Origin of the sequence: Streptomyces resistomycificus (assembly GCF_001514265.1) — a bacterium.
In the GTDB taxonomy this organism is placed as follows: domain Bacteria; phylum Actinomycetota; class Actinomycetes; order Streptomycetales; family Streptomycetaceae; genus Streptomyces; species Streptomyces resistomycificus.
Genome location: NZ_KQ948999.1, coordinates 170,810 through 282,306, shown reverse-complemented (window position 1 = coordinate 282,306; position 111,497 = coordinate 170,810). Strand labels below are relative to the sequence as shown.

Annotated in this window: 114 protein-coding genes and 4 tRNA genes (2 of these 118 running past the window's edge); 95 read left to right on the top strand and 23 right to left on the bottom strand. The window is 69.6% G+C overall.

All coding sequences use genetic code 11. From position 1 onward, the window contains the following. From AQJ84_RS43790 to AQJ84_RS31595, 10 genes are all read left to right on the top strand, one after another. Positions 1-472, top strand: partial view of an NADH-quinone oxidoreductase subunit C gene (locus AQJ84_RS43790; protein ID WP_063785391.1) — the 3' end only. It extends 1,271 nt beyond the left edge of the window; the window shows 472 of its 1,743 coding nt (coding positions 1,272-1,743); its start codon lies off the left edge, out of view; it ends in the stop codon at positions 470-472. Continuing rightward, positions 469-1,437 (top strand): complex I subunit 1/NuoH family protein, encoded by a 969-nt coding sequence (locus AQJ84_RS31635; RefSeq protein ID WP_030043125.1) that lies wholly within the window; start codon positions 469-471, stop codon positions 1,435-1,437. The genes AQJ84_RS43790 and AQJ84_RS31635 overlap by 4 nt, the downstream gene beginning before the upstream one ends. A 2-nt stretch (positions 1,438-1,439) precedes the next feature. Further along, entirely contained in the window at positions 1,440-2,117 is a 678-nt protein-coding gene (locus tag AQJ84_RS31630; RefSeq protein WP_030043126.1) for a NuoI/complex I 23 kDa subunit family protein, read from the top strand. Next, positions 2,114-2,797 carry an NADH-quinone oxidoreductase subunit J family protein gene (locus tag AQJ84_RS31625; protein WP_037803856.1) on the top strand — a complete coding sequence of 228 codons (684 nt, stop codon included), beginning with the start codon at positions 2,114-2,116 and terminating at the stop codon, positions 2,795-2,797. Before AQJ84_RS31630 ends, AQJ84_RS31625 begins: the two co-directional genes overlap by 4 nt. Continuing rightward, a complete protein-coding gene (gene nuoK / locus AQJ84_RS31620) occupies positions 2,797-3,231 on the top strand; it encodes an NADH-quinone oxidoreductase subunit NuoK (RefSeq protein ID WP_030043128.1) in 435 nt (144 codons plus the stop codon). The genes AQJ84_RS31625 and nuoK overlap by 1 nt, the downstream gene beginning before the upstream one ends. Further along, on the top strand, positions 3,228-5,222 hold the full coding sequence (locus AQJ84_RS31615) for an NADH-quinone oxidoreductase subunit 5 family protein (protein ID WP_053193567.1): 1,995 nt from the start codon (positions 3,228-3,230) through the stop codon (positions 5,220-5,222). Before nuoK ends, AQJ84_RS31615 begins: the two co-directional genes overlap by 4 nt. Before the next feature lie 6 nt (positions 5,223-5,228). Beyond that, positions 5,229-6,803, top strand: coding sequence for an NADH-quinone oxidoreductase subunit M (locus tag AQJ84_RS31610; protein WP_030043131.1), 1,575 nt, complete (start codon positions 5,229-5,231; stop codon positions 6,801-6,803). Beyond that, on the top strand, positions 6,800-8,323 hold the full coding sequence (locus AQJ84_RS31605; protein ID WP_030043132.1) for an NADH-quinone oxidoreductase subunit N: 1,524 nt from the start codon (positions 6,800-6,802) through the stop codon (positions 8,321-8,323). Before AQJ84_RS31610 ends, AQJ84_RS31605 begins: the two co-directional genes overlap by 4 nt. A gap of 207 nt (positions 8,324-8,530) precedes the next feature. Continuing rightward, entirely contained in the window at positions 8,531-9,394 is an 864-nt protein-coding gene (htpX, locus tag AQJ84_RS31600; RefSeq protein ID WP_030043133.1) for a zinc metalloprotease HtpX, read from the top strand. After that, complete coding sequence (locus AQJ84_RS31595; protein WP_030043134.1) at positions 9,391-9,783, top strand: YccF domain-containing protein; 393 nt, start codon at positions 9,391-9,393, stop codon at positions 9,781-9,783. The genes htpX and AQJ84_RS31595 overlap by 4 nt, the downstream gene beginning before the upstream one ends. Before the next feature lie 294 nt (positions 9,784-10,077). On the opposite strand, the gene AQJ84_RS31590 is transcribed toward AQJ84_RS31595, so the two are convergent. Continuing rightward, positions 10,078-11,328 carry an APC family permease gene (locus AQJ84_RS31590; protein ID WP_030043135.1) on the bottom strand — a complete coding sequence of 417 codons (1,251 nt, stop codon included), beginning with the start codon at positions 11,326-11,328 and terminating at the stop codon, positions 10,078-10,080. A gap of 199 nt (positions 11,329-11,527) precedes the next feature. Between AQJ84_RS31590 and AQJ84_RS31585 the strand changes: the two genes are divergently transcribed. Further along, positions 11,528-11,794, top strand: a complete 267-nt coding sequence (locus AQJ84_RS31585) for a GlsB/YeaQ/YmgE family stress response membrane protein (protein WP_030043136.1) — start codon at positions 11,528-11,530, stop codon at positions 11,792-11,794. Positions 11,795-11,907: 113 nt separating this feature from the next. Here the strand turns inward: AQJ84_RS31585 and AQJ84_RS31580 are convergent, their stop codons facing one another. Continuing rightward, the gene (locus AQJ84_RS31580; protein WP_030043137.1) at positions 11,908-12,396 is read right to left on the bottom strand and encodes a YajQ family cyclic di-GMP-binding protein; all 489 of its coding nucleotides are present in this window, start codon (positions 12,394-12,396) and stop codon (positions 11,908-11,910) included. A 234-nt stretch (positions 12,397-12,630) separates the two neighbouring features. Between AQJ84_RS31580 and AQJ84_RS31575 the strand changes: the two genes are divergently transcribed. The 3 genes from AQJ84_RS31575 (at position 12,631) to AQJ84_RS31565 (ending at position 15,847) form a co-directional block, all read left to right on the top strand. After that, positions 12,631-12,712 (top strand) — tRNA-Tyr (locus tag AQJ84_RS31575). A gap of 368 nt (positions 12,713-13,080) precedes the next feature. Then, entirely contained in the window at positions 13,081-15,507 is a 2,427-nt protein-coding gene (fxsT, locus tag AQJ84_RS31570) for an FxSxx-COOH system tetratricopeptide repeat protein (protein WP_053193564.1), read from the top strand. Positions 15,508-15,634: 127 nt separating this feature from the next. Beyond that, positions 15,635-15,847 carry a hypothetical protein gene (locus AQJ84_RS31565; RefSeq protein WP_030043139.1) on the top strand — a complete coding sequence of 71 codons (213 nt, stop codon included), beginning with the start codon at positions 15,635-15,637 and terminating at the stop codon, positions 15,845-15,847. A gap of 11 nt (positions 15,848-15,858) precedes the next feature. Here the strand turns inward: AQJ84_RS31565 and AQJ84_RS31560 are convergent, their stop codons facing one another. The 3 genes from AQJ84_RS31560 to AQJ84_RS31550 form a co-directional block, all read right to left on the bottom strand. Next, positions 15,859-16,242, bottom strand: a complete 384-nt coding sequence (locus AQJ84_RS31560; RefSeq protein WP_030043140.1) for a nuclear transport factor 2 family protein — start codon at positions 16,240-16,242, stop codon at positions 15,859-15,861. Positions 16,243-16,244: 2 nt separating this feature from the next. Then, positions 16,245-16,901, bottom strand: a complete 657-nt coding sequence (locus AQJ84_RS31555) for an SDR family oxidoreductase (RefSeq protein WP_030043141.1) — start codon at positions 16,899-16,901, stop codon at positions 16,245-16,247. Positions 16,902-17,107: 206 nt separating this feature from the next. Beyond that, positions 17,108-18,415 (bottom strand): amidohydrolase family protein, encoded by a 1,308-nt coding sequence (locus AQJ84_RS31550; RefSeq protein ID WP_053193561.1) that lies wholly within the window; start codon positions 18,413-18,415, stop codon positions 17,108-17,110. Positions 18,416-18,687: 272 nt separating this feature from the next. On the opposite strand from AQJ84_RS31550, the gene AQJ84_RS31545 reads away from it, so the two are divergent. The 8 genes from AQJ84_RS31545 (at position 18,688) to AQJ84_RS31510 (ending at position 23,915) form a co-directional block, all read left to right on the top strand. Further along, positions 18,688-18,760, top strand: a tRNA-Thr gene (locus AQJ84_RS31545). A 46-nt stretch (positions 18,761-18,806) separates the two neighbouring features. Continuing rightward, positions 18,807-18,879, top strand: a tRNA-Met gene (locus AQJ84_RS31540). 88 nt (positions 18,880-18,967) lie between these two features. Further along, positions 18,968-19,132 carry a 50S ribosomal protein L33 gene (gene rpmG / locus AQJ84_RS31535; protein WP_003948671.1) on the top strand — a complete coding sequence of 55 codons (165 nt, stop codon included), beginning with the start codon at positions 18,968-18,970 and terminating at the stop codon, positions 19,130-19,132. Positions 19,133-19,233: 101 nt separating this feature from the next. Beyond that, complete coding sequence (locus AQJ84_RS31530; RefSeq protein WP_030043142.1) at positions 19,234-19,686, top strand: MaoC family dehydratase N-terminal domain-containing protein; 453 nt, start codon at positions 19,234-19,236, stop codon at positions 19,684-19,686. A 4-nt stretch (positions 19,687-19,690) separates the two neighbouring features. Further along, positions 19,691-20,119 (top strand): MaoC family dehydratase, encoded by a 429-nt coding sequence (locus AQJ84_RS31525; RefSeq protein WP_030043143.1) that lies wholly within the window; start codon positions 19,691-19,693, stop codon positions 20,117-20,119. Positions 20,120-20,227: 108 nt separating this feature from the next. Further along, positions 20,228-20,797: a TetR/AcrR family transcriptional regulator gene (locus AQJ84_RS31520; protein ID WP_030043144.1), complete on the top strand. Its 570-nt coding sequence runs from the start codon at positions 20,228-20,230 to the stop codon at positions 20,795-20,797. A gap of 96 nt (positions 20,798-20,893) precedes the next feature. Continuing rightward, positions 20,894-22,336 (top strand): DHA2 family efflux MFS transporter permease subunit, encoded by a 1,443-nt coding sequence (locus AQJ84_RS31515; RefSeq protein ID WP_030043145.1) that lies wholly within the window; start codon positions 20,894-20,896, stop codon positions 22,334-22,336. A 523-nt stretch (positions 22,337-22,859) separates the two neighbouring features. Further along, positions 22,860-23,915 (top strand): UDP-N-acetylmuramate dehydrogenase, encoded by a 1,056-nt coding sequence (locus AQJ84_RS31510; protein ID WP_037802662.1) that lies wholly within the window; start codon positions 22,860-22,862, stop codon positions 23,913-23,915. 27 nt (positions 23,916-23,942) lie between these two features. Here AQJ84_RS31510 and AQJ84_RS31505 read toward each other — a convergent pair whose 3' ends face one another. Together AQJ84_RS31505 and AQJ84_RS31500 are read right to left on the bottom strand one after the other, a co-directional pair. Next, positions 23,943-24,974 carry an adenosine deaminase gene (locus AQJ84_RS31505; RefSeq protein WP_030039739.1) on the bottom strand — a complete coding sequence of 344 codons (1,032 nt, stop codon included), beginning with the start codon at positions 24,972-24,974 and terminating at the stop codon, positions 23,943-23,945. Positions 24,975-25,096: 122 nt separating this feature from the next. Next, positions 25,097-26,323, bottom strand: coding sequence for a pyridoxal phosphate-dependent aminotransferase (locus tag AQJ84_RS31500; RefSeq protein ID WP_030039740.1), 1,227 nt, complete (start codon positions 26,321-26,323; stop codon positions 25,097-25,099). A gap of 283 nt (positions 26,324-26,606) precedes the next feature. Between AQJ84_RS31500 and AQJ84_RS31495 the strand changes: the two genes are divergently transcribed. The 16 genes from AQJ84_RS31495 (at position 26,607) to tuf (ending at position 46,156) form a co-directional block, all read left to right on the top strand. Then, positions 26,607-26,679, top strand: a tRNA-Trp gene (locus tag AQJ84_RS31495). Positions 26,680-26,787: 108 nt separating this feature from the next. Beyond that, complete coding sequence (gene secE / locus AQJ84_RS31490; RefSeq protein ID WP_030039741.1) at positions 26,788-27,075, top strand: preprotein translocase subunit SecE; 288 nt, start codon at positions 26,788-26,790, stop codon at positions 27,073-27,075. 77 nt (positions 27,076-27,152) lie between these two features. Continuing rightward, entirely contained in the window at positions 27,153-28,052 is a 900-nt protein-coding gene (gene nusG, locus AQJ84_RS31485; protein WP_030039742.1) for a transcription termination/antitermination protein NusG, read from the top strand. A gap of 170 nt (positions 28,053-28,222) precedes the next feature. Next, positions 28,223-28,657, top strand: a complete 435-nt coding sequence (rplK, locus tag AQJ84_RS31480; protein WP_005481290.1) for a 50S ribosomal protein L11 — start codon at positions 28,223-28,225, stop codon at positions 28,655-28,657. 76 nt (positions 28,658-28,733) lie between these two features. Beyond that, complete coding sequence (gene rplA, locus AQJ84_RS31475; protein WP_030039743.1) at positions 28,734-29,459, top strand: 50S ribosomal protein L1; 726 nt, start codon at positions 28,734-28,736, stop codon at positions 29,457-29,459. A 120-nt stretch (positions 29,460-29,579) separates the two neighbouring features. After that, positions 29,580-30,434 carry a hypothetical protein gene (locus AQJ84_RS31470; RefSeq protein WP_030039744.1) on the top strand — a complete coding sequence of 285 codons (855 nt, stop codon included), beginning with the start codon at positions 29,580-29,582 and terminating at the stop codon, positions 30,432-30,434. 90 nt (positions 30,435-30,524) lie between these two features. Continuing rightward, positions 30,525-31,373 carry a hypothetical protein gene (locus tag AQJ84_RS31465; protein ID WP_030039745.1) on the top strand — a complete coding sequence of 283 codons (849 nt, stop codon included), beginning with the start codon at positions 30,525-30,527 and terminating at the stop codon, positions 31,371-31,373. 283 nt (positions 31,374-31,656) lie between these two features. Then, positions 31,657-32,187, top strand: coding sequence for a 50S ribosomal protein L10 (gene rplJ / locus AQJ84_RS31460; RefSeq protein ID WP_030039746.1), 531 nt, complete (start codon positions 31,657-31,659; stop codon positions 32,185-32,187). A 126-nt stretch (positions 32,188-32,313) separates the two neighbouring features. Beyond that, positions 32,314-32,697, top strand: a complete 384-nt coding sequence (gene rplL / locus AQJ84_RS31455) for a 50S ribosomal protein L7/L12 (RefSeq protein ID WP_030039747.1) — start codon at positions 32,314-32,316, stop codon at positions 32,695-32,697. Between the two features lie 614 nt (positions 32,698-33,311). Further along, the gene (rpoB, locus tag AQJ84_RS31450) at positions 33,312-36,797 is read left to right on the top strand and encodes a DNA-directed RNA polymerase subunit beta (protein ID WP_030039748.1); all 3,486 of its coding nucleotides are present in this window, start codon (positions 33,312-33,314) and stop codon (positions 36,795-36,797) included. 95 nt (positions 36,798-36,892) lie between these two features. After that, positions 36,893-40,792 (top strand): DNA-directed RNA polymerase subunit beta', encoded by a 3,900-nt coding sequence (locus AQJ84_RS31445; protein WP_030039749.1) that lies wholly within the window; start codon positions 36,893-36,895, stop codon positions 40,790-40,792. Positions 40,793-40,925: 133 nt separating this feature from the next. Beyond that, on the top strand, positions 40,926-41,468 hold the full coding sequence (locus AQJ84_RS31440; RefSeq protein WP_030039750.1) for a DUF1707 and DUF4190 domain-containing protein: 543 nt from the start codon (positions 40,926-40,928) through the stop codon (positions 41,466-41,468). Positions 41,469-41,794: 326 nt separating this feature from the next. After that, positions 41,795-42,166 carry a 30S ribosomal protein S12 gene (gene rpsL, locus AQJ84_RS31435; protein WP_003948652.1) on the top strand — a complete coding sequence of 124 codons (372 nt, stop codon included), beginning with the start codon at positions 41,795-41,797 and terminating at the stop codon, positions 42,164-42,166. 2 nt (positions 42,167-42,168) lie between these two features. Next, a complete protein-coding gene (gene rpsG / locus AQJ84_RS31430; protein ID WP_003992340.1) occupies positions 42,169-42,639 on the top strand; it encodes a 30S ribosomal protein S7 in 471 nt (156 codons plus the stop codon). A gap of 39 nt (positions 42,640-42,678) precedes the next feature. After that, complete coding sequence (gene fusA / locus AQJ84_RS31425; protein ID WP_030039751.1) at positions 42,679-44,805, top strand: elongation factor G; 2,127 nt, start codon at positions 42,679-42,681, stop codon at positions 44,803-44,805. A 157-nt stretch (positions 44,806-44,962) separates the two neighbouring features. Further along, entirely contained in the window at positions 44,963-46,156 is a 1,194-nt protein-coding gene (gene tuf, locus AQJ84_RS31420; protein WP_030039752.1) for an elongation factor Tu, read from the top strand. 103 nt (positions 46,157-46,259) lie between these two features. On the opposite strand, the gene AQJ84_RS31415 is transcribed toward tuf, so the two are convergent. Then, the gene (locus AQJ84_RS31415; RefSeq protein ID WP_030039753.1) at positions 46,260-47,252 is read right to left on the bottom strand and encodes a hypothetical protein; all 993 of its coding nucleotides are present in this window, start codon (positions 47,250-47,252) and stop codon (positions 46,260-46,262) included. Positions 47,253-47,480: 228 nt separating this feature from the next. On the opposite strand from AQJ84_RS31415, the gene AQJ84_RS31410 reads away from it, so the two are divergent. From AQJ84_RS31410 to truA, 32 genes are all read left to right on the top strand, one after another. Then, positions 47,481-48,707, top strand: a complete 1,227-nt coding sequence (locus AQJ84_RS31410) for an acyltransferase family protein (protein ID WP_078631793.1) — start codon at positions 47,481-47,483, stop codon at positions 48,705-48,707. 539 nt (positions 48,708-49,246) lie between these two features. Continuing rightward, complete coding sequence (rpsJ, locus tag AQJ84_RS31405; RefSeq protein WP_003948644.1) at positions 49,247-49,555, top strand: 30S ribosomal protein S10; 309 nt, start codon at positions 49,247-49,249, stop codon at positions 49,553-49,555. A gap of 17 nt (positions 49,556-49,572) precedes the next feature. Continuing rightward, on the top strand, positions 49,573-50,217 hold the full coding sequence (gene rplC / locus AQJ84_RS31400; RefSeq protein WP_007384065.1) for a 50S ribosomal protein L3: 645 nt from the start codon (positions 49,573-49,575) through the stop codon (positions 50,215-50,217). Between the two features lie 8 nt (positions 50,218-50,225). Then, on the top strand, positions 50,226-50,882 hold the full coding sequence (rplD, locus tag AQJ84_RS31395; RefSeq protein ID WP_030039755.1) for a 50S ribosomal protein L4: 657 nt from the start codon (positions 50,226-50,228) through the stop codon (positions 50,880-50,882). Beyond that, the gene (gene rplW, locus AQJ84_RS31390) at positions 50,882-51,301 is read left to right on the top strand and encodes a 50S ribosomal protein L23 (RefSeq protein WP_030039756.1); all 420 of its coding nucleotides are present in this window, start codon (positions 50,882-50,884) and stop codon (positions 51,299-51,301) included. Before rplD ends, rplW begins: the two co-directional genes overlap by 1 nt. Positions 51,302-51,339: 38 nt before the next feature. Continuing rightward, positions 51,340-52,176 carry a 50S ribosomal protein L2 gene (gene rplB / locus AQJ84_RS31385; RefSeq protein ID WP_030039757.1) on the top strand — a complete coding sequence of 279 codons (837 nt, stop codon included), beginning with the start codon at positions 51,340-51,342 and terminating at the stop codon, positions 52,174-52,176. A 12-nt stretch (positions 52,177-52,188) separates the two neighbouring features. Next, positions 52,189-52,470, top strand: coding sequence for a 30S ribosomal protein S19 (rpsS, locus tag AQJ84_RS31380; protein WP_003992359.1), 282 nt, complete (start codon positions 52,189-52,191; stop codon positions 52,468-52,470). A gap of 42 nt (positions 52,471-52,512) precedes the next feature. Next, entirely contained in the window at positions 52,513-52,860 is a 348-nt protein-coding gene (gene rplV / locus AQJ84_RS31375; RefSeq protein ID WP_003974262.1) for a 50S ribosomal protein L22, read from the top strand. After that, positions 52,860-53,687: a 30S ribosomal protein S3 gene (gene rpsC / locus AQJ84_RS31370; RefSeq protein ID WP_030039758.1), complete on the top strand. Its 828-nt coding sequence runs from the start codon at positions 52,860-52,862 to the stop codon at positions 53,685-53,687. Before rplV ends, rpsC begins: the two co-directional genes overlap by 1 nt. Before the next feature lie 5 nt (positions 53,688-53,692). After that, positions 53,693-54,112, top strand: coding sequence for a 50S ribosomal protein L16 (gene rplP / locus AQJ84_RS31365; RefSeq protein WP_004927269.1), 420 nt, complete (start codon positions 53,693-53,695; stop codon positions 54,110-54,112). After that, on the top strand, positions 54,112-54,336 hold the full coding sequence (gene rpmC / locus AQJ84_RS31360; RefSeq protein WP_003998824.1) for a 50S ribosomal protein L29: 225 nt from the start codon (positions 54,112-54,114) through the stop codon (positions 54,334-54,336). Before rplP ends, rpmC begins: the two co-directional genes overlap by 1 nt. Next, complete coding sequence (rpsQ, locus tag AQJ84_RS31355; protein WP_030039759.1) at positions 54,336-54,623, top strand: 30S ribosomal protein S17; 288 nt, start codon at positions 54,336-54,338, stop codon at positions 54,621-54,623. The genes rpmC and rpsQ overlap by 1 nt, the downstream gene beginning before the upstream one ends. A gap of 97 nt (positions 54,624-54,720) precedes the next feature. After that, entirely contained in the window at positions 54,721-55,089 is a 369-nt protein-coding gene (rplN, locus tag AQJ84_RS31350) for a 50S ribosomal protein L14 (RefSeq protein WP_003998823.1), read from the top strand. 2 nt (positions 55,090-55,091) lie between these two features. Further along, the gene (rplX, locus tag AQJ84_RS31345) at positions 55,092-55,415 is read left to right on the top strand and encodes a 50S ribosomal protein L24 (protein ID WP_030039760.1); all 324 of its coding nucleotides are present in this window, start codon (positions 55,092-55,094) and stop codon (positions 55,413-55,415) included. Then, entirely contained in the window at positions 55,415-55,972 is a 558-nt protein-coding gene (gene rplE / locus AQJ84_RS31340) for a 50S ribosomal protein L5 (RefSeq protein ID WP_030039761.1), read from the top strand. Before rplX ends, rplE begins: the two co-directional genes overlap by 1 nt. Positions 55,973-55,977: 5 nt before the next feature. After that, a complete protein-coding gene (locus AQJ84_RS31335; RefSeq protein WP_003948630.1) occupies positions 55,978-56,163 on the top strand; it encodes a type Z 30S ribosomal protein S14 in 186 nt (61 codons plus the stop codon). Between the two features lie 213 nt (positions 56,164-56,376). After that, complete coding sequence (gene rpsH, locus AQJ84_RS31330; RefSeq protein ID WP_007384075.1) at positions 56,377-56,775, top strand: 30S ribosomal protein S8; 399 nt, start codon at positions 56,377-56,379, stop codon at positions 56,773-56,775. Positions 56,776-56,799: 24 nt separating this feature from the next. After that, a complete protein-coding gene (rplF, locus tag AQJ84_RS31325) occupies positions 56,800-57,339 on the top strand; it encodes a 50S ribosomal protein L6 (RefSeq protein WP_030039762.1) in 540 nt (179 codons plus the stop codon). A gap of 3 nt (positions 57,340-57,342) precedes the next feature. Further along, a complete protein-coding gene (rplR, locus tag AQJ84_RS31320; RefSeq protein WP_030039763.1) occupies positions 57,343-57,726 on the top strand; it encodes a 50S ribosomal protein L18 in 384 nt (127 codons plus the stop codon). Between the two features lie 70 nt (positions 57,727-57,796). Next, positions 57,797-58,405, top strand: a complete 609-nt coding sequence (gene rpsE / locus AQJ84_RS31315) for a 30S ribosomal protein S5 (protein ID WP_013001409.1) — start codon at positions 57,797-57,799, stop codon at positions 58,403-58,405. Continuing rightward, positions 58,405-58,587: a 50S ribosomal protein L30 gene (rpmD, locus tag AQJ84_RS31310; RefSeq protein ID WP_005481207.1), complete on the top strand. Its 183-nt coding sequence runs from the start codon at positions 58,405-58,407 to the stop codon at positions 58,585-58,587. Before rpsE ends, rpmD begins: the two co-directional genes overlap by 1 nt. Positions 58,588-58,589: 2 nt before the next feature. Next, positions 58,590-59,045, top strand: coding sequence for a 50S ribosomal protein L15 (rplO, locus tag AQJ84_RS31305; RefSeq protein ID WP_030039764.1), 456 nt, complete (start codon positions 58,590-58,592; stop codon positions 59,043-59,045). A gap of 406 nt (positions 59,046-59,451) precedes the next feature. Then, positions 59,452-60,765, top strand: a complete 1,314-nt coding sequence (gene secY / locus AQJ84_RS31300; protein ID WP_030039765.1) for a preprotein translocase subunit SecY — start codon at positions 59,452-59,454, stop codon at positions 60,763-60,765. Then, positions 60,765-61,427 carry an adenylate kinase gene (locus AQJ84_RS31295; RefSeq protein ID WP_030039766.1) on the top strand — a complete coding sequence of 221 codons (663 nt, stop codon included), beginning with the start codon at positions 60,765-60,767 and terminating at the stop codon, positions 61,425-61,427. Before secY ends, AQJ84_RS31295 begins: the two co-directional genes overlap by 1 nt. 139 nt (positions 61,428-61,566) lie before the next feature. Beyond that, positions 61,567-62,403: a type I methionyl aminopeptidase gene (gene map, locus AQJ84_RS31290; RefSeq protein WP_053192722.1), complete on the top strand. Its 837-nt coding sequence runs from the start codon at positions 61,567-61,569 to the stop codon at positions 62,401-62,403. A gap of 152 nt (positions 62,404-62,555) precedes the next feature. Then, entirely contained in the window at positions 62,556-62,777 is a 222-nt protein-coding gene (gene infA, locus AQJ84_RS31285) for a translation initiation factor IF-1 (protein ID WP_003948620.1), read from the top strand. Between the two features lie 61 nt (positions 62,778-62,838). Beyond that, complete coding sequence (gene rpmJ, locus AQJ84_RS31280) at positions 62,839-62,952, top strand: 50S ribosomal protein L36 (protein ID WP_003998809.1); 114 nt, start codon at positions 62,839-62,841, stop codon at positions 62,950-62,952. Positions 62,953-63,139: 187 nt separating this feature from the next. Further along, a complete protein-coding gene (rpsM, locus tag AQJ84_RS31275; RefSeq protein ID WP_030039769.1) occupies positions 63,140-63,520 on the top strand; it encodes a 30S ribosomal protein S13 in 381 nt (126 codons plus the stop codon). A gap of 64 nt (positions 63,521-63,584) precedes the next feature. Beyond that, on the top strand, positions 63,585-63,989 hold the full coding sequence (rpsK, locus tag AQJ84_RS31270) for a 30S ribosomal protein S11 (RefSeq protein WP_003956432.1): 405 nt from the start codon (positions 63,585-63,587) through the stop codon (positions 63,987-63,989). Positions 63,990-64,113: 124 nt separating this feature from the next. After that, positions 64,114-65,136, top strand: a complete 1,023-nt coding sequence (locus AQJ84_RS31265; RefSeq protein ID WP_003966937.1) for a DNA-directed RNA polymerase subunit alpha — start codon at positions 64,114-64,116, stop codon at positions 65,134-65,136. Between the two features lie 194 nt (positions 65,137-65,330). Then, positions 65,331-65,840, top strand: coding sequence for a 50S ribosomal protein L17 (gene rplQ, locus AQJ84_RS31260; RefSeq protein ID WP_030045289.1), 510 nt, complete (start codon positions 65,331-65,333; stop codon positions 65,838-65,840). Positions 65,841-66,004: 164 nt separating this feature from the next. Continuing rightward, entirely contained in the window at positions 66,005-66,862 is an 858-nt protein-coding gene (gene truA, locus AQJ84_RS31255; RefSeq protein WP_030045288.1) for a tRNA pseudouridine(38-40) synthase TruA, read from the top strand. 19 nt (positions 66,863-66,881) lie between these two features. On the opposite strand, the gene AQJ84_RS31250 is transcribed toward truA, so the two are convergent. After that, entirely contained in the window at positions 66,882-67,775 is an 894-nt protein-coding gene (locus AQJ84_RS31250; protein ID WP_030045287.1) for a membrane protein, read from the bottom strand. A gap of 533 nt (positions 67,776-68,308) precedes the next feature. Between AQJ84_RS31250 and rplM the strand changes: the two genes are divergently transcribed. The 3 genes from rplM (at position 68,309) to glmM (ending at position 70,859) form a co-directional block, all read left to right on the top strand. Next, the gene (rplM, locus tag AQJ84_RS31245; protein WP_030045286.1) at positions 68,309-68,752 is read left to right on the top strand and encodes a 50S ribosomal protein L13; all 444 of its coding nucleotides are present in this window, start codon (positions 68,309-68,311) and stop codon (positions 68,750-68,752) included. A 42-nt stretch (positions 68,753-68,794) separates the two neighbouring features. Then, positions 68,795-69,316, top strand: a complete 522-nt coding sequence (gene rpsI / locus AQJ84_RS31240) for a 30S ribosomal protein S9 (protein WP_030045285.1) — start codon at positions 68,795-68,797, stop codon at positions 69,314-69,316. Positions 69,317-69,500: 184 nt separating this feature from the next. Beyond that, positions 69,501-70,859: a phosphoglucosamine mutase gene (gene glmM / locus AQJ84_RS31235; protein WP_053192724.1), complete on the top strand. Its 1,359-nt coding sequence runs from the start codon at positions 69,501-69,503 to the stop codon at positions 70,857-70,859. Positions 70,860-70,968: 109 nt separating this feature from the next. Here the strand turns inward: glmM and AQJ84_RS31230 are convergent, their stop codons facing one another. From AQJ84_RS31230 to AQJ84_RS31215, 4 genes are all read right to left on the bottom strand, one after another. Next, positions 70,969-71,904 carry a DUF389 domain-containing protein gene (locus tag AQJ84_RS31230; protein ID WP_030045282.1) on the bottom strand — a complete coding sequence of 312 codons (936 nt, stop codon included), beginning with the start codon at positions 71,902-71,904 and terminating at the stop codon, positions 70,969-70,971. A 46-nt stretch (positions 71,905-71,950) separates the two neighbouring features. Then, positions 71,951-72,919: a type I pantothenate kinase gene (coaA, locus tag AQJ84_RS31225; RefSeq protein ID WP_030045281.1), complete on the bottom strand. Its 969-nt coding sequence runs from the start codon at positions 72,917-72,919 to the stop codon at positions 71,951-71,953. Between the two features lie 90 nt (positions 72,920-73,009). Continuing rightward, on the bottom strand, positions 73,010-73,675 hold the full coding sequence (locus tag AQJ84_RS31220; RefSeq protein WP_051870299.1) for a hypothetical protein: 666 nt from the start codon (positions 73,673-73,675) through the stop codon (positions 73,010-73,012). 2 nt (positions 73,676-73,677) lie between these two features. Then, the gene (locus AQJ84_RS31215; protein ID WP_225889198.1) at positions 73,678-78,417 is read right to left on the bottom strand and encodes an RICIN domain-containing protein; all 4,740 of its coding nucleotides are present in this window, start codon (positions 78,415-78,417) and stop codon (positions 73,678-73,680) included. Positions 78,418-79,287: 870 nt separating this feature from the next. Between AQJ84_RS31215 and glmS the strand changes: the two genes are divergently transcribed. Next, complete coding sequence (glmS, locus tag AQJ84_RS31210) at positions 79,288-81,135, top strand: glutamine--fructose-6-phosphate transaminase (isomerizing) (RefSeq protein ID WP_030045277.1); 1,848 nt, start codon at positions 79,288-79,290, stop codon at positions 81,133-81,135. Here glmS and AQJ84_RS31205 read toward each other — a convergent pair. Further along, positions 81,096-81,317 (bottom strand): DUF397 domain-containing protein, encoded by a 222-nt coding sequence (locus AQJ84_RS31205; RefSeq protein ID WP_030045276.1) that lies wholly within the window; start codon positions 81,315-81,317, stop codon positions 81,096-81,098. The two genes, glmS and AQJ84_RS31205, sit on opposite strands and share 40 nt — an antisense overlap. Before the next feature lie 4 nt (positions 81,318-81,321). Further along, complete coding sequence (locus tag AQJ84_RS31200) at positions 81,322-82,173, bottom strand: helix-turn-helix domain-containing protein (protein ID WP_030045275.1); 852 nt, start codon at positions 82,171-82,173, stop codon at positions 81,322-81,324. Between the two features lie 225 nt (positions 82,174-82,398). Between AQJ84_RS31200 and AQJ84_RS31195 the strand changes: the two genes are divergently transcribed. After that, positions 82,399-82,812, top strand: a complete 414-nt coding sequence (locus AQJ84_RS31195) for an ATP-binding protein (protein WP_030045274.1) — start codon at positions 82,399-82,401, stop codon at positions 82,810-82,812. 65 nt (positions 82,813-82,877) lie between these two features. On the opposite strand, the gene AQJ84_RS31190 is transcribed toward AQJ84_RS31195, so the two are convergent. Together AQJ84_RS31190 and AQJ84_RS31185 are read right to left on the bottom strand one after the other, a co-directional pair. Beyond that, positions 82,878-84,608 carry a M16 family metallopeptidase gene (locus AQJ84_RS31190; protein WP_030045273.1) on the bottom strand — a complete coding sequence of 577 codons (1,731 nt, stop codon included), beginning with the start codon at positions 84,606-84,608 and terminating at the stop codon, positions 82,878-82,880. A gap of 11 nt (positions 84,609-84,619) precedes the next feature. Beyond that, positions 84,620-85,633, bottom strand: a complete 1,014-nt coding sequence (locus AQJ84_RS31185) for a hypothetical protein (protein ID WP_079022592.1) — start codon at positions 85,631-85,633, stop codon at positions 84,620-84,622. A 202-nt stretch (positions 85,634-85,835) separates the two neighbouring features. On the opposite strand from AQJ84_RS31185, the gene AQJ84_RS31180 reads away from it, so the two are divergent. Next, a complete protein-coding gene (locus AQJ84_RS31180; RefSeq protein ID WP_030045270.1) occupies positions 85,836-86,207 on the top strand; it encodes a holo-ACP synthase in 372 nt (123 codons plus the stop codon). Between the two features lie 38 nt (positions 86,208-86,245). Here the strand turns inward: AQJ84_RS31180 and AQJ84_RS31175 are convergent, their stop codons facing one another. Then, complete coding sequence (locus AQJ84_RS31175) at positions 86,246-86,527, bottom strand: hypothetical protein (RefSeq protein WP_030045268.1); 282 nt, start codon at positions 86,525-86,527, stop codon at positions 86,246-86,248. Positions 86,528-86,931: 404 nt separating this feature from the next. Continuing rightward, on the bottom strand, positions 86,932-88,170 hold the full coding sequence (locus AQJ84_RS31170) for a hypothetical protein (protein ID WP_030045267.1): 1,239 nt from the start codon (positions 88,168-88,170) through the stop codon (positions 86,932-86,934). Positions 88,171-88,308: 138 nt separating this feature from the next. On the opposite strand from AQJ84_RS31170, the gene AQJ84_RS31165 reads away from it, so the two are divergent. The 6 genes from AQJ84_RS31165 to AQJ84_RS43630 all read left to right on the top strand — a co-directional run bounded on the left by AQJ84_RS31165 (position 88,309) and on the right by AQJ84_RS43630 (position 94,672). Further along, a complete protein-coding gene (locus AQJ84_RS31165) occupies positions 88,309-89,745 on the top strand; it encodes an NAD(P)H-hydrate dehydratase (RefSeq protein ID WP_059198889.1) in 1,437 nt (478 codons plus the stop codon). Between the two features lie 695 nt (positions 89,746-90,440). Further along, on the top strand, positions 90,441-91,301 hold the full coding sequence (locus AQJ84_RS31160) for a L,D-transpeptidase family protein (RefSeq protein ID WP_078632447.1): 861 nt from the start codon (positions 90,441-90,443) through the stop codon (positions 91,299-91,301). Positions 91,302-91,346: 45 nt separating this feature from the next. Further along, entirely contained in the window at positions 91,347-92,516 is a 1,170-nt protein-coding gene (gene alr, locus AQJ84_RS31155; protein ID WP_030045262.1) for an alanine racemase, read from the top strand. Between the two features lie 106 nt (positions 92,517-92,622). Continuing rightward, positions 92,623-93,870: an alpha/beta fold hydrolase gene (locus AQJ84_RS31150; RefSeq protein ID WP_030045261.1), complete on the top strand. Its 1,248-nt coding sequence runs from the start codon at positions 92,623-92,625 to the stop codon at positions 93,868-93,870. Beyond that, entirely contained in the window at positions 93,836-94,348 is a 513-nt protein-coding gene (gene tsaE, locus AQJ84_RS31145; protein WP_030045260.1) for a tRNA (adenosine(37)-N6)-threonylcarbamoyltransferase complex ATPase subunit type 1 TsaE, read from the top strand. The genes AQJ84_RS31150 and tsaE overlap by 35 nt, the downstream gene beginning before the upstream one ends. Positions 94,349-94,495: 147 nt before the next feature. After that, positions 94,496-94,672 carry a hypothetical protein gene (locus AQJ84_RS43630; protein WP_164873217.1) on the top strand — a complete coding sequence of 59 codons (177 nt, stop codon included), beginning with the start codon at positions 94,496-94,498 and terminating at the stop codon, positions 94,670-94,672. A 63-nt stretch (positions 94,673-94,735) separates the two neighbouring features. On the opposite strand, the gene AQJ84_RS31140 is transcribed toward AQJ84_RS43630, so the two are convergent. Beyond that, complete coding sequence (locus AQJ84_RS31140) at positions 94,736-95,305, bottom strand: hypothetical protein (RefSeq protein WP_030045259.1); 570 nt, start codon at positions 95,303-95,305, stop codon at positions 94,736-94,738. 116 nt (positions 95,306-95,421) lie between these two features. Here AQJ84_RS31140 and tsaB point away from each other — a divergent pair, with 116 nt between their 5' ends. Genes tsaB through AQJ84_RS31120 form a run of 4 tightly spaced genes read left to right on the top strand, consistent with a single transcriptional unit; the run spans position 95,422 to position 97,931 of the window. Continuing rightward, positions 95,422-96,078, top strand: a complete 657-nt coding sequence (gene tsaB, locus AQJ84_RS31135) for a tRNA (adenosine(37)-N6)-threonylcarbamoyltransferase complex dimerization subunit type 1 TsaB (RefSeq protein ID WP_053192621.1) — start codon at positions 95,422-95,424, stop codon at positions 96,076-96,078. Between the two features lie 35 nt (positions 96,079-96,113). Further along, entirely contained in the window at positions 96,114-96,599 is a 486-nt protein-coding gene (rimI, locus tag AQJ84_RS31130) for a ribosomal protein S18-alanine N-acetyltransferase (protein WP_030045257.1), read from the top strand. Continuing rightward, entirely contained in the window at positions 96,592-97,677 is a 1,086-nt protein-coding gene (tsaD, locus tag AQJ84_RS31125; protein ID WP_030045255.1) for a tRNA (adenosine(37)-N6)-threonylcarbamoyltransferase complex transferase subunit TsaD, read from the top strand. The genes rimI and tsaD overlap by 8 nt, the downstream gene beginning before the upstream one ends. After that, positions 97,674-97,931, top strand: a complete 258-nt coding sequence (locus AQJ84_RS31120; protein ID WP_030045254.1) for a hypothetical protein — start codon at positions 97,674-97,676, stop codon at positions 97,929-97,931. The genes tsaD and AQJ84_RS31120 overlap by 4 nt, the downstream gene beginning before the upstream one ends. A 42-nt stretch (positions 97,932-97,973) precedes the next feature. Here AQJ84_RS31120 and AQJ84_RS31115 read toward each other — a convergent pair whose 3' ends face one another. Then, positions 97,974-100,286: a beta-xylosidase/alpha-l-arabinosidase gene (locus AQJ84_RS31115; RefSeq protein ID WP_053192623.1), complete on the bottom strand. Its 2,313-nt coding sequence runs from the start codon at positions 100,284-100,286 to the stop codon at positions 97,974-97,976. A 122-nt stretch (positions 100,287-100,408) separates the two neighbouring features. Between AQJ84_RS31115 and AQJ84_RS31110 the strand changes: the two genes are divergently transcribed. The 3 genes from AQJ84_RS31110 (at position 100,409) to AQJ84_RS31100 (ending at position 104,054) form a co-directional block, all read left to right on the top strand. Then, positions 100,409-101,458, top strand: coding sequence for a LacI family DNA-binding transcriptional regulator (locus AQJ84_RS31110; protein WP_053192625.1), 1,050 nt, complete (start codon positions 100,409-100,411; stop codon positions 101,456-101,458). Positions 101,459-101,539: 81 nt separating this feature from the next. Continuing rightward, entirely contained in the window at positions 101,540-102,904 is a 1,365-nt protein-coding gene (locus AQJ84_RS31105) for an endo-1,4-beta-xylanase (RefSeq protein ID WP_030045249.1), read from the top strand. A 94-nt stretch (positions 102,905-102,998) separates the two neighbouring features. Then, complete coding sequence (locus AQJ84_RS31100; protein ID WP_030045247.1) at positions 102,999-104,054, top strand: LCP family protein; 1,056 nt, start codon at positions 102,999-103,001, stop codon at positions 104,052-104,054. 52 nt (positions 104,055-104,106) lie between these two features. Here the strand turns inward: AQJ84_RS31100 and AQJ84_RS44435 are convergent, their stop codons facing one another. Further along, a complete protein-coding gene (locus AQJ84_RS44435; RefSeq protein WP_051870297.1) occupies positions 104,107-105,282 on the bottom strand; it encodes a barstar family protein in 1,176 nt (391 codons plus the stop codon). Positions 105,283-105,459: 177 nt separating this feature from the next. Here AQJ84_RS44435 and AQJ84_RS31090 point away from each other — a divergent pair, with 177 nt between their 5' ends. After that, the gene (locus AQJ84_RS31090) at positions 105,460-105,816 is read left to right on the top strand and encodes a YciI family protein (protein WP_030045245.1); all 357 of its coding nucleotides are present in this window, start codon (positions 105,460-105,462) and stop codon (positions 105,814-105,816) included. A 44-nt stretch (positions 105,817-105,860) separates the two neighbouring features. Next, the gene (locus tag AQJ84_RS31085; RefSeq protein ID WP_030045244.1) at positions 105,861-107,126 is read left to right on the top strand and encodes an RNA polymerase sigma factor; all 1,266 of its coding nucleotides are present in this window, start codon (positions 105,861-105,863) and stop codon (positions 107,124-107,126) included. On the opposite strand, the gene AQJ84_RS31080 is transcribed toward AQJ84_RS31085, so the two are convergent. Further along, complete coding sequence (locus AQJ84_RS31080) at positions 107,127-108,299, bottom strand: THUMP-like domain-containing protein (RefSeq protein ID WP_053192627.1); 1,173 nt, start codon at positions 108,297-108,299, stop codon at positions 107,127-107,129. A gap of 90 nt (positions 108,300-108,389) precedes the next feature. Between AQJ84_RS31080 and AQJ84_RS31075 the strand changes: the two genes are divergently transcribed. The 4 genes from AQJ84_RS31075 to groL all read left to right on the top strand — a co-directional run. Beyond that, positions 108,390-109,310, top strand: coding sequence for a polysaccharide deacetylase family protein (locus tag AQJ84_RS31075; protein WP_078632446.1), 921 nt, complete (start codon positions 108,390-108,392; stop codon positions 109,308-109,310). Next, positions 109,307-110,149, top strand: coding sequence for a polysaccharide deacetylase family protein (locus AQJ84_RS31070; RefSeq protein ID WP_030045240.1), 843 nt, complete (start codon positions 109,307-109,309; stop codon positions 110,147-110,149). The genes AQJ84_RS31075 and AQJ84_RS31070 overlap by 4 nt, the downstream gene beginning before the upstream one ends. A 281-nt stretch (positions 110,150-110,430) precedes the next feature. Beyond that, complete coding sequence (gene groES / locus AQJ84_RS31065) at positions 110,431-110,739, top strand: co-chaperone GroES (protein ID WP_003998759.1); 309 nt, start codon at positions 110,431-110,433, stop codon at positions 110,737-110,739. Positions 110,740-110,852: 113 nt separating this feature from the next. Then, positions 110,853-111,497: the 5' portion of a chaperonin GroEL gene (gene groL / locus AQJ84_RS31060; RefSeq protein WP_053192629.1), read on the top strand. The gene runs 981 nt beyond the window's last position; the window shows 645 of its 1,626 coding nt (coding positions 1-645); its start codon is at positions 110,853-110,855; its stop codon lies off the right edge, out of view.

Sequence of the window (111,497 nt, the reverse complement as noted above, 5' to 3'; positions counted from 1 at the left end):
CGCCACCCCGCGCAGCCCGGACGCCCCCTGGCACCACGCCCGCCCGGCCTTCGACGAACCGGAGCCCGAGCGAGGTGTTGAGGCAGAGCCGAGCACCAGGACCGACGCTGCGACGGAGGCCGGGTCCGGGGCCGAGACCGTGACCGACGCTGCGACGGAGGCCGGGTCCGGCGCCGAGACCGTGACTGGGGCTGAGCCCCGAGCGGGGGCCGGTAGCGGGACCGCAGGCGAGGCCGGAGCCGAGCAGGTACCGCCTGCCGAACCCACACCGGCAGCCACACCGGAAGCTGCAGCCGGGCAAGCAGCCAAAGCCGCGGCCGACGCGGAATCCGCAGCCGCAGCCGCAGCCGACCCGGAGTCCGAGGTCGACACCGACACCGAGGCCGACGCCGACGCCGACGCGGAGACCGGAACCCGGCAGGCTCCCACCCCCAAGCCCGCCCCCGAAAACCCCGCAGGAGGCCCGCAGTGAACGACGTGCTCGACGTCGCCTTGCGACTCCTGGTCGTCTTCGTCGTCTTTCTCACCTTCCCCCTGATCATCGGCCAGACCGAGCACAAGGTCATGGCCCACATGCAGGGCCGCCTCGGCCCGATGTACGCCGGCGGCTTCCATGGCTGGGCCCAGCTCGTCGCCGACGGTGTGAAGTTCGCGCAGAAGGAGGACGTCGTACCCGCGGGCGCGGACCGCCGTATCTTCCAACTCGCCCCCGCCGTGGCCCTCCTCCCGTACCTCCTGGTCCTCCTCGCCATCCCCATCGGCCCCGGCGAGGGCGCAGTCGGCGAGGTCGTCGACGCCGGTATCTTCTTCGTCCTCGCAGTGATGGGTGTGGGAGTCCTCGGCTCGCTCATGGCCGGCTGGGCCTCCGCCAACAAGTTCTCCCTCCTCGGCGGCCTACGTACCGCCGCGCAACTCCTCGCCTACGAACTCCCGATGCTGCTCACCGCCGCCTCGGTGGCCATGGCGGCCGGCACGGTCTCGATCCCCGGCATCCTCGACGCCTTCGAGTGGTGGTGGCTGCCCTGGCAGATCGTCGGCGCGATCGTCTTCTTCGTGGCCGGCCTCGCCGAACTCCAGCGCCCGCCCTTCGACATGCCCGTCGCCGACTCGGAGATCATCTTCGGTGCCTACACCGAGTACACGGGCCTCCGCTTCGCTCTGTTCCTCCTCGCCGAGTACGCCGGCATCGTCGTCCTGTGCGGCCTGACCACCGTCCTCTTCCTGGGCGGTTGGCACGGCCCCTGGGGCGCCGACGGCCTGGGCTGGGTCTGGACGCTGTTGAAGACCGCCGTCCTCGCCTTCATCGTGATCTGGCTCCGCGTCACCTACCCCCGCCTGCGTGAGGACCAGCTCCAGAAGTTCTCCTGGACCCTCCTCGTCCCCCTCTCCCTCGCCCAGATCGCCCTCACCGGCATCGTCAAGGTGGTGATCCAGTAACCATGGCCCCCTTCCCCGGCTCCGGCCTCGCCAAGGGCCTGGCCGTCACCCTCCGCACGATGACGCGGAAGACCGTCACCGAGCAGTACCCGGACGTCCAGCCCGATCTCCCGCCCCGCACCCGCGGCGTGATCGGCCTGTTCGAGGAGAACTGCACGGTCTGCATGCTGTGCGCCCGGGAGTGCCCGGACTGGTGCATCTACATCGACTCCCACAAGGAGACGGTCCCCGCGGCGGCCCCTGGCGGCCGCGAACGCAGCCGTAACGTCCTCGACCGCTTCGCCATCGACTTCTCCCTGTGCATGTACTGCGGTATCTGCATCGAGGTCTGTCCTTTCGACGCTCTGTTCTGGTCCCCGGAGTTCGAGTACGCCGAGACCGACATCCGCGACCTCACCCACGAACGTGACAAGCTCCGCGACTGGATGTGGACCGTCCCGGCCCCGCCCGCCCTCGACCCCGCCGCGGAGGAGCCGAAGGAGATCGCCGCCGCCCGCAAGACGGCGGAGAAGCTCGCCGCGGCCCAAGCCGAAGCGACACCAGAGCCCGCCCGGTCGCCCAAGCCCGCCCAGTCGCCCGAGCCCGCTCAGGAGCCTCCGCCCGCCCCGTCGGCCGAGTCCACGCCGCCGGCCCCGCCCGCCCCGAAGCCCGCCCCGAAGCCGCAGGAGGGAGACGCGTGAGCTCCGCTTCCACCGTGCTGACCTCCGCCGCCGGCGAGACCCACGGTTTCCTCTCCCCGACCGGCGTCGAGATCGCCTTCCTCCTCGTCGGCCTGGTCACCTTCGGCGCCGCGCTGGTCACCGTCACCACCAAGCAGCTGGTGCACGCCGCCCTGTGGCTGGTGGTCGCCCTCGGCGGTCTGGCCGTCGAGTACCTCCTGCTCACCGCCGAGTTCATCGCCTGGGTGCAGGTCCTCATCTACGTCGGCTCCGTAGTCGTCCTCCTCCTGTTCGGTCTGATGCTCACCAGAGCTCCCATCGGCCGCTCCCCGGACGCCGACTCCGGCAACCGCTGGGCCGCCCTCCTCGTGGCCGTCGCCGCCGCGGCCGCCCTGGTCTGGGTCGTCGTCGACGCCTTCCGCACCACCTGGATCGACCTGGACGGCCCGGCGGCAGGCTCCACCGAGGCCACCGGCGCCAGCCTCTTCCAGAACTGGGTCCTCCCCTTCGAGGCCCTCTCCGTCCTCCTCCTCGCGGCCCTGGTCGGCGCGATCGTCCTGTCCCGCAAGACGAAGGCGGAGATGAGCTCTCCCCCTGTGAACTCCCGAACCGCCACCAAGAGTTCCCGCCCGGTCACAGAGAGTTCGCAATCTGTTCCGGGCGCCCGGACGAACCCTGCCGAACAGGAAGGCGCCAGCTGATGCACCTCGCCTATCCCGCGGTGCTCTCCGCCCTCCTCTTCTGCACCGGCCTGTACGGCGTCCTCGCCCGCCGCAACGCCATCCTGGTTCTGATGTCGGTCGAGCTGATGCTCAACGCCGTCAACCTCAACCTCGTCGCCTTCGACGTCTGGCTCAGCAAGGCCGCCGAGGAGACCCTGCACTCCGGCCAGGCCCTGACCCTGTTCACCATCGCCATCGCCGCCGCCGAGATCGGTATCGGCCTCGCGATCGTCCTCGCCGTCCACCGCAACCGCGGCACCGCGGACATCGACAGGCTCCGCGACACGGCCGAGGGCCACGAGAGCCAGTCGTCCGACGGCGCGGACCACTCCGATGGCTCCGACGGCTCCGACAGTGACGCCCACACGGCCGCGCAGGCCGGTCGGGCCGGGAAGGCTGAGGCCACCGCGTGACCACCACCACCCTCGCCGTCCTCGTCCCCCTCCTTCCCTTCCTGGGCGCCGCCGCCGGCCTGCTTCTCGGTCGCACGGCCCCCGGCTTCGTCCGCCCACTCGCCGTTCTGCCGACGCTCGCCGCCCTCGCGCTCGCCGCGGTGGTCGCCGTGCGCCAGGGCGGCGAGCAGGCCGTCGACGCCGCCACCGAGCTCACCCCCACCGGCTCGGTCCCCATCGAACTCGCCCTGCACATCGACGGCTTCGCCGCGCTCGTAGCCGTCCTGGTCGGCTTCGTCGCCACCTGCGTGCAGATCTACTCCACGGGCTACCTCCGCGACGACCCGCGCTACCCCTCGTACGCCGCACTCGTCTCCCTCTTCACCTCCGCGATGCTGCTCGTCGTCTACTCCGGCGACCTGATGGTGCTCCTGGTCGGCTGGGAGATCATGGGCATCTGCTCGTACTTCCTGGTCGGCCACTACTGGGAGACCCCGGAGGCCCGCGCCGCCTCCCTCAAGGCCTTCCTGGTCACCAAGCTCGGCGACGTGCCCTTCCTCATCGGTCTGTTCGCGCTGGCCACCGACGCCGGGTCCTTCCGCATCACGCGTGTCCTCGGCTCCGTCGCGAGCGGCGGGCTCGACCACCCGACCCTGATCGCGCTGCTGCTCCTGGCGGGCGTGGCGGGCAAGTCGGCGCAGTTCCCGCTGCACACCTGGCTCCCCGACGCGATGGCGGGCCCGACTCCCGTCTCCGCGCTGATCCACGCCGCGACGATGGTCGCCGCCGGTGTCTACTTCATCGCCCGTCTCCTTCCGGTGTTCGAGGCATCCCAGGCGGCGATGGTCGTTCTGGCCGTCATGGCCGCCGTCACGATGACCGGTTCGGCGCTCGCCGCACTCGCCCAGGACGACATCAAGCGCGTCCTCGCCTACTCGACGATCGGCCAGCTCGGATACATGACCGGCGCCCTCGCCGTCGGCGACCGCGGAGCCGCCGTCTTCCACCTCCTCTCGCACGGCGCCTTCAAGGCCCTGCTGTTCCTCGCCGCAGGCGTGATCATCCACGCCGCCGGCACCAACTCACTGGCCGCCATGTCCCGTATGGGCAACCTGCGCGACCGTGTCCCCGACGCCTTCTGGACGATGACCGTGGCGCTCCTCGCGCTCGCCGCGATCCCGCCCTTCAGCGGCTTCTTCTCCAAGGAGTCGGTGCTCGGCGCCGCCGAACACGTCGTCACCGGCCACACCGAGCACGCGCCCGGCGCCGCGGGCTGGACCGTCCTGGTCGCGGGCCTGCTCACCGCCCTGCTCACCGCCGCCTACGCGACCCGCCTGTGGCTGCTGGCCTTCCGAGGCCGGGGCACCGAGGCACCCGACCACGGGCGCCAGCCCCTCACCATGACCGTCGTGCTGTGGGTGCTCGCCGTCCCGTCCCTCGCCGTCGGCGCACTCGCCTACCGCGTGCTGCCCGACTGGTTCGACGGCCGTGACCTGACCCCGACCCTGGCCACCTCCGTACTCGGCACGGGCGTTGCCCTGGTCGGCGCCATCGTCACCTACGCCGCCTGGCGGCACACCGCGACGATGGCGGCGGCCTCCCCGATCGGCGCCGTCGCCGCCCACCCCGAGGGTGACGCCGGACTCGTCGAGGCCGAGGCCATCGCGAGCCACGCGCCGGCATACGGAGACGTGGCCTCAGCGCCCGACCCGGCGGACCCGAGCCGTCTTCTGCTCGGCCCGCTGCACCGCCACGCAGCCGTCGGCTTCCACCTCGACGCCCTGTACACGGCCCTCTTCGTCCGTCCCGTCCAGGCCGGAGCGACCCTTGTCCGGTTCCTGGACCGGGAGGTCGTCGACACCTACGTACGCGGCGCGGGTGCGCTGCCCCGGCTGCTGGGAGCCGCCGTACGGCGCGCCCAGACCGGCAATCTGCAGACCTATGTGAGCGCGCTGCTCGCCGGCACCGTCGTCCTGGTGGTCGCCGCCGTCCTCGTCGCCACGGGAGCGTGAGCAGGCGTGATCGATATCAACGAGTCCGTGATGCAGGTCCTTCTGGCGTTCATCGTGGCCGGTCCGCTCCTCGGCGCCGTCACGGCTCTGCTCCCGGCCCCGCCGGGGCTGAGGGGGAAGTCACCCGAGCAGGCCGTGCTGCGGCACGGTGTGACGGTCACCGGCGTGATCCTCATCGCCGCCGTCGTCCTCGCGCTCGGCTTCGACCACGACCACCCGTCGAAGATGCAGGCCACGACCGACATCAGCTGGATCCCCGCACTCGACGTGCGCATCCACCTCGGCATCGACGGCATCTCCCTCCCCCTTCTGGTCCTGACCGCGCTGCTGACCTTCCTCTGCGCGCTCTACTCCTACTTCAAGATGCCCGCGGGCCCGACCCCGAAGGCGTTCGTCGCACTGCTGCTCGTCCTGGAGTCCGGCACCCTCGCCACCTTCGCCGTCCTCGACCTGCTGCTGTTCTTCCTCGCCTTCGAAATGGTCCTCATCCCGATGTACTTCCTCATCGCCCGCTGGGGCGGTGAGCAACGGACCCAGGCAGCCTGGAAGTTCATCCTCTTCACCCTGCTCGGATCCGTGGTCATGCTGCTCGGCCTGCTCCTGATCGGAATCAAGGCGGGCACATTCGACATGGTGGCACTCGCCACTGACAACGGCCGGTCACTGACCACATCCGTGCAGGTCATCGCGGTTTTGGCGATCGGGATCGGGCTCGCGGTCAAGACCCCGATGTGGCCGCTGCACAGCTGGCTGCCCGACGCCCACACCGCCGCCCCGACCGTCGGCTCGGTGCTCCTGGCCGGCGTCATGCTGAAGATGGGAACCTACGGGTTCGTCCGGATCCTGCTGCCGATCACACCGGACGGCTTCCGCACCTTCGCGCCCTACCTCGCGGCCTTCGCAGTGGTCGGGATCATCTACGGATCCCTGGCCTGTCTGGCCCTGGCCAAGCGGGGAGCGAAGGGTGACCTCAAGCGGCTCATCGCCTACTCGTCCGTCGGCCACATGGGCTTCGTCCTGCTCGGCATCGCCAGCACGACCCCGACCGGCGTGAACGGCGCCCTGTTCGCCAACATCGCCCACGGACTCATCACCGGCCTCCTCTTCTTCCTGGTGGGAGCCCTGAAGGACCGCACCGGCACCACCGACCTCGACACCCTCGCCGAGGAGACCGGCGCCGCGCTCTACGGCAAGGCCCCCCGTCTCGGCGGCCTGCTCGCCTTCGCCGCCGTCGCCTCGCTCGGCCTGCCCGGCCTCGCCGGTTTCTGGGGCGAGATGCTGGCGCTGTTCGGCGCGTTCCAGCCCGCCGACGACCTCAGCCGCCCCGCCTTCCTCACTTTCATGGCGATCGGCGCGTTCGGCACGTTGCTGACGGCCGCGTACATGCTGATCGTGGTCCGCCGCGTCTGCATGGGCGCCGTACGGCAGGAAGCTCCGCAGCTCGCCGACGTCCGCACCTACGAGCTCGCGGCCTGGGCCCCGCTCGTCGCCCTCACCGTCGTCGCCGGACTGTGGCCCAAGGTCCTCCTCGGACTGACCGACCCGGCCGTGCAGCAGCTCCTCTCAGGAGGCACCCGATGAGCTCCCTCGCCCAGCCGCCAGCCGCGAACCTCGTCCAGTCCGTCGACTGGCTCGCCATCGCGCCGCCCACCATCGCGGCGGTCGTCGGACTCGTCGTGCTCGTCGCCGACCTGTTCGTGGGGGAGCGCAGGAAGGCTCTCCTCGGCTGGCTGTCGGTCGCGGGCCTCGCCGCCTCGACGTTCATGCTGCTGCCCCTCCTGGACGGCGACCGCAGCACCTTCTGCCTCACCGGCGCCCCCGACGTGTGCAGCTACACGGCCGACCGTTTCACCCTCGTCCTCCAGCTCCTCGTCCTCGGCGGCGCCCTGCTCGCGGCCCTCCTGTCGGTCACCGCCCTCAAGGACGCCGACAAGGGGCTCCCGGAGGGGGAGTACTGGTTCCTGCTGCTGTCCTCCGCGGCCGGCGCGGCCCTCCTGCCCGCCTCCCGCGACCTGGCCACCCTGATCGTCGCCCTGGAGGTCGCCTCCCTGCCCGCCTTCGCCCTCGTGGGCCTACGGCACGGCGACAGGAAGTCGTCCGAAGCGGCCCTGAAGTTCTTCCTGTCCTCGGTCACCGCGACCGCGGTCAGCCTCATGGGCATCAGCTTCGTGTACGCCTCCACCGGCACCCTCTACCTGACCCGCATCGCCGACCGTATCCAGGACGTCGACGGACAGCTCCACACCCTCGCCCAGACCGGCGTCGCCCTCACCCTCATCGGCTTCGCCTTCAAGACCGCTGCCGTCCCCTTCCACTTCTGGGTGCCGGACACCTACGTGGGAGCGCCCCTCCCGATCGCCGCCTACCTGTCGGTCGTCGGCAAGGCGGTCGGCTTCTCCGGCCTCATCCTCGTCACGGTCGTCGCCCTCCCGTCGTACGCCGACGTGTGGGGCCCCGCGCTCGCGGCGCTCGCCGCCCTCACCATGACCGTCGGCAATGTCGGCGCCCTCCGCCAGCAGGCCACGCGCGCGTACAGCGCGGTACGGCTGCTCGCCTGGTCATCCGTCGGACAGGCCGGCTACCTGCTCGTACCGATCGCCGCCGCCGCGTACTCCGACGACGCCGAGCGGTCGATCGGCTCCACGGTCGCGTACGCCCTCATGTACGCCGCCGTGAACCTCGGCGCCTTCGCGGTGGCGGCCCTGGTCGGCCGTACGAAGCTGCTCAACCGCGTCTCCGACTACCGAGGCCTGTACGCGTCGAACCCGCTCGCCGCCCTCCTCCTGGCGTTCTTCCTGCTCTGCCTCGCCGGACTGCCGCCCGGCATCATCGGCCTCTTCGCGAAGGTCACGGTGTTCTCCGCGGCCGTCGACGCGGGTCTCGGCTGGCTCGCCGTGGTCATGGCCGTCAACGTAGTGATCGCGCTCTTCTACTACCTCCAGTGGACGGCCCTGCTGTTCCGCGCCCCCGAGGGCGAACCCGCCGTGCACCGCGTCCCCGCTCCGCTCACGGCAGCGATCGCCCTGACCGGTGTCCTCGCCATCGCCCTCTCCGGAGCGCCCCAGCTGGTCCTGCGCTTCACCGACACCGGACTCTTCTGAGCGCGGACCAGCGCCCTCACCCGGACGGCCCACGCGGGCCGCCGTGCGCACAAGGGAACTGGAGACCCTCGCCTGGCGTTGACCAGAACGGGAGGGTCCACTGGACATGTCCCCACGACACCAGTGGTACCCAGCGTCAGAAGCAAGCTCAGTAAGCGAGATCAGCAAGCAAAGGGTTCCCCTGCTGCACGACTTGGAGGGCGTACCGTGCACCGCCGGCACAACGGGCTAAGGACCGCAGTACTCCTCGGGGGACTGTCCGCGCTCATCATCGTCATCGGCAGTTTCTTCGGCCGTATGGGGCTCGTCGTAGCGGTCGTGATCGCCCTGGGGACCAACGCGTACGCGTACTGGAACAGCGACAAGCTCGCTCTACGCGCGATGCGCGCCCGCCCGGTCAGCGAGTTCGAGGCCCCCGGCCTCTACCGCATGGTCCGCGACCTCTCCACCCAGGCCCGCCAGCCGATGCCCCGCCTGTACATCTCCCCGACGGAGGCACCGAACGCCTTCGCGACCGGCCGCAACCCGCGCAACGCCGCCGTGTGCTGCACGGAGGGCATCCTGCGCATCCTGGACGAGCGTGAGCTGCGCGGCGTCATCGGCCACGAACTGAGCCATGTCTACAACCGGGACATCCTGATCTCCTCGGTCGCCGGCGCCCTCGCCTCCGTGATCATGTTCCTGGTCAACTTCGCCTGGCTGATCCCGATCGGCCGCTCGAACGACGACGACGGCCCCGGCCTCCTCGGCATGCTGATGATCATGATTCTGGGCCCGCTCGCGGCCAGCCTCATCCAACTCGCCATCAGCCGCTCCAGGGAGTACGAGGCCGACGCGTCCGGCGCCCAGCTCACCGGCGACCCCCTCGCCCTGGCCAGTGCCCTGCGCAAGCTTGAACTGGGCACCAAGCAACTGCCGTTGCCCCCTGAGCCGCGCATCGAGACCGCGAGTCACATGATGATCGCGAACCCCTTCCGCCCAGGCCAGGGGCTCTCCAAGATGTTCTCGACACACCCGCCGATGGCGGAACGCATCGCCCGGCTCGAGAAGATGGCAGGTCCCCCACAGTGAAAACCATCCTGAACGTCATATGGCTCGTCCTGAGCGGCTTCTGGTTGTTCCTCGCCTACCTGGTCGCAGGAGTGATCCTGTGCATCACCATCATCGGCATCCCCTTCGGCATCGCGGCGTTCCGTATCGGTGTCTACGCCCTCTGGCCCTTCGGCTACACCACGGTCGAGCGACGCGACGCGGGCGCCTCCTCCTGCGTCGGCAACGTGCTCTGGCTGGTCCTCGCCGGCTGGTGGCTGACCATCGGCCACATCGTCACCGGCATCGCCCTGTGCGTGACGATCATCGGCATCCCGTTCGGCATCGCCAACTTCAAGCTGATCCCGGTCTCGCTGTTCCCGCTGGGCCGCGAAATCGTGCCGAGCAACCAGCCGTTCGCGGGGCGCTGACGGCAAATCCAGGGGGTGGGGAGCCGACAGTCCGACCTCGGGAGCAGCTTCGGCCGCCTGCGAACGGACAGTCCGACCTCGGGTTTTCCACAAGCCGCGAGTTGTCCACAGCCTCGCAGGGTTGTCAGTCGGACCCTGCATGATGAATGCGTGGCTGCGAGCGGGCAGTTGCCGACACGGCCGTACCCGGCTCGGCCGTACCCGACACGGCCGTACCCGGCTCGGCTTCCGCGCACGGCCACGGCACGCGGCGCACCGACCCAACCCACCCCAACCCAACCCATCCCCCCAGCCCTAGTCCGCCATCCGCCGCCGTACCCAGTAGGCGGCTGCCCCCACGGCCAGCACACCAGCCCCCACCACGACCGAGACCGCCGGCAGAGCGAAGGCCAGCACCACGCACCCCAGCAGCCCGAGCGCCGGAACCAGCCGCGCCCCCCGTGCCACAGAAGCCGAACCGAGCGTCCAGGCCGACGCGTTGGCCACCGCGTAGTACGCGAGCACACCGAAGGAGGAGAACCCGATCGCGCCGCGAACGTCCACCGTGGCGGCCAGGACCGCGACCACCGCACCCACGGCCAGCTCAGCCCGGTGCGGCACCTGGAAACGCGGATGGACGGCGGCCAGGGCACCGGGCAGTTGCCGGTCCCGCGCCATGGCCAGCGTCGTTCGTGAGACGCCGAGAATCAGGGCGAGCAGTGAGCCCAGCGCCGCCATGGCCGCCCCCACCCGAACCACCGGCACCAGCCCCGGCACCCCGGCCGCCCGTACCGCGTCGGCCAGCGGCGCGGTCGCCTGCCCCAGACGGCCCGCACCCAACACGGAAAGGACGGCCACCGCCACACACGCGTACACCACCAGCGTGATGCCCAGAGCCAACGGGATCGCGCGAGGGATCGTGCGCGCCGGATCGCGCACCTCCTCGCCGAGGGTCGCGATCCGCGCGTACCCCGCGAACGCGAAGAACAGCAGCCCGGCCGCCTGCAGCACCCCGGCCACCCCGCCCGACGCCCCGATGTCCAGCCGTCCGGCGTCGGACGCACCGGACCCCAGGCAGACGACCACCACGGAAGCGAGGACCGCCAGGACCACCGCCACGATCACCCGGGTCAGCCACGCCGACTTCTGCACCCCGCCGTAGTTCACCGCGGTCAGCGCCACCACTGCCGCGACCGCCACGGCGTGCGCCTGCCCCGGCCAGACGTACGTCCCCACGGTGAGTGCCATCGCCGCACAGGACGCGGTCTTGCCGACCACGAACGCCCAGCCCGCGAGATACCCCCAGAAAGGCCCCAGCCGCTCCCGCCCGTACACATAGGTCCCGCCGGAGGCGGGGTACAGGGCCGCCAACCGCGCCGAGGAGGTGGCATTGCAGTAGGCGACCACGGCGGCGACCGCCAGCCCGAGCAGGAGACCGGAACCGGCAGCGCGCGCCGCGGGGCCGAGGGCGGCGAAGATGCCGGCGCCGATCATCGAGCCCAGCCCGATGACCACCGCGTCGCCCACACCGAGAGTCCGCCGTAGTTCGGCGTCGGAACCAGCCATGCGTCGCACCCTACTGATCACTGCAACCACCGGGTGCAGCCCTGGCGTCCTCTACGACAACACAGCACGAACACCCGCGCGACAAGCGGTACTCGCACGGCCCACCAGCACCGTCTGCAGCGACGAAGATCACAGGCGTGATCGCGAACTCAGAGGCCGGAGACAGTGCGGGCACAGAACGGAAGGGCAGGTTCAGGGCATGGGAATCATCAGCTGGATCATTCTCGGTCTGTTGGCCGGAGCCATCGCCAAGTTCCTGCTGCCGGGCCGTGACCCGGGTGGCTTCATCGGCACGACACTCATCGGTGTCGCGGGCGCGTTCATCGGCGGCTGGATATCGGCCCGCTGGCTGGACCACCCGATCGCCAAGGACTTCTACGACGGCGCGACCTGGGCGGCGGCGATCGGCGGCTCGCTGGTCCTCCTGATCGCCTACCGTCTCCTGTTCGGCAACTCGCGCGACTGAACGCGAGAAGCACCCCCAGACCGCAGCCAGCAGGCGAGAAGGGTGGGCACCCGCCGGAAAACCGGCCGGGGCCCACCCTTCCTCGTACCACCAGTACCGACTGGTGGCAGTGACTACCGGTAGTTCACGAACTGCAGTGCAAAGTCGAAGTCCTTGCCCTTCAGCAGCGCGATGATGGCCTGCAGGTCGTCACGGCTCTTCGAGCTGACCCGCAGCTCGTCACCCTGCACCTGCGCCTTCACGCCCTTCGGGCCCTCGTCGCGGATGATCTTCGCCACCTTCTTCGCGTTGTCCTGGGAGATGCCCTCCTCGATCGACGCGAAGATCTTGTACTCCTTGCCGGAGAGCTGGGGCTCGCCCGCGTCCAGCGCCTTCAGGGAGATCCCGCGCTTGATCAGCTTGGACTGGAAGACGTCGAGGACAGCGTTCACCCGGTCCTCGGAGTTCGCCTCCATAAGGATCTTGTCACCGGACCACGAGATCGAGGCACCCACGCCCTTGAAGTCGTAGCGCTGCGAGATCTCCTTGGCGGCCTGGTTGAGGGCGTTGTCGACCTCCTGCCGCTCGACCTTCGAGACGATGTCGAAACTGGAGTCGGCCATGTCCTGTGGCTCCTTGTATCGGGGTGCGTATCGGGGTGCGTACGTGCGTATCGGCGTACGTGGGGGCGGTCGCCGAGCCCGGCGTGATCCCGGGCCGCATCCGGACAAGCCTAGCCACCCCTTGCCCTCCGGGCGCAGATCAATCGAGTGGCGAAGCACCCCTCCGTATCGGGTATTGTTTACGTCGTTGCCACGGAGCACCGCCGAAAAGCGGTTTGAAGGGCAGCAACCCCCGGCGGTGTGCCCGAGCGGCCAAAGGGAGCAGACTGTAAATCTGCCGGCTCAGCCTTCCCAGGTTCGAATCCTGGCGCCGCCACACGACCGAAAGGGTCTGTGATCAGCAGCAATGCTGATCACAGACCCTTTCGTCGTTCCCGGAGCAGCATCGGCTTCCAGCCCCTCCGCCCCGGTGAGTCTCACCTGGTTCGGGTGCTGACCAGCCTGCGTGGGGCGGTTTCAGGCTTCTGCCGACGGGTTCTCCTGAGCCTGCGGGCCCTCCATGCCGACGAGCCGAGGCGCCAAGGGCGAGGAGACTCAGCGGCTGTTTCCGTGCCCATCGGCACGGATTGGCGGCAAGTACGTGTGCGGTGGTCTGGGTGGGTTCTAGTCTCGGTGATGGGATGGCTTGGGACTGGTACGGGGGTCCGGGTGGTGGGTGTCGGGGATGTGCCGGGTGGGGCGCGCGTGTTCGTCTCGCATGCGGGGGCGGATCTTGCGTGGGCGGAGTGGGTGGCCTGGCAGCTGCAGGACGCCGGGTACGAGGTGGAGTTGGATGCCTGGCACTGGGGGGCCGGGGAGAACTTCGTTCGGAACATGGACCGGGCGCTGGCCGCGGGGCCGATGGTGGCACTGTTCTCGTCCGCGTACTTCGATCCTGAGCGGTGGACCACTGAGGAGTGGACAGCGAAGCTGGCTGGCCGGGAGAAGCTGATCCCGTTACGGATCGAGGACTGTGCCGCGCCGCCGATGCTGCGGGCCCTGATTGCGCCGGCGTTGTTCGGGCTGAGGGAGGAAAAGGCCCGGGCGGCGCTGCTGGCCGCCGTGGAGGGTCCGGCGGGCTCTCCACGGGTGAGTCCGGGATTCCCGGGCGAGGGTGGGGCGGGCCGGCTGCGGAGTATGGGGGCGACCGGGCCGCGGCTGCCGGGCACGTTGCCGCGGGTGTGGAACGTGCCGGCCCGCAACGCGGGGTTCGTGGGCCGGGATGAGTTGCTGGTGGAGGTTCGTGCCCGGCTGGCGGGTGGGCGTGCGGTGGCGGTGGTGGCACTGGACGGCCGCGGTGGCGTGGGCAAGACGCAGCTGGCTGCCGAGTACGCGCACCGGTTCTGCGGGGAGTACGAGCTGGTGTGGTGGGTGCGGGCGGAAGACCCGGCACTGATTCCCGGCCAGTTGGCTTTTCTGGCGGTCGAGACCGGGGCTGCGCAACCGGACACGCCGACCGGGAAGGCGCTGCAGGCGCTGGGCCGTGAGCTGCGGTCGCGGGCGCGCTGGCTGGTCGTCTTCGACAACGCGGAAAACCCCGCGGCGCTGGCGGACTTCGTCCCGTCCGGGCCGGGGCATGTGCTGATCACCTCCCGTAACCCGGACTGGCACGGCGTGGCCTCGCCGCTGGATGTCGACGTGCTGGCACGGCGGGAGTCCACCGATCTGCTGCGCCGTCGGACGCCGTGGTTGGCGGAGGCGGATGCGGGGCGGCTGGCTCAGGCGCTGGACGACCTGCCGCTGGCCCTGGTCCAGGCCGCCGCGGTGCTGACGACGACGACCGTGGACGACTACCTGGCCATGCTGGCCGACAACGCCAGCGAGGTCACCGACGAGGGCAGGCCTCGGGATTACCGGTGGTCGCTGGCCGCCCAGATCCGCCTGAGCATGCAGCGACTGCGGGCCCAGGACCCGGAGGCGGCCGAGGTCATGAACGCCTGCGCACTGCTGGCCCCGGAACCGTTTGCCCTGCACGCCTGCACCCGGCAGGAGGACGACGAGGCGTCACAGGAGGACGACGAGGCGTCATCCGTGGGCCAGGTGGTGGCTGACCGGCGCACGAAAAGCCGTGTCCTGTCGGCACTGCACCAGCACGGGCTGGCCCGGGTGGCGGGTGGCAGCCTGCACCTGCACCGCCTCACCCAAGCCGTCCTCAAGGACCAGCTCACCGCCGAGGAGCGCGCCAGAGCCGCGCGCAACGCCAGCGCTCTGCTCGCTGCGGCATACCCCGGCAAAGCGCAGGATCCTGAAACCTGGCCCCGCTGGCCCAGCCTGCTGCCTCACCTGCTGACGATCGACCCAACCGAGCTGGTCACGGCAGACGCCCGCTTCGCGGCGTGCGAGGCGTGCCTGTACCTCCTGGACCGCGGCAGCGCACCAGCCGTCCTGCCCCGCCTTGAAAGCCTGTACCAAGCCTGGAAAGCCCTGCTGGGCCCTGGAAACCCTCAGACCTGGTGGGCCGTCAACTACCTGGCCATGGCATCCACTGCTGTTGGTGATCACGACCGCGCCTACGCGTTGCACCGGGACCTGTTCGACCGGCAGAGGCGGGCGTATGGGGAAGACGACCCCGACACCCTGGCCACCGCGTCCAACCTGGCGATCCGGCTCGCGGAGTTGGGTCGGCTGGAGGAGGCGGTGGAGCTGGGCGAGGACGCTCTGGCCCGTCGGCGGCGGGTGTTGGGGGAGGGCCACCCCGATACCTTGCGCACCGCCTCGAACCTGGCGGTGGACTTGGCGGAGTTGGGTCGTGTGGAGGAGGCGCGGAGGCTGACCGAGGACGCTCATGCTCGGCAGCGGCGGGTGCTGGGAGAGAACCACCCCCACACCCTGACCACCGCGTCCAACCTGGCGATCCGGCTCGCGGAGTTGGGTCGGGTGGAGGAGGCGGTGGAGCTGGGCAAGGACGCTCTCGCCCGTCGGCGGCGGGTGTTGGGGAACGACCACCCCGACACCCTGATCACCGCCTCGAACCTGGCGGTGGATCTGGCGCATCTGGGTCGTGTGGAGGAGGCACGGCAGCTGAGCGAGGACACCCTGGCTCAGCAGCGGCGGGTGCTGGGGGAGGACCACCCCAACACCCTGATCGCCACGCGACTGCTTGACAGCCTCCAACGACCGAGCGGTGACTGACACGGCGAAGACGCTGAGAGAGGTCCGGACGGCACGCCACCCCGATCTCCGGGCTATAGACCCCCTCCCCTCCCAGGGCCCGGGTCTCCTCCGGTACGGCCGCGACCTCCCAGGGCACACTGACCCCATGTCCACCCGCCGCAGACACTGCCCCGAATGCCGTCGCGAGATCGCCGTGGTCGCGGGACGCTTCGCCCGCCACGACCCGCCAGGCGCGCGCGAGAGCGGCGAACTCGTTTCGTGCCCCGGTTCCCGCAGGCAGGCGGAACTCGGGGCCGCGCAACCGACGTTGGACGGGTACGCGGTCCCCGTCTTCCCCGGTCAACTGCCGCTGTTCTAGGCGGGATTCGCCTACGTCGAAGGCGGCCGGACGTCCATCCGCGCCACCAACCCGTCCCCGTGGAACCGGTACACGTGCTCGACGGTCCCCACCGCCCACAGGTCACCCGAGGCGTCCCGCGTCCCGAGCCGTACCGTCGCCACCACCGCCTCGCCGTCCCCGTCGACCCGAAGCCCTACCAGTCGTACGAGGGGATGACCGGCGGCGAACTGCCGTGCCCAGTAGGCGCGTACCGCGTCGCGGCCGTGCAGCCGGACCCCGTCCAGCATGTTCGGCCAGTCCACGTCCGGGGCCAGGCACCGCACGGCAACGGTGTCCCGCTCGTCGGTGGAGAAGACCTCGTACATCCGCCGCAGCACGGCCTCCCGTGCCCCCGGTACCCCCTCGGCGGCCACCCTCAGTTACCCGCCACCGACTTCACCGCCACCGACGCCGGCGTCGACCCGCCGACCAGCTCCAGGGTCAGCCCGGCGGTCGCCGGAGTGTCCACCAACTCCGCGATCACGGCGGCCACGTCGTCGCGCGGAATCATGCCGCGGCCGGTGTGCGCCTCCAGCCGTACGAGCCCGGTGCCGGCGTCGTTGGTCAGCGAACCGGGGCGCAGAATCGTCCAGTCCAGCGCGTCGAGGCCGCTGACGTACGCGTCCGCCTCTCCCTTCGCGCGCAGGTACGCGTCGAAGACCTCGTCGCCCTGGTGCCCGGGATCGGCGCCCATGGACGACACGACCACGTGGCGTCGTACGCCCGCCCGGACCGCCGCGTCCGCGAACAGCACCGCCGCACCCTTGTCCACCGTGGCCTTGCGGGCCACGCCGCTGCCCGGGCCGGCACCGGCCGCGAAGACGGCCGCGTCCGCTCCCTGCAGATACGCCGCGACCTCCTCGACCGAGGCCGACTCCAGATCGAGCAGGACCGGTTCGGCACCGGCCTCCCGCAGGTCGTCGCCCTGCTCGGCCTTGCGGATGATCCCCGCGACCTCGTTCCCGCGCGCGGCGAGCAACCGCTCCAGCCGCAGCGCGATCTGACCATGTCCACCAGCGATGACAATGCGCATGCCTTCGACCGTACGCCCGCACAGCCGCATCCGCCGCACGGCTCAGGCGACACCTCAGGCACATACGCCCAAGGCGCGGACGAGGGCATCACACAATCCCTGACGCCACCCCCCGCCCGCCTCCAGCGCACACCCGCACACCCGCACACCCGCACACAAAACACCCATGCCCCCATGCCCCCTCCTACGGCGCTCCCGCACGCCCTCTACGACACGTCCCCGCGCCCCTGCCGAGGCAGCCCCCACTCCGACGTAGCGGCCGAGTTGCAGTACTCCCGTACCGCGCTCGTCCGCGCCACCACGCGCCCCCGGTGCACCACGATCCGGCTGTACGCCAGGGAGAGCGCCCCCGCCAGCCGGTCGCCGCGCACGGCGAGCAACTCTGCGGGGAATCCCGCCTCCACGCGCACCTCGGGCAGACCCAGCACCGCCCGCGCCGACGTGCTCACCGCGTCGTAGGCCTCCTCGGGGTGCAGGCCGTAGCGGGAGGCCAGCAGGTAGGCCGCCTCCAGCGGGTCCCCGCGGCCGACCGGGTTCGACACGTCACGGAGGGCGCCGCTGCCCGCGGCGACCCGTACCCCGGCCGCGCGCAGCAGCCGCACCGGAGCCGTGCCCGGCTGCTCCCCACCCTCGCGGCCGCCCTGCGGCTCCACGCCCCCGCAGCCGCCCTGCGGCAGGCACACCACCGCCACACCGGCGGCCGCCAGCTGGTCGGCGGTCCGGGCCGCCACCTCGGTGGACAGGCGCCCCAGGCCCCCGCACGGCGAGAGACTCACCCCCGGGCGCAGCCCGCCGGCCATCGCCGCGAGCCGGGACAGCCGGCCCGGCTCGGTGGCGTCGGTGTGGAGGTCGACAGGGCAGCCGTGCTCGGAGGCGACCTCAAGGACGGCCTGTACATAGCCCGTCGGATCGGGGTCCAGATCCGGACACCCGCCCACCACGGAGGCGCCCATCTTCACCGCGTCCCGCAGCATCGCGAGCCCGTCGGCCCCGGCCACACCGGTCAGCACCCGCGGCATCGCCACGGTCGTCAGCTCGGTGAGCCCGCGCAGCGAACGCCGCGCCTGGAGCACGGCGGCCAGCGCGCCCAGCCCCTGGACGTCCCCCACGCGCACGTGTGCCCGCAACGCGGTGGTCCCGTGTCCGAGTTGCAGGAGCGCGGCTTCCGTGGCCCGGCGCTGGATGTCATGAGCGTCGGACGAGACCGGTCCCTCACCGTCGGCGGACAGCGCGGTGTCGCCGTGGGCGTGCGGCTCGGCGGGGGCCGGCAGCAGCAGATAGCCGCTGAGGTCCACGCGCGCGCCACGCGCGCGCGGACCGCCCGCCACCAGACTCCCCGCCGTGCCGACCGCCTCGATCCGCCCGCCGCCCAGCCGTACGTCCACGGTCCGGCCGTCGGTGAGGCGCGCGCCGCACAGCAGGAGGGAGGCCGCCTCGGAGGGACCGGAGCCCCATGACGCCTCCGGCTCTGGATCCGACGAGGAGTGGGGCGGCTGCGGCTGGCTGTCGGGCATCGCGCTCCAGGGACTCGAGGCTGCGGACGCCTGGGCGGGCTACTCCCAGGCGGACTGCGCAAAAGCACGGGGACGCAAGATCACGCAGAGTGAGTCGAGCCTAGGGTGACGACTCGCTCACAACGGGGAGGAGCGCAATAGTCGTATCGGTGTGGTCCGCCGTACGGGAGAGGCGCCGGAGACCCGTGGGAGGGGCCCGGTTCGGGCCGGGACGGGGGCCGCGAAACGGATTTGGGTGAACGGCTGCCGAGCGTGTAATGTCTTCATCGCTCGCCCCAATAGCTCAGTCGGCAGAGCGTCTCCATGGTAAGGAGAAGGTCTACGGTTCGATTCCGTATTGGGGCTCTGGTGTGAGAGGTTCCCGTCGCAAGACGGGTTCCGATCGCATCTCAGCGGTGTAGCTCAGTCGGTAGAGCAAGCGGCTCATAATCGCTGTGTCACCGGTTCAAGTCCGGTCACCGCTACAGACAGTAGCCGATTGTGGGGTCGGTCCTTCGATCGGCTACTCTTCTATGCGTTAATCGTCCCATCCGTTCGTCAAGGAGCACTCCTGTGGCTGCCACCGACGTCCGCCCGAAGATCACGCTGGCCTGCGTGGAGTGCAAGGAGCGGAACTACATCACCAAGAAGAACCGGCGTAACAACCCGGACCGACTGGAGATGAAGAAGCACTGCCCGCGTTGCAACGCGCACACCGCGCACCGCGAAACGCGATAAATCAGGCTCGTACACGAGGCCGTCCCCGAGAGATCGGGGGCGGCCTCGCGTCGTTGAGCGACCCATACCGGTCAGTAGAGCAACCAGGAGGTGCCGAGCCCATGGCGCTCGACCAGTCCTTCGTGGGGCGGAGCTACCCGCCCACCGACCCCTACGAGGTGGGCCGGGAGAAGATCCGTGAGTTCGCGGAGGCGGTGGGGGACGCCAACCCGGCGTACACGGACCGGGAGGCCGCCAAGGCGCTCGGACACCCCGATGTGATCGCCCCGCCGACCTTCGTGTTCTCGATCACCTTCAAGGCGGCGGGACAGGTCGTCCAGGACCCGCAGCTCGGCCTGGACTACAGCCGGGTGGTGCACGGCGACCAGAAGTTCGCCTACGTCCGTCCCGTGCGCGCCGGCGACCGGCTCACGGTCACGTCGACCATCGAGGCCGTCAAGTCCATGGCGGGCAACGACATCCTGGACATCCGCGGCGAGGTCCACGACGAGGCTGGCGAGCACGTCGTGACCGCCTGGACCAAGCTCGTGGCCCGCGCGGCCGAGGAGGCGTGAGCAGATGACCGCCAAGATCGCGTACGCCGACGTCGAGGTCGGGACCGAACTGCCCGCCCAGACGTTCTCCGTGACCCGCGCCACCCTCGTCCAGTACGCAGGAGCCTCCGGGGACTTCAACCCGATCCACTGGAACGAGAAGTTCGCCAAGGAGGTCGGGCTGCCGGACGTCATCGCGCACGGCATGTTCACCATGGCCGAGGCGATCCGCGTCGTCACCGACTGGACCGGCGACCCGGGCGCGGTCGTCGAGTACGGAGTCCGCTTCACCAAGCCCGTCGTCGTTCCGAACGACGACCAGGGCGCCACCATCGAGGTCAGCGGCAAGGTGGCCGTCAAGCTGGACGACAACACGGTCCGCGTGGACCTCGTCGCGATGAGCGCCGGCCAGAAGGTGCTGGGGATGTCGCGAGCGGTCGTACGACTGGGCTGAGCCCGGAGTTTCCGTAAGGGGCGCCCTCCATTGCGAGGCGCCCCTTACTGCTGCACTCGCGGCGGACACCCTTGACGAAGTTAGTGATTGAGTACTAACTTACGTTGCATGGTCAGGATGAGCGCAGAAGAGAGGCGCGAGAGCGTCATCCGAGCGGCGACCGCCGAGTTCGCCCGAGGGGGGTACTACGGCACCTCGACCGAGGTGATCGCCAAGCGGGTCGGCGTCTCGCAGCCGTATCTCTTCCGGCTCTTCCCGAGCAAGAAGGCGATCTTCCTCGCGGCGGCCGAGAGGTGCGTGGAGGACACGATCCGCACCTTCGAGGAGGCGTCCGAGGGCCTCGAGGGCGAAGAGGCGCTGCACGCCATGGCGAACGCGTACACCAAGGTCATCGCGGAGCGGCCCGAGCGGCTCATGATGCAGATGCAGATGTTCGTCACCGTGGCCGCGGCCGAAGAGGCCGGCGAGCATGAGTTCGGGGAGTCGGTGCGGGCCGGCTGGATGCGGCTGTGGGACACCGTTCATCTGCCTCTCGGTGCCGACGTCAAGGAGACGACGACCTTCCTGGCGTACGGGATGCTCATCAACTGCCTGGTGGCCATGGGCTTCCCGCCCGAACACCGGGTCTGGGAAGGGCTCTATCCGTCGGCGCGGGAAAAGGGCCGGCTGGAGAAGTAGGAAGCCAAGGGGAAGGTGGCGTGAGCGCCTTTTTCTGATCATGAAAGTTAGTCATCAATAACTAACTGATCTTGACGATCACTCTCTGGGGGAGAGATGTCACAACAGACCGCACATCGCGGAGGGGCCGTCTGGGCCCTCGTCATCACCAGCGTCGCCGGATTCATGGCGGCCCTCGACAACCTCGTCGTCACCACCGCGCTGCCCTCCATCCGCGAGGACCTCGGGGGAGCCCTGCACGACCTGGAATGGACGGTGAGCGCCTACACCCTCACCTTCGCCGTCTTCCTCATGTTCGGCGCCGCGCTCGGCGACCGCTTCGGCCGTCGCCGGCTCTTCATCATCGGAACGGCCGTCTTCACGGCCGCGTCCGCCGCCGCGGCCATGGCACCCGGCATCGACAGCCTCATCGCCGCCCGGGCGGTCCAGGGCGTGGGCGCCGCGATCATGATGCCCCTGACGCTCACCCTGCTCACGGCAGCCGTGCCCGCCGCCAAGCGCGGGATGGCGTACGGCATCTGGGGGGCGGTCAACGGACTCGCCGTGGCCTCCGGTCCGCTGATCGGCGGCAGCCTCACCGAGCACATCTCCTGGCAGTGGATCTTCTGGCTGAACGTCCCGCTGGGCATAGCCCTGCTGCCGCTCGCCCGCCTGCGCCTCAGGGAGTCCTACGGCGCCGGCGCCCGGCTGGACATCGTCGGCACGCTGCTCGCCAGCGGCGGACTCTTCGGCATCGTCTACGGCCTGGTCCGCAGCCCTGTCGACGGCTGGACCAGCCCCATGGTCCTGACCGGCCTGTTCGCGGGCGCCGCGCTGCTCGTCGGATTCGTGCACCACGGCATCCACAACAAGAACCCCATGCTGCCGATGAGGCTCTTCCGGTCGCGTGCCTTCACCGGCATCAACGTCGCGAGCCTGCTGATGTTCCTCGGCATGTTCGGGTCGATCTTCCTGCTCAGCCAGTACATGCAGGGTGTGCTCGGCTACTCGCCCACCGAGGCCGGCCTGCGCATGCTGCCCTGGACCGGCATGCCGATGCTCGTCGCCCCGATCGCCGGCATCCTCTCCGACCGCGTCGGCGGCCGCCCTGTCGTCGCCACCGGGCTCTTCCTCCAGGCCGCGGGCCTCGCGTACATGGCCTCGGTGGTCACCCCCGACGCCTCCTACGGCGCCCAGCTGCCCGGCCTGATCATCAGCGGCATCGGCATGGCACTCTTCTTCGCCCCCGCTTCCAACCTGGTGATGTCCAGCGTCCGTGCCCACGAACAGGGCATCGCCTCAGGTGCGAACAACGCCCTGCGCGAGGTCGGCGGGGCGCTCGGCATCGCCGTCATGGCGTCGATCTTCGCCGCGCAGGGTGGCTACGAGACCGGGCAGGCCTTCGTCGACGGGCTGCAGCCTGCGCTGGTCACCGGGGCGGGGGTGGTGGCGCTCGCCGGAGCGGCGGCACTGATGATCCCGAGGCGGGGGCGGGCGACCCCGGTTCCGGACACGTCGGCGGACGAATCGGCGCCGGTTCTGGAGACGACGGGTTCCTGAGACGCGAAGCTCTGACCGCCGGGGGTACGGCAACTTCCAGCCCCCGGCGCTGCTACTGCCCCCTGGGGGCTCCGCCCCCAGCCCCCGGGGCCTATGCCCACCCACCACCCGACTCGGTAGGCCAAGAAGTGACCGTCTCTGGGGGCTGCCGCCCCCAGACCCCCGGACCTATGCCCACCCACCACCCGACTCGGTCGGCCAAGAGGTGACCGTCTCTGGGGGCTGCCGCCCCCAGGCCCCCGCTTCGGCCCTGGACGGGCCTCGTCCTCAAACGCCGGACGGGCTGAAAAGCCGCAGCCGCCCACGGCGGGAAGGGGACGTGTCGGGGGGTGCCCGCCCGCAGCGGTTGTCGCGTCAACACGAGTACCCCTACCAACAAACCGATTCCGCGACGTTCCGAGGACGGACACCCCCCGACACGGCCCCGACCCACCCCCGAACCCCAGGCGCTACGCGCACCCCCGCCCACACCCGCGGGCCGCCGCAGGCACCCGCCCCACCCCCGTCTCGTAGTCTTGAGCCCGTGCAGGAACTCCACGACGCCCCCCTCGCCCCTCTGACCACCTTCCGCCTGGGCGGCCCCGCGACCCGTCTGGTCACCGCGGCGACCGACGCCGAGGTGATCGCGGCCGTCCGAGAGGCCGACGACAGTGGGACCCCCCTCCTGCTGATCGGCGGCGGATCGAACCTGGTCATCGGTGACAAGGGTTTCGCCGGCACCGCCCTGGTCATCGCCACGAAGGGCTTCGTCCTCGACGGCACCCGACTCGAACTGGCCGCCGGCGAGGTGTGGACCGACGCGGTAGCCCGCACCGTCGAGGCGGGACTCGCCGGCATCGAGTGTCTGGCCGGCATCCCCGGCTCCGCCGGCGCGACCCCCATCCAGAACGTGGGGGCGTACGGCCAGGAGGTCTCCTCGACGATCACCGAAGTGACCGCCTACGACCGGCTCACCCGCGAGACGATCACGATCCCGAACGCCGAGTGCGCCTTCTCCTACCGCCACAGCCGCTTCAAGGACGCCCCCGAGCGCTACGTCGTCCTGCGCGTCCGCTTCGACCTCGAGGACGCCGACGGCCTGTCCGGGCCGATCAAGTACGCCGAGACCGCCAGGGCCCTGGGCGTGGAGCCGGGCGACCGCGTGCCGCTCGCCGACGCCCGCGAGACGGTCCTGAAGCTGCGCTCCGGCAAGGGCATGGTCCTGGACCCCGAGGACCACGACACCTGGTCGGCCGGCTCCTTCTTCACCAACCCCATCCTCACCGAGGAGGAGTTCACCGCGTTCCACGCGCGCGTGCGGGACCGCCTGGGCGAAGGCGTGGAGCCGCCGGCGTACCCGGCGGGCGAGGGACGTACCAAGACGTCAGCCGCCTGGCTGATCGACAAGGCGGGCTTCACCAAGGGTTACGGCACCGGCCCGGCCCGCATCTCCACCAAGCACACCCTCGCCCTCACCAACCGGGGCTCGGCGACCACCGAGGACCTGCTCACCCTGGCCCGCGAGGTCGTCACCGGCGTACGGGACGCCTTCGGGGTCACGCTGGTCAACGAGCCGGTGACGGTCGGCGTCAGCCTCTAGGAAGCAGCCCGTCCACGCCCCCACCCCCTACGCGGTCAGCCAGTCGTCGACCCCCGCCAACAGCTTCGCCTTCGTCTCCTCCGGCGCAGCCGACGCCCGCACGGACTGCCGGGCGAGCTCCGCCAGCTCCTGGTCCGAGAAGTCGTGGTGCCGGCGGGCGATGTCGTACTGCGCCGCGAGACGGGAGCCGAACAGCAGCGGATCGTCGGCGCCGAGAGCCATCGGAACCCCCGCTTCGAAGAGGGTGCGCAGCGGCACGTCCTCCGGCTTCTCGTACACGCCGAGGGCGACGTTGGAGGCCGGGCACACCTCGCAGGTGATGCCCCGGTCCGCCAGCCGCTTCAGCAGCCGCGGGTCCTCCGCCGCCCGGACACCGTGCCCGAGCCGGTCCGCGTGCAGGTCGTCGAGGCAGTCCCGTACCGAGTAGGGCCCGGTCAGCTCGCCACCGTGCGGTGCCGACAGCAGCCCGCCCTCCCGCGCGATGGCGAAGGCACGGTCGAAGTCCCGAGCCATGCCCCGCCGTTCGTCGTTGGACAGCCCGAAACCGATCACGCCACGGTCCGCGTACCGCACCGCGAGGCGGGCCAGGGTGCGCGCGTCGAGCGGGTGCTTCATCCGGTTCGCGGCGACGAGGACACGCATGCCCAGGCCGGTGTCCCGGGACGCCGTCTCCACGGCGTCGAGGATGACTTCGAGGGCGGGGATCAGACCGCCCAGGCGAGGGGCGTACGACGTCGGGTCGACCTGGATCTCCAGCCAGCCCGAGCCGTCGTTCACGTCCTCCTCGGCGGCCTCGCGCACCAGCCGCTGAATGTCCTCGGGCTCCCGCAGGCACGAGCGCGCCGCGTCGTAGAGGCGCTGGAAACGGAACCAGCCCCGCTCGTCGGTGGCCCGCAGTCTGGGCGGTTCCCCGCCGGTCAGGGCTTCGGTGAGCGCCTCGGGCAGGCGCACGCCGTACTTGTCGGCCAGTTCCAGCACGGTGCCGGGCCGCATCGAACCGGTGAAGTGCAGGTGCAGATGGGCTTTCGGCAGCTCAGAGACATCACGTACACGCTCCATTCCAGGATCCTGCCGTACGTCCCCGCCGTCCCGGTAGCACTTTCCCCTTTAGTGGTCTTGCTCGCACAAACAAACAGGGCGGTCACCTACGAAAATCCGTAGGTGACCGCCCTGTGACGGACTCAGTCCCGGGCCTCGGCCAGCAGCTTCTGGATCCGCGAGACACCCTCGACGAGGTCCTCGTCACCCAGCGCGTACGACAGCCGCAGGTAGCCCGGCGTGCCGAAGGCCTCGCCCGGGACGACCGCGACCTCGGCCTCCTCCAGGATCAGCGCGGCCAGCTCGACGGTGTCCTGCGGACGCTTGCCGCGGATCTCCTTGCCGAGCAGGCCCTTCACCGACGGGTAGGCGTAGAACGCACCCTCGGGCTCCGGGCACAGGACGCCGTCGATCTCGTTGAGCATCCGCACGATGGTCTTGCGGCGCCGGTCGAAGGCCTCGCGCATCTTCGCCACGGCCTCCAGGTCACCCGACACCGCGGCCAGCGCCGCGACCTGGGCCACGTTGGACACGTTCGACGTGGCGTGGGACTGGAGGTTCGTCGCCGCCTTCACCACGTCCTTGGGGCCGATGATCCAGCCGACCCGCCAGCCGGTCATGGCGTAGGTCTTGGCGACGCCGTTGACCACGACGCACTTGTCGCGCAGCTCGGGCAGCAGAGCGGGCAGGGAGGTGAACGTGGCGTCGCCGTAGACGAGGTGCTCGTAGATCTCGTCCGTCATCACCCACAGACCGTGCTCGACGGCCCAGCGGCCGATCGCCTCGGCGTCCTCGGCGCTGTAGACGGCGCCGGTCGGGTTGGACGGCGACACGAAGAGGACGACCTTCGTCTTCTCCGTACGGGCGGCCTCCAGCTGCTCGACGCTGACGCGGTAGCCGGTGGTCTCGTCGGCGACGACGTCGACCGGGACACCGCCGGCCAGCCGGATCGACTCCGGGTACGTCGTCCAGTAGGGCGCCGGGACGATGACCTCGTCGCCCGGGTCGAGGATCGCGGCGAAGGCTTCGTAGATGGCCTGCTTGCCGCCGTTGGTGACGAGGATCTGCGACGGGTCGACCTCGTAGTTCGAGTCGCGCAGGGTCTTCGCGGCGATCGCGGCCTTCAGCTCGGGCAGACCACCGGCCGGCGTGTAGCGGTGGTACTTCGGGTTCTTGCAGGCCTCGACGGCCGCCTCGACGATGTAGTCCGGAGTCGGGAAGTCGGGTTCACCGGCGCCGAAGCCGATCACCGGCCGCCCGGCGGCCTTCAGGGCCTTGGCCTTGGCATCCACCGCGAGGGTGGCGGACTCGGAGATCGCGCCGACGCGGGCGGAGACCCGGCGCTCGGTGGGAGGGGTTGCAGCGCTCATGGAGCCCATCGTTCCAGACCGGAAACAACCCCGGCACGCGGGTTTCACGGACTGAACATGTGCGGGCAAACCCCAGAACACCCGTCCGGATCCCCGACACGGCCAGGGCGATCTTGCGGCGGTCTTCCGCCGTTCTTCCGTCCACAAGGCCCCTACGGGCGCTTTCTGTTCGACGGGGGGCCACAGAACACGTACACTCTCACCTCGTTGGCCTCCAGCAGGCTGCGCTCGACCGGTGCACACCGAGCATCCGGTCGGATGCGGTACGTTGGGGAACACACAAAGGGTCGTAGCTCAATTGGTAGAGCACTGGTCTCCAAAACCAGCGGTTGGGGGTTCAAGTCCCTCCGGCCCTGCTACACACTCCTTCGCCAGGATGTGTGCGCATGTACGTACAGCAATGCACCGCCGTGCGGCTCAGACCGGGCGCGGCACGGCCACGACCCGGAATCAGGTGAGGACGAGTGACGGACGCCGTGGGCTCCATCGACATGCCTGATGCCGAGGACGAGGCGCCGGAGTCCAAGAAGAAGACTCGTAAGGGCGGCAAGCGTGCCAAGAAGGGCCCGCTGAAGCGCCTCGCCCTCTTCTATCGCCAGATTGTCGCTGAGCTCCGCAAGGTCGTATGGCCTACGCGTAGCCAGCTGACGACGTACACGACCGTTGTGATCGTCTTCGTCGTCATCATGATCGGCCTGGTCACCGTGATTGACTATGGGCTTGACCACGCCGCCAAGTACGTCTTTGGCTGAGCCAAGAGCGAAGGGCGCCGTCACCGGCGCCCCTTTCGCGTGTTCCACCCCCATGTATCCAGGAAGAAGCAGCCACCGTGTCTGACCCGAACCTGAACGAGGCCGTCGAGCCGGACGAGTCCGTGGATGACGAACTCGACATCGTCGAGGGCGCGGACGAGGTAGACGAGTTCGAGGCTGCTGAAGCCGCACTGGGTGAGCCCGCCGAGGAAACCGCCCTCCACGTCGAGGACGACTCGGACGAGGACCCCGAGGACGAGTCCGGTGGGGACGTCGAGTCCGGTGGGGACGTCGAGTCCGTCGAGGACGACGCCGCCGCGGACGCGGTGGAGGACGTCGAGGAGGAGCCGGCCGAGCCGGTCGACCCCGTCGCCGCCCTGCGCGAGGAACTGCGCACCCTCCCCGGCGAGTGGTACGTCATCCACACCTACGCCGGTTACGAGAACCGCGTGAAGACCAACCTCGAGCAGCGCGCCGTGTCGCTCAACGTCGAGGACTTCATCTTCCAGGCCGAGGTGCCGCAGGAAGAGGTCGCCCAGATCAAGAACGGCGAGCGCAAGACCATCCGCCAGAACAAGCTCCCCGGCTATGTCCTGGTGCGTATGGACCTGACGAACGAGTCCTGGGGTGTCGTCCGCAACACCCCCGGCGTCACCGGCTTCGTGGGCAACGCCTACGACCCGTACCCGCTGACCCTGGACGAGATCGTCAAGATGCTCGCGCCGGAGGCCGAGGAGAAGGCAGCCCGCGAGGCCGCCGAGGCCGAGGGCAAGCCGGCTCCGCAGCGCAAGGTCGAGGTCCAGGTGCTGGACTTCGAGGTCGGCGACTCGGTCACCGTCACCGACGGCCCGTTCGCCACGCTGCAGGCGACCATCAACGAGATCAACCCCGACTCGAAGAAGGTCAAGGGTCTCGTCGAGATCTTCGGCCGCGAGACGCCGGTCGAGCTCTCCTTCGACCAGATCCAGAAGAACTAGTTTCTCGCTGGACCCACTACGTCCGAGCAGGTCAGAAGGGCTCTCGAAAGCCCGTCTGACCTGCTCGGTTTTTGGCCGCGCATCTATACCCGTTATCGTTGTGCGGTATGCCTTCATCCGGGACGCGACCCGGGTGGGGGTAGACCCGAATCGAAAGGACCCGGAGAGCTATGCCTCCCAAGAAGAAGAAGGTCACGGGGCTCATCAAGCTCCAGATCAACGCCGGTGCGGCCAACCCCGCTCCGCCGGTCGGCCCCGCGCTCGGCCAGCACGGCGTCAACATCATGGAGTTCTGCAAGGCCTACAACGCCGCGACCGAGTCGCAGCGTGGCTGGGTGATCCCGGTGGAGATCACGGTCTACGAGGACCGCTCCTTCACCTTCGTCACCAAGACGCCGCCGGCCGCGAAGATGATCCTCAAGGCTGCTGGTGTCGAGAAGGGCTCGGGCGAGCCGCACAAGACCAAGGTCGCCAAGATCACCGAGGCGCAGGTCCGCGAGATCGCCACGACCAAGCTCCCCGACCTGAACGCCAACGACCTGGACGCCGCGTCGAAGATCATCGCCGGCACCGCCCGTTCCATGGGCATCACGGTCGAGGGCTGAAGCCCAACCTCCCAGCAGAAGTGGTAGGGCCTGCTCGGCCCGCACCACGACTCCTCAAGAACACACAGGAGCAGTAGTGAGCAAGCGCAGCAAGTCTCTCCGCGCTGCGGACGCCAAGATCGACCGGGACAAGTTCTACGCCCCGCTCGAGGCCGTCCGTCTCGCCAAGGAGACCTCCACGAGCAAGTTCGACGGCACCGTCGAGGTCGCCTTCCGTCTGGGTGTCGACCCGCGCAAGGCCGACCAGATGGTCCGTGGCACCGTGAACCTCCCGCACGGCACCGGTAAGACCGCCCGGGTCCTGGTCTTCGCGACCGGTGACCGTGCCGAGGCCGCTCGTGCCGCGGGCGCCGACATCGTCGGCGCCGACGAGCTCATCGACGAGGTGTCGAAGGGCCGTCTGGACTTCGACGCCGTCGTCGCCACCCCGGACCTCATGGGCAAGGTCGGCCGCCTCGGCCGCGTGCTCGGTCCCCGTGGTCTCATGCCGAACCCGAAGACCGGCACCGTCACCCCCGATGTCACCAAGGCTGTCAACGACATCAAGGGCGGCAAGATCGAGTTCCGCGTCGACAAGCACTCGAACCTGCACTTCATCATCGGCAAGACGTCGTTCGACGACACCAAGCTGGTGGAGAACTACGGCGCGGCCCTGGAGGAGATCCTCCGTCTGAAGCCGTCCGCCGCCAAGGGTCGCTACATCAAGAAGGCCGCGATCAGCACCACGATCGGCCCCGGCATTCCGCTCGACCCGAACCGCACCCGCAACCTTCTCGTCGAGGAGGACCCGGCGGCGGTCTGAGCCTGACGGCTCGCCCAGTCGGCGACGGGCCCCGCACCTTCACGGTGCGGGGCCCGTTTCTCGTGTCCGGGGGGTGTGCCCTGGGTTAGCGTGCGGACAGGGCAAGGCACGGGGGGACGTATGAGTTGCACGAGGGGGCTTCGCGTCGCCGTCTCGGCCGCGGTGGCGGCAGTACTGACGGCGTTGACCGCCTGTACCTCCTCCGAGTCCGCCACCGACCGCGACGAGGACCGCGGACCGAGCTCCGAGTTCCTGCCGGCCCTGCGCTCGGCCGAGCGCTCCACCGACCGGGCCGGGTCGGCCAGGGTACGGGCCACCACCGTCACGGGCACCGAGCTGGCCGTCGAGTCCGACGGCGCCCTCGACTGGCGCGACGACCTCACCGGCACCCTGACCATCACATACACGGGCGGCACGACGGCCGAGGCGATGCGCGGGCTGGGCGTCACCTCGATGGAGGCCCGCTACCTGTCCGACGCCTACTACGCGCGGATGGGCGACGCGTTCGCCGCGAAGGCCGGCGGCAAGCACTGGCTCAAGTACCGCTACAAGGACCTCGCCGACCTCGGCGGCGGTGGCGCGACGTTCGCGGACCAGATGCGCAACACCACCCCCAACCAGTCGGTGAAGCTGCTGCTGGACTGCGAGGACGTGCGCAGGGTCGGCGTGGAGACGGTGGGCGGGCAGCGGGCCACCCACTACTCCGGCACGGTCGAGGTGAGCGACGTCGGCGACCGGGAGCTGCGAACGCAGCTGCAACAGGCCGGCGTCACCACCCAGACCGTCGACATCTGGGTCGACAGCCGGGACCTGCTGGTCAAGAAGGTCGAGAAGGGCCGGATGACGACCGGCGAGCTGACCCAGACCGCTTACTACAGCGACTACGGAGTGCCGGTCTCCGTGCGCAGGCCCCCGGCAGAGGACACCAAGGACTTCACGGAACTGCTGGCGACACGGGAGAGCCAAACCCCTTGATTCCCAAGGGAATTCAGAGGTCTGTTCCCGTCCCCTGGGATACGCTCGCGACTCGCTGTGAACGAGCCGTGTGTTCCTTGGGGGGAAACAATGGTGTTATTCGTACGTGCGTCCGCGCGCGGTAGGACGACCGGTGCCGGCCTCGCCGCACTGTTCCTGGCCGCCGGTACGGCCGGGTGCGCGCAGGGGGAGGAGTCGCCGAGCATGACGCCGGCGGCGGCCGTCGCGAAGGCGGCGAAGAAGGCGGAGGACATCGACTCCTTCCGCTACCGCATGACGGGCCGGGTTCCGGAGCAGGGCAGGGTCAAGGCCGAGGCCGCGATACGCATGAGGCCCACCCTGGCCATGAGCATGAAGATGACGGCGCTCGACCAGAAGACGGACGGTACGGCGGAGATCCGGCTGGTCGACAAGGTCATGTACATAGGCGGGGGAGCCGCCGCCGAGGAGCTCGACGGCAAGAGCTGGCTCAAGTTCGATCTGTCCGAGCTGGGGGAGGAGGGGCTGAACGACTCCTCCCTCGGGGCCGGCCAGGCGGACAGGAACCCCGCAGACCAGTCCACCTTCCTGACCGGGTCCAAGGACGTCGAGAACGTCGGCACCGAGACCGTCGACGGAGTGAAGACCACCCACTACAAGGGGACGGTCACCAGGAAGGGGTTCCGCGAGTCCCTCAAGGGCCAGGACGACGCCACCGCGGAGCGGCGGGTCAACCAGTTCCTGAAGCTGGGTGTCGACGAGGTCACCATGGACATGTGGGTCGACGGCGACGACCTGACCAAGCAGTTCCGGATGCGCGGCGACGGCGACAAGGGCCCGCTCGACATGACCGTCACCCTGCTCGACGTCAACGAACCGGTGACCGTCGAGGCGCCCCCGGCCAAGGACACGATGAACCTCGCCGAGATGATGAAGGAGATGGAGGGCGCTGAGAGCTGACGGCCGCAGGAGCGGATTTGCTCCGCGACGATCCGGTCGCGTACTCTCCTACAGAAGCCAAAGACCGCTGGTCGTTGCCGTGTTCTCAGCAGAGGGTGCGGTGACCGAAGGATCCGCTGAAACGGCGGACGACCCGCGCAGGTGAATGTGGAAGTGCTCCCGGAGTTCGCAGCTCGCGCTGCGAGAACCGGTCGAGCTACGCCCCGTGCGCCTGCGCCGGGGCGTTTCGTTTTCTCAGCCCCTTCTGAGCGGTCCTCATCACCCGGAAGGAGGCCGACGCTCTATGGCAAGGCCCGACAAGGCTGCCGCGGTGGCCGAGCTCGCGGAGCAGTTCCGTAGCTCGAACGCCGCCGTGCTGACCGAGTACCGGGGTCTCACCGTGGCGCAGCTCAAGACGCTGCGTCGTTCGCTCGGTGAGAACGCCCAGTACGCCGTGGTGAAGAACACGCTGACCAAGATTGCGGCCAACGAGGCCGGGATCTCGACGCTCGACGACCTGTTCAACGGTCCGACGGCGGTCGCCTTCGTCACCGGTGACCCGGTGGAGTCGGCGAAGGGTCTTCGTGACTTCGCCAAGGACAACCCCAACCTCGTCATCAAGGGCGGTGTCCTTGACGGCAAGGCGCTGTCCGCCGACGAGATCAAGAAGCTTGCGGACCTCGAGTCCCGCGAGGTTCTGCTCTCCAAGCTGGCGGGTGCCTTCAAGGGCAAGCAGACTCAGGCTGCTCAGGTCTTCCAGGCGCTCCCGTCGAAGCTCGTCCGTACCGTGGACGCGCTTCGTGCCAAGCAGGACGAGCAGGGCGGTGCCGAGTAACTCGGCCCCCGAAATGATCGCTGCCTGAGGCTTCCCGCCTGAGGCGACGGTCGTCGCGGGCCGAACGTACGCCCGCCAGACATGTACATACCGGCACCAGCCGAATTAGTGGAAGGATCGCCCATCATGGCGAAGCTCAGCCAGGAAGACCTGCTCGCGCAGTTCGAGGAGATGACCCTCATCGAGCTCTCCGAGTTCGTGAAGGCCTTCGAGGAGAAGTTCGACGTCACCGCCGCCGCGGCCGTCGCCGTCGCGGGCCCGGCCCAGGGTGGCCCGGCCGCCCCGGTCGAGGAGGAGAAGGACGAGTTCGACGTCATCCTCACCGGTGCCGGCGACAAGAAGATCCAGGTCATCAAGGTCGTGCGTGAGCTGACCTCCCTGGGTCTGAAGGAGGCCAAGGACCTCGTGGACGGCGCCCCGAAGCCCGTCCTCGAGAAGGTCGCCAAGGACGCCGCCGAGAAGGCCGCCGAGTCCCTCAAGGGCGCCGGCGCCTCCGTCGAGGTCAAGTGACCCCACGGAGTCCGCAGGGACTCCCTTGCTAGCTGACACGGTCCTCTGAGAGGGCTGTAACGCTGACGCACCGAAGAGCGATCATCCATCCGGGTGGTCGCTCTTCGGCGTTCCGAGGGGCCGGGCGGCGGCTGCCTTGCACCGACGTTCGCGCGGAGTATGGTGATCTTCGTCGTGTCTCCGAGCGCCCCCGGTGCAGGCTGCGCGTGACGAGCGCAGCACCCGGTTCGGGCAACGAGGCCTTGACGAACCGCACGCAGCGCGCAATTCTCAGGACGCGTCGTCACAAGGATCCGAATCCGAGGCATGGATCGGCGACGAAGAGGGCAGTATCAACGTGCGTTGAGGACGTGAGCTTGCCGAAGGTGTTGAGAGCAACGAGGGTCTTCAAAAACCCGAGCTGGACATCAGTGTGCCAAGTGGCTACACTGACCCTTTGCGCTGCCTGTTAGCTGTCCCCTGCCCGTCACCAGGGGCATGCCCTCACCTGAGCACCGACGATCAGACCGCATCCGACCTGGCCTTCTGGGCCGGTGAAGGAAACGTCTGTCTCTGTGTCCGGGAGAGGGACCGGTACGCGCGTAGTGAGTCCGAGCCCTCGGAAGGACCCCCTCTTGGCCGCCTCGCGCACTGCCTCGACCGCGAATACGAACAACGCCGCCAGCACCGCCCCGCTGCGCATCTCTTTTGCAAAGATCAAGGAGCCCCTCGAGGTTCCCAACCTGCTCGCGCTGCAGACCGAAAGCTTTGACTGGCTGCTCGGGAACACCGCCTGGCAGAGTCGGGTCGAGGCGGCTCTCGAGTCCGGTCAGGACGTCCCCACCAAGTCCGGCCTGGAGGAGATCTTCGAGGAGATCTCTCCGATCGAGGACTTCTCCGGGTCGATGTCGCTGACGTTCCGCGACCACCGTTTCGAGCCGCCGAAGAACAGCATCGACGAGTGCAAGGAGCGCGACTTCACGTACGCCGCTCCGCTCTTCGTGACGGCCGAGTTCACCAACAACGAGACCGGCGAGATCAAGTCGCAGACGGTCTTCATGGGCGACTTCCCGCTCATGACGGGCAAGGGCACCTTCGTCATCAACGGCACCGAGCGTGTCGTGGTGTCGCAGCTGGTCCGCTCGCCCGGCGTCTACTTCGACTCCTCCATCGACAAGACGTCCGACAAGGACATCTTCTCCGCCAAGATCATCCCGTCCCGGGGTGCCTGGCTGGAGATGGAGATCGACAAGCGCGACATGGTCGGTGTCCGCATCGACCGCAAGCGCAAGCAGTCCGTCACCGTCCTGCTCAAGGCTCTCGGCTGGACCACCGAGCAGATCCTCGAGGAGTTCGGCGAGTACGAGTCGATGCGCGCCACCCTGGAGAAGGACCACACCCAGGGCCAGGACGACGCGCTGCTCGACATCTACCGCAAGCTGCGTCCGGGCGAGCCCCCGACGCGTGAGGCCGCGCAGACCCTGCTCGAGAACCTCTACTTCAACCCCAAGCGCTACGACCTGGCCAAGGTCGGTCGCTACAAGGTCAACAAGAAGCTGGGTGCGGAGGCTCCGCTCGACGCGGGCGTCCTGACCGTCGAGGACGTCATCTCGACGATCAAGTACCTGGTGAAGCTGCACGCCGGTGAGACCGAGACCGCCGCCGACAACGGCACGACGATCGTCGTCGAGACCGACGACATCGACCACTTCGGCAACCGTCGTCTGCGCAGCGTCGGCGAGCTCATCCAGAACCAGGTCCGTACGGGTCTGGCGCGTATGGAGCGTGTCGTCCGCGAGCGCATGACGACTCAGGACGTCGAGGCGATCACGCCGCAGACCCTGATCAACATCCGGCCGGTCGTCGCCTCCATCAAGGAGTTCTTCGGCACCAGCCAGCTGTCGCAGTTCATGGACCAGAACAACCCGCTGTCGGGTCTCACCCACAAGCGCCGTCTGTCGGCTCTTGGCCCGGGTGGTCTCTCCCGTGAGCGGGCCGGCTTCGAGGTCCGTGACGTGCACCCGTCCCACTACGGCCGCATGTGCCCGATCGAGACGCCCGAAGGCCCGAACATCGGTCTGATCGGTTCGCTCGCCTCCTACGGCCGCGTCAACGCGTTCGGCTTCGTGGAGACGCCGTACCGCAAGGTCGTCGACGGCATCGTCACCGACGAGGTCGACTACCTCACGGCCGACGAAGAGGACCGATTCGTCATCGCGCAGGCCAACGCCACGCTCGACGACGACATGCGCTTCACCGAGAACCGCGTCCTGGTCCGCCGTCGTGGCGGCGAGGTCGACTACGTCCCCGGTGACGACGTGGACTACATGGACGTCTCGCCGCGCCAGATGGTGTCGGTCGCGACCGCCATGATCCCGTTCCTCGAGCACGACGACGCCAACCGTGCCCTCATGGGCGCGAACATGATGCGTCAGGCCGTGCCGCTGATCAAGAGCGAGTCCCCGCTCGTCGGCACCGGCATGGAGTACCGCTCCGCCGTCGACGCCGGCGACGTGGTCAAGGCCGAGAAGGCGGGTGTGGTCCAGGAGGTCTCCGCGGACTACATCACCACGGCCAACGACGACGGCACGTACATCACGTACCGCCTGGCCAAGTTCGCCCGTTCCAACCAGGGCACCTCGGTCAACCAGAAGGTCATCGTCAACGAGGGCGACCGGATCATCGAGGGCCAGGTCCTGGCCGACGGTCCGGCCACCGAGAACGGCGAGATGGCGCTGGGCAAGAACCTGCTCGTGGCGTTCATGCCGTGGGAGGGTCACAACTACGAGGACGCGATCATCCTGTCGCAGCGCCTCGTGCAGGACGACGTCCTCTCCTCGATCCACATCGAGGAGCACGAGGTCGACGCCCGTGACACCAAGCTCGGCCCCGAGGAGATCACCCGGGACATCCCGAACGTCTCCGAGGAGGTCCTCGCCGACCTCGACGAGCGCGGCATCATCCGTATCGGTGCCGAGGTCGTCGCCGGCGACATCCTCGTCGGCAAGGTCACGCCCAAGGGTGAGACCGAGCTGACGCCGGAGGAGCGCCTGCTGCGCGCCATCTTCGGTGAGAAGGCCCGTGAGGTCCGTGACACCTCGCTGAAGGTGCCGCACGGCGAGATCGGCAAGGTCATCGGCGTCCGCGTCTTCGACCGTGAAGAGGGCGACGAGCTGCCGCCGGGCGTGAACCAGCTGGTTCGTGTCTACGTGGCGCAGAAGCGCAAGATCACGGACGGTGACAAGCTCGCCGGCCGGCACGGCAACAAGGGTGTCATCTCCAAGATCCTGCCCATCGAGGACATGCCGTTCCTCGAGGACGGGACCCCGGTCGACATCATCCTGAACCCGCTGGGTGTGCCGTCCCGAATGAACCCGGGACAGGTCCTGGAGATCCACCTCGGCTGGCTCGCCAGCCGCGGCTGGGACGTCTCCGGGCTCGGCGAGGACTGGGCGCAGCGCCTCCAGGTGATCGGTGCCGACCAGGTAGACCCGGGCACGAACGTCGCGACGCCCGTCTTCGACGGTGCGCGTGAGGACGAGCTCGCGGGTCTGCTGAACCACACCATCCCGAACCGCGACGGCGAGCGCATGGTGCAGCCGACCGGTAAGGCGAGGCTGTTCGACGGCCGCTCCGGCGAGCCGTTCCCGGACCCGATCTCCATCGGGTACATGTACATCCTCAAGCTCCACCACCTGGTCGACGACAAGCTGCACGCCCGCTCGACCGGTCCGTACTCGATGATCACCCAGCAGCCGCTGGGTGGTAAGGCCCAGTTCGGTGGCCAGCGGTTCGGCGAGATGGAGGTGTGGGCGCTGGAGGCATACGGCGCCGCGTACGCCCTCCAGGAGCTGCTGACCATCAAGTCCGACGACGTGACCGGCCGCGTGAAGGTCTACGAGGCCATCGTCAAGGGCGAGAACATTCCCGAGCCCGGCATCCCCGAGTCCTTCAAGGTGCTCATCAAGGAGATGCAGTCCCTGTGCCTCAACGTGGAGGTGCTGTCCTCGGACGGCATGTCCATCGAGATGCGCGACACCGACGAGGACGTCTTCCGCGCCGCGGAGGAGCTTGGCATCGACCTGTCCCGGCGGGAGCCGAGCAGCGTCGAAGAGGTCTGACGGGAGTTTCGGCGGCCTTCGACAGAAGGCCGCCGGCCCCAGGACCCCCGTTTCAGACCCCTAAGACTTACAACCCTGAGAGGGATTGACGCATAGTGCTCGACGTCAACTTCTTCGATGAGCTCCGGATCGGTCTGGCCACCGCTGACGACATCCGTCAGTGGAGCCACGGCGAGGTCAAGAAGCCCGAGACCATCAACTACCGCACGCTCAAGCCCGAAAAGGACGGACTCTTCTGCGAGAAGATCTTCGGTCCGACCCGGGACTGGGAGTGCTACTGCGGCAAGTACAAGCGTGTCCGCTTCAAGGGCATCATCTGTGAGCGCTGTGGCGTCGAGGTCACGCGCGCCAAGGTGCGACGTGAGCGGATGGGCCACATCGAGCTCGCCGCTCCCGTCACCCACATCTGGTACTTCAAGGGCGTTCCGTCGCGGCTGGGCTACCTGCTCGACCTCGCCCCGAAGGACCTCGAGAAGGTCATCTACTTCGCGGCGTACATGATCACGTACGTCGACGAGGAGCGCCGCACCCGCGACCTGCCCTCCCTGGAGGCGCACGTCTCCGTCGAGCGGCAGCAGATCGAGAACCGCCGGGACTCCGACCTGGAGGCCCGCGCCAAGAAGCTCGAGACCGACCTGGCCGAGCTCGAGGCCGAGGGTGCCAAGGCCGACGTGCGCCGCAAGGTGCGCGAGGGCGCCGAGCGTGAGATGAAGCAGCTGCGTGACCGTGCGCAGCGCGAGATCGACCGTCTCGACGAGGTGTGGACCCGGTTCAAGAACCTCAAGGTCCAGGACCTGGAGGGCGACGAGCTCCTCTACCGCGAGCTGCGTGACCGCTTCGGCACGTACTTCGACGGTTCGATGGGTGCCGCGGCGCTGCAGAAGCGCCTGGAGTCCTTCGACCTGGACGAGGAGGCCGAGCGCCTCCGCGAGATCATCCGTACCGGCAAGGGTCAGAAGAAGACCCGTGCGCTGAAGCGGCTGAAGGTCGTGTCTGCCTTCCTGCAGACCTCCAACAGCCCCAAGGGCATGGTCCTCGACTGCGTCCCGGTCATCCCGCCGGACCTCCGCCCGATGGTGCAGCTGGACGGTGGCCGCTTCGCGACCTCCGACCTGAACGACCTGTACCGCCGTGTGATCAACCGGAACAACCGCCTGAAGCGGCTTCTCGACCTCGGCGCGCCCGAGATCATCGTGAACAACGAGAAGCGCATGCTCCAGGAGGCCGTCGACGCGCTGTTCGACAACGGCCGTCGTGGTCGCCCGGTCACCGGTCCCGGCAACCGCCCGCTGAAGTCCCTCAGCGACATGCTGAAGGGCAAGCAGGGTCGATTCCGTCAGAACCTGCTCGGCAAGCGTGTGGACTACTCCGCGCGTTCCGTGATCGTCGTCGGTCCGCAGCTGAAGCTGCACCAGTGCGGTCTGCCGAAGGCCATGGCGCTGGAGCTCTTCAAGCCGTTCGTGATGAAGCGCCTGGTCGACCTGAACCACGCGCAGAACATCAAGAGCGCCAAGCGGATGGTCGAGCGCGGCCGCACCGTGGTGTACGACGTCCTCGAAGAGGTCATCGCCGAGCACCCGGTGCTGCTGAACCGTGCGCCCACCCTGCACCGCCTCGGCATCCAGGCCTTCGAGCCGCAGCTGGTCGAGGGCAAGGCCATCCAGATCCACCCGCTCGTCTGCACCGCGTTCAACGCGGACTTCGACGGTGACCAGATGGCCGTGCACCTTCCGCTGTCCGCGGAGGCGCAGGCCGAGGCCCGCATCCTGATGCTGTCCTCGAACAACATCCTCAAGCCCGCCGACGGCCGTCCGGTGACGATGCCGACCCAGGACATGGTCCTCGGTCTGTTCTTCCTCACCACCGACGGCGAGCTGCGTGACACCAAGGGCGAGGGCCGGTCCTTCGGCTCCACGGCCGAGGCGATCATGGCGTTCGACGCCGGCGAGCTGGCGCTCCAGTCGCAGATCGACATCCGCTTCCCGGTGGGCACCATCCCGCCGCGCGGCTGGATGCCGCCGGCGCGCGAGGAGGGCGAGCCCGAGTGGCAGCAGGGGGACACGTTCCGCCTGCGCACCACCCTGGGCCGCGCGCTCTTCAACGAGCTGCTGCCCGAGGACTACCCGTTCGTCGACTACTCGGTCGGCAAGAAGCAGCTCTCCGAGATCGTCAACGACCTCGCCGAGCGCTACCCCAAGGTCATCGTGGCGGCGACGCTCGACAACCTGAAGGCGGCCGGCTTCTACTGGGCGACCCGTTCCGGCGTCACCGTGGCCATCTCCGACGTCGTCGTTCCCGAGGCGAAGAAGGAGATCGTCAAGGGCTACGAGGCGCTGGACGAGAAGGTCCAGAAGCAGTACGAGCGCGGTCTGATCACCAAGGAAGAGCGCACGCAGGAGCTCATCGCGATCTGGACCAAGGCGACCAACGAGGTCGCCGAGGCGATGAACGAGAACTTCCCCAAGACCAACCCCATCTTCATGATGGTTGACTCGGGTGCCCGAGGAAACATGATGCAGATGCGGCAGATCGCCGGTATGCGTGGTCTGGTGTCGAACGCGAAGAACGAGACCATCCCGCGTCCGATCAAGGCGTCCTTCCGTGAGGGCCTGTCCGTGCTGGAGTACTTCATCTCCACGCACGGTGCCCGTAAGGGTCTGGCGGACACCGCCCTGCGTACCGCCGACTCGGGTTACCTGACCCGTCGTCTGGTGGACGTCTCGCAGGACGTCATCATCCGCGAGGAGGACTGCGGCACCGAGCGCGGTCTGAAGCTGAAGATCGCCACGCGCGGCGCCGACGGTGTGCTGCGCAAGACGGACGACGTCGAGACCAGCGTCTACGCCCGCATGCTCGCCGAGGACGTCGTCATCGACGGCAAGGTGATCGCGCCGGCCAACGTCGACCTGGGTGACGTTCTCATCGACCAGCTGGTGCACCACGGCGTCGAGGAGGTCAAGACCCGTTCGATCCTGACCTGCGAGTCGACCGTCGGCACCTGCGCCATGTGCTACGGCCGTTCGCTGGCCACCGGCAAGCTGGTCGACATCGGTGAGGCGGTCGGCATCATCGCCGCCCAGTCCATCGGTGAGCCCGGTACCCAGCTGACGATGCGTACCTTCCACACCGGTGGTGTGGCCGGTGACGACATCACCCAGGGTCTGCCCCGTGTCGTCGAGCTCTTCGAGGCTCGTACGCCCAAGGGTGTCGCCCCGATCTCCGAGGCCCAGGGCCGCGTGCGGATCGAGGAGACCGAGAAGACCAAGAAGATCGTCGTCACCCCGGACGACGGCAGCGACGAGACGGCGTTCCCGATCTCGAAGCGTGCCCGGCTCCTGGTCAGCGAGGGCGAGCACGTCGAGGTGGGCCAGAAGCTCACCGTGGGTGCCACCAACCCGCACGACGTGCTGCGCATCCTGGGTCAGCGTGCCGTCCAGGTCCACCTGGTCGGCGAGGTCCAGAAGGTCTACAACTCGCAGGGTGTGTCGATCCACGACAAGCACATCGAGATCATCATCCGGCAGATGCTGCGCCGTGTGACGATCATCGAGTCCGGCGACGCCGAGCTGCTGCCCGGCGAGCTGGTCGAGCGCTCGAAGTTCGAGACCGAGAACCGTCGTGTGGTCCAGGAGGGCGGTCACCCGGCCTCCGGTCGTCCGCAGCTGATGGGTATCACCAAGGCCTCGCTGGCGACCGAGTCGTGGCTGTCGGCGGCGTCCTTCCAGGAGACGACCAGGGTCCTGACGGACGCGGCGATCAACGCCAAGTCCGATTCCCTGATCGGCCTCAAGGAGAACGTCATCATCGGTAAGCTCATCCCGGCCGGTACGGGCCTGTCCCGCTACCGCAACATCCGGGTCGAGCCGACCGAGGAAGCCAAGGCCGCGATGTACTCGGCCGTCGGCTACGACGACATCGACTACTCGCCGTTCGGCACGGGCTCCGGCCAGGCCGTTCCGCTGGAGGACTACGACTACGGTCCGTACAACCAGTAAGCGGGCAGACTGAATCGAAGGGCGGTCACCTCTCGGGGTGGCCGCCCTTCGGCGTGTCCGGTGACGCGGTCTGTGCCGGAATCGCCGGTTCGGCGCATCATGGAGGGACCTCGGGGGAGTGGGGAGGTGCCCGGTGTCGAATCCGTCATGGCAGCCCTGGCAGCCAGGACAGGGCCTTCCGCAGCCCTGGCAGGGCCACAGCGCCCCGTCCATGCTGGCCTCGCACGCCGACCGGGAACGCGCGGTGGACGTGCTCAGAGCGGGCTACGGAGAGGGCCGGCTGGAGAAGGCCGAGTTCGACCGGCGCGTGGAGCGGGCCTACGCGGCCCGGACGGTGGCGGAGCTGGCCCTGCTCGTCGCCGACCTGCCCACCGGGCCCGTACCGCACACGGCGCCCGTGATGGCCGTGCCACGGACGTTCATGCCCGTCCCGCGGCCGCAGACCAACGGCAAGGCCGTCGGGGCCGCCGTCTGTGGGCTCCTGTGCCTTCCCACCATGGGGCTGACCGGTCTTCCGGCGGTGATCCTCGGGCACGCGGCGCGTGCGGAGATCCAGCGCACCGGGGAGGGCGGCGACGGGCTGGCGCTGACCGGTCTGGTGCTGGGCTGGCTGTCGACGGCCGGCTGGGCGCTTATCCTGACGCTTCTGCTGGCGGTGGGGTTCGCGACCGGGTGACCAAGTGGTGCCCCGACGTGTGCGGAGCGTGAAAACGAAGATCGTCTACGGCGTTGGGGCTTGACATGTCCTGCCTGGTGAGGCGGGTGGCACCCATTTGTTTTGACCGCAGCGAATGAGCTAGGTACGCTCAGACCTTGTGCCTGGGGTGTGCCCTGGCTTCCGTGCGTGCCTTCAACCGCAGTCGGGAGTCGTCACCGGCCACCGTAATCTGCGCTTCCTTCCGCCTCGCGGCGGAAGTCCGCCGGATTCGACACACCCGACCGCGTGGGTCGGCGACGTTCCAGGTTAGCTTCACCATTCGGCACACAGAAACCGGAGAAGTAGTGCCTACGATCCAGCAGCTGGTCCGGAAGGGCCGGCAGGACAAGGTCGAGAAGAACAAGACGCCCGCACTCGAGGGTTCGCCCCAGCGTCGCGGCGTCTGCACGCGTGTGTTCACGACCACCCCGAAGAAGCCGAACTCGGCCCTGCGTAAGGTCGCGCGTGTGCGTCTGACCAGCGGGATCGAGGTCACTGCTTACATTCCGGGTGAGGGACACAACCTGCAGGAGCACTCCATCGTGCTCGTGCGCGGCGGCCGTGTGAAGGACCTGCCGGGTGTTCGCTACAAGATCATCCGTGGTTCGCTCGACACCCAGGGTGTCAAGAACCGCAAGCAGGCCCGCAGCCGCTACGGCGCCAAGAAGGAGAAGTAAGAATGCCTCGTAAGGGCCCCGCCCCGAAGCGCCCGGTCATCATCGACCCGGTCTACGGTTCTCCTCTTGTCACGTCGCTGATCAACAAGGTGCTGCTGAACGGCAAGCGCTCCACCGCCGAGCGCATCGTCTACGGCGCCATGGAGGGTCTGCGTGAGAAGACGGGCAACGACCCGATCATCACGCTGAAGCGCGCGCTGGAGAACATCAAGCCGACCCTCGAGGTCAAGTCCCGCCGTGTCGGTGGTGCGACGTACCAGGTTCCGATCGAGGTCAAGCCCGGTCGTGCCAACACGCTCGCGCTGCGCTGGCTGGTCGGTTACTCCCGCGCCCGTCGCGAGAAGACCATGACCGAGCGTCTGCTCAACGAACTTCTCGACGCGTCCAACGGCCTTGGTGCCGCTGTGAAGAAGCGCGAGGACACCCACAAGATGGCCGAGTCCAACAAGGCCTTCGCGCACTACCGCTGGTAGTCGCTACCCCCATCGAGACCGAGAGAAGACTGAAGCCTTATGGCTACCACTTCACTTGACCTGGCCAAGGTCCGCAACATCGGGATCATGGCCCACATCGACGCGGGCAAGACGACCACCACTGAGCGGATCCTGTTCTACACCGGCGTTTCGTACAAGATCGGTGAGGTCCACGACGGCGCTGCCACGATGGACTGGATGGAGCAGGAGCAGGAGCGTGGCATCACGATCACGTCTGCTGCGACCACCTGTCACTGGCCGCTCGAGGACAACGACTACACGATCAACATCATCGACACCCCGGGTCACGTCGACTTCACCGTCGAGGTGGAGCGTTCCCTGCGTGTGCTCGACGGTGCCGTGACGGTGTTCGACGGTGTCGCCGGTGTGGAGCCGCAGTCCGAGACGGTGTGGCGTCAGGCCGACCGTTACGGCGTGCCCCGTATCTGCTTCGTCAACAAGCTCGACCGGACCGGCGCGGAGTTCCACCGCTGCGTCGACATGATCTCGGACCGCCTTGGTGCGCAGCCGCTGGTCATGCAGCTTCCGATCGGTGCCGAGGCCGACTTCAAGGGCGTCGTCGACCTGGTCCGCATGAAGGCGCTCGTGTGGTCCGCCGAGGCCGCCAAGGGCGAGATGTACGACGTCGTCGACATCCCGGCCACGCACACCGAGGCTGCCGAGGAGTACCGCGGCAAGCTGATCGAGGGCGTCGCCGAGAACGACGAAGAGATCATGGAGCTGTACCTGGAGGGCCAGGAGCCCACCGAGGAGCAGCTGTACGCCGCGATCCGTCGCATCACCATCGCGTCCGGCAAGTCCAACGACACCACGGTCACCCCGGTGTTCTGTGGCACCGCGTTCAAGAACAAGGGCGTCCAGCCCCTGCTCGACGCGGTCGTGCGCTACCTGCCGACCCCGCTCGACGTCGAGGCCATCGAGGGCCACGACGTCAAGGACCCCGAGGTCGTCGTCAAGCGCAAGCCGTCCGAGGACGAGCCGCTGTCCGCCCTCGCGTTCAAGATCATGAGCGACCCGCACCTGGGCAAGCTCACCTTCGTCCGGGTCTACTCGGGCCGCCTGGAGTCCGGCACCGCCGTGCTGAACTCCGTCAAGGGCAAGAAGGAGCGCATCGGCAAGATCTACCGCATGCACGCGAACAAGCGTGAGGAGATCGACGCGGTGGGCGCCGGCGACATCATCGCCGTGATGGGTCTGAAGCAGACCACGACCGGTGAGACGCTGTGCGACGACAAGCAGCCGGTGATCCTGGAGTCCATGGACTTCCCGGCGCCGGTCATCCAGGTCGCCATCGAGCCCAAGTCCAAGGGTGACCAGGAGAAGCTGGGTGTCGCCATCCAGCGTCTCGCGGAGGAGGACCCCTCCTTCCAGGTTCACTCGGACGAGGAGACCGGCCAGACCATCATCGGTGGCATGGGCGAGCTGCACCTCGAGGTGCTGGTCGACCGTATGCGCCGTGAGTTCAAGGTCGAGGCCAACGTCGGTAAGCCGCAGGTCGCGTACCGTGAGACGATCCGCAAGGCCGTCGAGCGCGTGGACTACACCCACAAGAAGCAGACCGGTGGTACCGGTCAGTTCGCCAAGGTGCAGATCGCGATCGAGCCCATCGAGGGTGGCGACGCCTCGTACGAGTTCGTGAACAAGGTGACCGGTGGTCGTATCCCGAAGGAGTACATCCCTTCGGTCGACGCCGGTGCGCAGGAGGCCATGCAGTTCGGCATCCTCGCCGGCTACGAGATGACGGGCGTCCGCGTCACGCTTCTCGACGGTGCCTACCACGAGGTCGACTCCTCCGAGCTCGCGTTCAAGATCGCCGGTTCGCAGGCCTTCAAGGAGGCCGCGCGCAAGGCCAGCCCCGTGCTGCTCGAGCCGATGATGGCCGTCGAGGTCACCACGCCCGAGGACTACATGGGTGAGGTCATCGGCGACATCAACTCCCGCCGTGGTCAGATTCAGGCCATGGAGGAGCGGGCCGGTGCCCGCGTCGTGAAGGGCCTCGTGCCCCTCTCGGAGATGTTCGGCTACGTCGGAGACCTCCGCAGCAAGACCTCGGGTCGCGCAAGCTACTCGATGCAGTTCGACTCCTACGCCGAGGTTCCGCGGAACGTCGCCGAGGAGATCATCGCGAAGGCCAAGGGCGAGTAACGCACCGCGTTCACACGCCGTAGGCTTGACTCCGGAGCCTCGTGGGGCATTCCGCCGCAATGTCGGAGGGAATGCCCCGGGGATCCGGGACATCCAGCAAAGATCACCTGGCGCCGGCGAAGTAAGGCGTACCAGAACCACTCCCAGGAGGACCCCAGTGGCGAAGGCGAAGTTCGAGCGGACTAAGCCGCACGTCAACATCGGCACCATCGGTCACATCGACCACGGTAAGACGACCCTCACGGCCGCCATTACCAAGGTGCTGCACGACGCGTACCCGGACCTGAACGAGGCCTCGGCCTTCGACCAGATCGACAAGGCTCCTGAGGAGCGCCAGCGCGGTATCACCATCTCGATCGCGCACGTCGAGTACCAGACCGAGACGCGTCACTACGCCCACGTCGACTGCCCCGGTCACGCGGACTACATCAAGAACATGATCACGGGTGCGGCGCAGATGGACGGCGCCATCCTCGTGGTCGCCGCCACGGACGGCCCGATGCCGCAGACCAAGGAGCACGTGCTCCTGGCCCGCCAGGTCGGCGTCCCCTACATCGTCGTCGCGCTGAACAAGGCCGACATGGTGGACGACGAGGAGATCCTGGAGCTCGTCGAGCTCGAGGTTCGTGAGCTGCTCTCCGAGTACGAGTTCCCGGGCGACGACCTGCCGGTCGTCAAGGTCTCGGCGCTCAAGGCCCTCGAGGGCGACGCGGAGTGGGGCAAGTCCGTCCTCGACCTGATGAAGGCCGTCGACGAGAACATCCCGCAGCCCGAGCGTGACGTCGACAAGCCGTTCCTGATGCCGATCGAGGACGTCTTCACGATCACCGGTCGTGGCACCGTCGTCACCGGCCGTATCGAGCGTGGTGTCCTCAAGGTCAACGAGACCGTCGACATCGTCGGCATCAAGACCGAGAAGACCACCACCACGGTCACCGGCATCGAGATGTTCCGCAAGCTGCTCGACGAGGGCCAGGCCGGTGAGAACGTCGGTCTGCTGCTCCGTGGCATCAAGCGCGAGGACGTCGAGCGCGGCCAGGTCATCATCAAGCCCGGCTCGGTCACCCCGCACACCTCGTTCGAGGCGCAGGCGTACATCCTGTCCAAGGACGAGGGCGGCCGTCACACGCCGTTCTTCAACAACTACCGTCCCCAGTTCTACTTCCGTACGACGGACGTGACCGGCGTCGTGACCCTCCCCGAGGGCACCGAGATGGTCATGCCGGGCGACAACACTGAGATGACCGTTGAGCTCATCCAGCCCGTCGCCATGGAAGAGGGCCTGAAGTTCGCCATCCGTGAGGGTGGCCGGACGGTCGGCGCCGGCCAGGTCACCAAGATCAACAAGTAAGCTCGTTGATCTGACCTGGTAGCTCCAGCGCGAGCTCCAAGCAGGGGCCCGTACGACTTCGGTCGTACGGGCCCTTCGCTGTGTGCGGGGGCCTCGCGCGGGCTCACTGGATGTTCTGCAGATGCGGATGGCCGTACGACGTCGTGCAGACGTAGAGCTGCAGGGCGTGGTCCCGGCCGATGCGCAGCCGGGTGGCCTGGGCCGGCCCGCGGAACATCGGGCCGCGGTGGCCGCCGTCCTCGACCGGCCGCCAGCTGAGGCTGCCGCCGTCCCACTCCGAGCTGTCGAGCGTGAGCAGGGGACGGACGGCCGCACGGCACTCGGGGCAGGACATGGGGAACGGGTCGGTGTGGCTCCACGGGGCGTGCCCGCCGACCTTGCAGCCCGGAGCCACGCCCAGGTCGTACTGGTAGACGAGCCCGCACCCCTCCTCCCACGCCTCGATCCGATCCGCCAGCTCCTCGGGCAGCTCGTGCGGGGCCGGGTGTTCGGTGACGGTCTCCGGGTGCAGGACGCAGGGCTCGGGGAGGTAGCTGTCACGTTCGACGACCGGTGGCCGCGGGGCGGCGCCGGCCGGGAGCGGGTCGACGACCTCGGTGGCCGCCCGCCAGCGCAGCTCGGCGCGGGGCATCTGCTCCCCGTGGTCGAAGGCGCACCACAGCACCTGGAGCAGGTCGGTGCCGTCAGGGCGGGGGAGGCCGGGGACGTCGGAGGCGTGGAGCTGGGCGACCGGCAGCAGGGGGAGGGGGCCGTCGAGGGGGATCCACCGCGCCTGGCCGAGGCGGTCGACGAGCGTGCGCTCGTGCGGGGTCAGCAGGTCGGCGCCCTCCTCGCGAGGGCGGTCCCAGGCCCCGCCGAGGATGCGCCGGTAGTGCCGGAGGTCCTCGGGGGCGTGACCGTACTGCCGTGCGGTGTGGTCCGGGCAGGTGGGCCAGGGCTCGCGGGCCGGCCACAGCAGTGGTCCGCCGATCGAGCTGTCCGCCGCGGTGGGCACGCCGGGCCGGGGGTGCAGTCGCACGGCCGTGCGGGCCAGCGGGGCCAGCTCGGGGAAGTGGGCCGTCACGTCGAGGGGGCGGGGCGGGGTGGTGCGTGGCATGGGGTGAGGCTAGGCGCTGAACGCCCTTGCGCGGCAGGGGATTTGTGTCAAGTGAAGTGTTGGGGAACGGCGTGGGGCGCGTCGGCGAGGGTTCGGTCGACGTGCTCTCGCGGACGGGGGGAATGTTCTCGTCTGGCCGCTGTGAGGCGATTGTGACGGTCGTAGCGTGAAGGCGGCCGGGAGCCGCCCGGCCCGGAGTTGCCTCATGAGGACGGACGACAGGTGCCGATGCGTGGTGCGGACGGCAGGACGACGATCCCGACGCGGGTGGCGGGCCTGAGCGGCGGACTGCAGCAGCCGCTCCCGCCGCTCGCCGCACCGCCCGGGCGGCGGCCGCCACAGCCCGGCGTCGCGCCACGCCCCCGCGTCGTCGTACGGGAACGGGTGGGCCGCCGGCTCTACGCGGTCGACGGCATCCGTCTGATCGCCGCCCTGATGGTGGCCGTGCACCACTTCGCCGGTACGGACCGCGTCGACCAGCCGGGCAACCCGATCTGGGGCCGGCCGGTGTCCGACATCATGCCCACGGTGTTCCGCTTCGCCTCCTACGGCTGGATCGGCGTCGAGATCTTCTTCGTGATCAGCGGCTTCGTGATCTGCATGTCGTGCTGGGGGCGTACCCCGCGGCAGTTCTTCGTCTCACGGGTGATCCGGCTCTACCCGGCGTACTGGTTCGCGGTCGTGTTCACCACGGCCGTCCTGGTGGCCGTACCGGGGGTGTGGGAGCGTCTGCGGCTGCGTGAGGTCCTGCTCAACCTCACGATGCTGCAGTCCGGTTCGGGTGTCGCGAACGTCGACGGCGTGTACTGGACGCTCTGGTCCGAACTGCGTTTCTACCTCCTCTTCCTGGTCGTCGTCGCCACCGGGCTGACGTACCGCAAGGTCGTGGTCTTCTGCTGTGTGTGGGGCGCGGCGGCGATGCTCGCGCCGGTGTCCGGATTCCGCCTGCTGGAGCTGACCGCCAACCCCGAGGGCGCCTGGTACTTCATCGCGGGCCTGGCGCTGTACCTCATGCACCGCTTCGGTCAGGACCTGCTGCTGTGGGGCATCCTCGGGATGGCGTGGCTGATGGGACAACTGGAGCTCGGACACCGGATCGACGAGGTCGAACACGTCTCCGGGTGGCGGGGGAGCGTGCTGGTCTTCACGGTCTTCCTGCTCGCCATGGTGGCCATCGCCCTCGGCGCGACGGACCGCGTCCGCTGGAAGTGGCTGGTGACGGCCGGGGCTCTGACGTATCCGCTGTATCTGATCCACTACGTGGCCGGCACGACGCTGATCAACCGGTTGCGGGACACGATGGACGCCCGGCTGCTGGTGGTCGTCGTGCTCGCCGGGTTCCTGGTGCTGAGCTGGCTGGTGCACCGGTTCGTGGAGCGGCCGGTGGCGGGGGCGGTGAAGCGGGGGCTGGACACGTCGTTCGCGCGGATGCGGAACGCGCGGGGACCGGCCTGAGCTGCCTCCCGTACGGTGGCGCGTCACTGGGCGTGCCGGCGGTTCTGACCGGTCTTCGGTACGTGTGTTGTCCCACACAGGCGCGCTCCGCGGCCCCCATCCCGGCACCGCCGACGACCCCATCGGTTTGACCTGCGTCACTCCCGGGGTATTGTCTCCGGCTCGATTGGCCAGGCGCCTGCCCCATATGGCAGACTGTCGGAGTTGCTCGGTCGAGTGTTGATGCTGCGCGCCTCCCGCCGGGAGGACCGGAAGCGAGTCCCACAGTACTCGTCGCCCTAACTGCCAGATGGCAGCGCTGGGGCGGACGTACGGGAATCTTTCGGGAAGTGTCAGTGCGGCGCCGGCCAGGCACCCGGTGGGCCTTTCGTCCCCGGCTTGCGGTTCCGGAAGGGCCGTGCTTTCCCAGCAGGGATGTTCGAACAAGGGGCATCTGTGTCGGCGAGAGCGCGACACACCCGACCGCGTGGGTCGGCGGAGCGAAGTAAACAGACCATCTGGTTCCAGAGCGTTAGAAGAGACAGGACTACTGAGTAGCCATGGCGGGACAGAAGATCCGCATCCGGCTCAAGGCCTACGACCACGAGGTCATCGACTCCTCGGCGAAGAAGATCGTCGAGACGGTGACCCGCACTGGTGCGTCGGTCGCAGGCCCGGTGCCGCTGCCCACTGAGAAGAACGTGTACTGCGTCATCAAGTCGCCGCACAAGTACAAGGACTCGCGCGAGCACTTCGAGATGCGCACGCACAAGCGCCTGATCGACATTCTCGACCCGACCCCCAAGACCGTTGACTCTCTGATGCGACTCGACCTCCCGGCCGGTGTCGACATCGAGATCAAGCTCTGAAGGCCGGTGATCTGAGAATGGCTAAGCAGATCAAGGGCATCCTGGGCGAGAAGCTCGGCATGACGCAGGTGTGGGACGAGAACAACCGTGTTGTTCCGGTCACCGTCGTCAAGGCCGGCCCGAACGTCGTGACCCAGGTCCGCACGAACGACGCCGACGGTTACGAGTCGGTCCAGATCGCCTTCGGCGAGATCGACCCGCGCAAGGTGAACAAGCCCCTCAAGGGCCACTTCGCCAAGGCCGACGTCACTCCCCGCCGCCACCTCGTCGAGATCCGTACCGCTGACGCCAGCGAGTACACCCTCGGCCAGGAGATCACCGCTGAGGTGTTCGAGGCCGGCATCAAGGTCGACGTGACCGGCAAGAGCAAGGGCAAGGGCTTCGCCGGTGTCATGAAGCGTCACAACTTCAAGGGCCTCGGCGCCGGTCACGGCACCCAGCGCAAGCACCGCTCTCCCGGTTCGATCGGTGGCTGCGCCACCCCGGGCCGTGTGTTCAAGGGCCTCCGCATGGCGGGTCGCATGGGCAACGAGCGCGTGACCACCCAGAACCTGACCGTCCACGCCGTTGACGCGGAGAAGGGTCTGCTGCTCATCAAGGGCGCGGTTCCCGGTCCGAACGGCGGCCTCGTCCTGGTCCGCACTGCGGCCAAGGGGGCCTGAGGTAACCGATGAGCACTGTTGACATCCTTTCGCCTGCCGGCGAGAAGACCGGAAGCGTCGAGCTCCCCGCGGAGATCTTCGGCGTGGAGAAGATCAGCATCCCGCTGATCCACCAGGTCGTCGTCGCGCAGAACGCCGCTGCCCGTCAGGGCACGCACAAGACCAAGCGTCGCGGTGAAGTCCGTGGTGGCGGCAAGAAGCCGTACCGCCAGAAGGGCACCGGCCGCGCGCGCCAGGGTTCTACCCGTGCGCCGCAGTTCGCCGGTGGTGGCGTCGTCCACGGCCCGCAGCCGCGTGACTACTCGCAGCGGACCCCGAAGAAGATGAAGGCTGCCGCTCTGCGTCACGCCCTCACCGACCGGGCCCGCCACAACCGCATCCACGTCGTCTCCGGCGTCATCGAGGGTGAGAACCCGTCGACGAAGGCCGCTCGGACGCTGTTCGGCAAGATCTCGGAGCGCAAGAACCTGCTCCTGGTCGTCGACCGCGCCGACGAGGCCGCGTGGCTCTCCGCCCGCAACCTGCCCCAGGTCCACATCCTGGAGCCGGGCCAGCTGAACACGTACGACGTGATCGTCTCCGACGACGTGGTCTTCACCCAGGCCGCTTTCGAGTCCTTCGTGTCCGGCCCGCAGGCCACCGACACCGAAGGGAGCGAAGCCTGATGGCTACGCGTCACCCGAGCATCGCCTCGAAGGCTGCCAAGGCCAAGAAGGTCGCGCGCGTCGCCAAGGCGCGCCGCCACGAGGCCGAGGGCAAGAACACCGTCGTCACCCCGGTGAGCAAGTCGTTCACGGACCACCGTGACATCCTGCTCAAGCCGGTCGTGTCCGAGAAGAGCTACGCGCTTCTCGACGAGGGCAAGTACACGTTCATCGTCGCCCCGGGCGCCAACAAGACCCAGATCAAGCAGGCCGTCCAGGCGGTCTTCTCGGTCAAGGTCACCGGGGTCAACACGATCAACCGCCAGGGCAAGCGCAAGCGCACCAAGACCGGCTTCGGTCAGCGCGCCGGCTCCAAGCGAGCGATCGTGACCCTCGCTGAGGGCGACCGTATCGACATCTTCGGCGGTCCGACCGCGTAAGCGGGTCGGATCGTCCGATATCGGACGAGGACTGAGAAATGGGAATCCGCAAGTACAAGCCGACTACGCCGGGCCGTCGTGGCTCGAGCGTCGCCGACTTCGTCGAGGTCACGCGGTCCACGCCGGAGAAGTCGCTGGTCCGCCCGCTGCACAGCAAGGGCGGCCGTAACAACGCCGGTCGTGTGACCGTTCGCCACCAGGGTGGCGGACACAAGCGCGCCTACCGAGTGATCGACTTCCGTCGTCACGACAAGGACGGCGTGCCGGCGAAGGTCGCGCACATCGAGTACGACCCCAACCGCACCGCGCGCATCGCGCTGCTGCACTACGCCGACGGCGAGAAGCGCTACATCCTCGCCCCGCGCAACCTGCAGCAGGGTGACCGCGTCGAGAACGGTCCCGGGGCCGACATCAAGCCGGGCAACAACCTGGCCCTCCGCAACATCCCGGTCGGTACCACGATCCACGCGATCGAGATCCGTCCCGGTGGCGGCGCCAAGTTCGCCCGCTCCGCCGGTGCCTCGGTGCAGCTGCTCGCGAAGGAGGGCACCATGGCCCACCTCCGCATGCCCTCCGGTGAGATCCGCCTGGTCGACCAGCGCTGCCGCGCCACGGTCGGCGAGGTCGGCAACGCCGAGCAGAGCAACATCAACTGGGGCAAGGCCGGCCGTAAGCGCTGGCTGGGCGTCCGTCCGACCGTTCGCGGTGTGGCGATGAACCCGGTTGACCACCCGCACGGTGGTGGTGAGGGCAAGACCTCCGGTGGTCGCCACCCGGTCTCCCCGTGGGGTCAGAAGGAGGGTCGTACTCGTTCGCCGAAGAAGGCTTCGAACAAGTACATCGTCCGCCGCCGCAAGACGAACAAGAAGCGCTAGGAGCGGGTTTAGATGCCGCGCAGTCTCAAGAAGGGGCCCTTCGTCGACGACCACCTGATCAAGAAGGTGGACGCCCAGAACGAAGCCGGCACCAAGAACGTCATCAAGACCTGGTCCCGTCGCTCCATGATCGTGCCGGCCATGCTCGGCCACACGCTCGCGGTGCACAACGGCAAGACCCACATTCCGGTGTTTGTCACCGAGTCGATGGTCGGCCACAAGCTCGGCGAGTTCTCGCCGACGCGCACCTTCCGGGGTCACGTCAAGGACGACCGGAAGTCGAAGCGCCGCTAACCGCGGGGTGGAATGACCATGACAGACACTGGAAGGACAACCATGGAAGCCAGGGCCCAGGCGCGGTACATCCGCGTCACGCCCATGAAGGCCCGCCGAGTGGTGGACCTTATCCGTGGCATGGACGCCACGGAGGCTCAGGCGGTCCTGCGTTTCGCCCCGCAGGCCGCGAGCGTGCCGGTCGGCAAGGTGCTGGACAGCGCCATTGCCAACGCCGCGCACAACTACGACCACACCGACGCCGACAGCCTCTTCATCTCGGAGGCCTACGTCGACGAGGGTCCGACCCTGAAGCGGTTCCGGCCGCGCGCCCAGGGCCGTGCCTACCGGATCCGCAAGCGGACCAGCCACATCACCGTGGTCGTCAGCAGCAAGGAAGGAACCCGGTAATGGGCCAGAAGGTTAACCCGCATGGGTTCCGGCTCGGTGTCACGACGGACTTCAAGTCCCGGTGGTACGCCGACAAGCTGTACAAGGACTACGTCAAGGAAGACGTCGCCATCCGTCGGATGATGACGTCCGGCATGGAGCGCGCCGGCATCTCGAAGGTCGAGATCGAGCGCACCCGTGACCGCGTCCGTGTGGACATCCACACCGCGCGTCCGGGCATCGTGATCGGCCGCCGTGGCGCCGAGGCCGACCGCATCCGCGGTGACCTCGAGAAGCTCACGGGCAAGCAGGTCCAGCTGAACATCCTCGAGGTCAAGAACCCCGAGACCGACGCTCAGCTGGTTGCCCAGGCCGTCGCCGAGCAGCTCTCCTCCCGCGTCTCCTTCCGCCGCGCCATGCGTAAGAGCATGCAGTCGGCGATGAAGGCCGGCGCCAAGGGCATCAAGATCCAGTGCGGTGGCCGCCTCGGTGGCGCCGAGATGTCCCGCTCGGAGTTCTACCGCGAGGGCCGTGTGCCCCTGCACACGCTCCGCGCGAACGTGGACTACGGCTTCTTCGAGGCCAAGACGACCTTCGGCCGCATCGGTGTGAAGGTCTGGATCTACAAGGGCGATGTCAAGAACATCGCCGAGGTCCGCGCTGAGAACGCTGCCGCCCGTGCGGGTAACCGCCCGGCCCGCGGTGGCGGTGCCGACCGCCCGGCCCGTGGTGGCCGTGGTGGCGAGCGGCGCGGTCGCAAGCCGCAGCAGGCTGCAGGCGCCGAGGCCCCCAAGGCCGAGGCTCCCGCCGCCGCCGCTCCGGCTGAGAGCACCGGAACGGAGGCCTGACCGAAATGCTGATCCCCCGACGGGTCAAGCACCGCAAGCAGCACCACCCCAAGCGCCGCGGTCAGGCCAAGGGTGGTACGACGGTCGCGTTCGGCGAGTACGGCATTCAGGCCCTCACGCCGGCGTACGTGACCAACCGCCAGATCGAGGCGGCTCGTATCGCGATGACCCGCCACATCAAGCGTGGCGGCAAGGTCTGGATCAACATCTACCCGGACCGCCCGCTCACGAAGAAGCCTGCCGAGACCCGCATGGGTTCCGGTAAGGGTTCGCCGGAGTGGTGGATCGCGAACGTGCACCCGGGACGGGTCATGTTCGAGCTGTCCTACCCCAACGAGAAGATCGCCCGTGAGGCCCTGACTCGCGCCGCTCACAAGCTGCCGATGAAGTGCCGGATCGTCAAGCGCGAGGCAGGTGAAGCGTGATGTCGGCCGGTACCAAGGCGTCCGAGCTGCGCGAACTGGGTGACGAGGAGCTTCTGGCGAAGCTTCGCGAAGCCAAGGAAGAGCTGTTCAACCTCCGCTTCCAGGCGGCGACGGGTCAGCTCGAGAACCACGGTCGGCTCAAGGCCGTCCGTAAGGACATCGCGCGGATCTACACCCTGATGCGTGAGCGCGAGCTGGGCATCGAGACGGTGGAGAGCGCCTGATGAGCGAGAGCAACGTGACTGAAGAGACGAAGGCCGCGCGCGGCTTCCGTAAGACCCGTGAGGGTCTGGTCGTCAGCGACAAGATGGACAAGACCGTCGTCGTCGCCGTCGAGGACCGCGTGAAGCACGCGCTGTACGGCAAGGTCATCCGTCGTACGAACAAGCTCAAGGCCCACGACGAGCAGAACGCCGCCGGCGTCGGCGACCGCGTCCTCCTCATGGAGACGCGTCCGCTGTCCGCCACGAAGCGCTGGCGCGTCGTCGAGATCCTCGAGAAGGCCAAGTAAATCTCCTGCGGGCAAACTCGCAGGACAGTTCCGCCAGGCTCCGGGAGCCGCTCGCTGAGCGGCTCCCGGGGAACCGGCAGACAAACAGGAGATAGACGTGATCCAGCAGGAGTCGCGACTGCGTGTCGCCGACAACACTGGTGCGAAGGAGATCCTTTGCATCCGTGTGCTCGGTGGCTCCGGTCGCCGCTACGCGGGCATCGGTGACGTCATCGTCGCCACCGTCAAGGACGCGATCCCCGGTGGCAACGTGAAGAAGGGTGACGTCGTCAAGGCGGTCATCGTTCGCACCGTCAAGGAGCGCCGCCGTCCGGACGGCTCGTACATCCGCTTCGACGAGAACGCCGCCGTCATTCTGAAGAACGACGGCGACCCTCGCGGCACCCGTATCTTCGGCCCTGTCGGCCGTGAGCTGCGCGAGAAGAAGTTCATGAAGATCATCTCGCTCGCGCCGGAGGTGCTGTAAGCATGAAGATCAAGAAGGGCGACCTGGTCCAGGTCATCACCGGTAAGGACAAGGGCAAGCAGGGCAAGGTCATCGCGGCCTTCCCCCGCGAGGACCGCGTCCTGGTCGAGGGTGTCAACCGGGTCAAGAAGCACACCAAGGCCGGCCCGACCGCCAAGGGTTCGCAGGCCGGTGGCATCGTCACGACCGAGGCCCCGATTCACGTGAGCAACGTTCAGCTCGTCGTGGAGAAGGACGGCAACAAGGTCGTCACGCGTGTCGGTTACCGCTTCGACGACGAGGGCAACAAGATCCGCGTTGCCAAGCGGACGGGTGAGGACATCTGATGGCTACCACCACCACTCCGCGTCTGAAGACGAAGTACCGCGAGGAGATCGCGGGCAAGCTGCGTGACGAGTTCAAGTACGAGAACGTCATGCAGATCCCCGGCCTCGTCAAGATCGTGGTCAACATGGGTGTGGGCGACGCCGCCCGCGACTCCAAGCTGATCGAGGGTGCCATCAAGGACCTCACCACGATCACCGGTCAGAAGCCGGCCGTCACCAAGGCCCGTAAGTCCATCGCGCAGTTCAAGCTGCGTGAGGGCCAGCCGATCGGTGCCCACGTCACGCTTCGTGGCGACCGCATGTGGGAGTTCCTGGACCGCACCCTGTCGCTCGCGCTGCCGCGCATCCGCGACTTCCGCGGCCTGTCCCCCAAGCAGTTCGACGGCCGTGGCAACTACACCTTCGGTCTCACGGAGCAGGTCATGTTCCACGAGATCGACCAGGACAAGATCGACCGCACCCGGGGTATGGACATCACCGTGGTGACCACGGCGACCAACGACGCTGAGGGCCGCGCGCTCCTTCGTCACCTCGGCTTCCCCTTCAAGGAGGCGTGAGCGAGATGGCGAAGAAGGCTCTGATCGCGAAGGCTGCTCGCAAGCCCAAGTTCGGCGTGCGTGGCTACACGCGCTGCCAGCGCTGCGGCCGTCCCCACTCCGTGTACCGCAAGTTCGGCCTGTGCCGCGTGTGCCTTCGTGAGATGGCTCACCGTGGCGAGCTGCCGGGCGTGACCAAGAGCTCCTGGTAATCCCCCTTTTAGGGATACCCAGGGCTCTCGGTAAGCAATGGGCGTGTCAGGTGCCCTCCTCTCCATGGCTTAGGCTTGGAGGGTTGGGCGCCTGACTGCCGCCCGTACGACTTACTACGCCGTAGGTCCACCGCGCCGCACCCGTCCCGTCTCGGATCGGGGAGAGGGATGGCGCACCAGGAAACCCCGGCGAGAGAGGCCGAAGGCCAATTCATGACCATGACTGATCCGATCGCAGACATGCTTACGCGTCTGCGGAACGCGAACTCGGCATACCACGACTCCGTGACGATGCCGGCATCGAAGATCAAGTCTCACATCGCGGAGATCCTCCAGCAGGAGGGCTTCATCACGGGCTGGAAGGTCGAGGACGCCGAGGTCGGCAAGAACCTCGTCCTGGAGCTGAAGTTCGGCCCCAACCGTGAGCGCTCCATCGCGGGCATCAAGCGGATCTCCAAGCCCGGTCTCCGGGTTTACGCGAAGTCCACCAACCTGCCGAAGGTGCTCGGCGGCCTCGGCGTGGCGATCATCTCCACGTCCCACGGGCTTCTCACCGACAAGCAGGCCGGCAAGAAGGGCGTAGGCGGAGAAGTTCTCGCCTACGTCTGGTAGCGGAAGGGAACGGAGGAAACAGCTATGTCGCGTATTGGCAAGCTCCCCATCACGGTTCCCGCCGGCGTGGACGTCACCATCGACGGCCGTACGGTCGCGGTCAAGGGCCCCAAGGGCTCGCTGACCCACACCGTCGCTTCGCCGATCGACATCGCCAAGGGTGAGGACGGCGTTCTCAACGTCACCCGCCCCAACGACGAGCGTCAGAACAAGGCCCTGCACGGCCTGTCCCGCACGCTGGTGGCGAACATGATCACCGGCGTGACCCAGGGTTACGTGAAGAAGCTCGAGATCAGCGGTGTCGGTTACCGCGTGACGGCCAAGGGTTCGAACCTCGAGTTCGCTCTCGGCTACAGCCACCCGATCACCGTCGAGGCGCCCGAGGGAATCACCTTCAAGGTGGAGAACCCGACCCGCTTCTCGGTCGAGGGCATCGACAAGCAGAAGGTCGGCGAGGTTGCGGCCAACATCCGCAAGCTGCGCAAGCCCGACCCGTACAAGGCCAAGGGCGTCAAGTACGAGGGCGAAGTCATCCGCCGCAAGGTCGGAAAGGCGGGTAAGTAAGCCATGGCATACGGACAGAAGATCCTCAAGGGCGACGCCTACAAGCGCGCCGCGATCAAGCGCCGCCACATCCGGATCCGCAAGTCGATCAACGGTACGGCGGAGCGTCCTCGTCTGGTCGTCACCCGCTCGAACCGCCACATCGTCGCCCAGGTGATCGACGACCTCAAGGGTCACACCCTTGCGTCGGCGTCCACCCTGGACACCTCGATCCGCGGTGGCGAGGGCGACAAGTCCGCGCAGGCCAAGCAGGTCGGCGCCCTGGTCGCCGAGCGTGCGAAGGCTGCCGGTGTCGAGGCCGTGGTGTTCGACCGTGGTGGCAACCAGTACGCCGGGCGCATCGCCGCCCTGGCGGACGCCGCCCGCGAAGCCGGCCTGAAGTTCTAAGGGCCGCCCGTCGCGTCAGCGACAAAAATCGTTGGCGCGTAGCTAGCGGAAACAGAGAGAGGTAATTCCAATGGCTGGACCCCAGCGCCGCGGTGGCGGTGCCGGTGGCGGCGAGCGGCGGGACCGGAAGGGCCGTGACGGCGGCGCAGCTGCCGCCGAGAAGACCGCTTACGTTGAGCGCGTCGTCGCGATCAACCGTGTCGCCAAGGTTGTGAAGGGTGGTCGTCGCTTCAGCTTCACCGCGCTGGTCGTGGTGGGCGACGGTGACGGCACCGTGGGTGTCGGTTACGGCAAGGCCAAGGAGGTGCCGGCCGCCATCGCCAAGGGTGTTGAGGAGGCCAAGAAGCACTTCTTCAAGGTCCCCCGTATCCAGGGCACCATCCCGCACCCGATCACGGGTGAGAAGGCTGCCGGCGTCGTGCTGCTCAAGCCCGCGTCCCCGGGTACCGGCGTTATCGCCGGTGGTCCGGTGCGTGCCGTGCTCGAGTGCGCCGGTGTGCACGACATCCTGTCGAAGTCGCTCGGCTCGTCGAACGCGATCAACATCGTGCACGCGACCGTGGAGGCCCTGAAGGGTCTGCAGCGTCCCGAGGAGATCGCGGCTCGCCGTGGTCTGCCCCTCGAGGACGTCGCTCCCGCGGCTCTGCTGCGTGCGCGTGCCGGGGCTGGTGCTGCGTAATGGCTCAGCTCAAGATCACGCAGACGAAGTCGTACATCGGCAGCAAGCAGAACCACCGTGACACCCTGCGCTCCCTTGGTCTCAAGGGCATCAACACGCAGGTCGTCAAGGAGGATCGTCCCGAGTTCCGCGGCATGGTGCACACCGTCCGCCACCTCGTGACGGTCGAGGAGGTCGACTGATCATGGCGGAGCAGAACCCGCTCAAGATCCACAACCTCCGTCCCGCCCCGGGCGCCAAGACCGCGAAGACCCGTGTCGGTCGTGGTGAGGCGTCGAAGGGTAAGACGGCCGGTCGTGGTACCAAGGGCACGAAGGCCCGTTACCAGGTTCCGGAGCGCTTCGAGGGTGGCCAGATGCCCCTCCACATGCGTCTTCCGAAGCTGAAGGGCTTCAAGAACCCGTTCAAGACCGAGTTCCAGGTCGTGAACCTCGAGAAGCTGGCCTCGCTCTACCCCGAGGGTGGCGAGGTCACCGTCGAGGGTCTGGTGGCCAAGGGTGCCGTTCGCAAGAACAGCCTCGTCAAGGTCCTCGGCCAGGGCGAGATCTCCGTGGCGCTGCAGGTGACGGTCGACGCCGTCTCCGGCTCCGCCAAGGAGAAGATCACCGCTGCCGGCGGTACCGTCACCGAGCTCGTCTGAATCCCTCGGACGTCTCGCTGACTTGCACGATCCCGACCGGGGATACCTCTTTTGTGGGTATCCCCGGTTGAAAAAGGCCCGCCGATATTTTGGCGGGCCTTTTTCCATACAAGGAGCGCCACCGCACACTTCCGCCGCTTTCGTAGAGGTGATTGATGTGAAATGCGGCGGTGTGTGCGGAACACGCGAATCCCGCCCGTGGCGAACACCCGCTCCCAGGCTGCCGTCGTCGGGTTCGTCCGCTTCTTGCAACGGGGTCCGCACTGTTAGAGTCCTGTGGTCCATCCATAGCTAGTGGTGACAGGTGTCTGTCTCCCTCAGCACTGTTGGGCGACCACTTACTGGCTCCAAGGCCTTGTCAACGACTAGCCTCCCTGCGATGCGTGCGGGGGGCGCAGGAGGCTCCGTGCTCACCGCGTTCGCCCGGGCGTTCAGGACGCCCGACCTGCGCAAGAAGCTGCTCTTCACGCTCGGCATCATCGTGGTCTACCGGGTCGGCACCCACGTGCCGATTCCCGGTGTCGACTACACGTCTGTCCAGCGGTGTGTGGACGAGGCGTCCACCAACCAGGGCCTCTTCGGACTCGTGAACATGTTCAGCGGCGGTGCGCTGCTGCAGATCACGATCTTCGCGCTGGGCATCATGCCGTACATCACGGCGAGCATCATTCTGCAGCTGCTGACCGTGGTGATCCCGCGCCTGGAGGCCCTCAAGAAAGAGGGCCAGTCCGGAACTGCGAAGATCACGCAGTACACGCGTTACCTGACCGTCGCGCTCGCCATCCTGCAGGGCACCGGCCTCGTCGCCACCGCCCGCAGCGGTGCGCTGTTCACCAACTGCACCGTCGCGAGCTCGATCGTGCCGGACCGTTCGATCTTCATCACGATCACGATGGTCATCACGATGACCGCCGGCACCGCCGTCGTCATGTGGCTCGGTGAGCTCATCACCGACCGCGGCATCGGCAACGGCATGTCGATCCTGATGTTCATCTCGATCGCCGCCACCTTCCCGTCCGCGCTGTGGGCCATCAAGGAGCAGGGCAGCCTGGCGGGCGGCTGGATCGAGTTCGGCACCGTCATCGCGGTCGGCCTGGTCATGGTCGGTCTGGTCGTCTTCGTCGAGCAGGCCCAGCGCCGCGTCCCGGTGCAGTACGCGAAGCGGATGATCGGCCGTCGTTCCTACGGTGGTACGTCCACGTACATCCCGCTGAAGGTCAACCAGGCGGGTGTGATCCCCGTCATCTTCGCGTCGTCGCTGCTCTACATCCCGGCGCTGGTCGTGCAGTTCACCAACTCCACGGCGGGCTGGGCCACCTGGGTCAGGAACAACCTCGCGGACACGGCGGCCACGCCGCACATCATTCTGTACTTCTTCCTCATCGTGTTCTTCGCGTTCTTCTACGTGGCGATCTCCTTCAACCCCGAGGAAGTCGCGGACAACATGAAGAAGTATGGTGGCTTCATCCCGGGCATCCGGGCTGGCCGACCGACCGCTGAGTACCTGTCCTACGTACTCAACCGGATCACCTGGCCGGGTTCGCTGTACCTGGGGCTGATCGCTCTCGTGCCGACGATGGCGTTGGCTGGTTTCGGGGCAAACCAGAACTTCCCGTTCGGCGGGACCAGCATCCTGATCATCGTGGGTGTGGGTCTCGAGACGGTGAAGCAGATCGAGAGTCAGCTTCAGCAGCGCAATTACGAAGGGTTCCTCCGCTGATGCGTATCGTCCTCGTCGGGCCGCCGGGCGCCGGTAAGGGAACGCAGGCCGCGTTTCTCGCCAACAACCTGTCGATCCCGCACATCTCCACGGGCGACCTGTTCCGGGCCAACATCAGCCAGAAGACGGAACTGGGCAAACTGGCGAAGTCCTACATGGACCGTGGCGAGCTGGTTCCCGACGAGGTCACCATCGCGATGGCCAAGGACCGCATGGAGAAGCCGGACGCCGTGAACGGCTTCCTTCTGGACGGCTTCCCGCGCAACGTGTCGCAGGCCGAGGCGCTGGACGAGATGCTGCAGTCCGAGGGCATGAAGCTGGACGCGGTGCTGGACCTCGAGGTCCCCGAGGCCGAGGTCGTCAAGCGGATCGCGGGTCGCCGCATCTGCCGTAACGACTCGGCGCACGTCTTCCACGTGACGTACAAGCAGCCGGCCAAGGAAGGCGTCTGTGACGTCTGCGGCGGCGAGCTGTACCAGCGTGACGACGACTCCGAGGAGACCGTCCGCAAGCGGCTGGAGGTCTACCACACGCAGACCGAGCCGATCATCGACTACTACAAGGCGCAGGGCCTGGTGGTCACGATCTCCGCGCTCGGCAAGGTGGAGGACGTCACCTCGCGCGCCATGGAGGCGCTCAGGCGCGAGGACCACGCCGCGTAGTCATGTTCGTACGTCGCCGCAGCCGCGGTTCCCTTCCCAGGGGGCCGCGGCTGCTGCGTGGGTGCACGTATCGTTGATGGCGCCCGTCCCCATCCGTCCACACCCGTCCCCACCCGGTCCCAGAAAGGCCCCCGCCCCCATGGTGCAGATCAAGACCCCCGAGCAGATCGCCAAGATGCGTGAGGCGGGGCTGGTCGTGGCCGCCATCCACGCGGCGACGCGTGAGGCCGCGGTGCCCGGGGCCACGACCAGGGACCTGGACCAGGTCGCGCGCAAGGTCCTCGCCGAGCACAACGCGAAGCCCAACTTCCTGGGCTACGGCGGCTTCCCCGCGACGATCTGCACCTCGGTCAACGAGGTGGTCGTGCACGGCATCCCCTCCGACGAGGTCGTCCTCAAGGACGGGGACATCATCTCCATCGACTGCGGCGCCATCATCGACGGCTGGCACGGCGACGCCGCCTACACGGCCTTCGTGGGCTCCGGTCACGCCCCGGAGCTCGTGGAGCTCTCCCGGGTGACCGAGGAGTCGATGTGGGCGGGCATCGCGGCGATGAAGCAGGGCAACCGCCTCGTCGACGTCTCCCGGGCGATCGAGACGTACATCCGCCGCCAGCCCAAGGCCGGCGGCGGCCGCTACGGCATCATCGAGGACTACGGCGGCCACGGCATCGGCACCGAGATGCACATGGACCCGCACCTGCTGAACTACGTCGACCGCCGCCGCGGCAAGGGCCCCAAGCTGGTCCCCGGGTTCTGCCTCGCCATCGAGCCGATGGTCTCCCTCGGCACCCCGAAGACCGAGGTCCTCCAGGACGACTGGACGGTCATCACCACCGACGGCACCTGGTCCTCGCACTGGGAGCACTCGGTCGCGCTCACCGAGCAGGGGCCGCTGGTCCTGACGGCCCCGGACGGCGGCAAGGCCAAGCTCGCCGAGTACGGGATCACGGCGGCTCCGGACCCGCTCGCTTAAAGATCTCCGCTGTGGGGCACACTTCCTCGATTCGTCTTTCCGGGTGCGCTGTCGTAGACTGACTCGTCGGCTCTCGTGCACCCGCATGTCCGCATGCGCCCGTAAGGGACGCAAAGGGAGTCGATCAAGGTAGTCGATTCGAAGGGCGAAGCGTGGCCAAGAAGCAAGGTGCCATCGAGATCGAGGGCACTGTCGTCGAGTCTCTTCCGAACGCCATGTTCAAGGTCGAGCTCCAGAACGGCCACCAGGTCCTGGCACACATCAGCGGCAAGATGCGTATGCACTACATCCGCATCCTCCCTGACGACCGGGTCGTGGTGGAGCTGTCTCCGTACGACCTGACGCGTGGCCGGATCGTCTACCGGTACAAGTAGATCTTGCCTGTGTCCCGCGTCAGCGGGGCTGCCGGCAACTGACCCGGAGAACCTCACACCCATGAAGGTCAAGCCGAGCGTCAAGAAGATCTGCGACAAGTGCAGGGTGATCCGCCGTCACGGTCGGGTCATGGTCATCTGCGAGAACCCGCGCCACAAGCAGCGCCAGGGCTGACGCACGACCCACCCTCTGCGATTCGCAGAACTTCGCGCGACGCGAGCTGTATACGTAAATACGCAGAGCCCGGGCACCACGGTGCCTGACACCCCCGGTTCGGAGGCCGGGGACCCAGTTCGTACCTGGTACGGCGGCTGGGCGTCGGTTCTGCGGAAGACCTCCGAAGATCAACTGGAGCCATTGAATGGCACGCGTTTCCGGTGTTGACATCCCGCGCGAAAAGCGCGTGGAGATCGCCCTCACCTACGTGTTCGGCATCGGCCGGACCCTCTCCCAGCAGACGCTGGCCGAGACCGGCATCGACCCGAACACCCGCGTTCGCGACCTCTCCGAGGAGCAGCTCGTCGCGATTCGTGAGTACGTCGACAACAACATCAAGACCGAGGGTGACCTCCGCCGTGAGGTCCAGGCCGACATCCGCCGCAAGGTCGAGATCGGTACCTACCAGGGTCTCCGTCACCGTCGTGGCCTGCCCGTCCGCGGTCAGCGCACCAGCACGAACGCTCGTACCCGCAAGGGCCCGCGTCGCGCCATCGCCGGTAAGAAGAAGCCGGGCAAGAAGTAGTCCTCAGCGGACGCTTATCAGCGGTCTTCGCTGTAGGACCGACCACCTCCCGTAGGAGTTATAGATGCCCCCCAAGGGTCGTCAGGGCGCTGCCAAGAAGGTGCGCCGCAAGGAAAAGAAGAACGTCGCTCACGGCCACGCGCACATCAAGAGCACGTTCAACAACACGATCGTCTCGATCACGGACCCCTCGGGCAACGTGATCTCCTGGGCCTCCGCCGGCCACGTCGGCTTCAAGGGCTCGCGCAAGTCCACCCCCTTCGCCGCGCAGATGGCCGCCGAGTCGGCCGCCCGCCGCGCGCAGGAGCACGGCATGCGCAAGGTGGACGTGTTCGTCAAGGGTCCCGGCTCCGGCCGTGAGACCGCGATCCGCTCCCTCCAGGCCACCGGCCTCGAGGTCGGCTCGATCCAGGACGTCACGCCGACCCCGCACAACGGCTGCCGTCCGCCCAAGCGCCGCCGCGTCTGACCCGACGTACGGCTGCTTGGTCTGAGGTTTCGGGCGGTATGGCTCTTCGGGGCCATATCGCCCGTACCCTTGTAGCACTCAAGGGCATCAAATAGTGGGTGCCCATGACTGAAGGATTCACTTCATGCTGATCGCTCAGCGTCCCTCGTTGACCGAAGAGGTCGTCGACGAGTTCCGCTCCCGGTTCGTGATCGAGCCGCTGGAGCCGGGCTTCGGTTACACCCTCGGCAACTCCCTCCGCCGGACCCTCCTGTCCTCGATCCCGGGTGCGGCGGTCACGTCCATCCGTATCGACGGTGTCCTGCACGAGTTCACCACCGTGCCGGGCGTCAAGGAGGACGTCACCGACCTGATCCTCAACATCAAGCAGCTGGTCGTCTCCTCGGAGCACGACGAGCCGGTCGTGATGTACCTGCGCAAGCAGGGCCCGGGTCTGGTCACCGCCGCCGACATCGCGCCCCCGGCCGGTGTCGAGGTGCACAACCCCGACCTCGTCCTCGCCACGCTCAACGGCAAGGGCAAGCTGGAGATGGAGCTCACGGTCGAGCGCGGCCGCGGTTACGTCTCCGCCGTGCAGAACAAGCAGGTGGGCCAGGAGATCGGCCGTATCCCGGTCGACTCCATCTACTCGCCGGTTCTCAAGGTCACGTACAAGGTCGAGGCCACGCGTGTCGAGCAGCGCACCGACTTCGACAAGCTGATCGTCGACGTCGAGACCAAGCAGGCGATGCGTCCCCGTGACGCCATGGCCTCCGCCGGTAAGACCCTGGTCGAGCTGTTCGGTCTCGCCCGCGAGCTGAACATCGACGCCGAGGGCATCGACATGGGTCCGTCCCCGACGGACGCCGCGCTCGCCGCCGACCTGGCGCTGCCGATCGAGGAGCTGGAGCTCACCGTTCGGTCGTACAACTGCCTCAAGCGCGAGGGCATCCACTCCGTGGGTGAGCTCGTGGCGCGTTCCGAGGCCGACCTGCTCGACATCCGTAACTTCGGTGCGAAGTCGATCGACGAGGTCAAGGCGAAGCTGGCCGGCATGGGCCTGGCCCTGAAGGACAGCCCGCCCGGATTCGACCCCACCGCCGCGGCGGACGCGTTCGGCGCGGACGACGACGCGGACGCCGGGTTCGTCGAGACCGAGCAGTACTAAGGGCTCGGGACCGCCTGCCGTTCCTGGCTGCGGGACCGTTGTGGCTGGTCGCGCAGTTCCCCGCGCCCCTTACGGGGCGCGGATCCTCCGGGGTGCTTCGAAAGAGGCGCCCCGGATCTCCGACAGGCGATCGCCTGCTCGGACACTGACCCCGGTACCTGATACGGCCGGGGCAGACACCTAGGAGAAACACCATGCCGAAGCCCACCAAGGGTGCCCGTCTGGGCGGCAGCGCCGCGCACGAGAAGCTGCTTGTCGCGAACCTCGCGAAGGCGCTGTTCGAGCACGGCCGTATCACCACCACCGAGGCGAAGGCGCGCAAGCTGCGCCCGTACGCCGAGCGTCTGATCACCAAGGCGAAGAAGGGTGACCTTCACAACCGCCGCCAGGTGCTCCAGGTGATCACGGACAAGAGCATCGTGCACACGCTCTTCACCGAGATCGGCCCGCGCTACGAGAACCGTCCCGGTGGCTACACCCGCATCACCAAGATCGGTAACCGCCGTGGCGACAACGCGCCCATGGCCGTCATCGAGCTGGTCGAGGCGCTGACCGTCGCCCAGGAGGCGACCGGTGAGGCCGAGGCCGCCACCAAGCGTGCCGCCAAGGACGCCGAGGCGCCGGCCGTCGAGGACACCAAGGTCGACGTGGCCAAGGGTGACAACGACACCGAGGCCGCGGCCGAGGAGTCGAAGGACGCGTAAGCGTCTGCCGGGGGCTGTGCGTTCGCGGCCGCGGTTTCGTGGTGGGCGGTCGCGCCCACGCGACGGAGTCGCACATCGGCAGTCCCCGCGCCCCTTGCGGGCGTTGGCGGGCCCGTTCCTTTCGAGGAGCGGGCCCGCCCTTGTGTTCCTGAGAGGATCTCCACGTGAGTGATGAAGCAGCACCCGGCCACGTCCGTGTCCGGATGGATCTCTCGTATGACGGGACCGCGTTCTCCGGGTGGGCCAAGCAGGCCGGGGGACGGCGGACCGTGCAGGGCGAGATCGAGGACGCCCTGCGGACCGTCACGCGGTCGGGGGACACGACGTACGAGCTGACCGTGGCCGGGCGGACCGACGCCGGGGTGCACGCCCGCGGGCAGGTGGCGCACGTCGACCTGCCGCGACAGCTGTGGGCCGAGCACCGCGAGAAGCTGCTCAAGAGGCTCGCCGGGCGGCTCTCCAAGGACGTAAGGGTCTGGTCCCTCACCGAGGCCCCCGAGGGCTTCAACGCCCGTTTCTCGGCGATCTGGCGGCGTTACGCGTACCGGGTCACCGATGACCCCGGAGGCGTGGACCCGCTGCTGCGCAACCACGTCCTGTGGCACGACTGGCCGCTGGACGTCGACGCCATGAACGAGGCCGCCCGAAGGCTCCTGGGTGAGCACGACTTCGCCGCGTACTGCAAGCGGCGGGAGGGCGCCACGACCATCCGTACGCTGCAGGAGCTGCGTCTTTCCCGGGGCGCCGACGGGGTCGTCACCGCCACCGTCCGGGCCGACGCGTTCTGCCACAACATGGTGCGCTCGCTCATCGGGGCGCTGCTGTTCGTGGGGGACGGGCACCGCGGACCGGACTGGCCGGGGAAGGTGCTCGCGGCCGGCGTACGGGACTCGGCCGTGCACGTCGTGCGGCCGCACGGGCTGACCCTCGAGGAAGTCGGCTACCCGGCCGACGAGTTGCTCGCCGCGCGCAACAAGGAGGCCCGCAACAAGCGGTCGCTGCCCGGGGCCGGCTGCTGCTGAACCGGCCCCGGCGGACGGGCTACTCGCTCGCCGCGGCCGATGCCTGGGCCTCGCCCCGGCGGCGGATCTGGTTGAACGTGAACCTCTGCAGGTTGTCCCCGGCCGTGAAGACCGCCCTGTCCTTGTTCGTGACGTCCTTGCCGTCAAGGAAGCCGGCGGTGGTGAAGTAGGCGTAACGGCCGTAGGAGTTGGTCGTGGTGCGGCAGAACGCGGAGTTGCAGAACGCCTTGACGCCGTCCCCGGACAGCGACGCGATGATGCTCCTGTCGTCGGCGTCCTTCTTGGCCTTGCTCGCCTGTGCCTCGGTGTCGAAGACGGCGACGCCGACCGTGACCGCGATGTTGTCCTTGGTGTACGTGACACGCAGCACACGGGTGCAGTCGTTGTCGGTGAGGACCTTGCCGAGGGTGCCCTTGGCGGCCGTCGAGCAGCTCTTGGTGTCGGCCGTCGGGCCCTTCTTGTAGACGGTCGAGCCCGAGGTCAGCTTGATGGTCAGCTGCGTGCCCGGGAAGAGGGTGTCCGCGCTGAGCGGGGCCGTGTCCTTGGTCTTGCTGGAGATGAAGTCCTTCGGGTCCAGCGGCGGCGGGACGCTGGTCGGCTCGAATGACGGCTCCGCGGTGCCGGTGCCGCTCGGGATGTCAGCGCTCGCGGGCAGGCCGGACGGCTGGTCCGACCCCTTGCCGCCGCTCGCCGACACCACGGCCATGGCCACGGCCGTGCCGATGGCCAGCGTGGCGACCGCGCCGCCGCCGATGAACAGCAGCCGACGCCGTTTGTTGCGTGTCTCGGACGCCTCGGCGAGCGCGGCCCAGTCCGGCGTCCGGTCGGTGCCGCCGCCGTCCCACGGCTGCTGGGAATGCGGTTTCCAGGGATCCCACTGGGACTGGGGTCCCCCCTGCTGCCCATAGCTCATGGGCCGCATCTTAGACGGGGGAAGCGATGTGCAGGTCCGCCCCAAGAGGCTCTGGAACCCCTGACGTTCGTGCGGCGGGCGAGCGCAAAAGCCACATCTCCGGGTGGTTGGTGCGAAGGGCCGGCGGGTGGCGGTGGGGCGTGGGGCGCACCTGACCTCGGACGGAGGGCGGGTGACATGATCGTCGTAGGAGCCGGGCGTCCGGGCGCCCCTCGGGGCGGTCTTCACGCTGTGTCGACCGGTGCTCGCGGTGGGAGATCGCCCGAGGTCGGGGGCGCGCGTGGCGCGCGCCGCGGCCGCCGGAGTGGCGTCGGGTGCCTTGTTTTGACCCGTACGGGGCAGCACGGGTATTCTGCTTCTTCGTTGTGTATTGGCTTGCTCATTCTCACGGGACGGGCCCTTACACCGGTCCACCGGGCCGATGACCAGCGACCCCACGTACGCGGTATGCGTCGCCGCCGTGGGCCCAGGCTGTCGTGATCGTTTCGGTGACCTTGTTTAGGACCATTCACTCGAAGCGAAGGCTACGAACCGTGCGTACGTACAGCCCCAAGCCCGGCGATGTGACGCGCCAGTGGCACGTCATCGACGCTCAGGACGTTGTCCTGGGTCGTCTCGCCACCACCGCCGCGTCCCTTCTGCGGGGCAAGCACAAGCCGATCTACGCCCCCCACGTCGACACCGGTGACTTCGTCGTCATCATCAACGCCGACAAGGTGCACCTGTCCGGCAACAAGCGGACCCAGAAGATGGCGTACCGCCACTCCGGCTACCCGGGTGGTCTGCGCTCCGTCCGTTACGACGAGCTGCTCGACAAGAACCCCGAGAAGGCCATCGAGAAGGCCGTCAAGGGCATGCTCCCCAAGAACACGCTGGGCCGTCAGATGCTCTCGAAGCTGAAGGTCTACAAGGGTGACCAGCACCCGCACGCTGCGCAGCAGCCGGTGCCGTTCGAGATCACCCAGGTCGCGCAGTAAGTCCGGCCACCCCCTAAGACTGAACAGAATCTGAGGAGAATCGTGGCCGAGACCACCGTTGAGCAGCCGGTCGAAGAGACTGAGCTTGTCGACATCGACAGCTACACCACGGAGTCGGACGTCCCCGTCGAGGGCGAGTACACCTCCGAGTCCATGGCGTCCCGCTTCGGCGACCCGCAGCCGGCCGCCGGCCTGGGTCGTCGCAAGAACGCCATCGCCCGCGTCCGGATCGTCCCGGGCTCCGGCAAGTGGAAGATCAACGGTCGCACCCTCGAGGACTACTTCCCGAACAAGGTGCACCAGCAGGAAGTCAACGAGCCCTTCAAGGTGCTCGAGCTCGAAGGCCGCTACGACGTCATCGCCCGCATCGCGGGTGGCGGTGTCTCCGGTCAGGCCGGTGCGCTCCGTCTCGGTGTCGCCCGCGCGCTGAACGAGGCCGACGTCGACAACAACCGCGGCCCGCTCAAGAAGGCCGGCTTCCTCAAGCGCGACGACCGTGCGGTCGAGCGCAAGAAGGCCGGTCTGAAGAAGGCCCGCAAGGCCCCGCAGTACAGCAAGCGTTAAGCTTCGCTGCCTGCTCGTACTCGCAGTACTTCACGCAGTACGCAGTACGTCCGAACGCCCCGGCGGCACGCCACAGTGCCTCCGGGGCGTTCGTTTATCACGGCCTCGGGCGTATAACGGCACAAGGCGCTCAAAGGCTTGTGCGATCGGATGATTCCGAATCTGAAGCTTCTCAGGAGGACAAGTGGGACGACTCTTCGGCACGGACGGCGTGCGCGGTGTCGCCAACGCGGATCTGACGGCCGAGATGGCTCTTGGCCTCTCCGTCGCCGCGGCGCACGTACTGGCCGAGGCGGGCACCTTCGAGGGTCACCGCCCGACCGCCGTGGTCGGACGGGACCCGCGCGCGTCCGGGGAGTTCCTGGAAGCCGCCGTCGTCGCGGGCCTCGCCAGCGCCGGTGTCGACGTCCTCAAGGTGGGCGTGCTGCCGACCCCCGCGGTCGCCTTCCTCACCGCCGAGCTCGGCGCCGACCTCGGTGTCATGCTCTCCGCGAGCCACAACGCCATGCCCGACAACGGGATCAAGTTCCTCGCCCGCGGCGGGCACAAGCTCGACGACGAGCTGGAGGAGCGTATCGAGGCCGTCTACGAGGAGCACCGCACCGGTGCCCCGTGGGACCGGCCGACGGGCGCGGGCGTGGGGCGCGTGCGGGAGCACGGGGAGGGGGCCGACCAGTACGTCGCCCACCTCGTCGGCGTGCTGCCCAACCGGCTGGACGGGCTGAAGATCGTCCTCGACGAGGCGCACGGCGCCGCCGCCGGGGTCTCGCCGGAGGCGTTCCGGCAGGCCGGTGCCGAGGTCGTCACCATCGGCGCCGAGCCGACCGGGCTCAACATCAACGAGGGCTGCGGTTCCACCCACCTCGGTCTGCTCAAGGCCGCGGTCGTCGAGCACGGGGCCGCGCTCGGCATCGCGCACGACGGTGACGCGGACCGGTGCCTCGCCGTCGACCACACCGGTGAGGAGGTGGACGGCGACCAGATCATGGCCGTACTCGCGCTGGCGATGCGGGAGCGTTCCGCACTGCGCTCCGACACCGTCGTCGCGACGGTCATGTCGAACCTCGGGTTCAAGCTGGCGCTGGAGCGGGAGGGCCTGAAGATCGTCCAGACGGCGGTGGGGGACCGCTACGTGCTCGAGGAGATGAAGGAGCACGGGTACGCGCTGGGCGGCGAGCAGTCCGGGCACGTGATCATCCTGGACCACGCGACCACCGGTGACGGCACGCTGACCGGGCTGCTGCTGGCGGCTCGGGTCGCCCAGAGCGGACGGTCGCTGCGGGAGCTGGCGGCTGTCATGGAGCGGCTGCCGCAGGTGCTCATCAACGTGCCGGACGTGGACCGGACCCGGGTGGGTACGTCCGCGGAGCTGGCTTCGGCGGTCGCGGATGCCGAGCGGGAGCTCGGTGAGACCGGGCGGGTGCTGCTGCGGCCTTCGGGGACCGAGCCGCTGGTCCGTGTGATGGTCGAGGCGGCCGACATCGATCAGGCTCGGTCGGTGGCGGGGCGGCTGGCCGACGCGGTGAAGTCCGCGCTGGGCTAGGGCCCCGGGTAGGGGGTGGGGGGTTCTGCCGGGGGGTGGGCCGCGGGTTCGTTGTGGCTTGTCGCGCAGTTCCCCGCGCCCCTGAGGCGTTTGTTCGTCCCCGCTGTTCTCAGGCTGCCGTTCGTTTGCGCTGGGTGGACCAGAGCCACTTCTGCAGGAGCAGGGTGAGGGTTCCGGCCAGGACGATGCCGAGCAGGTTGAGCAGGAGCTGCTCGCTGGAACGGAGGGTCTGGTGGGCGTCGCCGTAGATCAGGGCGACCGCGGCGTTGGCGGCGGCCGGGACCGTGGTCACCGAGATGGCCACGCCGACCAGGGCGCCGGACTTGGCGGACGTCAGGGAGAGGGTGCCCGCGGCTCCGGCGAGGACGGCCACCACGAACGAGAACCAGTCCGGTGCGTAGATGAAGCCGGTGTTGGGCCGGTCGGCCTCCAACCGGTCCTTGGTGAACAGGCCCACGGCGTCCATGAAGAGGCTGAAGCCGGCGGTCACCGCCATCGCCACCGCGAACCCCACCAGCAGCGCGATCAAGGAGCGCAGGGCCAGGCGGGGCGCCCGCTGCACCGCCGCCGTGCAGATCCCCGCCAGCGGCCCGAACTCCGGCCCGACCGCCATCGCGCCCACGATCAGGACCGCGTTGTCCAGGACCACACCGCAGGCCGCGAGCATCGTGGCGAGGGTGATGAACGCGAGGTAGGTGACGGAGAGCGTCGACTCCTCGTGCGTCTCCTCCGTCAGGTGCTCCCACAGGACCGCGTCCGCGCCCTCGCCGGGGGCGTCCGCCTCGGCCTGGTCGGCGCGCTTGGACAGCGACAGGTCGATGTTCTCGACGGCGATGGAGCCGGTGGTGTCGAGGCCCAACTTCTGGAGGCCGGTGAGGAGTTCGTCGCCGGCCTCGCGGGCCACGTCGCACATCACCACGTCGCCCGAGGGGTTGCGGGCGGCGCCCGGCAGGACGACCAGGTGGGTGGTGCCGACCGTGTTCTCGATCAGCCGGACCACTTCGTCGGTCCTGCCGGAGGGAGTGATGAGGCGCAGATGCAGCATGACGCCTTTCTAACAGGCTCCCCTCACGTCCTCACAGGCCAGGCCCTCACAGCTTGCGCAGGCTCAGCCGCCTGACCTTGTGGTCGCTGCCCTTGCGGATGACGAGGGCGGCGCGGCCGCGGGTGGGGGCGATGTTCTCCACCAGGTTGGGCCCGTTGATGGTGCGCCACAGCGTGCGGGCGTAGTCGACGGCCTCCTCCTCGGACACCTGCGTGTACTTGCGGAAGTACGAGTCGGGGTTCTGGAAGGCCGTCGCGCGCAGCTTGCGGAAGCGGCTGAGGTACCAGCGCTCGATGTCGTCGACGCTCGCGTCGACGTACACGCTGAAGTCGAAGTAGTCGGCGAGGCCGACACGGGTGCGGCCGTCCTGGCCGGGGAGTGCGGGCTGCAGGACGTTCAGGCCCTCGACGATCAGGATGTCGGGGCGGCGGACCGTGAGCCGCTGGTCGGGGACGATGTCGTAGATGAGGTGGGAGTAGACGGGCGCCGTGACCTCGGCCTTGCCCGCCTTGATGTCGGCGACGAAGCGGGTGAGCGCACGGCGGTCGTAAGACTCCGGAAATCCCTTGCGTGACATCAGGCCGCGGGCCTGGAGCTCCTTGGTGGGGAGCAGGAAGCCGTCCGTGGTGACCAGCTCGACGCGGGGGTGCTCGGGCCAGCGGGAGAGCAGGGCCTGCAGGAGGCGGGCGACGGTGGACTTGCCGACGGCGACGGAACCCGCGACCCCTATGACGAACGGCGTGCCCGACTGGGAGCCCTGCTCGCCGAGGAAGGTGTTGAGGGCCCCTCTGAGGCCGTCCGTGGCGCCGACGTAGAGGTTGAGGAGCCGGGACAGCGGGAGGTAGATGTCCCGCACCTCGTCGAGGTCGATGACATCGCCGAGGCCGCGCAGCTTCTCGACCTCGTCGGCCGTGAGCGGCAGCGGCGTCTTCTCGCGCAGCGCGCTCCATTCGGCTCGGGTGAGGTCGACGTAGGGAGTCGCCTCCGGCCTGTGCCGGTGGGCGCTCCGGGGCATCGGTGGGACCGGAGAGATCACAGTCCATTGTTAACGGAGTTTGAACGGGGTGGTGGGTGGGGTGCGTCACGCCCACCCACCAGGCCCCGGTCACTCCCGGTGGTTCAGACCTCCTTCCACCAGGGTCCGCGGGTAGCCGAACCGCTCGCCGAGCGCGACGAGGGCGTCGCGGGTGTTCTCGTCGACCGCCACGAAGTACGCCTTCACGGCACGCAGGAACATCCGGTACCCGAGGTCGGCACAGCACTGGACGACGACCTGCTCCTGTGCCGGTACGAGTCCCGGCAGCGGCAGCGGATAGATCCCGGTCTCGGCCGCGTTCGTCAGGTCGGTGGCGAGGGGCGCCATCACCCGCAGAACGGCTCGGCGCAGTTCCTCGTCCGTCACGGGGCCGGCGGCCGGCGGCACGAACGCGGGGTCGTCGCGGCGCTGGGCGGACAGCCATGCCTCCTCGATCCCGCGCAGCCAGTCACGGGCGCCGACGCCGTCCCTGGCCGGGTCGAAGACCTTGTCCGTGGAGCCGAGCCACACGGTGTGGAGCGTCTCCTCCGCAAGCGGGGAGTCCAGCAGCCGCCGCACGTCCCGCCCGAGCTGCAGGGCCGCCGGGCGGTCCAGGTCCGTCACCGACCGCTCGGCGATACGGACCACGGCCGCGAGCGGTCCCCGCTCGGCAAGGCTGTCCAGGTCCTCCACGGGGAGGTCCACCAGGTCGTCGCACTGCGCGGCGACCCAGGACAGCCCGATCTCCTCCGGCACGGTCAGCCTTCCGGGTAGGCGGTGTACACGACGTACTTCGAGGGCTTGTGCTTGGGCGCGTACTTCAGCTGGATGATGACGTAGTCGGTGTCGACGGGGCTGTCATCCACTTCGTCGCCGTTGCGCACCCATTTCCTTCCCAGGGGACCCTTGCCCGCCTTGTCCCGCACCTCCCAGCGGATCGTCTTGAGGTCCTTGCCAGGGTCGAACATCCTGCCCTTCCCGATCCTCTGGGCCTGCTTGATCTGCCAGTCGGCCAGGTCCTGGGCGTTCTTGGGGTTCTTGATCCACGCGGCCAGGGCCTTGTCGACGGCGTCCGCGGCGACGTCCGCGTTCGCCCACTTGGTCGCGATGCCCTTCTTCGACTTCCGGGCCTTGTCCGGCATTTCGGCGTCGGGCTTGTCGATGTGCTCCTTCACGGTGTGGGCACCCTCGATGTCCTCGTCGGCCAGGACGCGCCTGCAGTTGTGGACGAGAACGTCCTGCGGACGGGGCCCTTCGGTGCCGACGTAGAACGTGTGTACCTCGTCGACCGTGAGGTCGAACACCTCGAGCGGAGCCAGACCGGCCCGGTCCCGCAGGTCCGTCACCGTCCGGAGCGTGCCGTCCGGCGAGCGCAACCGGTCGCCCACGCGCAGGTCGGAGACCAGGGTCCAGCCGCGGTCCTCCACGTGGAAGCGGTGGCCCGCCGTGCTGGTCAGCGACCCGCCGGCCACACCGATGTCCACCAGCCGCCGAGTGTCGTGCCGGAACGTGTCGGTCACCGGCTGCGCGGCCGACCGGCCGGTCCGCGGGTCGGCGGCGAGCACCCGGTCACCGATGCGTACGTCCTGGATCGCCTTGCGGGAGCCGTCGGCCATGAGGACCTGTGTGCCGCCCGGGAAGCTGTTGATCCTGCAGGACGTGATCACGTCCTCGTAGGCGTCGACCGACTTCTCGATCCTGGCCAGGGTCCCCGGGTCCAGGTCCAGGCCCTTCAGCGCCTTGAAGGCGTCACGGACGTTGATGCCCGTACGCATCGCGGCGTCCAGGGCGCGCAGCCCCTCCATGGCCTTTCCGAGCGCCTTGCCCGGAATGAAGTTGGAGGCCGCCCAGGCGCAGCCGCTGACGCTGCCGTGCCAGCAGTCCACGAAGTCCTGGACCAGCAGCGCCTTGCCGATCTTGAGGTAGGTCTCGACGAGCCCCTTGAGGACCTCGAACTGGGTGAAGGTGCGGGTGACGTCCTTCGTCAGATTCGGGAACCGCTCCGAGCCCAGGTACATCGTGTCCGAGGTGGGGCACCCGGATTCGGTGGCCGGGACGTCGGGGTTGGTGCAGAGGTAGAAGTCGGCCGTCGCGTTGAACTTGAACGTGTACGTGACGGTGCAGGTCGTCCCGAAGCCGGGCGGGAAGCTGCAGGGCTCGTTCTGCTTGGCCTCGAGGATCTCGACGCTGTCCTCGTCGATGACGTAGAACGTTCCGCCGATCCCGGTGCCGGTACCCGCCGCGACCTGCTGGTTGGCCTTGGCCCGCTCCGTGCGGTCGGCGGCCTCCTGGGCCTCCTTCGCGTACCTGTCGGCGTCCTTGGCGGCCTGTTCGGCCTCGGTGGCGGCGACGTCGGCGCGGTCGGCTGCCGCGCGGGCGTCCTTGGCTGCCTGTTCGGCCTCGGCCGCGGCCGTGCGGGCGGCGGCCGCGTCGAGGGCTGCCTGGTCGGCGGAGGCACGGGCCTGGGATGCGTACCCCTCGGCGCGGCCGGCTGCCTTGTCGGCGGCGGCCGCGTCTTCCGTGGCCTGACGCTGGTACTCGATCGTGCGGGCCAGTGACGCGCTCGCCTTGGACGCGGCGGTGGCCGCGTCGGCGGCGTAGCCGAGGGCTTCCTTGGCGTAGCCGCGGGCGTCGGAGGCGTGTCCGGCGGCGTTGGCGGCGTGCTGGTAGGCGGCCTTGGCGTCGCCCTGCGCCTGGGTGGCGAGGGCCTTGGCCGCGGCGGCTTCCTCCTGGGCGTTCTTGGCGTGGGCGTCGGCGACGGCCTTCTGCTGCTCGGCGATCGTCTTCGACGCCTGGCCGGTCAGCACGACCAGGCCGGCGGCCGAGTCGGTGGTGACGTAGGGGGAGCCGAGCTGGATGGCGTCGTTGGCCGGGGCCGCGACCTGGGCGGCGGCGTTGCCGGCGTCCACGGCCGCCTGGGCGGTGACGTGGGCGAAGCCCGCGGCCTTGGCCGATGCCGCGAGGGCCTTGGCGGCCTCCTTCATCGCCTCGTCCGCGTGGCCCTTGGCGGTCTTGGCCAGCGCCTCGGCCTCGTCGGCGAGTTCGACCGCGGTCTTGGCCTCGGCGGCGGCGTGTGCGGCGGCCTTGATGGCGTCTGCCACGGCGCTCGTCGCGGTCTTCACCGCGGCGTCGGCCTTCAGCTTCGCGGCCTGGGCGGCGTCGGAGTGGGCGCGGGCCCGCTTGGCGGCCGCCTCGGCACGGGTGGCCGCGGCGTCGGCGTCAGCCGCGGCCTGCGTCGCGGCGTCCGCCTCCGAGCGCGCCTTGGTAGCGGCCGTCTCGGCGTCCGTCGCGTGCTGGTCCGCCGCGTCCGCCGCCGCTCTGGACTCGGTGGCGTTGCTGTCGGACTCGTGCGCCTGGGCGTAGGCCTCCTTGGCGTCCGCCTTGGCGCGGGAGGCGTCGGCCTTCTGCTCGGCGTCCCAGGCGTCGTCCCGTTTGGCCTTGGCGTTGTCGCGGGCCTCCACCGCGGCGTTCCGCTTCTCGACCGCCGTGCCCTCGGCAGCTTCGGCCTTGTCCTTGGCGTCCTTCGCCTTGGTGGCCTCGGCCTGCGCGTTCTCCTTGTGCTGTGCCGCTTCGGCCTGTTTGGCCTCGGCGGTCTCCTTCTCCTTCTTCGCGGTGGCCTCCTCGGCCTCCGCGGCGAGGCGTTCGGCGTGCGCGTCGGCGGCGGCCGCCTTCGCGTCGCCCTCCGCCTTCAGGGCGACGGCGAGCTTGGCCTCGGCGGTCTCCTTGTCCTTCTTGGCGTTGTCACGGTGGACCTTGGCGGCGTCCGCGGCGGCCTTCGCCTGCAACTCGGCGGTGTGCGCGGCCTCCTTGCGGAACTCGGCCTTCGCCTGCGCGGCCTGGGCCAGGGCGCGCTGGGTGATGGTCGCGCTGTCGGCGGCCGCGGCGCGGGTGGCGGCCTCGGCGGTCTCGCCCGCCTTCACCATCGCCGCCAACGCGGCGGCCGAGCCCTGGGTGACCTGCGCCTTCTGCTGGCCCACCAGCAGGCCCCGGCCCCGAGGCGCGCCACTCTTGTCGGCGACGGCATAGGCGGCCTGCTCGGCCGTGTCCGTAGCGGTGGCGGCCTTCTGCGCGACGGCGAGCTGCGCCTTCAGGGTGGCCAGCTGGCTCGCCGCCTTCGTCCGCGCGGTGGTGACGCCCGCCTTCGCCTTGTCGAACTGCGCCTTCGGCGGAACCGTGCCGGTGTTACCGGACGGCTTGATCGTGAACTTCTGCGGGGTGGTGCCGGCACACGTCCACAGCCGGGTGTCCTGGCCGTTGGTGTAGGTCGCCAGGTCCACGCACTTGCCCGTGCCGACGTTCTTCAGCGGCGTCGCGGCGCGCAGGTTGTACTCCCAGGTCTGTGCCGGGGAGCTGTTGCACGTCCAGATCTGGATCTTCGTGCCGTTGGCCGTGTCGGTCCCGGAGACGTCCAGACACTTCAGGGAGTTGACGTTGCGCAGGTGCAGGCCCTCGTCGTCGCCGTAGACCTCCCACTTCTGCGCCGCCCCGCCGTTGCAGGTGTAGAGCTGCACCGCCGTGCCGTTGGTCTTGGCGCCGCCCGCGACGTCCAGGCACTTGCCGGACGCGCCGGGCACCTCGATGACCGTCGGCGCGTCGCCGACGTGACCGACGCCGCCCGCGGACCAGTAGTCCTGCCAGCGGGTGAGGTGATCCGCCGTCCACGAGTGGCCCAGCAGGTCACCGAGAGCCTTCGCACCCGCCGCGAGCGCCTTGGTGGCGTCCTTGTTGGCGGTCAGGATCTGGTTGCGCTGCGTGGCCTGAGAGGCGATCTCCTGCTGCCACTCCGCGGCCGCGGTGGCGGAGACCTCGCCGAGCGCCTTGCCCGGGTCGATCGGATCGCGCCACGCGCACGCGGCGAAGCGGGTCTTGAGGTCCTCCACCGCGATGCGGTACTCGGCCGAACCCGGCTGCGGGGCCGTGCGCGGGAAGCCCCCGGAGGCGAGGAACAGACGGGCGTTGTCCGCGCCCGCCGGTTCCAGCGACCAGTCCGTCAGGTGCTTGAACGCGTCCCGCTCGGCGAGCGCACGAGTCCACTCGTCGGTCGGGAGACTCGGGTCCGGATCCTTGCCGTACAGTGGCGTGCCCAGATCCTTGACGGCCTTCAGCGTCGCCTGGTCCGCCTTCGGCGTCGGGTCCTCGTAGAAGTCGAGCTCGTTCTTCCAGAACCGGTCGGCCGTCCACGGGGTCAGACCGGTCTGACCGTAGAAGTCCTTCTTGCCGTCCCCCGGCGAACCCGGCGGCCAGTGGAAGTCCGTCTCGGTGAAGCCTGCCGGAGTCGTCAGCCCGTCCAGCGGCTTCTTCCACGTGTCCCGCAGGCCGTTGAGGGCCTCCAGCTCCTTGCCGGCCGCGTCCTTGTCCTTCTGGTACGCGGTGGCGAGCGGGGTGTCCCGCCAGTGTTCCCGGTCGGCCAGCGTGTGCAGCTCCGCCGGCGTCTTGTTGAGGCCGTCCTGCGCGGTCGTGGCCATCGTCGGCCCGCCCAGCCGCAGCACGTCGGCCATCAGACACTGGTCCTGCCGCAACTGCTCGACGGCAGTGTCCTCGAACCAGTCGTGGGAATCGGCCACCGGTTCCGCTTCGAGCGCGGTCAGCCGGTCGAGCGGGCCCTGGTGCACGGCGACGCCGGCCAGTACCGCGGCGGAGAGCAGAAGCGGGACGATCCGGGCGGTCGAACCGGACCGCCCCGGTAGAGGTCTGCGCACGCCAGGTGGTCTGGAACGCAGGATTCTGGAACGCAAAGGGATATCCCTTTCAAGGCGGGAAGTGGGACCGGGAGTCCGCCGAGCGGCATGAGGCCGCCCGGGGTCCTCTGAGGGTCGGAACAGCCCGAGAGCCAGGCGGCCACGAGGGTTCGGGGCAGCCCGGGGCTCAGAACGGCAAGAGGCTCAGGAGGAGTCTGTAGAGGGCCACTTGGCCCACCGTGGCGTCAGGAACGGCCTGGGCCGGTCGGCGCGGAACGCGCGGATTTCAGGTACTGCGGCATCAGATGCTGCGGCATGACGGTGCGGTCCTCCCCCGTGGCGACGCAGTTCCCCCGGTCGCTGATGGTCGTGCGCGAGACGGATGGGTCAGATCCGCGTGATGCGCGGCGCAACCATAAGCAGATGCACACGGGGTCGTACAAGAGTGCGGTTCCGGTTCCGTGAGCGGTGGCGAGAAAGCATCTACTGGCCGGTAAGTCACTCCGGACGACGAGATCCCTCCATATGCATGTGCTTCTTGTGTGACTCCTGTGTGCAAGAGGGGGAGGGGTGGCGGCCGGGACGGGCAAAGATGGCCGGTTGTCGACCCGCGGGCGCCTGGGTGGGGATTTCCGATTTCGGGCACGCGAGAGCCATTTCGGGCCGCGATTCGTGCGTAGGCTGCGGTCCATGTGCGGAATCGTGGGATACGTGGGGTCGCAGTCGGCGCTCGATGTCGTGATGGCCGGACTGAAGCGGCTGGAGTACCGGGGGTACGACTCGGCAGGCGTCGCCGTGCTCGCGGACGGCGGGCTGGCGGCGGCCAAGAAGGCCGGAAAACTGGTCAACCTGGAGAAGGAACTCGTCGACCGGCCGCTGCCGACCGGCTCGACCGGCATCGGGCACACCCGATGGGCCACGCACGGCGGGCCCACGGACGCGAACGCCCATCCTCACCTCGACAACGCGGGCCGGGTCGCGGTCGTGCACAACGGCATCATCGAGAACTTCGCCGATCTGCGGGCCGAGCTGGCGGAGCGTGGGCACGAGCTGGCCTCCGAGACGGACACCGAGGTCGTCGCCCACCTGCTCGCCGAGGAGTTCTCCTCGTGCGCCGACCTGGCGGAGTCGATGCGGCTGGTGTGCCGGCGGCTGGAAGGGGCGTTCACGCTGGTCGCGGTGCACGCGGACGAGCCGGACGTGGTGGTGGGTGCGCGCCGGAACTCGCCGCTGGTGGTGGGCGTCGCAGAGGGCGAGGCCTTTCTCGCCTCGGACGTCGCCGCGTTCATCGCGCACACCCGGTCGGCGATCGAGCTGGGCCAGGACCAGGTGGTGGAGCTGCGTCGCCACGGGGTGACGGTGACCGGCTTCGACGGGCGGCCCGCGGAGGTCCGGTCCTACCATGTCGACTGGGACGCGTCGGCCGCCGAGAAGGGCGGCTACGACTACTTCATGCTCAAGGAGATCGCCGAGCAGCCCAAGGCGGTCGCCGACACGCTCCTGGGGCGCATCGACGCGTCCGGGTCGCTGACGCTGGACGAGGTGCGGATCAGCGCCTCGGAGCTGCGCGAGGTGGACAAGGTCGTCATCGTCGCCTGCGGTACGGCCTTCCACGCCGGGATGATCGCCAAGTACGCCATCGAGCACTGGACGCGGATTCCGTGCGAGGTGGAGCTGGCCAGCGAGTTCCGGTACCGGGATCCGATCCTGGACGGGCGGTCACTGGTGATCGCCATCTCCCAGTCCGGCGAGACCATGGACACGCTGATGGCCCTGCGGCACGCCCGTGAGCAGGGCTCCAAGGTGCTGGCCATCTGCAACACCAACGGGTCGACGATCCCGCGCGAGTCGGACGCCGTGCTGTACACCCACGCGGGGCCGGAGGTCGCGGTCGCGTCGACCAAGGCGTTTCTGACGCAGCTGGTGGCGTGCTACCTGGTCGCGCTGTATCTCGGCCAGGTGCGGGGCACCAAGTGGGGGGACGAGATCGGTGCCGTGATCCGGGACCTGTCGCACATCTCCGGCGAGGTCGAGCGCGTGCTGGAGACCATGGAGCCGGTGCGGGCGCTGGCGCGGTCCCTGGCCGACAAGAACACCGTGCTGTTCCTGGGGCGGCACGTGGGATACCCGGTCGCCCTCGAGGGCGCGCTCAAGCTCAAGGAACTCGCCTACATGCATGCCGAGGGCTTCGCGGCGGGCGAGCTGAAGCACGGGCCGATCGCTCTGATCGAGGACGACCTGCCGGTGGTCGTGGTCGTGCCCTCACCGCGCGGGCGGTCCGTGCTCCACGACAAGATCGTGTCCAACATCCAGGAGATCCGGGCGCGCGGAGCACGGACGATCGTCATCGCGGAGGAGGGCGACGAGGCGGTGGTCCCCTACGCGGACCACCTGATCCGCATCCCCGCCACGCCGACGCTGCTTCAGCCGCTGGTGGCGACCGTGCCGTTGCAGGTGTTCGCCTGTGAGCTGGCGACGGCCCGGGGCAACGAGGTGGATCAGCCTCGGAACCTGGCGAAGTCGGTGACGGTGGAGTAGTCGTTCTTTACGCCGTCCAGGAAGGCGGTGAAGGCTCCGGCCGGGATGGTGAGGGGTGTTTTGGCCGGGGCCTTTGAGTCGCGGATGGCTATGTGGGTGGGGTGGGCGGCGACTTCCACGCAGGCGTTGCCCTCGCCGCCACCGGAGTAGGACGACTTCCGCCAGGTGTAGGGGGTGGTCATGTGCTCATAGCTCCTTCGCGAGCCTGTGGATGAAGTCACGCGATCGATCGGGCTCGAGTGACACCGCTTCTAGCCTACGGAAAAGCGTTCGAAAGCGGCTGAGTTGGGCTTGAGCGTCGATGAACGCCGTGCCGTGGGGGCCGTCGCGTACCACGGTGTCCAAGTGGGGGACTTGACCGCCTGCGTACACCATGGCGCTTCCGGCTCCTGCGAAGTCGTCCAGGGTGAAGGGGATGACGCGCACGGTGATGTGGTCGGCCTCCGAGAGGTCCAGGACTCGGGCGAGCTGCGCCAGTACTGCGGCACGGTCACCGACCCTGATGCGCAGTGCCGCTTCGTGGATAACGGTCTCGTACGGGATCGGGTCGGGGCGCTCGATGATGACCCTGCGCTTCATCCGGTGTTGGACCCAACGCTCCACCTCCTCTTCCGGGAACTCCGGGTTCACGTAGGCGAAGAGGGCTCGGGAATAGTCCTCGGTCTGCAGGAGACCCGGGATGTGCAGGAAGTCCACGTCCCACCGATACCTGGCGTGGTGTTCCAGCTCGGACAGGTCCAGGAACGGTGTGGGCAGGTGCCCTCGGTACTTCTCCCACCAACCGCGAGTCCGGTCGGTCGCCATGGTCACCAGCGCATCAATCAACTCCGTGTCCGAACAGGCGTAGTTGGCGGCTAGCCGCCGCACGCGCTGTTCGCTGACGCCTGAGATCGCGGACTCGATCTGGCTCATCTGGACGGAACTCACGCCGAGGAGGCTTGCCGCCTCCGTTGCCTTGAGTCCTGCCGCTTCGCGTAGCTTTCGCAATTCGGCGCCCAGGCGTACCTGGCGTGCCGTGGGGTGCCGTCGTGCTGGCACGGCGTCCTTCTTCCTTCAACGGCCTTGGTGGGGCGACTCGTTCGGGGGTCAGGCTACGCGATCAGCTTGCGCGGACTGAAATTTATGGCCTACCGTCGGTGACGCGACGCACACGCTGCGGAACTCCGGGGTGCCGGAAGCGCACCGCCCCGTCCTGCCATGACGGGCGCGACACTGCCACCGCCCGGCGACCGCAACCCCCCACCACCCGAACGGAGTTCACCCATGCCCGAAAACCAGGCAGAACCCTGGGAGTACTGCCTCTACATCCCCAACGACCTACGCGCCGTCACCGTCAGCCGCCGCACCCTCCGTCTGATCCTGACGATGCACGGACTGATCCGGCTGGTCGACGTCGCGGAGCTGCTCGCTGCCGAGTTGGTCTCCAACGCCGTACGGCATACGAAGGGGCCCGCCGCGCTCAGGGTGTGCTGGTCGGCGGGGGTGCTGCGGATCGGGGCGTGGGACGCCGATCCCGAGCCGCCTCGACCGCCGAGGTCACTGGAGCCGGACGCCGGCCTGGAGGACGGGCGGGGGCTGGCGTTGGTGCGGGCGTGTGCCGATCTGTGGGGGTGGCATCCGCTGGCGAGACACGGTAACCGGGGCAAATTCGTGTGGTGCGAGCTCGCCGCGGCGTGAAGCGCCCGGCACGCTACGGGGCGCGGGGAGGCGGCGCGTGGGCTCTCGCGCCGCCGTGACGCCCGTCATCGCCGCTTTCGCGCCCCGTACAACTTCCACGTCACGAACAGCAGCGGCAGCTCCAGTACCCAGATGCCGACGACCGCGTCCCACTCCGGGTTCGCCGCCCCGGCCTCCTCCGCGGTGACCACCGCGCTCAGCAGGCCCCAGACGGCGGCTATCGTGCCGACCACCCAGAGTGCCAGCGTCCAGCCCCACCTCGACCGGCCGCCGGTGCGCGCGGTGGACGCCCTCCGCTCCCTCGGCTGAGGGATCTGTTCCGGTGCGCGCTCCGGCATACGCACCACCGCCGCCTGTGGCACCGCCGCGTCGATCGCCGCGATCCGCTCCGGTGTCACGCCCCGGTACAGCGTCGGTTCGACCGTCACCGCGAAGCCGTCGAGGCCGGTCAGGGTGCGGGCGCCGTCCGGGCGGGCCGTCATCGCGGCGCAGGCGTCGTAGGGGACCGTCACCGGGCCGCCGGGCGTCTGCAGCGACACGCCCTCCGAGCCGATCACCAACGTGATCCTGTCGTCCTCCAGGGACTGGTGCCGGGTGCCGGTGAGGGTGGACGTCGAGTACTGGGGGGCCAGGGTCAGTCCCGCCCAGTCGGCGCCCCGGTGACCCGGGACCTGGAGGAGGCCGTCGGCCCACGCCTCGCGGGCCACCTCGCGCAGGTCGGCGGTCGTCAGCGCCATCAGCTCGGCCCTGTGCTCGTCGGGGGAGAGGAGACGGTGTCCGAGGAGGAGGTTGAGGGCGTAGGAGGGGAGGGCCGCGGCGCCGAGGTCCGGGGTGTCGTAGATCTTGAGGGTTTTGGCGCGTACGGCGTCGAGTTCGGACTGTTCGATACGGCCCGCGCGAAGCCGGGCGAGGGTGTCGACGAATCCGCCGACCACCGCGTCCTGCTTCTTGGGCAGTGAGTCGGCGTAGGCCGTCAGCGTCGCGAACTCGGCGTCACGCAGGCTGTAGTCGGCCTCCGCCGAGTAGGAGTAGCCGCCCTCCTGGCGCAGGTCCTGGAAGAGGGCGCGGCCGAGGACGTCGGCGAAGACGGAGGCGGCGGTGGAGCGGCGTACGACCGCGTTGAAGACGACGTGGCCGTCGTCGCCGTGGACGTAGGCGGGGGTGACGGGGAGGGCGCTGGACGCGGCCGGTGCCGGGAGGCGGGTGCCCGCGGGGAGGGTGATGTCCAGGCCCTCCGGCACCGCGTCGCTGGTGATCCACAGGACCGCGTTGTCGCGGGTGAAGCGGGTCTCGGCCCAGGCGCGGACCTGGTCGGCCGTCAGGTCCCAGGTGCCGAGTTCGTTGTAGCTGGAGAGACCGTAGCCCTGGGCGCCGTAACGCCACAGCGGGAGCTGGGAGTCGGCGCCGCCACGGCCCGCCGCCTCCGTGCGGAGGATCTCCTTCTCGGTCTCCAGGCGGTCCAGCGGCAGGTCGCGCAGCGCCGCGCAGACGGCGTTGAGGTAGGCGACGACCTCCGCCTCGCTGCCGGTGGCGTGGAAGAGGGTGTACGCGTTCGCCGTCGCGCCGTTGTAGTGCAGGTCGGACAGGCCCAGGCGGTGCAGCGCGAGGTGCTCGACGAGGTGGGTGATCCCGGCGGTGGCCAGGGTCTCGTCGGCGCGGCCCACGCGGAAGACGAGGCCGGCGGTGATCTCGCCCTGCTGCGGGGCGTAGAGGGTGGGGACGCCCTGGACGGTGGTGTGGGAGACCAGGCCCTTCAGGGCGTCGAGGCTGTCGGTGTCGTGCAGTCGTGTCGTCATGGTCGGTCCCCTCAGAGCGTCGCCAGCGCGGACTTGCGGTACTTCACGAACGCGCTCTTCGGATTCGGCAGGTACGACCAGGGGAAGTCCGAGGCCCGGTCGCCTAGCGCGGTGAAATGGGGCAGGGCGTCCTCGAAGTGGCCGCCGAGCGAGAACGCCAGGGCGAACGCGCTGTGCGCGCCGATGCCGTACCAGCCGGCCCGGTGGTCGGAGTGCAGTACGGACACCTGGGCGGCGAACCGCAGATCGTCGCGGACCGGCAGGCCCCGCATGTACGCGCCGGCCTCGCCGCCGTCCAGCTCCAGCCAGTGCTCCAGGTGCGCGAGGGCGACCAGGGCACCGGCGTGCGAGCCGTCGGGGGCGGCGGCCGCGGCCTCCCGGGCGAAACCGTGCGCGGCGTCCCAGGAGCCACCCCACTTGGGGCACAGCTGCTGGAGCAGCTGCATCTGTGCCGGGTAGTGGTGCGGGTGGTGGGCGGTCAGGCGGTCGTAGCGGCGGCGCGCCTCGGACTGGCCGAGGGACAGGCCGCGAGCGGTGATCAGCCGCACGGTCCAGGCCGGGGCGTACGCGGGCTGCTCCGCGCACACGTCGATCAGGATCTGTTCGGCCCGCCGCAGCCAGTCGTGGAACTGGTCGAACTGCTCCTGCGACACGTGCTTGGCCCGCAGGTCGCTGCGGATGCCCCAGCCGATGCGGACGTACCGGTCGGCGAGCAGGGTGCGGGGCAGCGGGTCCGCCGGGCGGTCGGCGACGGCCTTCTCGAGCATGCGCTCGACGTCGGCCGTCTCCGCGAGCAGGCCCACGGCGTAGGAGACCTTCTCCGTCGAGTCCAGGGACGTGAAGTACGCCTGGACCGCGGGCCAGTGGCCCTGTCGGGCGGCTGAGCGCAGGGGGACGAGCTCGGGCAGGGTCTCGTACGGGTCGAAGGACGGCCCCGAGGAGCCGGACCGGGAGCCGGTGCCGGTGTCGGAGCCGGGTCCGGTCTCCGTGGGTCGTCCGCCGCTGCCACTGCGGGTACTGCTCATGCCTGTCGTGCCCCCTGGCGATGCCGGAACGCCGACGCGCCGACTGGCCCCCAGAGCCCCCCACAGCGCGCTGACGCAGGTGATGTGTTGTGTATCTCGAGAAGGCTTACGTACTGGTGTACGTGTTGTCTCGAATCGACGCAGGCTAGCAGCCCGCGGTGACACGCCTGCCGGCCGAGTCGCCGGTCGTAGGGTGCACGCCATGAGCATCATCGGCGTCGGGATCGACGTGGCGGAGATCGACCGGTTCGCGGCGTCGCTGGAGCGGACGCCTCAGCTGGCCCAACGGCTTTTTCTGGAGAGTGAGTTGCTGCTGCCCAGCGGGGAGCGGCGAGGGGTCGCCTCGCTGGCGGCGCGGTTCGCGGCGAAGGAGGCGCTGGCCAAGGCGCTGGGGGCTCCGGCCGGGCTGCTGTGGTCCGACGCGGAGATCTACGTCGAGGACAGCGGGCAGCCGAGGCTGCGGGTCTTCGGGACGGTGGCCGCGCGGGCGGCCGAGTTGGGGGTGCGGTCGTGGCACGTGTCGCTCAGCCATGACGCGGGGGTTGCCTCGGCGGTGGTGATCGCGGAGGGGTGATGCTCGGGGTGGGGCGGTTGCGGACGGCCGTCTCCTCGTCAGGCCGCCTGCTCCCACTCCCTGGGCGGTTCCTCCTCCGTCGGCGGTGCGAAGCCGGCCTTCTCGTGGACGCGCAGCACGCCCCAGGCGACGGCGGAGGCGCCGGTGAGGTACCACGGCAGCGGCCAGGCGACGTGCCACCAGTGGGCGTGTGGGGCGAGGTGGGTGGCGCCGACGGCGGCCGTGATCATGCCGAGGGCCAGGCTCCAGCACAGCACGCGGCCGGTGTGGCGGACCGCGCGCGGAATGGGCGTGGGCGTGGGTCTGACCGGTTGGGTCATCTCGGGGACGTCCTCCACGGGATGGGCGGCCTGCCGCGGATGCGGCCGCGCTCGCCGGACGCCCCCAGTCTGCTTTCGGTGAGGGGCCGTGCCCAGGGGGGACACGGGGCGGATGTTACGTCTGAGACAACCTCAGGTCCGGGCATATGCCCACAAGTACGTGATGGTGCCTGGCAAGCGCTTCCCGTGGGTCCGGGTGCGGGCGGTAAACCTGACCGAAAGTGAGTGCCTACTGCCTGATTCGAGAAGTGAATTTGGCAGGTACTGCGCTTCTTTGGGCAACTGAATTGCCCTCCAGGTGGCCGGAGTTGATCGTTCCGCTGTGTTCCGGTGGGCGCGCTCCCACCGGGCAGCCGTGGCGTCCGGCCCGGGGCCGTCGCCGCGGCTGCCCGCCGTGACGGCCGTCAGCAGATGGACTGGCTGGTGTTGACGCGGGTGATGTTGCGGAACGTGGTGTTGGTGCCGCAGGGGCTTTCCCGGATCGAGGAGTTGGTCACCGTCAGGTTCTGGACGGTGATGTCCGAGTTGTTGGGGAACTCCGAGCGGGCCGCGAGGCGGATCTCGCCGCCGCCGGTGACCGTGCCGCTCTGGGCGGCGAGGTTCACGTTGTAGCAGTTCTCGATCAGGATCGAGTTGTTGCCGGTGTTGGAGAGGCTGATCCGGTCGATGACCGCGCCGCCGCTCTCGGAGACGCAGAAGACGCCGCGTCCGCCGCCGCGGGCGACGACCTCGCCGACGCGGATGTTGGTGGGGTAGGAACTGCCGACGCGGCCGTTGCGGTTGGCCATCCGGAAGGCCGCGTAACCGGTGCCGGTGCCCGCGCCGTCCGCGTCGACCTTGGTGACGGTCGCGTTGACGGTCTGGTTGAGGAGCAGGCCCGACTCGCCGACGTTGCGGGCGGTGACCGTGCCGACGGTGAGGCCGTCGACGCCGTACGTCTCGACCGCGTGGCTGGAGGCGCCGGAGACGTACACGTTGTCGATGCGTACGTTCCTCGTCCACTGGCTGGTGTCGCCGCGGTTGTCGACGCGGACGCCGAGGCCGGCGGAGAGGCGCATGTCGAGCTGCCCGAGGACCACGTTCTGCACGTTGCGCAGGAAGACGCCGTACAGCGGGCTGCCGGTGAGGTTCAGGTGCTGGACCTCGATGTCGCGGGTGCCGCGGGAGTAGACCGGGGCCTGGTCGCCGGAGCCGGTGCCGGTGACGTTGATCGTGCCGCAGACGTCGAGGGCGGTGTAGCTCGGGAGCGAGATGCGCGAGCCGGCGGACATCGAGCCCGAGCCGCGGACCACGACCCGTTCCTTGGCGGTGCGGCCGGCGGTGAGACTGTTGACCGCCGCCTGGACGGCGGAGCGCAGGTCGGTGCCCGTGTAGACGGTCGTACCGCCGCGGCGGGCGGTCCAGGTGTTGCCGTTGCGGACCGCCTCGGCCTGGTAGGAGCCCTCGCCGCAGGCTGCGACCGCGGCGGTGGAGGTCGCGGCGGTGGAGGTCGCGGTGGTGGTGGTCGCGGTGGTGGTGGCGCTCTTCGCGGCGGAGGGTGTGGCCGGGGGCCCGGCGGCGGTCGCGGGTGCGGTGAGGGCGCCGGTGGTGGTCAGGAGGGCGACGGCGCCTGAGGCGGCTATGAGTGCGGCTCTGCGTCCCATGGGGGGTGCGTCCTCTCGTCGAACCAATTCGACTGAATCGATTCATCTGTGGGGGCGGGTGAGTTTGGCAAAGGGGTCGCAAAGCGTCAATGGGTCGGGCGGGTTTGGTGGTTCGCCTTCTACGGCACACTCGATCGCATGCGTACTGCGTACAGCGTGGAGACGGTCAGGACAGCCGAGCGGGAGCTGATGGCACGGCTCCCGGACGGGACGTTGATGCAGCGGGCGGCGGCCGGACTCGCCGCCGCCTGCGCGGACCTGCTGGGGCGGGTGTACGGCAGCCGGGTCGTGCTGCTGGTCGGCAGCGGCGACAACGGCGGCGACGCGCTGTACGCCGGGGCACGGCTGGCGCGACGGGGAGCGGGAGTCACGGCCGTGCTGCTCGCACCCGACCGAGCGCATGCCGGGGGACTGGCGGCGCTGCGGCGGGCGGGTGGGCGTACGGCTGCTCCGGCCGCCGGCGCCGAACTCGTCGCCCGGGCCGATCTGGTGGTCGACGGGATCGTCGGCATCGGAGGGAAGGGCGGACTGCGGCCGGACGCCGTGCCGCTTGCCGAGGCCGCCCGGCGGTCCCGGGCCGCGGTCGTCGCCGTCGACCTGCCGAGCGGGGTCGACGCCGACACGGGCGAGGTGCACGGGGTCGCCGTGCGGGCCGACCTGACGGTCACCTTCGGGACGCACAAGCCGGGACTGCTGGTCGATCCGGGGCGGGAGTACGCCGGTTCGGTGCGGCTCGTCGACATCGGGCTGGCGTTGCCCGGGGAGCCCGCGCTGGAGGCGTTGCAGCACGCGGATGTGGCGAGGTTGTTGCCGGTGCCGGGGGCGGAGAGCGACAAGTACCGGCGGGGGGTGGTCGGGATCGCTGCCGGGTCCGCGCGCTACCCGGGGGCGGCTGTGCTCGCCGTCTCGGGTGCGTTGCGGGGCGGGGCGGGGGCCGTGCGGTACGTCGGGCCGGCGGCGGACGCGGTGATCGCCCGCTTTCCCGAGACGCTCGTGTCGGACGGGGGGCCGCGGAAGGCGGGGCGGGTGCAGGCGTGGGTCGTGGGGCCGGGGGCGGGGGACGACGCGTCGACGGTGGCGGAGGTGCTGGCGGCCGAGGTGCCCGTCCTGATCGACGCGGACGGGCTGCGGTTGGCGGACGCGGAGGCCGTGCGGGGGCGGAGTGCGCCGACACTGATGACACCGCATGCCGGGGAGGCGGCGGCGCTGCTCGGGGTGGCGCGGGAGGAGGTCGAGAGGGCTCGGCTGGCTGCGGTGCGGGAGTTGGCGGGGCGGTATGGGGCGGCCGTGCTGTTGAAGGGGTCGACGACGTTGGTGGCGGGGGCCGGAGGGGGTGGGGAGGTGCGGGTGAACGCGACGGGGACGTCCTGGCTGGCGACGGCCGGGAGCGGGGACGTGCTGTCCGGGCTGGCGGGGTCCTTGCTGGCGGCGGGGCTTTCGGCGGTGGACGCGGGGAGTGCGGGGGCGTATCTGCACGGGCTGGCGGGGCGGTATGCGGCGGGTGGGGCGCCGGTGGGGGCGCATGATGTGGCGGCGGCTGTGCCGGAGGCTTGGCGGGATGTCGTGCGGGGGTGAAGGGGTGGGATGGGTACCGGGGTGGGCGCCGGGAGTTTCCTCGCCCCCGCCGCCCCTACCCGTCCCATCCCAAGGGGCTCCGCCCCTAGGACCCCGCTGGGGGCTGCGCCCCTAGGAACCCCGCCGGGGGCTCGCCCCTGGACCCCGGCGGGGACTGTGTCCCCTTCGCCCCTTGTGGGGGGTGCGTCCGTGCAGTCCGGGGCGGGCTGCGCCCTTTGGCCGCGCCGGGGCTGCGTCCCTGGGCTCCGGCGGGGGCTGCGTCCCCTGCGCCCCTTGTGGGGGTGCGTCCGTGCAGTCCGGCGGGGCGGTGCCCCGTACTGCACGCGGAGGCTGCGTCACCTGCGCCCCTCGCGGGGCCGCTCCCGTGCAAGCCGACGGGGCTACGCCCGTGCGGCCCGACGAGGGCTCCGCCCTGGCACCCGGGTGGGGATCGCGCCCCTCTGAAGCCTGGCTGGGACTACGTCCCGTGCGGCCCGACGAGGGGCTCCGCCCTGGCACCCGGGTGGGACCCACGCCCCCGAACCCTGCCGCGGACCGCGCCCCCGCGACGCCCCCCCCAGCCGGAGGTGCTCGGCAATAAGGGTGACCCCGCCGCGCGGCAGCGCCTTTGTGGCGAGGGGGCGCGTTTGTCTGACCGTGTGATCAGCAGACGTGTCGCCGCCAGATGTGTTGCCGCGCTCCTTGTCGCCACCAGCGTGAGCGCCCTCCCGGTGTCCCCGGCCCCGGCATCCGCAGTCCCCGTGCCGCCGGCGCCGGCCCCGGAGGCCGCGCCCGTGCCCGAGGCCCAGTTGGTGCCCGGGTTGGTGAGCAGGCCCTATCGGCCTGTCGTGATCGACACCCCCGACCAGGCCCTGCCGCCGGAGGTGTACGTGCCCAGTGCCGAGGAGGACGCGGTGGAGCCGCGGGGGGCCTCGGCGGGGGCGTACGCGTGGGTGGAGTACGTGCCGTTGGGGGATGTCGTCGCGCGGGTGGCGTGCACCCGGTCGGTGGGGCCGTACCAGCGGCAGGTGGAGCGGTGGCTGAAGCTGAAGGTGGACGGGAAGCAGTCGGCGGGCGACTGCAAGGCGATCCGGGCCTTCCAGGTGAAGCAGAAGATCAAGCCGGCGATCGGGTTCGCCGGACCGGTCACCTGGGCGCGGATGCAGCTCATCTCCGCGAAGGCGGACCCGAACGCGGCCGGGAAGTGCCCCGTACGGTCGTATCGGGTCGCCTGTGTCGATCTCAGCCGGCAGCTGACCTGGGTCCAGAAAGGGAGCAAGGTCGTGTTCGGGCCGGTGCCCATGCGCAGCGGACGCGCCGGGTACCGGACCAGGGCCGGGTGGCACACCGTCTACTGGCGGCACAAGAACCACGTGTCGACGCTCTACGACCAGCCCATGCCGTACTCCCAGTTCTTCAGCGGCGGCCAGGCCTTCCACGCCGTCTACGGCAGCATCTTCACCACGGTCGGCTCGATGGGCTGCGTCAATCTGCGCCTCGCCGACGCCCGCACCCTGTGGGGCGTGCTGAAGAAGAACGACCGGGTGTACGTGTGGGGGCGCAGGCCCGGGACCTAGGCGTCCGCCGGTCCCGTCGGACCCCTCTGAGACACTGGGGGCGCGATGACTGAGAGAGCAACTGCCCCGACCACACCGCTGCGTGCCCGCGCCGAGGTCGACCTGGCCGCGCTGCGGGCCAACGTGCGGACCCTGCGCGCCCGCGCGTCGGGGGCGGCCGTCATGGCCGTGGTGAAGTCCGACGCGTACGGGCACGGGGCGGTGCCCTGTGCCCGCGCGGCCGTCGAGGCGGGGGCGACCTGGCTGGGCACGGCCACGCCCGAGGAGGCTTTCGCGCTGCGCGCCGCCGGGCTGGACGGGCGGGTCATGTGCTGGCTCTGGACGCCCGGCGGGCCCTGGCGGGAGGCGATCGACGCCGGTCTGGACCTGGGCGTCAGCGGGATGTGGGCCCTGCGCGAAATCGTCGAGGCGGCCCGCGGAGCCCGTGCGCCCGCGCGCGTGCAGCTCAAGGCCGACACCGGTCTGGGGCGCAACGGGTGCCAGCCGGGCGAGGACTGGGCCGCACTGGTCGCCGAGGCGCTGCGCGCCGAGGCCGACGGGCTCGTCCGGGTCACCGGCCTGTGGTCGCACTTCGCCTGCGCCGACGAGCCCGGCCATCCCTCCATCGCCGCCCAGCTCACCCTCTTCCGGGAGATGGTGGCGTACGCGGAGGGCCGGGGCGTGCGTCCCGAGGTGCGGCACATCGCGAACTCGCCGGCCACCCTCACCCTCCCCGAGTCCCACTTCGACCTGGTCCGCACGGGCATCGCGGTCTACGGGATCTCCCCGAGCCCCGAGGTCGGCAGCTCGGCGGAGCTCGGGCTGCGTCCGGTGATGACGCTCTCCGCGTCCGTCGCGCTCGTGAAGCACGTGCCCGGCGGCCACGGCGTCGGTTACGGGCATCACTACGTCACACCGGGCGCGACCACCCTCGGCCTCGTGCCCGTCGGCTACGCGGACGGCATCCCGCGGCACGCCTCCGGGACCGGACCGGTGCTGGTCGACGGCAAGTGGCGCACGGTCGCCGGACGGGTGGCGATGGACCAGTTCGTCGTCGACCTCGGGGGCGACGAGCCCGAGGCGGGCACGCGGGCCGTGCTCTTCGGACCGGGCGAGGGCGGCGAGCCCACCGCAGAGGACTGGGCCCAGGCCGCGGGAACCATCGCCTACGAGATCGTCACCCGGATCGGAACGCGCGTGCCACGCGTCCATGTGAACGAGGCACCAGCCGGGTAAGCGCACAGAGCGCGGAAGAACGGCAAGCCCTGCACCAGTAGGCACCACCTGCATCACCTGTATCACCCGACCCAGCGAACGACAGTCCGGCGAAGAGGAGCGGTACGTGAGCGAGAGCAGTGCGGAGGTCGTCGTCGACGCCGCCGCGGCCGTCGCCTCCGCCACGGGGGCGGCCGCCGGCTGGCGCCGGGCGACCGGCTTCGCGGGCGCGGCGATAGGGGTGGTCGCCGCGGGCGCGGCGGCCGGCGTCGCCGTCGAACGGCTCACCGTCGGGCGCGGGATGCGCAAGAAGGCCCGGCTCGCCCTGGACTCGACCGGACCGTACGGCGCTTTGCGCGGCACACCCGGCAGGGCGTACGCCGACGACGGCACCGAGCTGTACTACGAGGTCGACGACGTCGAGCCGGAGGGCGGGTCGGCACCGCGCCGGCGCAGGCTCTTCGGCCGCAAGGCACCCGTGCCCGTCACCGTCGTCTTCAGCCACGGCTACTGCCTCAGTCAGGACTCCTGGCACTTCCAGCGCGCCGCCCTGCGGGGCGTCGTACGGACCGTGCACTGGGACCAGCGCAGCCACGGCAGGTCCGCGCGCGGACTGGCCCAGATACAGGAGGGCGTGCCGGTCACCATCGAGCAGCTCGGCCGTGACCTGAAGGCCGTCATCGACGCGGCGGCGCCGGACGGCCCGATCGTGCTGGTCGGGCACTCCATGGGCGGCATGACCGTCATGGCCCTCGCCGACGCGTACCCCGAGCTGATCCGTGACCGGGTGGTGGCGGTGGCCCTGGTCGGCACGTCCTCGGGGCGGCTCGGCGAGGTCAACTTCGGGCTCCCCGTCGCCGGCGTCAACGCCGTGCGGCGGGTGCTGCCGGGCGTGCTGAAGGCGCTGGGGCAGCAGGCCGCCCTGGTGGAGAAGGGGCGCCGGGCCACCGCCGACCTGTTCGCCGGGGTGATCAAGCGGTACTCCTTCGCGTCCCGGGACGTCGACCCGGCCGTCGCCCGGTTCGCCGAGCGGATGATCGAGGGCACGCCCATCGACGTGGTCGCCGAGTACTACCCGGCGTTCAACGACCACGACAAGACCGAGGCCCTCGCCCACTTCGCGGGCCTGCCGGTGCTCGTGCTGGCCGGGGTGGGGGACCTCGTCACGCCCAGCGAGCACAGTGAGGCCATCGCCGACCTGCTGCCGGAGGCCGAGCTGGTGCTGGTGCCGGACGCCGGGCACCTGGTGATGCTGGAACACCCGGAAGCGGTCACCGACCGGCTCGCGGACCTGCTCACCCGCGCGGGAGCCGTGCCGGCAGGGGCTACCGTGGATGGCTATGGAAGCACCAGCAGCGCCGCACGACCCGGCTGACACCGAGCTCACCGTCACCTCCCCGGACCAGATGCGGGAGTTGGGCCGCCGCCTGGCCAAACTGCTGCGGGCCGGCGACCTCGTGATGCTCACCGGCGAACTCGGCGCGGGCAAGACGACGCTGACCCGCGGCCTCGGCGAGGGGCTCGGGGTCCGGGGGGCCGTGACGTCCCCGACCTTCGTGATCGCCCGCGTGCACCCGCCCCTCGGGGACGGACCGCCGCTCGTCCACGTCGACGCGTACCGCCTGGGCGGCGGCCTCGACGAGATGGAGGACCTCGACCTCGACGTCTCGCTGCCCGAGTCGGTGATCGTCGTGGAGTGGGGCGAGGGCAAGGTCGAGGAGCTGACCGACGACCGGCTGGCGGTCGTCATCCACCGGGCCGTGGGCGACACCACGGACGAGGTGCGGCACGTGACGCTGACCGGCCTGGGGGAGCGGTGGGCGACGGTGGATCTGAGCGTGCTGTCCGCGTGACGGCGTGAGGGTCCGCCGGGAAAGATGAACGTTCCGACAAGACGTCGGCAAGATGTTGCGTTGGGTGTGTCGGGCGTGGTCACATGGTATCCAATGCGTAGTTAGGTCTGCCTAACTACGTCCGCCCCCGAACTCCAGGAGGCGTCCATGCCGGTCACCGAGAGCACGCCACAGCCGCAGCGGCCGCACGCGATCGTCGCCGGGGTGTCCATGCGCGACCTGCTGGCGTCGTGCGCCGCGGCGAGCGCGGTCTCGACCCCGCCGCGGCTGCCCGACCCCGGGACGGCCGGCCGCCCGCCCGCCGAGCACCGGAACGCGGCGTAGCACGGCGTAGCGCGGTCGGCGAGCTGCCGGGGCTGCGGCCGGTGCGGGGCCGGGTGCTAGCCCCTAACGGGTGACGACGACCTTCTCGCCGATCGTCGCGAAGGTCCACATCGCGTCGCCGTCCGGCCGGGTCTCGCGGATGCCGCCCGTCTTGACCGTGGGGTCGGTGACCGGCCTGGAGCCGTCCACCGCCGCGCTGAAGCCGACGGCCACGCCTTTGACGTTGGTGAAGCGCACGACGTGCTCGATGGGGGTGCCGTCGGTGCCGGTGACCGAGTTCGAGCGGGACGTCACCCGGTAGGTGCCCGGCGCCGGGTCGACCGAGCCGGGGGTGACCCCGAAGGTGCGGCTGACCCTGCCGTCCTCGTCGACCAGCCACACCCGGTCGTAGTCCAGCGAGTACACGACGCGCTGACCGGTGCCGGAACGGTCGGGCAGCGCGGCGGGGTTCCTCATGGGCAGGGGCGCCTTCGAGGCGTCCCCCGCGGCGGCCCTCGCGGGTGAGCTCCGCACGTCCGGCATGGCGGTATCGGCCGCCGGAACGCCCGCAGCGGCCTGGTAGGCGAGGAAGCCGACCGACGCCAGGGCCGCCGCGGTGAGCCCGGCCACGAATCCGGCGCTGCTGCTTGCCACCGTCGTCCACCTCATCTGCCTTGTGCAGTTCGTCCCACTTTGCCGTGACCGTAGCAGCAGCGGGCCACCCGGCCTGGACGGCCGTGCCCGCGTCGCGGGAGCCGTAGGCTGTTTGCGTGCTCTTGCTCGCTCTGGATACCGCCACCCCCGCCGTGACCGTCGCCCTGCACGACGGCACGGACGTCATCGCCTCGTCGAGCCAGGTGGACGCGCGCCGACACGGTGAGCTGCTGCTGCCGGCCGTCGACCGTGTGCTCACCGAGGCCGGCCTCAAGCTCGACGCCGTCACCGGTGTGGTCGTCGGCACCGGCCCCGGGCCGTACACCGGGCTGCGCGTCGGCCTGATGACCGCGGACACCTTCGGGCTCGCGCTCGGCGTGCCCGTGCACGGCGTGTGCACCCTCGACGGCCTCGCGTACGCGGCCGACGTCGAAAGCGGCCCCTTCGTCGTGGCGACCGACGCCCGGCGCAAGGAGGTCTACTGGGCGACGTACGCCGACTCGCGCACCCGGCTCACCGACCCCGCCGTCGACCGCCCCGCGGACATCGCCGACCGGGTCGCCGGACTGCCGGCCGTCGGCGCGGGTGCGCTGCTCTACCCGGACACCTTCCCGGTCGCGCACGAGCCGGAGAACGTGTCGGCGGCCGCGCTCGCGGCGCTGGCCGCCGAGAGACTGGCCGCGGGCGAGGAACTCCCCGCCCCCCGGCCGCTGTACCTGCGCCGCCCGGACGCCCAGGTCCCCAAGAACTACAAGGTGGTCACCCCCAAGTGACCGAATCGACGACAGTGGTTCCGCGGCTGCGCGAGATGCGCTGGTGGGACATCGACCCCGTGCTCGAACTGGAGCGGGACCTCTTCCCCGAGGACGCCTGGTCGCGGGGCATGTTCTGGTCCGAGCTGGCCCACGCGCGCGGCCCGGGGGCCACCCGGCGGTACGTGGTGGCCCAGGCCGCCGACGGGCGTCTGGTCGGATACGCGGGACTGGCCTCCGCCGGTGACCTGGCCGACGTGCAGACCATCGCCGTCTCCCGCGACCACCAGGGCACCGGGCTCGGCGGACGGCTGCTGACCGAGCTGCTGCGGGCCGCGACCGCCTTCGAGTGCGCTGAGGTGATGCTGGAGTGCCGGGTCGACAACATCCCCGCGCAGAAGCTCTACGCGCGCTTCGGCTTCGAGCCCATCGGTTTCCGGCGCGGCTACTACCAGCCCGGCAACGTGGACGCCCTCGTCATGCGACTGACCGACCCCTCCTCCTCCCTCAACGGCGTACAAGGAACCGAGATCCATGGCTGACGAACCACTCGTCCTCGGCATCGAGACCTCCTGTGACGAGACCGGCGTCGGCATCGTCCGCGGCACCACCCTGCTGGCCGACGCCATCGCCTCCAGCGTCGACGAGCACGCCCGTTTCGGCGGAGTCGTCCCGGAGGTGGCCTCCCGGGCGCACCTCGAGGCGATGGTGCCGACCATCGACCGCGCGCTGAAGGAGGCGGGGGTGAGCGCGAGGGACCTGGACGGCATCGCCGTGACCGCCGGCCCGGGGCTCGCCGGTGCGCTGCTCGTCGGCGTCTCCGCCGCGAAGGCGTACGCCTACGCGCTCGGCAAGCCGCTGTACGGCGTGAACCACCTGGCCTCGCACATCTGTGTGGACCAGCTGGAGCACGGGGCGCTTCCGGAGCCCACGATGGCGCTGCTGGTCAGCGGCGGGCACTCCTCGCTCCTGCTGTCGAGTGACATCACCTCCGACGTACGGCCGATGGGCGCGACCATCGACGACGCGGCCGGCGAGGCCTTCGACAAGATCGCCCGCGTGCTCGACCTCGGCTTCCCGGGCGGCCCGGTCATCGACCGGTACGCGAAGGAGGGCGACCCGTCGGCCATCGCGTTCCCGCGCGGTCTGACCGGGCCGCGCGACGCGGCGTACGACTTCTCCTTCTCGGGGCTGAAGACGGCCGTGGCCCGCTGGATCGAGGCGAAGCGGGCGGCGGGGGAGGAGGTGCCGGTGCGTGACGTGGCGGCCTCCTTCCAGGAGGCGGTCGTGGACGTGCTGACCCGGAAGGCGGTGCGGGCCTGCAAGGACGAGGGCGTCGACCACCTGATGATCGGCGGCGGCGTGGCCGCCAACTCGCGGCTGCGGGTGCTGGCCCAGGAGCGCTGCGAGGCGGCCGGGATCCGGCTGCGGGTGCCGCGGCCCAAGCTGTGCACCGACAACGGGGCGATGGTCGCGGCGCTGGGCGCGGAGATGGTCGCCCGCAACCGGCCGGCGTCCGGCTGGGACCTGTCGGCGGACTCCTCGCTGCCGGTGACCGAACCCCATGTCCCCGGACACGACCACGTCCACGAGGTCAGCGACGGGAACCTCTACCCGTGACGGTCGCGTTGATGTGGGAGGCACGGGCGGCCGACGGGCGCGGCGGCGAACTGCTGGCCTGGGCGCGGGCGCAGCGGCTGCCCGGTACGCCACTGCGCCGGGAGACGCTCCGGGCGCCGGGCGACAGGGTGCTCGTGATCACCTGGTGGAACGCTGCCTACGACGCCGAACTGCCCGAACTGCCGGAGCCGGAAGCCGAGTTGGTCACGCGGGCGGTGCATCGGTGGCGGTTCGAGTCGGTGGGGGAGGGCTGACCCTCCCCCACCCACCACGCCCCCCGTCCCGCGGTGCCGGAGTCACCCCGCCTCCGACACCTCCGCCTCGCAGCGGAGCCTGCGGTCCGGCCCCAGCACCCGCACCGGCCCCGTGAGGGTCAGCCCGGCGGTGTGCCGTACGTCCGCGCTGGATGCCGCCAGCCGTAGTTCCAGCGCCCCCGGTTCGACCACCCGTCGGCCGGTGCGGTCGGTGAAGGCCGACAGATCCGTGTGGAAGCGGAAGGTGACCCGGGCGGACCGGCCGGGCTCCAGCTCCAGTCGCCGGTAGCCGATCAGGCGGACGTCCGGGCGGGTGACCGAGGCGACCGGGTCGTGCAGGTACAGCTGGACGACCTCGGCACCGGCGCGGTCGCCCGCGTTGCGGACGGTGACCGACACGTCGTAGGCGCCGTCGGTGTCCGTCTCCGACGCCGGTCCGCCCTCGAAGCCCTCCCACGCGAACCGTGTGTAGGAACGCCCGTGCCCGAACGGGTACAGCGGCGTCGGGTCCAGGTTGCTCACGTCCCCCCGCAGGCCCAGCGGCGGCTGGAGGTACGTCCACGGCTGGCCGCCGGGCACGCGCGGGACGCTCACCGGGAGGCGGCCCGACGGGTTCACGCGGCCCGACAGCACCCCCGCCACCGCGGGTCCGCCCTCCTCCCCCGGGAAGAAGGCCTGGACGACCGCGGCGAGCCGGCCGTCCCAGCGGCCCAGCGCGTAGGGGCGGCCGGTGAGGAGGACGAGGACCACCGGGACGCCGGTCGCCACCAGGGTGTCCAGCAACTTGGCCTGGGCGCCGGGCAGCCGCAGGTCGGTGGCGTCGCAGCCCTCGCCCGAGGTACCACGGCCGAACAGGCCCGCCCGGTCGCCCAGGACGGCCACGCAGACGTCCGCCTCCGCGGTCCGCGCCACGGCCTCCTCGAAGCCCGAGGTGTCCGGGTCCGACACCCCGCAGCCCTCCGCGAACGTCACCTTCGCGTCCGGGAGTTCGGCCCGCAGGGAGTCCAGGAGAGTGGGGATCTCGATGCCCGTCGGCACCTCCGGATGGTGCGTGAGGACGTGGGACGGGAAGGAGTAGCAGCCGAGCATGGCCAGCGCGTCCGCCGCGCGCGGGCCGACCACCGCGATGCGCGTGTCCTGGCTCAGGGGGAGCAGGCCGTCCGGGTTGTCCAGCAGGACCACCGACTCCTCGGCCAGGCGACGGGCCAGCGCGCGGTTGGCCGCCGAGTCGAGATGGACGCGGCCGGCCGGCTCCGGCGTCCAGTCCTCGTCCAGCAGACCCAGTTCGCACTTCTGGAGCAGGACCCGCCGGGCCGCCCGGTCGATCAGGGACTGCGGGACCTCGCCCGCCCGCACCGCCTCCAGCAGCGGTTCGCCGTAGCACTTGAGCGTCGGCAGCTCCACGTCGACGCCCGCCTCCAGCGCCACGCGCGCCGCCTGGGCGGGGTCGCCCGCCACCCGGTGCAGGGTCTGCAGGAAGCCGATGCCGAAGTAGTCGGCGACCACTGTTCCGGTGAAGCCCCACCGCTCGCGCAGCAGCTCGGTCAGCAGGCCCGGATCGGCCGAGGCCGGGACGCCGTCGGTGTCGGTGTACGCCGCCATCACCGAGCGGGCGCCGCCTTCCCGCAGGGCCATCTCGAACGGCGGGAGCGTCACGTCGGCGAACTCGCGGACGCCGGCCCGCACGGGGGCCAGGTTGCGGGCGCCGGCCGAGGAGGCGTACCCGGCGAAGTGCTTGAGCGTGGCGACGATCCCGGCCGACTCCAGGCCCCGGACGTAGGCGGTGGCGACCGTGCCGACGAGGTACGGGTCCTCGCCGATGGTCTCCTCGACCCGGCCCCAGCGCGGGTCCCGCACGACGTCCAGGACCGGGGCGAGGCCCTGGTGGACGCCGACCGAGCGGAGGTCCCGGCCGATGCGCCGGGCCATCTCCTCGACCAGGGCGGGGTCGAAGGTGGCGCCCCAGGCGAGCGGGACCGGATACGCGGTGGCCTGCCAGGCGGTGAAGCCCGCCAGGCACTCCTCGTGCGCGAGGGCGGGGATGCCGAAGCGGCCGGCCTCCGCGATCCTGCGTTGGGCGCGGGCCAGGGCCTGCGCGCCGAGCGTCGGGTCCACGGGGGCCGTGCCGAAGGGGCGGGTGAGCTGGCCCAGGCCGTGGGTGATCAGCTCGTCCCAGTCGAACTCGGCGGTCATTTCGCGCTGGAGGGGGGCGACCTCGCCGCCGTCGGTGGTGGTGGCGCCCACCCACACGCCGTAGAGCTGGGCGGTCTTCTCCTCCAGGGTCATCCGGGCGAGGAGGTCGTCGACGCGGGCGGCGGCGGGCAGGGCGGGGTCACGCCAGGGGGCGGTGGTCATGTAACTCCTGTCGGGGTCGATGGCCCTCTCGCGAATGTTTCGGTGCATAAGTCGAATGTTTTGGGAACCTAGGGCGGTGAGAGGGGTTCGTCAAGAGGTCGCGCAGGGATACGATCGCCGCCATGACACCCCCGGAGCCCGGTGAAACCCGGACGGCAGGACGGTCCCAGCAGACCGCCACGCTTGCCGAGATCGCCCGAGAGGCCGGCGTCTCGGCGCCGACAGTTTCGAAGGTCCTCAACGGACGTGCGGATGTCGCCCCGGCGACCCGCAGCCGTGTGGAGGACCTGCTGCGCGCGCACGGCTATCGGCGCCGGCGCGCGGAGGCGAGCCGTTCGCCGCTGATCGACCTGGTCTTCCACGAGCTGGAGAGCGCCTGGGCGATGGAGGTCATCCGGGGTGTGGAGAACGTGGCCCGGGACGCGGGCCTCAGCGTCGTGCTGAGTGAGAGCGCCGGCCGGCTCACCCCCGGGCGCACCTGGGCCGACCAGGTCGCCGCCCGGCGGCCGCACGGCGTGATCCTCGTGCTGTCCGGGCTCGACGAGTCCCAGCGCGCCCTGCTCAACAGCCGCTCCATCCCGTTCGTGGTGATGGACCCGGCCGGCGACCCGGGCGCCGACGTGCCCTCGATCGGCGCCACCAACTGGCAGGGCGGGCTCGCCGCGACCCGGCACCTCGTCGATCTCGGCCACACCCGCATCGGCGCGATCAGCGGACCGTCCCGGATGATGTGCAGCCGCGCCCGCATCGACGGCTACCGGGCCGCCCTGGAGACCGCCGGCCTGCCGGTCGACCCCGAGCTGATCGTGGCCGGGGACTTCCACCACGAGGCCGGCTACCGGTGCGGCCTGGACCTGCTGCGCCGCCCGGACAGGCCCACCGCCGTCTTCGCCGGCAACGACCTCCAGGCGCTCGGGCTGTACGAGGCCGCGCGCGAGCTGGGGCTCAGGATCCCGGAGGACCTGAGCGTGGTCGGGTTCGACGACCTGCCCGTGGCGCCCTGGGTGGGTCCGCCGCTGACGACCGTACGGCAGCCGCTCATGGAGATGGCCGAGGCGGCCGCGAAGCTGGTCCTCGACCTCGGGCGCGAGGAGGGCACCCCGGCGGCGACCCGGGTGGAGCTCGCGACGAGTCTCGTGGTGCGCAGCAGTACGGCCGTGGCCGGAAGCTGAGGTATTGACGGGTGGGGTGAGCACCCCCACACTCCTCCGAAGTCAATCGGTTGCACAACCGAAACTTTCGGAGGCCCCGCAATGAGAACCTCCAGATCCTCGTTACGTGTACGCCTGACCGCCCTGCTGACAGGCGCGGCCATGACCGGTGCCGCCCTGACCGGCGCCCTGGCGGGCACCGCGCACGCCGCCGACGCCCCACTGCGCGACCTGGCCGCCGCCAAGGGCAAGGTCATGGGCACGGCGGTCACCGGATCCAAGCTCACCGGGACGTACGGCGAGATCGCGGCCCGCGAGTTCAACGCGCTCACCCCGGGCAACGCCATGAAGTGGGGCTCGGTCGAGCCCACCCGGGGCACCTTCGACTGGGCCGAGGCCGACCAGATCGTCGACTTCGCCGAGGCGAGCGGCCAGCAGGTACGCGGCCACACCCTGGTCTGGCACAGCCAGAACCCGAGCTGGCTGACGAACGGCACCTGGACCCCGGCCCAGCTGAGCGGGCTCATGAACGACCACATCGCGCTGGAGGTCGGCCGCTACAAGGGCCGGCTCGCCACCTGGGACGTGGTCAACGAGCCGTTCAACGAGGACGGCACCTACCGTCAGACCCTCTGGTACAACGGCCTCGGTGCCGACTACATCGCCCAGGCGCTGACCGCCGCCCGTGCCGCCGACCCGGCCGCCAAGCTGTACATCAACGACTACAACGTCGAGGGCGTCAACGCGAAGAGCACCGCCCTGTACAACCTGGTCAAGTCCCTGAAGGAGCGCGGTGTCCCGATCGACGGGGTGGGGCTGCAGGCGCACCTCATCCTCGGGCAGGTGCCGTCCACGCTCCAGCAGAACATCCAGCGCTTCGCCGACCTCGGCGTGGACGTGGCGATCACCGAGCTGGACATCCGGATGCAACTGCCGTCCGACAGCACGAAGCTGACCCGGCAGGCCGCCGACTACAAGGCCGTCATGGCCGCCTGCGTGGCGGTGGCGCGGTGCGTCGGCGTCACCGTGTGGGGCTTCACCGACTCCGACTCCTGGATCCCGTCCACCTTCCCGGGGCAGGGCGCGGCGACACCGTACGACGAGAACTACGCGCCGAAACCGGCGTACGCCGCGATCGCCGAGGCCCTCGGCGGCACCACGACACCCCCGACCGGCGCCTGCACGGCGACCTACAGCGTGAGCAGTCAGTGGAACACCGGCTTCACGGGACAGGTGAGGATCGCCTGCTCGGGGGCCGCGCTGTCGTCGTGGAAGGTCGGCTGGACGTTCGGCGCGGGCCAGCAGGTCACCCAGGCCTGGAACGCGACCTGCGCCCAGACGGGCTCCGCGGTCAGCTGTTCCAACGCCTCCTACAACGGGACGGTGCCGGACGGCGGTTCGGTGACCTTCGGGTTCAACGGGTCGTGGAGCGGGAGCAATCCGGTGCCGGTGGTGACGCTGGGGTGAGGCGGTCCTGAGAAAGGTGAGATTTTCCGAAGAAAACCGTCTCCTGCCGCCGTCCCTAACATTCTCCTAATAATCCGCACTTACGTTCCTCCCCGTGACCGGACATGACGAGAACGGCGACGAGGGCAGACGCAGGGGCCGGCGGTCGAGAGCGCTCAAGGCCGCCGGCCTCACCCTCGCGGGCGCACTGGTGCTGGGCACCGCCACGGCGGGCTGGGCCTACTGGCACCTCAACGGCAACATCAAGAGCGTCGACATCAACAACGCGCTCGGCGACGACCGCCCCGCGAAGGCCGTGACGACGCCGGCCCCGTCCGGTTCCGCGACGGCCTCCCCCCTGCCCACCGAGGCCCTGAACATCCTGGTCCTGGGCTCGGACTCGCGCAGCGGCGAGGAGAACCAGGCACTCGGCGGCGGTGACAGCGAGGGAGCCCGCTCCGACACGGCGATGGTGGTGCACCTCGACGCGGGCCGTACCCGGGCGAGGGTGGTCAGCATCCCGCGCGACACGCTCGTCACCCGGCCGTCCTGCCCGCTGTCCTCCGGGAGGTCGACGGCGGTGACGTACGGCGCCATGTTCAACAGCGCCTACTCGGTGGGCGGGGCGGTGTGCGCGGTCAAGACCGTCGAGTCCCTCACCGACGTACGCATGGACCACTACGTCGAGATCGACTTCTCGGGCTTCGCGAAGCTCGTCGACGCGCTCGGCGGCGTCACCGTCACCACCGACGAGGACATCGACGACGCCGACAGCCACCTCGAGCTGAAGGCCGGCACCCACGAGCTGGACGGCGAGCAGGCCCTGGCCCTGGCCCGCACCCGGCACGGCATAGGCGACGGCAGCGACCTGGGCCGGATCGGCCTCCAGCAGAAGCTGGTGAAGGCGCTGCTGGAACAGATCTCCTCGACCGACCTGCTCTCCGACCCCGCCAGGCTGTACCGGGTCGCCGACGCGGTCACCGGCAGCCTCACCACCGACACCGGCCTCGACTCCCTGACCGAGCTGACGCGCCTCGGCGAGAGCCTCAAGGGCCTGTCGGCGGACCAGGTGGAGACGGTCACGATGCCGGTGGTGACCGCCCCCTCGAACCCGAACCGGGTGGTGGCCGACGAGCCCGAGGCGAGCGAGCTGTGGGAGACGCTGCGCTGAGCCACGGGGGCGGCGCCCCGGTGAGCGCCGGCCCGTCCGGTCGCCGTGGGGCTCACTGCCGTACGACCGTGACACCCCAGCTCTCCAGGCGCTCCACGACCGCCTGGAGGTAGGGGGTGTCGTTCGAGAGCCGGTCGCCGGTCAGCGCCCGGTGGGCCACGTCGTAGTCGTGCCAGACCAGGGTGAAGGGCGGCACCGCGCCGAACCCGCCGTCCAGGCAGTCGCCGAGGGAGTGCCAGCACTGCCCGTAGTAGCCGCCCGGGCCGTTGACCGCCTCCCCGATCGCGCAGTGCAGGCCCTGCGCGTCGGTGACGAACCGGCCGTCGAGGTGGTACTCGCCGCCCCGCACATCGGCTCCGGCGGTCTTCCGGGTGAGCTGGAGCCACTCGCGTCTGAGGTTCCCCGTCAGCGGTGCCCACTCGTTGGGGGCGGCGGCGCGGTCGTCCCGCCACAGCCTCCACACCGACTCGAAGGCGGCGGGCGGACGGTCGCGGACGCGGGCGTCCACCGTCACGTCACACAGGTCCCCGCCGAGCGTCGACGGCTCGGCGCCGCGGACGCACAGACCGAGCCCGCGCTCGGCCATCACCCGGCCCGTCCGGTCCAGGGCCAGCAGCCTCGTCCCCACGTACCCGGTGCGCTCCGGCGCGAGCAACGGAGCGTCCGGCTCGCAGCCGACGAGACGCAGCTCGCCCCACCTGCGGTCCGGCCGGCGGGCGAAGAGCCTCGGTATCGCCGCACAGGACCCGTAGGACGCGTCGGCGTCCGCCGCGTTCGCCCTGTCCGCCGTGTCCGGGCCGAAGAGTTCGAAGTGCAACTGCTCCTGGCGGGACGCCGACAGATCGCCGAAGTCCCATTCCGGCGGCCGCACCCCGGCCTCCACGATCAGGTCGACCAGACCGGGCGCGTCCGGGCTGGGACGCTGCTGGAGGATCACGACGTCGACCAGGTCGTACGTCCAGTCGTACGCCCGGTCGCCCTTGAGACTGATCATGATCCACAGGTCGCCGACGCGGGTGCCCGCCGGTGCCGACACGGCGTCGCGCAGCGCGTCGAGCGGTGCGCACTCGTAGAGCACCAGCTCCTCGCGCGGGGGCGTCGGCGGGTCGGCGAACAGGCCCTCCACGTCGGAGCAGCGCACGAGAGGCGCGTGCGTGTCGTTCGTGGTGAGGACGTATCCCAGGGGCGTCCCGCGTCCCCAGCTCCAGCGCTCGCGCCACGGATCCATCCGGCCATTCAACCCCGGTGGCCCGCGGATCACGACCTGGTTTTCCCGCCTGCGGATCTCCTCCCGAAGATTTCCCGAAAGAGATCCGTCGAGCCTGTCGATCCCGGTGTCTCCCGATCGACGCAGGGGTGAGAGGCCGGGAACAGCCCGGGCCCACGACACGAGGAGGCGGGCACCATGCCGCGCTATCTCTCCCTGGTCCAGATCGACGAGTCCTCCGCCCCCGCCGAGGGCCCCAGCCCAGAGCTGATGCAGCGGATGGGGGAGCTGATCGAGGAGATGACGAAGGCCGGGGTGCTGCTGGACACCGCCGGGCTGACACCGACCGCGCAGGGCAACCGGGTGCGCTGGGAGGGCGGACAGCTGTCCGTCACGGACGGGCCGTTCACGGAGTCCAAGGAGGTGGTCGGCGGCTACGCGATCATCCAGGCCAAGGACCAGGCCGAGGCGATCGAGTGGACGAAGCGGTTCCTGAAGGTGCACGAGGAGCACTGGACGGTGACCTGCGAGGTGCGGCAGATCGCCGAGGGCTGACCGTTCCTTGGCGGCAGGCCTCCACGGGTGTCTGATGGTGGGCTGTGACACCACAGCCCACCGCCGACCCGCGCGGAGCCGTCGAGACCGTCTTCCGGATCGAGTCCCCCCGCATCATCGCGGGCGTCGCCCGTGTCGTCCGGGACGTCGGCATCGCCGAGGAGCTGGCGCAGGACGCCCTGGTCGCGGCCTTGGAGCAGTGGCCGCGCGACGGCGTCCCCGACAACCCCGGCGCCTGGCTCATGGCCACCGCCCGCCGCCGCGCCGTCGACCTCGTCCGGCGTCGGGAGAACTACGCCCGCAAGCTGGCCGAGATCGGCCGGGACCTGTCGGACGCGGCCCCGCCGGAGGAGCCCGCCGACCCGGACGACATCGACGACGACCTGCTCCGCCTGGTCTTCACCGCCTGTCACCCGGTCCTGTCGGCCGAGGCCCGCACGGCCCTCACCCTGCGGCTCCTGGGCGGCCTGACCACACCCGAGATCGCCCGCGCCTTCCTGGTACCGGAGTCGACGGTCGCCCAGCGCATCGTCCGGGCCAAGCGCACCCTGGCCGCCGGGAACATCGCCTTCGAGGTCCCCTACGGCCCCGACCGCGAGGCCCGCCTGGGCTCCGTCCTCGACGTCATCTACCTCATCCACAACGAGGGTTACGCCGCCACGGCCGGCGACGACTGGGTGCGCCCCGGCCTCTGCGAGGACGCCCTCCGGCTGGCCCGCGTGCTGTCCGGGCTGATGCCGAAGGAACCCGAAGTCCACGCCCTGACCGCGTTGTTGGAGTTCCAGACGTCCCGCACGGCCGCCCGCACCGGACCCGACGGCGAGCCCGTCCTGCTCAAGGACCAAAGCCGCAGCCGCTGGAACCGCATGCTCATCGCCCGCGGCATCACCGCCCTCGGCCGCGCCGACGCCACGTCCGCCGGCGCCCCGGGCCCCTACGCCCTCCAGGCCGCGATCGCCGCCTGCCACGCGACGGCCCACTCCTACGAGGAGACCGACTGGGCGAGCATCGCCACCCTCTACGGCCTGCTCGCCGCCCGCGCCCCCTCGCCGGTCGTCGAACTCAACCGGGCGGTCGCCGTGTCGATGGCCCGGGGTCCGAAGGCTGCACTGGACATCGTCGACGAGCTGCGCGCCGAACCGTCCCTGCGGGACTACCACCTGCTGCCGAGCGTGCGGGGCGACCTGCTGTCGAGGCTGGACCGCCCGGCGGAGGCCCGCGCCGAGTTCCTGCGGGCGGCGGAGCTCACCCGCAACGAGCGGGAGCGGGAACTGCTGCTGCGGCGGGCGCGCGAGGTGGGCGGTTCCTGATCAGACGGGGTGCCCGAGCAGCATGGTCGGCGCCCCCGCGACCCGGGTCAGGAACACCGTCGCCGAGTTCGGGCCGTGGGTCTTGGGCAGCGCCTTGCGCCGCAGCTCCTCCGGCTCGACCGCCGAGCCCCGCTTCTTCACGGTCAGGACACCGACCTCGCGCTCCCGCAGCAGGGCCCTCAGCTTCTTGACGTTGAAAGGGAGCCGGTCGGTGATCTCGTATGCGGAGGCGTACGGCGTCGGCCGCAGTTCGTCGGAGGTCACGTAGGCGATGGTCTCGTCGACGAGGCCGCCGTCCAGTTCCTCGGCGACCTCGGCGACCAGGTGGGCGCGGATGACGGCGCCGTCGGGCTCGTACAGGTACCGGCCGACGGAACGGACCCCGGGGTCGGGCAGACCCCGGCCGAGGAGCGTGCGCGGGCCGGGCAGCAGGGTCGCCCGTACGCCGCCCGGCGCCCCGGTGCCGAACCACAGGACGGCCTCCTTCACGTCCCCGCCGTCCGAGATCCACTCGGCCTCGGCCTCGGCGGGCACGGCCTCGTGCGGGATGCCGGGGGCGACCTTCAGGGCGGCGGCGCCGGACGACGTACGCGCGGCCCGGACGGCCCAGGAGAGCGGCGGGGAGTAGGCCTCGGGGTCGAAGATGCGGCCGCGGCCGCCACGGCGGGCCGGGTCGACGAACACGGCGTCGTAGGCGGCCGTGTCGACCTCGGTGACGTCGGCCTCCCGCACCTCGACGAGGCCGGTGAGCCCGAGCGCGGCGGCGTTGGCCCGCGCCACCGCCGCCGTCGCCGGGTCCCGGTCCACGGCGAGCACCCTGATACCGGCCCGGGCGAGCGCGATGGCGTCCCCGCCGATCCCGCAGCACAGGTCGGCCACGGAGGTCACGCCCAGCTCCTTCAGCCGCGCCGCCCGGTACGAGGCCACGCTCGCCCGGGTCGACTGCTCCACCCCGTTGGGCGTGAAGAACATCCGCCCGGCGTCCTCGGCCCCGAACTTCACCTCCGCCCGCCGGCGCAGTCTCGCCTGGCCGAGCGCCGCCGACACCAGTTCGGCCGGGTGCTCGCGGCGCAGCCGGGTGGCGACGGCGAGTTCGTCGGCGGGGGCGGTGTGGCGCACCGCGTCGAGGAGGGCGCGGCCCTCGGGGGTGAGGAGGGGAGCGAGGTCGTTCACCGGGTCATTGTGGGCCAGTCGGTGGATGGTGTGCCTCAGGCGGCGGTGTCGGCCCGGGTTCGCGAAAGCGTCCTGCGAGGATCCGGCACCATGCGGACAGTAGGACAAAATGACAAGAACCGGTCTCTTTCGGGAGTGCGAGGCGGCCTGGCCGTGCTCGCCGCCGTCGCGCTCGTCTCCGGCTGTACGCAGGGCGGCGACTCCGAGGTGCGCCCGGCCGCCGGTCAGCAGGCCGGCGAGAAGGCGCGGAAGGAGGCCCGGAAGGCGGAACCGGCCGCCGAACGGCGCGCCCAGCGCCGGGCCCTGGTCGCGGCGGCGAAGCGCTGGGGCCTGAAGAAGGTCCCGCTCACGCCTCCGCGCCCCCCTGCCGTCAAGCCGACGATCACCACCCGCGAGGGCTTCGAGGTGGACGGCCACGACAGCCTCCCGCCGGTCTTCACCACGGTCCCCACCCGCCAGAAGGTCGTCTTCCTCACCATCGACGACGGCGCCGAGAAGGACCCGGCGTTCCTGCGGATGATGAGCGAGCTGAAGATCCCGTACACCGCCTTCCTCAGCGACTACCTGGTCAAGGAGGACTACGGCTACTTCAGGAAGATGCAGGCCGGCGGGGTCACCCTGAACAACCACACCCTGCGCCACCCCTACCTGCCCGGACTGTCGTACGCCCGCCAGAAGCGCGAGATCTGCGGCATGCAGGACGTGATCGAGGAGCGCTACGGCAAACGCCCCACCCTCTTCCGCCCGCCCTTCGGCAACTACAACGAGGACACCCTGCGCGCCGCCAGGGCCTGCGGGATCAGGTACGCGCCCATCTGGAACGAAGAGGTCTTCGTCGACCGGTGGGAGTACCGCGAGTGGGACCGGAAGATCCGTCCCGGCGACATCGTCCTCAGCCACTTCCGGGGCCGGGAGGACTGGAAGGGCACCATGCCCGACATGGTCCGCCGCTTCCTGAACAAGATCACGGAGGAGGGATACGCCGTGGCCCGCCTGGAGGACTACCTGTGACACGGCAGGGCCTCCTGGCCGCCGCCCTCGCGGCCGTCCTCCTCACCGGCTGCGCCTGGTCCGGCGGCCCCCTCGCACGGCCCGGTGGCGAGGCGGCCGAGCGGACGGGGTCGTACGGCCCCGGCGGGGCGGGCGGGTCGTACGGCCCGGAGGGCGCGGGTGAGCGGCCGTACCGCCGCTGGGGGCTCGCGGCGCCGCTGACCCCGGCCCCGAAACCGGCCGCCAGGCCCTCCGCCCTGCGCCCGCCGGGGCCGGGCCGCCTGCCGGTTCTGGACCGCGTCCGCACCCCCGACCGGGTCGTCTTCCTCACCTACGACGACGGCGCCGAGAAGGATCCGCACTTCGTCGACCTGGTCCGTGAACTGCGGTTGCCGGTCACCATGTTCCTCACGGACAGCGTCGTCGGACCGGGGTACGGCCACTTCGCCCGCCTGCGGTCGGTCGGCGCGAGCATCCAGAACCACACCCTCGACCACCCGGCGCTGCGCGGCCTGCCGTACGCCGGCCAGCGTGCCGAGATCTGCGGCCAGCAGGACAAACTCCGCGCCCGCTTCGGCGTCCGCCCCCGCCTCTTCCGCCCGCCCTACGGCACGTACGACACCACCACGCTCCGGGCCGCCCGTGACTGCGGCCTCGCCGCGGTCGTCCTGTGGCGGGCGTCGGCGCGGGGCGGCGGGCTGACCTTCACGGAGGGGGAGCGCGGGCTGCGGGCGGGCGACATCGTCTCGGTGCCGTCGGGCGAGCCGGCCGGCCCCACCCTCACGGAACGCACGACGCGGCTGCTGCGGGAGATCCAGCGCGGCGGGCTCACCGTGGGACGTCTGGAGGACTATCTCTAGGGCCGTCCATCAGACCGTCCGACCGGCTGTCCGACCGGCTGTCCGACGGGCCGTCCGACAGGCCGTCCGACCGGCCCCGGAGCGAAAACCTCGGCGCCGCGCCGCACGGGATTGGCACTCCGCTTGACCGAGTGCTAATCGCAGTCATAGTCTCGGCCCTGGCACTCCCCCCTGGAGAGTGCCAACTAGCGACGGGCAGGTCCGGCACCCGCGACGACGGATCGACCTGGTCGCCACCTCAGACAGTCAACCCCGTGATCTCCGAAGGGGGAGGTCGGATCGTGACGACCACCAGCTCCAAGGTTGCCATCAAGCCGCTCGAGGACCGCATTGTGGTCCAGCCGCTCGACGCCGAGCAGACCACCGCCTCTGGCCTGGTCATCCCGGACACCGCCAAGGAGAAGCCCCAGGAGGGCGTCGTCCTGGCCGTCGGCCCGGGCCGCTTCGAGAACGGCGAGCGTCTTCCGCTCGACGTGAAGACCGGCGACATCGTGCTGTACAGCAAGTACGGCGGCACCGAGGTGAAGTACAACGGCGAGGAGTACCTCGTCCTCTCGGCTCGCGACGTGCTCGCGATCATCGAGAAGTAGTTCACCCGAAGCATCTGCTTTGAGCTGCGCCCCTGGCATCCCCGACCAATGACAAGCCGGGCGCCCGGGGCGCAGTTTCTTTTCACCTAGATTTCCGAGAGGGCTCACGCTCCATGGCGAAGATCCTGAAGTTCGACGAGGACGCCCGTCGCGCCCTCGAGCGCGGCGTCAACAAGCTTGCCGACACGGTCAAGGTGACGATCGGCCCCAAGGGCCGCAACGTCGTCATCGACAAGAAGTTCGGCGCTCCCACCATCACCAACGACGGCGTCACCATCGCCCGCGAGGTCGAGATCGAGGACCCGTACGAGAACCTCGGTGCCCAGCTGGTGAAGGAGGTGGCGACCAAGACCAACGACATCGCGGGTGACGGCACCACCACCGCCACCGTGCTCGCCCAGGCGCTCGTACGCGAGGGCCTGAAGAACGTCGCCGCGGGCGCCTCCCCGGCGCTGCTGAAGAAGGGCATCGACGCGGCCGTCGCCGCGGTCTCCGAGGAGCTCCTCGCGACCGCCCGGCCGATCGACGAGAAGTCCGACATCGCCGCCGTCGCCGGTCTGTCCGCCCAGGACACCCAGGTCGGCGAGCTCATCGCCGAGGCGATGGACAAGGTCGGCAAGGACGGTGTCATCACCGTCGAGGAGTCCAACACCTTCGGCCTGGAGCTGGACTTCACCGAGGGCATGGCCTTCGACAAGGGCTACCTGTCGCCGTACTTCGTGACGGACCAGGAGCGCATGGAGGCCGTCCTCGAGGAC

Coding starts and splice junctions, on each gene's coding strand:
- AQJ84_RS31630 (WP_030043126.1), top strand. CDS start 1,440: ATGGCCCCCTTCCCCGGCTCCGGCCTCGCCAAGGGCCTGGCCGTCACC.
- nuoK (WP_030043128.1), top strand. CDS start 2,797: ATGCACCTCGCCTATCCCGCGGTGCTCTCCGCCCTCCTCTTCTGCACC.
- AQJ84_RS31605 (WP_030043132.1), top strand. CDS start 6,800: ATGAGCTCCCTCGCCCAGCCGCCAGCCGCGAACCTCGTCCAGTCCGTC.
- AQJ84_RS31590 (WP_030043135.1), bottom strand. CDS start 11,328: ATGGCTGGTTCCGACGCCGAACTACGGCGGACTCTCGGTGTGGGCGAC.
- AQJ84_RS31585 (WP_030043136.1), top strand. CDS start 11,528: ATGGGAATCATCAGCTGGATCATTCTCGGTCTGTTGGCCGGAGCCATC.
- AQJ84_RS31580 (WP_030043137.1), bottom strand. CDS start 12,396: ATGGCCGACTCCAGTTTCGACATCGTCTCGAAGGTCGAGCGGCAGGAG.
- AQJ84_RS31565 (WP_030043139.1), top strand. CDS start 15,635: ATGTCCACCCGCCGCAGACACTGCCCCGAATGCCGTCGCGAGATCGCC.
- AQJ84_RS31555 (WP_030043141.1), bottom strand. CDS start 16,901: ATGCGCATTGTCATCGCTGGTGGACATGGTCAGATCGCGCTGCGGCTG.
- AQJ84_RS31550 (WP_053193561.1), bottom strand. CDS start 18,415: ATGCCCGACAGCCAGCCGCAGCCGCCCCACTCCTCGTCGGATCCAGAG.
- AQJ84_RS31530 (WP_030043142.1), top strand. CDS start 19,234: ATGGCGCTCGACCAGTCCTTCGTGGGGCGGAGCTACCCGCCCACCGAC.
- AQJ84_RS31525 (WP_030043143.1), top strand. CDS start 19,691: ATGACCGCCAAGATCGCGTACGCCGACGTCGAGGTCGGGACCGAACTG.
- AQJ84_RS31520 (WP_030043144.1), top strand. CDS start 20,228: ATGGTCAGGATGAGCGCAGAAGAGAGGCGCGAGAGCGTCATCCGAGCG.
- AQJ84_RS31515 (WP_030043145.1), top strand. CDS start 20,894: ATGTCACAACAGACCGCACATCGCGGAGGGGCCGTCTGGGCCCTCGTC.
- AQJ84_RS31505 (WP_030039739.1), bottom strand. CDS start 24,974: ATGGAGCGTGTACGTGATGTCTCTGAGCTGCCGAAAGCCCATCTGCAC.
- AQJ84_RS31500 (WP_030039740.1), bottom strand. CDS start 26,323: ATGAGCGCTGCAACCCCTCCCACCGAGCGCCGGGTCTCCGCCCGCGTC.
- rplK (WP_005481290.1), top strand. CDS start 28,223: ATGCCTCCCAAGAAGAAGAAGGTCACGGGGCTCATCAAGCTCCAGATC.
- AQJ84_RS31470 (WP_030039744.1), top strand. CDS start 29,580: ATGAGTTGCACGAGGGGGCTTCGCGTCGCCGTCTCGGCCGCGGTGGCG.
- AQJ84_RS31465 (WP_030039745.1), top strand. CDS start 30,525: ATGGTGTTATTCGTACGTGCGTCCGCGCGCGGTAGGACGACCGGTGCC.
- rplJ (WP_030039746.1), top strand. CDS start 31,657: ATGGCAAGGCCCGACAAGGCTGCCGCGGTGGCCGAGCTCGCGGAGCAG.
- rplL (WP_030039747.1), top strand. CDS start 32,314: ATGGCGAAGCTCAGCCAGGAAGACCTGCTCGCGCAGTTCGAGGAGATG.
- rpsG (WP_003992340.1), top strand. CDS start 42,169: ATGCCTCGTAAGGGCCCCGCCCCGAAGCGCCCGGTCATCATCGACCCG.
- fusA (WP_030039751.1), top strand. CDS start 42,679: ATGGCTACCACTTCACTTGACCTGGCCAAGGTCCGCAACATCGGGATC.
- AQJ84_RS31415 (WP_030039753.1), bottom strand. CDS start 47,252: ATGCCACGCACCACCCCGCCCCGCCCCCTCGACGTGACGGCCCACTTC.
- AQJ84_RS31410 (WP_078631793.1), top strand. CDS start 47,481: ATGCGTGGTGCGGACGGCAGGACGACGATCCCGACGCGGGTGGCGGGC.
- rpsJ (WP_003948644.1), top strand. CDS start 49,247: ATGGCGGGACAGAAGATCCGCATCCGGCTCAAGGCCTACGACCACGAG.
- rplC (WP_007384065.1), top strand. CDS start 49,573: ATGGCTAAGCAGATCAAGGGCATCCTGGGCGAGAAGCTCGGCATGACG.
- rplD (WP_030039755.1), top strand. CDS start 50,226: ATGAGCACTGTTGACATCCTTTCGCCTGCCGGCGAGAAGACCGGAAGC.
- rplW (WP_030039756.1), top strand. CDS start 50,882: ATGGCTACGCGTCACCCGAGCATCGCCTCGAAGGCTGCCAAGGCCAAG.
- rplB (WP_030039757.1), top strand. CDS start 51,340: ATGGGAATCCGCAAGTACAAGCCGACTACGCCGGGCCGTCGTGGCTCG.
- rpsS (WP_003992359.1), top strand. CDS start 52,189: ATGCCGCGCAGTCTCAAGAAGGGGCCCTTCGTCGACGACCACCTGATC.
- rplV (WP_003974262.1), top strand. CDS start 52,513: ATGGAAGCCAGGGCCCAGGCGCGGTACATCCGCGTCACGCCCATGAAG.
- rpsC (WP_030039758.1), top strand. CDS start 52,860: ATGGGCCAGAAGGTTAACCCGCATGGGTTCCGGCTCGGTGTCACGACG.
- rplP (WP_004927269.1), top strand. CDS start 53,693: ATGCTGATCCCCCGACGGGTCAAGCACCGCAAGCAGCACCACCCCAAG.
- rpmC (WP_003998824.1), top strand. CDS start 54,112: ATGTCGGCCGGTACCAAGGCGTCCGAGCTGCGCGAACTGGGTGACGAG.
- rpsQ (WP_030039759.1), top strand. CDS start 54,336: ATGAGCGAGAGCAACGTGACTGAAGAGACGAAGGCCGCGCGCGGCTTC.
- rplX (WP_030039760.1), top strand. CDS start 55,092: ATGAAGATCAAGAAGGGCGACCTGGTCCAGGTCATCACCGGTAAGGAC.
- rplE (WP_030039761.1), top strand. CDS start 55,415: ATGGCTACCACCACCACTCCGCGTCTGAAGACGAAGTACCGCGAGGAG.
- AQJ84_RS31335 (WP_003948630.1), top strand. CDS start 55,978: ATGGCGAAGAAGGCTCTGATCGCGAAGGCTGCTCGCAAGCCCAAGTTC.
- rpsH (WP_007384075.1), top strand. CDS start 56,377: ATGACCATGACTGATCCGATCGCAGACATGCTTACGCGTCTGCGGAAC.
- rplF (WP_030039762.1), top strand. CDS start 56,800: ATGTCGCGTATTGGCAAGCTCCCCATCACGGTTCCCGCCGGCGTGGAC.
- rplR (WP_030039763.1), top strand. CDS start 57,343: ATGGCATACGGACAGAAGATCCTCAAGGGCGACGCCTACAAGCGCGCC.
- rpsE (WP_013001409.1), top strand. CDS start 57,797: ATGGCTGGACCCCAGCGCCGCGGTGGCGGTGCCGGTGGCGGCGAGCGG.
- rpmD (WP_005481207.1), top strand. CDS start 58,405: ATGGCTCAGCTCAAGATCACGCAGACGAAGTCGTACATCGGCAGCAAG.
- rplO (WP_030039764.1), top strand. CDS start 58,590: ATGGCGGAGCAGAACCCGCTCAAGATCCACAACCTCCGTCCCGCCCCG.
- AQJ84_RS31295 (WP_030039766.1), top strand. CDS start 60,765: ATGCGTATCGTCCTCGTCGGGCCGCCGGGCGCCGGTAAGGGAACGCAG.
- map (WP_053192722.1), top strand. CDS start 61,567: ATGGTGCAGATCAAGACCCCCGAGCAGATCGCCAAGATGCGTGAGGCG.
- rpmJ (WP_003998809.1), top strand. CDS start 62,839: ATGAAGGTCAAGCCGAGCGTCAAGAAGATCTGCGACAAGTGCAGGGTG.
- rpsM (WP_030039769.1), top strand. CDS start 63,140: ATGGCACGCGTTTCCGGTGTTGACATCCCGCGCGAAAAGCGCGTGGAG.
- rpsK (WP_003956432.1), top strand. CDS start 63,585: ATGCCCCCCAAGGGTCGTCAGGGCGCTGCCAAGAAGGTGCGCCGCAAG.
- AQJ84_RS31265 (WP_003966937.1), top strand. CDS start 64,114: ATGCTGATCGCTCAGCGTCCCTCGTTGACCGAAGAGGTCGTCGACGAG.
- rplQ (WP_030045289.1), top strand. CDS start 65,331: ATGCCGAAGCCCACCAAGGGTGCCCGTCTGGGCGGCAGCGCCGCGCAC.
- AQJ84_RS31250 (WP_030045287.1), bottom strand. CDS start 67,775: ATGAGCTATGGGCAGCAGGGGGGACCCCAGTCCCAGTGGGATCCCTGG.
- AQJ84_RS31230 (WP_030045282.1), bottom strand. CDS start 71,904: ATGCTGCATCTGCGCCTCATCACTCCCTCCGGCAGGACCGACGAAGTG.
- coaA (WP_030045281.1), bottom strand. CDS start 72,919: ATGCCCCGGAGCGCCCACCGGCACAGGCCGGAGGCGACTCCCTACGTC.
- AQJ84_RS31215 (WP_225889198.1), bottom strand. CDS start 78,417: ATGGCCGACGTGCTGCGGCTGGGCGGGCCGACGATGGCCACGACCGCG.
- glmS (WP_030045277.1), top strand. CDS start 79,288: ATGTGCGGAATCGTGGGATACGTGGGGTCGCAGTCGGCGCTCGATGTC.
- AQJ84_RS31205 (WP_030045276.1), bottom strand. CDS start 81,317: ATGACCACCCCCTACACCTGGCGGAAGTCGTCCTACTCCGGTGGCGGC.
- AQJ84_RS31195 (WP_030045274.1), top strand. CDS start 82,399: ATGCCCGAAAACCAGGCAGAACCCTGGGAGTACTGCCTCTACATCCCC.
- AQJ84_RS31190 (WP_030045273.1), bottom strand. CDS start 84,608: ATGACGACACGACTGCACGACACCGACAGCCTCGACGCCCTGAAGGGC.
- AQJ84_RS31185 (WP_079022592.1), bottom strand. CDS start 85,633: ATGAGCAGTACCCGCAGTGGCAGCGGCGGACGACCCACGGAGACCGGA.
- AQJ84_RS31180 (WP_030045270.1), top strand. CDS start 85,836: ATGAGCATCATCGGCGTCGGGATCGACGTGGCGGAGATCGACCGGTTC.
- AQJ84_RS31175 (WP_030045268.1), bottom strand. CDS start 86,527: ATGACCCAACCGGTCAGACCCACGCCCACGCCCATTCCGCGCGCGGTC.
- AQJ84_RS31170 (WP_030045267.1), bottom strand. CDS start 88,170: ATGGGACGCAGAGCCGCACTCATAGCCGCCTCAGGCGCCGTCGCCCTC.
- AQJ84_RS31165 (WP_059198889.1), top strand. CDS start 88,309: ATGCGTACTGCGTACAGCGTGGAGACGGTCAGGACAGCCGAGCGGGAG.
- alr (WP_030045262.1), top strand. CDS start 91,347: ATGACTGAGAGAGCAACTGCCCCGACCACACCGCTGCGTGCCCGCGCC.
- tsaE (WP_030045260.1), top strand. CDS start 93,836: ATGGAAGCACCAGCAGCGCCGCACGACCCGGCTGACACCGAGCTCACC.
- AQJ84_RS43630 (WP_164873217.1), top strand. CDS start 94,496: ATGCCGGTCACCGAGAGCACGCCACAGCCGCAGCGGCCGCACGCGATC.
- rimI (WP_030045257.1), top strand. CDS start 96,114: ATGCGCTGGTGGGACATCGACCCCGTGCTCGAACTGGAGCGGGACCTC.
- tsaD (WP_030045255.1), top strand. CDS start 96,592: ATGGCTGACGAACCACTCGTCCTCGGCATCGAGACCTCCTGTGACGAG.
- AQJ84_RS31115 (WP_053192623.1), bottom strand. CDS start 100,286: ATGACCACCGCCCCCTGGCGTGACCCCGCCCTGCCCGCCGCCGCCCGC.
- AQJ84_RS31110 (WP_053192625.1), top strand. CDS start 100,409: ATGACACCCCCGGAGCCCGGTGAAACCCGGACGGCAGGACGGTCCCAG.
- AQJ84_RS31105 (WP_030045249.1), top strand. CDS start 101,540: ATGAGAACCTCCAGATCCTCGTTACGTGTACGCCTGACCGCCCTGCTG.
- AQJ84_RS44435 (WP_051870297.1), bottom strand. CDS start 105,282: ATGGATCCGTGGCGCGAGCGCTGGAGCTGGGGACGCGGGACGCCCCTG.
- AQJ84_RS31090 (WP_030045245.1), top strand. CDS start 105,460: ATGCCGCGCTATCTCTCCCTGGTCCAGATCGACGAGTCCTCCGCCCCC.
- AQJ84_RS31075 (WP_078632446.1), top strand. CDS start 108,390: ATGCGGACAGTAGGACAAAATGACAAGAACCGGTCTCTTTCGGGAGTG.